This is a genomic window from Acidobacteriota bacterium, from assembly GCA_016184105.1.
Lineage (GTDB): Bacteria > Acidobacteriota > Vicinamibacteria > Vicinamibacterales > 2-12-FULL-66-21 > JACPDI01.
In genome coordinates this window covers 1-84,600 of record JACPDI010000018.1, presented here as the reverse complement: position 1 = coordinate 84,600, position 84,600 = coordinate 1, and the positions used below count along the sequence as shown (strand labels likewise).

The following is an 84,600-nucleotide window of genomic DNA, read 5'->3' as shown; positions in this document are numbered from 1 at the left end:
CGTGTCAACGATTTTGAGACAACGTGGTTCAGCAATTTACTGTAGCGACTCCACGGTGCGGATGAGCGTGGTCGATTGATGCTCGAGAGCGACGTGTGATCCGTTGATTCCCCCATGCTGCGGGTCGATCGGGGTGACGATCGTCGCTCCTGGGGCATCCTGGCCGGTCGATTTCGCCGGCGGATTAATCCAAACCGCGTGCGGCAGGATTTCGAGGCGCGGCGGGCCCTGCACGAAGCGCTCGGGATGCGCCGCATAGGCGGCCACGCGCGTGCGGTGCCGGACCTCGAGGGTCGCGGCCGCGCGGCCGTAGTGGACGTCGGCGGGTGTGAGATAGCTCAGCCCGCTGTGATGGTGCGCGTCGTTGTACCACGCGAAGAGATCCCGACTCACGCTGCGGGCGTGTTCGATGCCGCCGAATCGATCCGGAAACTCTGGCCGATATTTGAACGTGCGGAACTGCGCTTCGGAAAACGGATTGTCGTTGCTCACGCGAGGCCGCGAGTGACTCGCGGCGATGCTGAGATCCGAGAAGAGCTCGGCGACGAGCTTGCTGCGCATCGGGGCTCCGCGATCAGCGTGGATGGTCAGTTGATGCGGGCCGATCCCCTGCTTGAGGCACGTCGCGTCGATCAGGCGCTGGGCCAGGCGGGCATTCTCGTGGGCCGCGACCATCCAGCCGACGACGTAGCGACTGAACAGATCGAGGATCACATACAGCGAGTAATAGAGGTACGGGATCGGCCCCTTCAGCTTCGTGATGTCCCACGACCAGATCTGGTTCGGAGTCGTCGCGACGAGCTCGGGCTTCGCGTACGTCGGATGCCGCGCCTGGTCGCGTCGCTCCCGGACTTCCTGCGCGGCGTCCAGGATGCGATACATCGTCCGCGTCGAGCAGAGATACGTCTGTTCCTCGAGCAGCGTGGCCTGGACTTCCGCCGGCGACTGATCGACAAACCGCTCGCTATGCAAGACGTCGAGCACCGTCTGCCGTTCGGCGGGGACCAGCGCGCGCGACGAGGGTTTCCGTGGTCGCGGCGTCGACGACTCGACGGGCCGTCGACGCCGATAGAGCGTCGCGCGCGCAAGACCGACGCTCTGACAGAGCGCCGACGTCTCGCCGGTCGTGGTCACGGCTTCGATGGCGACCATCAGTCGGTCTCGTCGATGTCGAGGGGTTTCAGGGGGATCCCCAGGATCTCGGCAACTTTTTTTTGGAGGGTGATGATTGTCTCCGCCCGCGCCAGTTTTCGCTGGAGGCGGCGGTTCTCGACTTCGAGTTGTTTCACGCGCGGATCGACCGGCTTGGGCGTCGGTCCGCGCGTGCGCGCACGCCCGGCGACGAGCTCGCCCTGCTCGCGCTGACGTCGCCAGTTCACCAGGTGCGAACTGTAGAGGCCCTCGCGGCGCAACAGCGCGCCAACCTCCCCGGGCTTCTTACACGCATCGGCTTCCCTGAGGATGCGACGCCGGTACTCCGCGGTGAACTGTCGGCGTTGAACCTTCGCTGGCACTTCAGGGTCGGGGCTGCTCGCGCGCGACGTGGCAGAGAGGTCGGAGACTCCGGTCGCCCTCCGGGCTCCCTCCGCCTCCGACCCCTCCGCCACGTCGATCTCCACTGCTACTGGCATACGATTCATCCATCGAACCCTCCCCGCCCCTACACTAATCTCACTCGGGAGGTTGTCTCAGAGATTATTGGCACAGGGGGGTTGGCGACAGGGCGGTACACGAAGCAGGAAGTGATCGCACGCGCGACCGCGGCGGGGTTGCGAAGCCGGAAGGGCCTGACGTTGTCGCCACAGAGCTTCGGGCAGATGATGCGAAACCCGATCTACATCGGGAAGATTGAGAGCCCGGACTACGGCGTCTCGACACAAGGAGACTTCGAGCCGGTCGTGGATGAGGCGACGTTCTACCGTGCGCAGGCTGTGCTCGACGGCCGCGTCGTGGTCTCCGGCCCGCGACAGCGGAATCATCCCGATTTTCCGCTGCGTGGTTTCGTGCGCTGCGACGCCTGCGGCCGCCCGTTGACGGGCAGCTGGTCGAAAGGGCGCAACGATCACTATGCGTACTACCACTGCCAGCGCCAGTGCCGAGCGGTGAACGTGGGCAAGGCGGCACTCGAAGGCGCGTTCGTCGACGAACTGGCACTCTTGCAGCCGACGCCCGGCTACATGCGGCTAGTGAAGGATCGCATCCTTCACGTTTGGGAGCAGCGGTGTGCGGAAGCGAACGAGCGGACGACGGAACAAGAACGCCGGGTCAAGGTGATCCAGCAGAAGCTCGACCGGCTTGACGAAGTGTTCCTCTACTCCGAGTCAATCGACCTCACCAGCTACAGCCGCCAACGCGACAGGTTGCGCGAGGAACTGACGCTCGCCAAGATCGAGCATCACACCGAAGCGGTTGACGAACTCGACGTACAGGGCATCCTGGCCTTCGCAGAACGGGTTTTACCGCGCGCGGCGGACTTGTGGGTTCAGGCTTCTCTGAATCAGAAGCAGCGCCTTCAGCAGCTGTTCCTGCCCGAAGGAATCGCGTTCGACGGGAATCGATTCAATCGAACCGCCGTAACAGCACCACTTTTCAGCTACTTGGCGCCGTCTGAGAGTCCTGATGAAAGAGTGGCGAGCCGCGTAGGAATCGAACCTTCAACCCGCAGATTGAAGTTCGACGCGGCGACGTCCACAGGATGCCGTCGTTTCGGGAACGTGCGCGACGCGGGACGCACTTTTGCTCGCATTCCTATCCAAAAACATTAAACTCCTCCCTTTCGAGGTTCTGCTTCCTGAGTATTCCGCGGTGGGAGATGGGTTACATTCCAAAGCGATAGCTACTCTTCTCTGGCGATCATCACTTCCGTCGCTTTGACGATGGCGATCGCCGCGTCGCCGCGCCGGAGCTTCAGCTCGTCCACGGCATCGCGCGTGATGATGGCCGTCAGCGACTGCTGTCCGATGCGCAGCTTCACCTGCGCGAGGACGCCGTCCACGCGCACTTCTTCGATCGTGCCCCGCAGCTGATTTCGGCCGCTGATCGCGACGACGGCGCCTGGCCGGCGCCGGGCGGTGACGGGCTGCGCCGGCGCGCCGCGCCGCAACAGCAGCCGGTCGACCTCGCTCTCGGGGACGCGGTGGTGCCCGCCGTCGGTGCGGACGGTGCGGATGCTCCCCTTGTAGATCCACTGCTTGATCGTCGGATAGCTGACGCCAAGCCGCTCGGCAGCGTCCCGGACCGACAGCATCCGGACAAAGCTGTTTGCCATACCGTCTCGAATCATACTAAATTGCATATCCATGTATCCATGGGTATCCGCCCTCGCCGTTGCCACGGCCTTGGCGGCCGGCGGGACTCCCCCCGCCTCGTCGTCGCTGCTGGTTTCAGCCGCCGTGAGCCTCACCGAGGCGCTGGCCGACTGCGCGGCTGCGTTCGAGGCGCGCACCGGCCAGGAGGTGAACTTCAACTTCGCGGCGTCCAACGCGCTCGCGCGCCAAGTCGTTCACGGGGCGCCGGTCGACGTGTTCATCAGCGCGGACGAAGCCCAGATGGAAGTCGCCGATCGCGCCGGATCGCTGCGCGCCGGCTCCCGCGTGGCGATTGCCGGCAATACCCTGGCGGTGATCGTGCCCGGCCGCGGCGCCGGGAGGTGGCCGGAACCTTCCAGACTGCTGTCGCCGCGCGTCCGCCGGATCGCGGTGGGCGATCCACGGGCGGTGCCCGCGGGCGTGTATGCGATGGCGTGGCTCCAGCGGATCGGGATGAGGCAGCCCCTCCAGGATCGACTGGTGCCCTCCGGCAGCGTCCGGGGTGCGCTCGCGCTCGTGGCGGGCGGAGCGGTCGACGCAGGGATCGTGTATCTCACCGATGCGCGGACCTCGCACCAGGTCGCCGTCGTCTACGAGGTGCGCGGCCCGGGCGCGCCGTCCATCCTGTACACCGCGGCCGTGACGCGCCAGTCCGGAAACCCGCGTGGCGCGCGCGCGTTTCTCGAGTTTCTGCGGGAGATGGCGGGCCAGCAGATCCTGGCGCGGTACGGGTTCACGCCTCCGCCGGCTTCATGACGGGCGACCTCGTTCAGCTGACCGCGTTCACGCTGGCGTGCGCGGCGCTGTCCACGCTGGTCGCGTTGCCTTTTGGCATCGCGCTCGCGTGGTGGCTCGCCCGCGGCGGCTCTCGCGGCCGGGCGCTCGTCGAGACGCTGGTGACGCTGCCGCTCGTGATGCCGCCGGTGGCCACCGGCCTGATTCTCCTGCAGCTGCTCTCGCCGAATGGGCCGATCGGCGCGGCGCTGCAGCGCGTCGGCATCGAGATCGTCTTCACGTGGCGCGCGGTGGTGGTGGCGATGGCATTGATGGGATTGCCGCTGCTCGTGCGGACCGCGCGCGCGGGCTTCGAGCACGTGGATCCCCGCTACGAGCAGATCGCGCGGACGCTGGGGGCGACGCCCACGCGCGCGTTCCTCAGCGTGACGCTGCCGCTCGCGACCCGGAGCCTCGTTGCCGGTGCGGTGCTCGCCTTCGCGCGGTCCCTTGGCGAGTTCGGCGCCACGATCATGGTGGCCGGCAGCATTCCCGGCCGCACCCGGACGCTGGCCACGGCGATTTACACCTACGCGGAAAGCGGCATGGATCGTCAGGCGATCATCCTGCTGGCGATCTCGGCCGCCGTGTCGTTTGCCGCGGTCTTCTATTCAAACCGGTTGCTGGAATCGTGGTACTCGACTTCGACATCGCGCTGACGCAGGGTTCGTTCAGCCTCGAGGCCGCGTGCGCGTCGACTTCGCGGAGCCTCGCCCTGTTTGGGCCGTCCGGCTCCGGCAAGACGACGCTGGTGGAAGCGATCGCGGGGCTCCGGCGTCCCGACCGCGGTCACGTGCGCGTCGGCGGCCGGAAGCTGTTTTCCTCGACGGAGGGGGTCGACGTCCCGGTGCACCGCCGCCACGTCGGTTACGTCCCCCAGGACCTGGCCCTGTTCCCGCACATGAGCGTCCGCCGGAATGTCATGTATGGCGCGGGGCGCGGCGCCGTGTCGAACTTCGAGCGCGTGACGTCCGTGCTCGAGATCGGCCCCCTGCTGCCGCGCGCGGTCCGCGATCTTTCCGGCGGCGAGCGCCAGCGCGTCGCCCTGGCGCGCGCGCTCATGTCGTCGCCCGACCTGCTCCTGATGGACGAGCCCCTGGCCTCGGTGGACGCGCCGCTCCGCCGCCGCATCGTCCCCTACCTCCAGCGCGTCCGCGATGACCTGAAGGTGCCGGTCGTCTACGTCTCGCACGACGAGGAGGAGGTGCGGGCGATCGGCGAATGGATCCTGACGCTCGCGCAGGGGCGCGTCATAAGGTCGGTGGGCGTCGGCGGGTTCTGATACGATCCGACATCTCTTCCTTGCCCGCTCCCATCCCCGTGCTCAAGGTGGTCGTGCTGGCGGTGTCGATCTTCCTGGCGTGTACGGCACCCGCCCGCGCCCAGATGTCCGCGTCGGATTCGACAGGCCCCTCGCACGTGGACCCCGGTGCCGCCGACATCCTGGACGTCAACGCGATCGATCCGGAGACGTTCCTGGCGATCGCCGCGCGTCTGCCGGAGGGGCAGGCACCGGAGATTGACGGCCGCCTGAACGACGAGGTCTGGCAGCGCGCGCCGGCCATGGGCCGGTTCGTCCAGCGCGAGCCGCGCTTCGGCGCCGCGTCAACCGAACGGACCGAGTTCCGGATCCTCTACGACTCCCGCACGATTTACTTCGCGATCTGGGCGTACGATTCCCAGCCGGACGGGATCCGCGCAACGGAGCTGAAGCGCGACGCCGGGCTGAGGCGCGGCGATCAGATCAAGATCGTGATCGACACGTTCCACGATCACCGCAACGCGTTTTCCTTCGCCACGAACCCGCTCGGCGCGCTGAAGGACGCCCACTTGGCGGAGAACAGCCGTACGATCAACTACGACTGGAACGCCGTGTGGCGCTGCCGCACCAGCCGTGACGCCCGCGGCTGGTACGTCGAGATCGCGATTCCCCTCAACCAGCTCCGCTTCCGGATCTCACCCGGCGAAACCACGTGGGGGCTCAACGTGTGCCGCATCATCATGCGCAAGAACGAGGAGACCTACTGGGTGCCGTTTCCGCGGGAGTGGGGATCGAACGGGCTCGGCCGGATGTCGCACGCCGGCGTGCTGACCGGGCTCAGCGGGCTGTCGTCGCGCCGGCGGTTCGAGCTGATGCCGTTCGTCTCGCCCCGCGTCGGCCGCAATTACGAGGCGGAGTCGCGGGCCGCCGCCACTGCGGATTACGGCGCCGACCTTCGCGTGGGCCTGACGCCGGACCTCATCGCCGACCTCACGGTGAACACCGACTTCGCCCAGGTGGAGGCGGACCAGGAGGTCGTCAACCTCTCGCGCTTTCCCATCTCGTTCCCCGAGAAGCGGCAGTTCTTCACGGAGAGCGCGGGCATCTTCGATTTCGGCGGCAGCGGGTCGAACCTCCTCGGCGGGGATGGTGGGGGAGGGGGCGCGCGCGGCCTGCTGCCAGTCTTCTACTCGCGCCGGATCGGGCTCGCCGAAGGGGGCGCGGTGCCCATCGCCGGGGGCGGCAAGATCACGGGGCGGGTGGGGCAGTTCGCCGTCGGCCTGATGAACATCGCCACGGAGGCGGCCACCGTCGAAACCGACGACGGCACGGTCGACGTGCCGCGGAGAAACTTCACCGCGTTCCGGATCAAACGGCCGGTTCTTTCGCAGTCCTCCGTCGGCGCCATCTTCCTCAACCAGCAGGGAGGCGGGTTCAATCGATCGGCGGGCGTCGACGGCGCGTTCACTCTCGGCCGCAGCACCGTGATGACCGGCCTGCTCGCCAGGACGATGACGTCAGGGTCGCGTGGCCGCGACATGGCCGGAGCGTTTGACATCGACTGGAAGACCGATCGGTACAACGCAGGCGCCACCTACCTGGACGTGCAGGAGCGGTTCAACGCCGAAATGGGTTTCATCCGGCGGACGGACATTCGCAATCTGTCGGCGAGCGCAGGCTGGACTCCGCGTCCGAAGTGGCCCGGCGTGCGGCAGGTGCAGACGCGGGTGGCGGTGGACTACTTCGAAAACCACGCGGGGCGCGTCGAGTCGCGCCAACACCGGTTCTCATTCGATCTGAATCGCCAGGACGGTTCCAACCTGAGTTTCGACTTCGAGGGCAACTACGATTTCCTGCCTGAGGCGTGGGAGCTGGGAGCGGGCGCGCTCGGCGTGGGGGGCTATCGCTGGAACGAGTATCGCGCGGGCGTTTCGACCAACCAGTCACGCCGCGTTTATGGCGGCGGCAACGTGGGCTGGGGCGGGTACTACGACGGCGGCCGCCAGACCTATCGCGCCAGCTTCAATTTCATTCCGGTCGACACCCTGCTGTTTGAGACCAGCTACACGCGGAACCGCCTCACGCGGCGAGACGTCCGCCCGTACGTCACGAACACCCTCAGCGCCCGCGCGAGCTACTCGTTTTCTCCGGCGCTGTTTCTGAAGACGTTCGTTCAATACAACGACGATCGGAAGCTCGCCACGCTGAACGTCCTGCTGTGGTACATCTACAGGCCCGGGAGCGATCTGTACGTGGTCTACGACAACGGCTGGAACACCGGGCTTCCCGGCGCGAAGACCTACCGCGTCAGGAACCGGTCGCTGACCGTGAAGATGACCTGCTGGATCAGCCGCTGACGGAAGGCTACCGTGCACCGCGCCGCGCCGGCGCCGCGGGCGCTTCGTCGATCGCAACCGGCCGCCCGTCGACGAACACGTGCTTCACCTTCGCTTGCTCGTCGAAGATGTCCCCCTGGGTAACCACGAGGTTGGCAATCTTGCCCTTCTCGATCGAGCCGAGCCGATCGGAGACGCCGGCGATCCGTGCCGCGTTGATCGTGAGGGCGCGGATCGCAGCCTCGGCGGCCAGCCCTTCCCTGACCGTTTTCGACGCGTTCTTCACGAAGTCCTTCGGCTCCTTGAGACCGTCGGATCCGAATGCGAAGAGCACGCCGGCCTTTTCGAGCGCCGCCGGCGTCCGCGCCGCGCCGGCCCGCGCGCGCAGGGCTCGCAGGGGCTCATCGGCCCCGGGAGCCAGCGCCTTGGGGCGCGACGGGTAGTTCAGGCTGTAGATCACGCGGGCGCTCCGCGCTTTCAGATCGGCGGGCACCGTGTCTGCCTCGAGACCGCCCACGATGATCGGGTCGAGGTTGAACTGCTGCGCCATGCTCAACGCGCGCAGCACCTCGCGCCCCTCGTCGGCGTCGAACGCCACCGGCAAGCTTCGGTTGAGCGCCGGCTGCAGCGCGTCGAGCGCCGGCTCGTGGACAGGTCTCGGCACGCCCACGCCCTTCACCCTCGTGTAGTGCTCCACGGCCGCGCGGTGGTGCTGCCCATCGAGAAATGCCTGGCGGACGAACGCAATCACCCCCATCAGCGACGCCGGGTATGCGTCTCCCGGACGCGGGTTCGGCGTGAACTCGACGTGCAGTGCCACGGGCGACTTGAGGATGACGAGCCCGCGTCTTGGATCGGCCACGGCGCCGATCTGGGCCTCTTCGGGCGGTGCCATGACGTTCACGAGCGCGCTGCGCCCCTTCACGACCTGCCCGGACGGCGTCGCGAGCACGGTAGTAATGCCGGCTGACGCCAGCTTTCGCAGGTCAGGCGCATCGACCTTCACGTACTCGGCGGCCTCGAGCTGCGGCCGAAGAATCGTGCCGCGCTTCCATCGCTCGACTTCCTCCGTCGTCTTCAGGTCGCGCGGCTGCTCCTGACGCGGGATCTCGGCGGCCGCGGTGTTCGCCATGTCGATGAGCCCGGGATACACGGTCAGGCCGGCGCCGTCGATCACGCGCGCGCCGGCGGGAGGCTGCACGTCGCCGCCCACCGCCTCGATGAAGCCGTCGCGGATGACTACCGTACCCGTCGCGAGCGGTGCTCCGGCCGCGGTGACGATGCGGGCGCCCTTGATGGCGTACACGCCCGGCGCGTCGGCACGCGCCGCAACGGCGCACGCCGTAGCGAGCAGCGCAGCGGTGAGAATGCTCCGGGGCATCGTGTTGGCCATTGCTACGGCCTCGCCGTGTAGCGCTCGTACAGCGCCTCGTGCTTGTTTCCGAGATCGACGTTCCGCCCGGCGATCACCACCGCGGAGACCGGCGTGCGGACCTCGAGCGGGTCTCCCTTCGCGACGAGCAGGTTCGCGTCCTTGCCTGGCTCGATGCTGCCGAGCCGATCGGCGACGCCCAGGATCTCGGCGGCGGCGATCGTCAGCGCCCTGATCGCGTCCTCGCGCGAGAGCCCCCACGCAACGGACTGCGCGGCGTGGTACGGGACCTGCCGCACGTTGGAGTTGTCACCGGTGGCGAACGCGATCTTCACGCCCGCGCGCACGAGCTCGCCCGCCGCCTGGTAGGTGGACGCGTGGAACATGTCCTCGCGGGTCGGCAGCGTCAGCACCGGGCCGAGGATGACCGGGATGTTCTTGTCTTTCAGCAGCGACGAGACGAGCGGCGCCTCCAGGCCACCGGTGATCACGATCCTCACCCGCGCGCGATCGGCAAACGCGACGGCATCGCGGATGTCCTGCTCCCGGTTCGCCGCGGTGAAGAGCGGCAGGCGCCGCTCCACGATCGGCACCAGCGCCTCGAGCGCCCAATCGAGCCGCCGCTGCTCCTTCGGCACATTCGCGTACGCGCGGGCGTCGTCCAGCAGCCTGGCGAGGCGGTCGAGCTTTTCGTCGCGCTCTTTCTTCAGCTCGTCGTAGCCACGATCGTCCGGCGGCGCGCCAAAACCGCCGAACCCGCCGGTCCGGCCGATCGTGGGAAACTGGAAGCTGACTCCGGCGACCGGCTTCACCGCGTTCTCCTCCCACGTCCAACCCTCGAGATTCACGACCGCAACCTGGCCGCCGAGGATGCCGCCTGACGGTACGACTGCAACAGAGGTCACGCCATTTGCGCGCGCGACGGGGATGGCGTCGCTATCCGACTGGTACGCGACGATGGCGCGCATGTGCGGGTTGAACTCGAGCATTTCGTTCACGTCGTCGAAGCCGCGGGGGCCGGGCTCGGCGAGCCCGAGCGTCGTGCGTGCGTTGATCCAGCCGGGATACACATCAGCGCCCGCCGCGTCCATCGTCTTCGCGCCGGCCGGGACGGTCACGTTCGTCCCGACCGCCTCGATCTTCGAGCCGCGGATCAGGATCGTGCCACGCTCGATCGTGGCGCCGGTGACCGGATGAATGCGGGCGTTGGTGATCGCCCAGATCCGTGAAGCCGGCACTTCGGGCCGCTGTGGGGGCTGCTGTGGGGTGGACCCATCGGACTGTTGCGACGCGGACCCTTCGGGTCCGCCCGGCGAGCCCGAAGGGCCCGCCCCGCCGGCGCCAGGGCTCGCTCCGCCCATATCCTTTTCCGCCGCGACGAGCGTCGTCTTCTCCTTCTGCAACTCGGTCAGCTTGCGTTCTTCGACGTGGCGGTCGTAGTACGCAATGCCGTCGATGTACGCGCGCTCGACGATGGCGTAGGAGCTGAGTGGGTGGCGATTCCAGATGACGAAGTCGCCGTCCTTGCCCGCCTCGAGCGATCCGATCCGGTGCGCGAGCCGCAGCTGCTTCGCGGGATTGATGGTGACGAGCGCGAGCGCCTCGTCTTCGGTCAGGCCGCCCCAGTGCATTGATTTGGCGGCCTCGGTGTTGAGGCGCCGCGAGTGCTCGGCGCTGTCGGAGTTGATGGAGACGAGCACGCCTTTTCGCACCATCAGCGCGGCGTTATGCGGGATCGCGTCTTCCGCCTCGATCTTGTAACCCCACCAGTCGGAGAACGTGGACGCGCCTGCGCCGTGCGCCGCGATCTCCTTCGCGACCTTGTAGCCCTCGAGCACGTGCTGGAACGTCGCGATCGTGAAGCCCATCTCGTCGGCGAGCCTGATCAGCATCAGGATCTCGTCGGCGCGGTAGCAGTGCGCGTGAACGAGGCGCCTGCCCTCGAGGATCTCGACGAGGGGCTCGAGCTGCAGGTCGTGCGCCGGCGGCACGGCGTCGGGCGTCGAGGTCTTCTTCTTCTCGTACTCCTTCCACGCCGCCTGGTAGGCTTTCGCGCGCGTGAACGCGTCGCGGATGACGTACTCGACGCCCATCCGCGTGATGGGATAGCGGCGGGGGCCGGTCTGCCCGAACTGGCGCATGTCCTTCGGGTTTTCGCCGAGCGCGAACTTGATGCCCGGCATGGCGCCCTCGAGCAGCAGTTCCTCGGGGCGCGTCTTGCCCCATCGCAGCTTGAGCACCGCGTTCTTGCCGCCAATCGGGTTCGCAGACCCGTGCAGGACGTTGACGGTCGTCGTGCCGCCGGCGAGATCGCGGTAGATGTTCACATCGGTGGGATCGATGACATCTTCCATGCCGGTCATCGAGCTGACGGTCGTCCCCCCTTCGTTGATCGAATCAGCGGCGATGTGGGAGTGGGCGTCGATGATGCCGGGCGTCACGAACGTGCCGGTGCCGTCGATTACCTCCGCGCCGGGCGGGATCGGGACGTTCGCGCCGACAGCGGCGATCTTCCCGTCCCGGACCACGAGCGTGCCGTTCTGGATCGTGCCTTTCGTGACCGTCAGGATCGTCGCGCCCCTGACGGCGACCGTTGTGCCACCGCGCGCGGGTTGCGCGTAGAGACTCCGCCAGCCCGCGGTCGACACCAGCACGGCGACGACGGCTATCGCGAGACCCGGACGTTTCGCGTTGGACCACCCCACGAATTCCTCCCCCGGCACAATCACCGCGGAAACCGCAGAAGACGCGGCCTCAGGCCTGTCAGAAATCTTCAGCGCGTCCCGCGGCTTGCCCGTCCCCAGAAATGCGTGTCGAACCACTCAAGGTTGTGTTCCATTGCCGCGCGCACCGCTTTGGGCTTCGTCAGCCCGTGGCCGAACCCCTTGTATACGACGAGCCGGGTCGGTACGTTTCGGTCGCTGAGCCCCTGATAGAGCTCGTACGCGTTGGGAATTGGCACCCGCGCATCGTTCTCGCCGTGTTGGATGAGCGTCGGCGTGCGCGCCTGCTTGATGTAGGTGATGGGCGACGTCGTGCGGTAGATGTCGGGATCGTCCCACGGCGTGGACTTGAGGTACATGCGCGTGAACGGGTGGATGTCGGTGTTCACGTAATACGTCATCCAGTCGGAGATGCCGGCTCCAACCGAGATCGCCTTGAAGCGCGCGCTGTCGTGCGTGGCGAGGAACGCCGAGATGTAACCTCCCTGGCTCCAGCCCATCGCACCCACTCGCGCGCCGTCCACCATCCCCTGCGCGATCAGGAAGTCGATGCCGCTCACGACGTCCCACGCGTCGCCGACGCCCAGGTTGCGGACGTTGAGGGACCGGAACTTCTCGCCGTACCCCGCGCTCCCGCGGTAGTTCGGCTCGAGCACGAGAGCCCCGCGCGCGAGCCACATGTCGATCGGATAGACGTAGGTCGAACGGAACGGCGCAGGGCGCGACACGCCCGTGGGTCCGCCATGGATCACGACCAGCAGCGGATACCGCCGGCCGGCCTTGAAGTCCGCGGGCCTGTGCAGCACCCCTTCGATCTTCGCGCCGTCCTTGCTCGCCCACGTGACGACCTCGCTCGTCCCGAGCTGCCAGCCCTCGAGCTGCGCGCCCAGGCTCGTGAGCTTCTTCGCGTTCATCGCGGGAAGGTCGGCGATGAAGATCTCCGGGTACTGAGTTGCCGTGCTCGCGGTATATGCCGTGCGCGTGAAGTCCTTCGAGAAGGTGAAGCCGGACGCGATGGCCTGCGGATCGTGCGGGAGCTTCGTCACCTGCTTCGCCGCAACGTCGATCCGGTAGAGATGCGCCCATGTGCGGTCCGAGGCCGAGAAATAGATCCCGTCGGGCGACCACGCGATCGGCGCCGCGTCCTCGTCGAAGCCGCGCGTCAGGACGTCGATGGCGCCTCCGCTCGCGGGAATGGTCGCGATCAAATCGTTCGTATAGTAGAAGGCCGGGTGCGCCATCGACGTGGCGAACGCGATCCGCGTCCCGTCGGGCGACCATTCGGGGCGCGTGTCGGGGCCTTCCTGTGTCACGAGCCTGCGGACCTCGGCGCTCGCGACGTCCACGATCGAAATGTCCGCGCTGCCGCTGTTCGAGGGATCCTCGTCGATCCGGTGATCGAACGCGATCGCTGCGCCGTCGGGCGACCACCGGAAGCCGCCCACCGCGAGCTGCCCGCTGGTGAGCCGCCTGGATTGCTTCGTCGCGACGTCGATCACCCACAGGTGCGTCTGCCGGCGATCTTCGTCCACGATGGCGAACTCTCCGTACCTCCTGTCCCGGTCCTTTGCCGACTGCGGCTTCGGCTCGGACGCCGTGAACGCGATGCGCGCGCCGTCCGGCGACCACGAGAAGCCCTCCACGCCGTCTTCCGCGGAGGTGAGCGCCTGGGCTTCGCCGCCCATCGGATCGATGAGATAGATCTGACGCTTGTCGCTGCGGTCCGACGCGAACGCCAGGCGGCTGCCGTCGGGCGACCAGGCAGGCGACGTCGACGATTTCTTCCCGCGCGTCAGTTGGCGGCTCGTCGTCGTCCTGGCGTCCGCCAGCCAGATCTCCGTGTCGAAGGCGTTCTCTTCCCAGTCCGTCTCGCGGACCATGTACGCCACCCACTGGCCGTCGGGCGAGATCGCGGCGCCGGAAGCGCGCTTCAGCTCGACCATCTGGTCCACCGACGGCACGATCTTCTCCGCCGACTCGACGGCGGAGGGCAGCGACGAGAGCAGAACGAATGTCAGAGCGATGGTTCGTTTCATGGGAGCCCCCGGCGACGATCCGGCCCCTGCCGACGCGGCGCGTTTCTGGATGAACGGCGCATCGGGAATACGTGCGAGCGGGCGGGGTGTATCAACGTCCAGCCGGAGGCGCTAGTATATTCGGGTTCCACATCCGGAGCAGCAGTAGGAGGAGCAAAGCGATGCGTAGAATTCTTGCAGTGGTCGGCGCGATGGCGGTCGCCGTAGTCACCTCGGCACCGCTTCTGGCCGATGCGACGACGGTCAAGGGGGAAGTGGTTGACGTGCAGTGTCACGCCAAGAAGGCGGAGAACACCGGCGCCGACCACGAGAACTGCGCGCTGAGCTGCGCCAAGCGCGGCGCCAAGATGGGCGTGCTCACCAGCGATGGGGTGTATGTGCTCGCCGGCGAGTACACGGCAGAGAACAACAAGAAGCTGCTGCCGTACGTCGCGAAGGTCGTCACGGTCACCGGCGACGTGACCGAGCAGGACGGGCAGAAGACGATCAACGCCACGAAGATCGAGACCGACATGAAATAGATCCTGCACGGCAGGTTCCGCGCGGTGGGTTCTGACGCACGATTCAGAACCTGCCGTGCAGAACCTGCCGTCTCGAACCTACGTCCGGTATTCGCCGTTGATTCGAACGTATTCGGCGCTCAAATCGCACGTGTAGACGACCGCCTCGCCCGGGCCGTCGCCCAGGCCGGCCTGAATCGAGACGTCGTCGCGCGACAGGAACCGCGCGGCTTCGGCGGCACGCTCATCGTGCGGGCGTCCGTCCGAGAACAGCACGACGGGGCCGATGGTGACCGTCGCCCGGCGCGGATCAAACGGGACTCCCGCGCGGCCCGCGGCGGCAAGAATGCGGCCCCAGTTCGGATCGGCGCCGTGGATCGCGGTCTTCACGAGCAGCGAGTTGGCAATCGTCCGCGCCACTTTCCGCGCCTCCTCGTGGGAGGGCGCACCCGTCACGCGGACCGACACGGTGCGCGTGACTCCCTCCCCGCCGCGCACGATCGCGAGCGCCAGCTCGCGGCACACCGAGGTCAGCACGCCGACAAACGCGGGCAACTCCGCCGAGCCGATGGCGACGCCGCTCGCACCGCTCGCGAGCGCGAACACGGTGTCGTTCGTGGACGTATCGCCGTCGATCGTGATGGCGTTGAACGTCGTGGCGCACGCCTCACGGAGCGCCTTGTCGAGCAGCGCGCCGTCGATCACGACGTCGCTCGTGAGCACCGCGAGCATGGTGGCCATGTTCGGCTCGATCATCCCGGCGCCCTTGGCGATGCCGCCGACCCTGAACGTGCGGTTGCCGATCTGTCCCTCGGCGGCCGCCTCCTTTGGCCCGCGATCGGTCGTCATGATCGCGCGCGCGGCGTCGAGGTGCGCCTCGACGCTGAGCCTCGCGACGCTGTTCGACAGACCGGCCTTCACTTTTCCTGCATCCAGCGCCACGCCGATGACGCCCGTCGACGCCACGAGGATCTGCTCGGGCGCGGCGCTGAACACGTGCGCGGCATGCGCCGCCGTCGCCCGCGCCACCTCGAGACCCTCGTCGCCCGTGCAGGCGTTGGCGCAGCCGCTGTTGATCACGACGACGCGCGCGAACCCGCCGCTCCGGCGCAGGTGATCCTGCGAGACGAGGACCGGCGCCGCCTTCACCAGGTTGGTGGTGAACAGCGCGGCGGCCGTTGCGGGCCGGTCGCACGCGACCACCGCGAGATCCAGGTTGGCAGGTTTGATGCCGCAGTGCAGGCCCGCGGCCAGGAACCCGAGCGGCGCGGTTACGCCGCGTCCGATCGCCGTTGCCATGAAGCAGAAGCCGCGGGTGCGAGCGAGACCATCAGCGCGTACTGCCCGCAGCTGCGGAAGAGCGGGCAGGCGGCGCAGTCGGCGGAAATCTTCTCGGGCAACCACGCGTGCGGCACGATGGAAAACCCCAGCCGCATGAAGAAGACCGGATGGTGGGCGAACGCGCAGAGCCGGCCGTGACCGTCGAGGCGGGCCCGCCGGTGGAGCGCCGAGACCAGCCTGCCCGCGACCCCGTGGCCGCGCCACGGCTCGTCGACCACGAGCGAGCGCACCTCGGCGACCGACTGGCTGAGACGCACGACTTCACCGCAGCCCGCGATCCGGCCGTCGTGCTCCGCGACGTAGAAGGCCGCGGTCCTCGCGATGCGCGACGAGATGTCGGCGATGGTGCGCGGCAGCAGGTGGCCGCGCTCGCGGTTGGCCTCGACCAGCGCGTGGATCGCCGCGGCATCGTCGGAGCGCGCCGGCCTGACCATCATGACTCGCTCTCCCGCAGCGACGCCTCGAGCAGCTCGACAGCGCGCGAGATCTCCGCCTCGGTGATCACGAATGGCGGCAGCAGCCGCAGCACGGTGCCGGACGTGCGATTGATCAGCAGGCCGCGGCTGCGCGCGGCGTCCACCACCGCCGCCGCATCCCCCTCGATCTCCAGTCCCCACATCAGCCCGGCGCCTCGAACCTCGACGACGCGCGGCACCCGCGCGGCCAGCGCGTGGAGTTCGCGCTCCAGCACGGCGCCCATCGCCTTCACGCGGTCGAGCAGGCCGCGGTCGATCAGCTCCTCCAGGAAGGCGAGCGCCGCACGGCACGCGAGCGCGTTGCCGCCGTACGTGCTGCCATGATCGCCTGGCTGCGCGGCATCCGCGACGCGGTCGCTGAAGAGCGCGGCGGCAACGGGGAAGCCCGCGCCGAGCGCCTTGCCGATCGCCATCAGATCGGGGGAGATCCCCAGCGTGGGGGACACGAATGGCACGCCGGTGCGCCCCAGGCCGCACTGCACTTCGTCGGCGATCAGCAGCGCGCCGGTCCTCGCGCAGGCCTCGCTCACGGCGGCGCCAAACTGCTTCGTGAGTGGACGGACGCCCCCCTCGCCCTGGATCGGTTCGAGGATGACGGCGGCCGTCGTCTCGTCCGCGGCCGCGAGCAGCGCGTCGGGGTCGAGCGGCGAGACGAATCTCACCGCGCCGACGAGCGGCGCGAACGGGTCGCGGTAGTGCGCGTCCCACGTCACTGACAACGCACCCATCGTGCGGCCGTGGAAGGAATGCTCGAGCGCGACGAACGTGTTCCGGGAGGCGCCCTGCGAGTACCAGTACCGCCGCGCGAACTTGAGGCAGGTTTCCACCGCCTCGGCGCCGCTGTTGCACAGAAAGACGCGCGAGAGCCCGGAGAGCTGCGCGAGCCGCTCGGCCAGCGGCGCCTGGAACGGGTGATGGAACAGGTTCGACGTGTGGCTCACCACCGCCGCCTGTTCGGCAATGGCCGCCGCCACACGAGGATGCGCGTGCCCGAGGGCGTTCACGCCGACGCCCGAAATGAAATCGAGGTACGCGTTCCCGGCGGTGTCGTAGAGCCAGGCTCCCGCGCCGCGATTGAACGTCATCTCCGGGCGGCGGTACACGCCGAGCAGTCGATCCGATGCGGTGGTCGCCGCAGTGCTCACGAAGCCCTCCCCGGGGCGTGGCTGGAACGTCCAACCGAAAGGACCACGCGAGTCCCGCCGGCAGGCAGCCGGCCCGCGCGGCCGTTGAGAATGCGCACGTCGGCCACGCCGCAGGCGCTCGCGCGCGTGCACGCGTCGAGCTTCGCCGCCATGCCGTCGCGGGCGGCGCCGCTGCCGACGAGCGCCTCGGCGTCGGCGTGGGACAGCGTCGCGATCGTGGCGCCGACGGCATCGAAGACGCCATCGGTGCCGCCGAGCACGTACAGCCGCGCCGCGCGAAGCGCGATGGCGAGATGCGACGCCGCCACGTCTGCGTTGACGTTCAGCACATGCCCCTCGGCGTCCACCCCGAGGCTGGCCACGACCGGCACAAACGCGTTGTCGCACAGCACTCGCAGCACCGCCGTGTCGCCCTCCGGCACGGGCTGCCCCACGTGCCCGAGGTCCACCATGACGCCGGACTGCGCGCGCGCGCGCGGCGCACGCCGGGAACGGAGCAACGCGCCATCCACGCCGCTCAGGCCAACCGCCCTGACGCCCGCGGCACCGAGCGCCGCGACCAGGCGCGTATTGATCGTGCCGGCCAGGACGCCGACCGCCGCCGCGAGCGCGTCCGCGTCGGTCACCCGGATGCCGTCGACGAGCTGCGGCGTCCCGCCGCGTCGCGCGACCTCGGCGCTCAGCTCGCGGCCGCCGCCGTGCACGACGACGAGCGGCCCGTCCTGCGCCGCGTGCCGCACGTGCTCGACCACGGACCGCATGTCGTGCGGCGTCTCGAGCAGCTCCCCCCCGATCTTGATGATCGTCGTCACATCAGTGCCAGCCGCTCGTCGTAGCCGAGCGCCACGTTGAAGACCTGCACGGCCTGCCCGGCCGCGCCCTTCAGCAGATTATCGAGGCACGAGACGAGGACGACGCGCCGGGCGCCGGCCGACTCGTCGACCCGCCAGCCGATGTCGCAGAAATTCGTGTGCGCGACGTGCTTGATTTCGGGCAGCGTCTCCCCTCCGAGCCGTACGAACGGCGCGTCCGCGTACGCCTCCTCGAGCGCCGCGGCGACGTCCCGCGCGCCGGCGCCGGGGCGCAGCCGCGCGTAGATCGTGCTGAGAATGCCGCGGTCGAGCGGCACCAGGTGCGGGACGAACGTGACGTCGCAGCCGAGCGCCTGCTCCATTTCAGGAACATGACGGTGGCCGAACACGCCGTAGGCCGACACCGATCCGTGGCACTCGGAGAAGTGCGTCCGTTCCGAGGCACCTTTGCCGGCGCCCGACACGCCGGACTTCGCGTCGATGACGACGCCGGTCGACGGGTCGAGCAGGCCGCGCCGCACGAGCGGCATCAGCGGCAGCAGCGATGCGGTGGGATAGCAGCCGGCGCACGCCACCAGTTCGGCCGCCGCCAGCTCGGCGCCGTCGACGACCTCCGGCAGCCCGTAAACGGCCCGGCGCGGCACGGCGGTGGTTTCCGGATACCAGCGCCGGCGGATCGCCGCATCGGCGAGGCGGAAGGCGCCCGACAAATCGATGACTCTGACCCCTCGTGAGACGAGGCCCGGCGCGATCTTCGCGGCGGCCGCTTCGGGCAGCGCCAGGAAGGCGACGTCGGCATCGGCGAGGGCCTCTTCGTCGAACGCCCCGATCTCGCCGTCCCAGACGCGCGCGAGGCCGGCCGGGCGCGTGCCGTCGGAGGCGGCCGACGCCATGGCCGCCCTCACCGACGCGTGCGGGTGCCGCGCCAGCAGCCGCAGGAGTTCCCGCCCGGCATAGCCGGTGGCGCCGGCCACGGCGACACGGGTGCTTGCATAAGTATTCACAATCAGGGATAATTATGCACACGTGCCCGGGGCAACGCAAGTCCGATCGCGGGCGGAAGGGCGGGCGGGGCCGGGCGCTATACTGGCCCGGTCAGGCATGAAGTCCTACCGCCAGTCGGTCATTCTCGAAATCATCGAGCGGGAACCGGTCACGAGCCAGGAGCAGCTCAGAAAGCGGCTCCGGGCCCGGGGCGTCGAGGCGACACAGGCGACGCTGTCGCGCGACATCAAGGAGCTGCGGCTCGTCAAGGCCGCGGCGGACGGCTCGTACCATCGCGCGGCGGACGCGGCCACCCCGGTCGATCCGTCCGAGAAGGACGACGCCGTCAGGCGCGCCGTGAGCGAGTACCTCAGGCGCGCCGAGCCGGCGCAGCAGATCGTCGTGCTGCGCACCGACCCCGGCCAGGCGCAGATCCTCGGGATCGCGCTCGACCGTGCGTCGCTCGATGAGGTAGTCGGCACCGTCGCGGGCGACGACACGCTGTTTGTCGTCACGCGCGATGCGCGCCAGGCGCGCGCGCTGTGCCGGCGATTTGAGAACTGGTTGAAAGAGTAAGCGGAGGACCTGATGCGGATTGTGCTGGCGTATTCCGGCGGACTCGACACTTCGGTCGCCATCCCCTGGCTGGCGGAAAAATACGGCGCGGAGGTCGTCGCCGTGACGATGGACCTCGGGCAGGGCAGGGAGCTCGACGACATCCGCGAGCGCGCGATCGCCGTGGGCGCCGTCCGCGCGCACGTGCTCGACGTGCGCGAGGAGTTCGCCCGCGACTTCATCGTGCCGGCGCTGCAGGCCGGCGCGATCTACGAGGACCGCTACCCGCTCGCCACGGCGCTCGGCCGTCCGCTCATTACGAAGCACCTCGTGCGCATCGCCGAGCTCGAGGGGGCGACAGCCATCGCGCATGGCTGCACCGGCAAGGGGAACGACCAGGTGCGCATGGACGTGTCGGCCCGCGCGCTCAATCCGGCGATCCGCGTGATCGCTCCGGCGCGCGAGTGGGGCATGACGCGTCCCGACGAGATCGAGTACGCGCGGGCGCGGGGCATCCCGGTGCCCGCGACGATCGCGAGCCCCTACAGCACGGACGCGAACCTCTGGGGACGCTCGATCGAGTGCGGCGTGCTCGAGGATCCGTGGTGCGAGCCGCCCGAGGAAATCTACGCGCTCACGAAGGGACCCGCCGAGTGCCCGAACGAGCCCGCCTACCTCGAGATCGAGTTCGCGGCGGGCGTGCCCGTCGGCATCAACGGCGTGCCGATGTCGCTCGTGGAGCTGATCGGCAGCATCGAGACGATCGCGGGGGCGCACGGCGTCGGCCGCATCGACATGGTCGAAAACCGCCTCGTCGGCATCAAGTCGCGCGAGATTTACGAGGCCCCCGCGGCCTCCGTCCTGCACGCGGCGCACAAGGAGCTCGAGAAGCTCGTCATCCCGCGCGACCTCGAGCGCGTGAAGCACGACATGGCGCGCCTCTACGCCGACCTCGTCTACAACGGGCTCTGGTTCACGCCGACGCGCGAAGCGATCGACGCCTTCACCGCGAAGGTCCAGGAGCGCGTCACCGGCGTCATCCGCGTGAAGCTGTTCAAGGGGAACTGCACGGTGGTCGGCCGCAAGTCGCCGTTCGCGCTCTACGAGCACGCGCTGGCGACCTACGACGCCGGCGACCTGTTCGACCACAGCGCCGCCGAGGGCTTCATCAAGATCTGGGGGCTGCCCGTGGAGACGGCCGCGCGCAAGAAGGTCGGGACGGAGCATGCCGCTCTGGTCGGGAAGATTTGAATCCGCGCCGGACGCGGATCTGCTCGCGTTCGGCGCGTCGTTCGGGTTCGATCGGCGCCTCTTCGACGACGACATGACCGGCAGCCTCGCGTGGGCCGGCGCGCTCGCGGCAGCGGGCGTGATCCCGCGCGAGGACGCCTCCACCCTCCAACAGGCCCTGCGCGAGCTGCGGGACGCGGTCCGCGCCAATCCCGCGCTCCTGGACGGCCCGCACGAAGACGTCCACTCCTTCGTCGAGCACGAGCTGGTCGGCCGGCTCGGCGACCTGGGGCGGCGCCTGCACACCGGGCGGTCGCGCAACGAGCAGGTGGCGCTGGATTTCCGCCTCTACCTCCGTCGGAGGATCCCGGTCGTCCAGGCGGAGCTGCGCGGCCTCGTCGCCGCGCTGGTCGAACAGGCCGAGCGGGCCGCCGGCACGGTCATGCCCGCCTATACCCACCTGCGGCGGGCGCAGCCGGTGCTCGTCGCGCACTACTTCCTGGCACACGTGGCGGCGTTGCAGCGCGACGACGGGCGGCTCGCGCAGGCGCGCGCCGACGCCGACGCTATGCCGCTCGGGTCGGGGGCCGTCGCCGGCACCAACTACGACGTGGATACCGCCGCGCTCGCCAGGGAGCTCGGGTTCTCGCGCGTCGTGTCGAACAGCCTCGACGCGACATCGGACCGCGACTTCGTCTCGTCGTTCCTCCACGCCTGCGCGCTGCTCGCCGTCCACCTGTCGCGGATTGCCGAGGATCTGATCCTGTTTTCCGGCGAGGAGTTCGGCTATTTCGAGCTCGCCGATGAAGTGTCGACCGGCAGCAGCCTGATGCCTCAGAAGAAGAATCCAGACCCGCTCGAGCTTGTCCGCGGGAAGGCGGGACGCGTGATCGGCCGGCTCGCAGGATGGCTGTCCACGATGAAAGGGCTGCCCTCGGGCTATAACAAGGATCTTCAGGAAGACAAGGAGGCGGCATTTGACGCGGAGGACACCGTGCTCCCGTCCATCCGCGCCTGCACGCGGGTCGTCGCGACGTTGAAGCTCGACGCCACTCGCACGAACGCCGCCGCCGAAGGCCTGCTGGCCGCGACCGAAGTGGCGGATTACCTGGTCGAGAAGGGCGTGCCGTTCCGCACGGCGCATGAAACGGTGGGAGGGATCGTTCGCGCGCTGGTCGCGTCAGGCCGCGACTTTCGCGCCCTGACGCTCGAGGAATGGCGCGCGTACGATCCGCGGTTCGATGCGGACATTGCCGCGCGCCTGACCGGCGCACGAGCCGCGGCGTCGAAAAAAACGCCGCAGTCCACGGCTCCCGCGGCCGTGGCTGCGGCGATCCAGCAGGCGCGCGCCTGGCTCGCTAGCCGCCAAACCTGAACGTCACGCCGGCCGTCACGCGCCAGAAATCCAGCTCGCCCAGGTCGAAATCCAGGCCATCGTCGTCGCCGCGGTTCAGCGAGCGGAAGTAGCGCACGTCGCCGCGGATTCCGACATTGTCCGTGAAGAAGCCGGCGATGCCGCCGCCGAGATTGAACCCCCACGAGTTGTCGTCGACGTCGAACAGGTCTCCCGCCTCGTCGATCTTCTCCTTCAGAATGCCGAGACCGCCGACGGCGTACGGGCGGAGACCCGGCCCGGACTGGCCGCCGACCGGCGCGCCGACGATCGCGCTGACCATGAAGGTGGTCACGTTGTTGTCCCCGAAATCGTCGCCGGACGGACCGAAGAAATCCGGCGTGTAACCGAAGTCGAGGTCGAGCCCCACGGCGCCGGCACCCATCCAGGTGAGACCGCCGCCGAAGCTCGTGGTCGAGTCGGCCGTGCTGCCGCCCGTGGCGATGCCGACAAACGGCGTGAACATGATGTCGGCCGAAGCCGTCGACGGCCCGACGGCAACGAGCGCCGTCACAAGTGCTGCTTCTGCAAAAGTACCGATACGCATTGCGAGTCGTTCCTCCTGTCTCCCGCGGAACGGCTGCAAGGCAGGTACCCATGCGAACGTTCACCTGAGCATTTGCTTCATGAGGTCCCACGCGAGACGGACGTGGCGCTCTTCAGTGCGGATGTGCCCGATCGCCAGCCGGAGCGTAAACCGCCCTTGCAGCCGCGTGTGCGAGAGGAACACCTGGCCGCCAGCATTCAGGCGGTTCAGCAGGTCTTCGTTGAAGGCGTCCAGCTCGTCAACCGGAACACCCCGCGGCTTCGCACGGAAACAGACGACGCTGAAGGGTACGGGGGCGAGCAGCTCGAACTCCGGATCGCGGCTGACCCAATCCGCGAAGGTTCGCGCGAGGCGCATGTGCTCCGCGAGGCGCGCCCGCAGACCCTCGGCGCCAAAATGACGCAGGATCATCCAGAGCTTCAGCGCGCGGAACCGGCGGCCGAGCTGCACGCCGGTGTCCATCAGGTTCGTGACCCGACCGGCCTCAGCCGTCTTGAGGTACTCCGGCGTCAGCGAGAACGCGCGTCGAAGCGTCTCCATGCGGCGGCAGTAAAAGGCGCTGAGATCGAACGGCGTGAACAACCATTTGTGCGGATTCACGACGACCGAGTCGGCGCGGTCCGCGCCCCGCAGCACGTGCCCGTAGCCGGGAACCATCGCCGCGACGCCGGCGTACGCGGCATCGACGTGGAGCCAGATGTTCTCGCGGGCGCAGACCTCGGCGATCGCGCCGACCGGATCGACGCTCGTCGTCGAGGTGGTGCCCACGGTGGCGACCGCCGCCATCGGTTCCACGCCCGCGAGACGGTCCTCGTCGATTGCGGCGCGCAGGGCGTCCACGGGCATCCGGAACTCCTGATCGGCAGGAATCTTCCGGAGCGCGTCATGTCCGAGCCCCAATGTCATCACGGCCTTGTCGATCGATGAGTGGGCGTGCTCCGAGCAATAGACACGGTACCGCGGCAGGTCGCGGCCCGGCAGCCCGGACGCGCGCACGCCGGGAACCGCCTGCTCGCGCGCCGCGGCGAGGGCGTGCATCGACGCGATGGACGCCGTGTCGTAGATCACCCCTTCGAACACGTCCGGCAGGCCGATCAGTTGCCGCAGCCATCCGAGCGCCACCTCTTCCAGCTCGGTCGCGGCCGGCGACGTGCGCCACAACATCGCCTGCACGTTGAGCGCGGCAGACAGGAATTCACCCAGCACGCCGGGGGCGCTGCCGGTGATGGCGAAGTACGCGAAGAAGGCCGGGTGGTTCCAGTGAGTGAGGCCCGGGACGATGGTCCGCTCGAAGTCGTCGAGCACGCGATCGAACGGCTCGCCGCGCTCGGGCGGGTGAGCCGGCAGCGCGCCGGCAATCTCGCCCGGCGCAACGCGAGAGAGGACCGGGTAACGGTCGCTGTCCTGCAGGTAATCGGCGATCCAGTCGACCAGGCGGTGAGCATGTCGCCGGAATTCGTCCGGCGGCATGTCGCCCAGGGGAGGAGGTGGTGTCATGGTGGGGCTCAAGGCACGAGGCACTAGCCACGAGGAAGATAACAAATCTCCGGGCGTCGTGCCTTGCCCTGTGCCTCGTGCCTGATCTATCTGTCGACGGCCACCGCCGTGTCCGCCATCAGCCGCACGCTCACGGTTGTTCCAGCGGGCAGGGTCGCGGCGTTTCGGTCGCCCGCGACGAGGACGGCGGTGCCGCCGGCGGCGCCGGCCGTGCCGCCGATGACGGCCCCTTTCGCGCCGCCGAGAATCGCACCGAGGATCGCGCCGCCGACCGCGCTGCCGCCCACCTTCGCGGCGGTTTCGCGCGACGGCGAATCCCCTTCACGCATGACGGCCGTCGTCTGGAGCGCGACGCGCGTGCCGTCGGGGAGCTGCGCGGTGTGAAACCGGACGGCGATGCGCGCGCGTTCCTTGAACTTGCCGCCGCGCTCAACGAGCGTGACCGAGCCGAGCAGCCTGGTGCCGGCAGGGATGGCGACGCGCCCGCCGACCGAGACGTCGCGCGTCACGTGTCCGTCGACGCGGTCTTCCACGCGGGCGCGCTCGCTCGTGACCGCCGTCTCGACCTGCACGCCGATAACCGTGTCGGACGGAACGACGATCTCCTCGAAGCGCGCGGCCTGTGGCGCCGGCGCCGGTTCGTCCGGCGACGCCGCGGCCGGCGCCGGCTCGGCCAGCGCATCCGGTGGCGAGATCGGCGCGGAAACCGGGACGGGTTCGGCCGGGAGGGGCGATGCTGGTGTCCGCGCGACCGGCGCCCGAGAAGCCGTCCGGCGCCGCTGAACGGGCGCTGGCCTGGGTCCGACAACCGGCGCCTCGATCACGATCGGCGCCGGCTCGATCGCCTGGGCGGGCTGCGCCGCGCCATCAGTGGCCACGGGGACCGCGGCAGCGCCGGTTTGTCCGCCGTTCTCAAAAACAGGTGGTTGCGCAGTGGGGTCTGGCACGTTATGACGCATCGCGACGTACGCGCCGCCGGCGGCCGCTGTCATAGAACCGGCCGCGAGCACCGCGAACGCAATGGGTCGGGACCACATGGGTTTTGCTCCTGACGCCTCTGCTGTCAGCAAGAGGTGTGCCCCGCGAATCATGTCGTATTTGCTCGGGATTTCTCGGCTTCGTCCTATTCTCGCCGGGCTGGAGTGCGGCCACCGGAGGACGACGGCCCAAATCGGGGACAGAAAGGGCCGAGGGTGGAGAGCGCGGTGTGCGTTCCGGTGGGGCGGACCCTTCAGGTCCGCCGCCGCGTTCCAAGCGCCAAGGCGGCCGGGATCAGCGCCAGTGCGCCGACGAGCACATCGCTCGGCCGAGCGCCGCGGGCAGCGTGGGCGGTGGACTCCGTCTGTTCAAGCGTGCAGTTGGGCAGCGCCGCGGCCGCGGCTCGGTCAGGCGTCTCGCCCGCCTCTACGCGCGCCTCGTACTCGCGCATCGCGAGCACGCCGATCTTCCTGCGCCGGCCGGGCACCTTTTCGCCCGGCGCCTTTCCGTACGGAGACGCGTGTTCGATTTCCGCGTTCATTTCCGCGCCGATCAGGATGCAGATGCCCGAGACGTAGAACCACAACAGGAGGAGGATCACGCCGGCCAGCGCGCCGTACGTCTCGTTGTAGCTGCCGAAGTTCACCACGTAAAAGCGCAGTCCGAGCGTGGCGATCAGCCACAGTATGGTGGCGAGTACTGCGCCGGGCGTGATCAGCACGAACTCCTGCTCAGCGTCGGGGGCAAAGCAGTACACGAGCGCGAGCGCCGTGACGACAAGCGCGAAGACGATGGGCCACTGCAGGACCTTCCAGGTCCATTCGAAGACCGGCCCGAGATGGAACCACACGGCGGCGCGTTCGGCGAGCTGCGGGCCGGCAATGACGAGGGTGGCGGAGACGAGGATGAAGAGCGCCACGCCGACGGTCAGGGTGACGGCCGTCAGCCGCGTCTTCCACCACGGGCGCGACTCCTCGATGTCGTAGGCGGAGTTGAGCGTGCTGATGATCGAGACCATCGCGCCCGAGCTGCTCCAGATCGTGAAGAGGAACGCGAAGGTGAGGATGCCGCCGTTCTCCTGGTTCGAGATCTTCTTCATCTGATCGAGGAGAAACTGCAGCACGTCGGGGGGCGCCACGCGGCCGATCGTTCTCATCACCTCGTCCATCAGGTTGGCCACCGGGAAAGCTGCGCCGCCATTCCGAGGACGTCGTCCTTGAACACCGCCTCGTTCAGGGTCCGCTTGAAGATCTCGCGCCAGCCGATGGGGATCTGCAAGTGCGCCAGCATACGCGTCCGCGCGGTGCAAGCAGATTGCCATCTGTGTTATAAGCGGGCCACTCCTGAGGAGGCAGTCATGATCTCGGATTCCCGCACCATCGCGCTCGCCCTGGTGTTGATGCTGGCGCACGGCTCTGCCGTTTCGGCGGCCCGGCAGACGGAAACGGCCGCGCGCGCCCAGAAACAGGATGAGGCGTACTCGAAGCGCATCCGCGAGATTACCGCGGATCCGCGCGTCATCACCGAGCTGGTGGATCACCTGCCGGCATCGAGCACGGTGCCGTCCCCCTTGAAGTTCTTCAATCGCGTGATCGGCGAGCCGGGCCACCTGACGTACTACAAGGACATCCTGCGGTACCTCGAGGCGATCGACAAGGCCTCGGATCGCGTCACGATGTGGACGATCGGCAAGAGCGACGAAGGGCGCGACATGGTGGCGCTGGCGATCGCGGACGAAGCGACGATCAGGTCGCTCGACAAGTACAAGCACATCACGGCGCAGCTCACCGACCCGCGCACGCTGACGGAGGCGAGGGCGCGGCAGCTGATCTCGGCGGGCAAGCCGATCTACTACGCGACCGGCAGCATCCATTCGCCCGAGACGGGCAGCCCGGAAATGCTGATGGAGCTGACCTACCGCCTCGCGGTGGAGGAGACGCCGTTCATCCAGACGATCCGGAACAACTCGATCGTCATGATCACGCCGGCGACCGAAGTGGATGGCCGCGACAAGCAGGTGGACAACTTCTACTACCAGAAGACGACGGGCAGGACGCCGCCGCCGCTCGTCTACTGGGGCCACTACGTCGCCCACGACAACAACCGCGACGCGATGGGCGCGGCGCTGAACCTCACGCGGAACATGCTCGGCACGTTCCTCGCGTGGCATCCGACCATCTGGCACGACCTCCACGAGTCGGTTTCGTACCTGTACACGTCGACCGGCAGCGGCCCGTACAACGCCTCGCTCGACCCGATCCAGATCGACGAATGGTGGCTGCTCGCCAAGACCGAGACGAGCGAGATGGCCAAGCGCGGCGTACCGGGCGTCTGGACCTATGCGTTCTATGACGGCTGGGTGCCCAACTACCTGTTCTTCATCGCGAACATGCACAACTCGATCGGGCGCTTCTACGAGACCCAGTCGTATCGCGGCGAGAACTACGATCTGACGCTGCCGCCGACGACCACCTCGCGCGAGTGGTACCGGGCGAACCCGCCGCTGCCGTCGATCAAGTGGGGCCCCCGCAACAATGTCAACATGCAGCAGAGCGCGCTGCTCATCGCGATGAACTACGTGGCGCGCAACCGCGAGCTGTTCCTCGAGAACTATTACCTGAAGAACAAGCGGGCGGTGGAGAAGGGCAGGAGCACCGCGCCGTACGCGTGGGTCATCCCGGCGCAGCGCCGCCGGGTGGAAGCGGCCGAGCTCGGCAACCTTCTGCGGCTGCAGGGAGTCGAGGTTCACGTGGCCACCGGCGAATACTCCGGCGGCGGCGTGACGGTGGAGTCCGGCGACTTGATCGTCCGGATGGACCAGCCCTACCGCACGGTCGTGGACATGCTGCTCGACGTGCAGAACTACCCGGCGGCGAACCCGCGCCCGTACGACGACACCGGCTGGAGCTTCCCCCTGCTGCGGAACGTCAAGGCGGCCCGCGCGACCGACCGGTCCATACTCGACGCGCCGATGAGGCTCGTCACGCAGGACATCACGGTGGCGGGCGAGATGGTCGGCACCGGCGACACGCTCATCGTCGAGCACACGACGGACAACACCCTCGTGACGTTCCGGTTCGCGAACAAGGACGTGAAGATGCTCGCGGCCGAGGAGGCGTTCGAGGCGGCGGGACGACGGTTCGCCGCCGGCTCGTTCATCGTCCCGAATGCGGATCGCGCGACGCTCGGAGCGTCGCTGAAGGCGCTTGGTCTCGTGGGGCACGCCGTGCCCGGCATGCCGGCGGTGAAGGCGCACGAGCTCGACCTGCCACGCATCGGGTACGTCCACTCGTGGGCGCGCACGCAGGATGAAGGATGGGTGAGGCTCGCCTTCGATCGCTTCAAGGTGCCGTACACCTATTTCGCCGACCAGAAACTGCGCGAAGGGAATCTGCGTGCGAAGTACGACGTCATCGTGCTCCCGCACATCGGCGGCGATGCGCAGGCGCAGGTGAACGGGTTGCCGATGATCGGCGATCCGATCCCCTATAAGAAGTCGGAGCTGACGCCGCATCTCGGCGTGCAGGATTCGAGCGACGACATTCGCGGGGGCATGGGCCTGCCGGGGCTGGTGAATCTCGCGGCGTTCGTGCAGGAGGGAGGCACGCTCATCGTCGAGGGTTCGACCAGCACCATTTTCCCGGAGTACGGTCTGACGGCGGGCATCACGGTCGAAACGCCCCAGAATCTGTTCGTGCGAGGGTCGGTGCTGAAGGGGATCTTTGCGGACCGCAAGAGCCCGATCGCCTACGGGTACGACTCGAACGCGCTGGCGATCTACTTCAACCAGGCGCCGGTCATCCGGGTCGCCGGTGGGGGCATCGCCGGATTCGGCGGCGGGGGTGCGCAGATTCCGGGCGTGGGCCAGAACCTCACACCGAACGCCGTCATGCCGCCGCTTGCGGAACTCGACAGCGAGCCGCGGCCGCAGCGGCCGATGGCCGATGAAGCCGCCGAACTTCGCCAGATGGCGCGCGCGTTCGGCTTCAACATCGATGACCGCGTGCCGCGCGTGGTCCTGCGCTTTCCGGCCGATCCCGCCGACATGTTGCTGTCCGGCGTGCTGGTGGGTGGCCAGTCGCTCGCCGGCCGGGCGCTCGTGCTGGACGCGCCGGTCGGCAAGGGACATGTCGTCATGTTCGCCAACCGCCCGTTCTGGCGCTGGGAGACCCAAGGCAGTTTCTTCCTGGGTTTCAACGCGATCCTGAACTGGAACGACCTCGACGCCGGCAAGACTGCCGAGCGACAGACGACATCCCGGTAGGTCATTGCAGATCCCACGATCCCGGATCCCGCAATCAGTCATTCGTGGGATCTGCGATCGTGGGAGTGAGATCCCATGTCGGAACACGCCCTTCTTGCCGGCCTGATCCCGGCCTACGCCGTCGCGCTCGTCCTGATCGTTCTCTTCGCGCGGCTGCGGATTCCCGCCATCGTCGCCATGATTCTCGCCGGGATCGCCGCCGGGCCGCACGGGTTGGCGTTCGTCGCAACGCAGTCCGAGGTCGATCTCATGGCCGAGATCGGCATCGTGCTCCTGTTGTTCACCGTCGGGCTTGACTTCTCGCTCGCCGAGATGCGCCGCCTGTGGCGCGCGACGCTGGCGGGAGGGCTCCTCCAGGTGACGGTCACGGCAGGCCTGGTGGCGGCGCTGCTTGTCGCGTTTTCCACCGTTGCGCCGCGCGTGGCGGTGTTCGCCGGCCTGTTTGTGTCCTTGTCCAGCACGGCAATCGTCCTGAAGGAAATGGGTTCGCGCAACGAACTTGGTTCCCCTGCAGGGCGCCTGACGACGGGCGTGCTGCTGTTCCAGGATCTTTCGATCGTCGTGCTGCTGCTGATGGTGCCGATCCTCGCCGGGCAGGCGCCGGCCGGCAGGGCGGGAGAAGCGCTGCTGCGCGCGGCTGTCGCGCTCGCGATCGTTGCCGGCGTGGGCCGGCTGGTGCTGCCGCTCTTCGTGCGTTGGGTCCTGCGGAGCGGGCGTCGCGAAGCCTTTCCGCTGGCGATCCTGCTCGCGAGCGTCGGAACCGCGTGGGCCAGCTCGCTGTTGGGCGTCTCGATGGCGCTCGGCGCTTTTCTTGGCGGGCTGGTGCTGGCAGAGAGCGAGTTCAGCCACCAGGCCCATGCGGAAATCCGGCCGCTGCGTGACATCCTGTCCAGCCTCTTCTTCATCTCGCTCGGAATGCTGCTGCACCCCGCGTTCGTGCTGCGCGCGTTTCCGTGGATAGCGGCGGCGCTTCTCACGATCGTGGTCGTCAAGGCCCTTGCGGCCGCCGCCGTGCTCATGCCGTTTGCGCCGAGCGCGCGAGTGGCGATTGCCGCCGGCATCGCCCTCGCACAGGTGGGGGAATTCTCCTTCGTGTTGGGCCGCGCCGGCCTTCAGGCCGGGTTGCTGCCGCCGGACGTGTGGCAGACGCTGCTTGCCGCGAGCATCGGGACCATGATGCTGACGCCGGCGCTGCTGGCCTTCGCGCCCGGGATCGCGGCCCGGCTGACCGGCCGTCGTCGGCCGGCTCCCCGGGAGGGACTGTCGAGCACGCTGGCCGACCACGTCATCGTGATGGGATACGGCGCCGGCGGCCGGCTGATCACGAAGACGCTGAAGAAATTTGGCGTGCCGTACCTCGTTCTCGATTTGAACGGTGCCGCCGTGCGCGAGGCGCGCACCGCTGGGGAATCGATCATGTACGCCGACGCCGCCAATCCGCACAGCCTCCGCGCCGCGGGCATCGGGCGCGCGCGTGCCCTCGCCCTCGTACTGAGCGATGCCGATGCATCGCTGCGCGTCGTCAAAGTGGCACGTGACGTGGCGCCGGCCATCCCGGTGATCGTGCGGACGCGGTATCGCGGCGAGGCCCGTCGCATGGAGGAGGCTGGAGCCACTGTGGCGGTCGCTGAAGAGATTGAAACATCCCTCGAGGTGCTCGCGCAGCTCCTCGCGCGTGTCAACATCCCGGGAAATCTCATCGAGACGACGCTCGACATGATCCGACATGAGACCGAGAGCCTGCGCCCGGTTCGTGCGCCGTCGCGGCCGATGGACGCCGTCAGCGCCATCAGCCAGTCGCCTGTCGCGACGCACGTGCTGTCGGCGGGGGACTGGGCGGTGGGCCGGACGATTGCGGACGTGAACCTGCGGGCCGAAACGGGCGCACTGGTGGTCGCGCTCGAGTCGCAGGGGCACCGCACGACGTCGCCCGCGGCGGCTGCCACGCTGAACGCCGGCGATGTCCTGTACCTGATGGGCGATCCCAGCGACATCCTACTGGCGCGGCGCCGCCTCACCCGCGGATAAGTGGGACAGTCACACTTCTGGTAGCTTCTGCGGGCCGCCCGCCGGGCGATGAGGGGGTCGTACCGTCGATTCGAGCCCGTACCGCCGAACCGTCTCTTCGACCCACTCCTCTGATCCATACGGTACTCCGCGCTCGGCCGATTGACGCAGCCGCTGGAGAGCCTCGATAGAGAACGGCTCGTTGACAATGTCCGCCCAATTTGATGGGCGTGGGCAGGGCCACGCCGACACTATTGTGCGGCCATCGCCGGTCGCTGTTCGGTTCAGGCTCGACCACGGCCAGTCCTCAGCCCGCTCGACCAGGTTGGCCCGCGCGGCATTTCCTTCGACATAGCGCAGCACCGTGAGCAGGTGCGTCTCGTCCTGGATTACGTAGTTCTTGTATCGGTCCTGATAAACGTGCCCGGTACCGTTCGACCGATAATGCTGGCGATAACGCCGAACGTGCACATTCATGGTCCATCGCATGTACGCAGGGATTGCGTACGCCGTGCTTGGCAGCAGGACCAGATGAAAGTGATTCCGCATCAAGCAGAAGGCCAGGATGCGGATGGCCACCCGCGTCATTCCGTCTGCCAGGATCGAGAGGAATGCTTCATAATCAGCGGGTTTGTGAAAGATCGTCGCCTTCTCGTTCCCACGGTTGAGCACGTGCTGAGGGTACGCTGCAGGAGTGACGCGTCGGTGTCTCGACATAACGGATTCGCATCACCCTTTTCAAAAACCGATCCGCCCGAAGTGGGACAGTCACACTTTCTCCGGCCGATAAGTGTGACTGTCACACTTCTGATAAGTGTGACTGTCACACTTATGGCGTGCGGCGCGCCACCGGCGTCGAAGGGCACCCCTTCGGTGCTGCTCGTCACGATCGACACGCTGCGCGCGGACCGCGTGGGGCGCGGACTGACGCCCGCGATCGATGCGCTCGCGCAGGAAGGCGTCAGCTTCACCAACACGCGCGCGACGGTGCCGCTCACGCTCCCGTCGCACGTCTCCATCATGACGGGGACGCTCCCGCCCGAACACGGCGTGCGGGAAAACGGCGTCCACCGTTTCGACGGCTCGCGCCCGACGCTCGCGCGCCTGTTCCGCGACGCAGGTTACACGACTGCCGCATTCGTGGGCGCGTACGTGCTCGACCGGCGGTTCGGGCTGTCAGACGGCTTCGAGATGTACGACGACCGTATCCCGCGCGACCCCCGGGCCCCCGCGCGCCTCGAATCCGAGCGCCGCGCGGACCAGGTCGTCGTCGCCGCGCTCAAGTGGCTGGCAGGTGCGGACGCATCGAAGCCGCTGTTTGTCTGGGTGCATCTCTACGATCCCCACGCGCCCCACGCGCCGCCGGCCGAGTTCCTGAAGACCGCCGGTCATCGTGCGTACGAGGGCGAAGTGGCGTTCGCCGACTCGCAGGTCGGCTCGCTCATCCGCGACGTTCGCAGAAAGGTCGGCCCTGATCTCGTCGTGGCGCTCGCAGGCGATCATGGCGAGGGCCTCGGCGAGCACGGCGAGGCGACGCACGGGATGCTGTTGTACGACTCGACGCTGCGCGTGCCGTTCATCGTCGCCGGGCCCGGTGTCCAGGGCGGCACGCGCAACGACGCGCCCGCCAGCCTGCGCGACCTTGCGCCGACGCTGCTGGCGCGCGCCGGCCTGCAGGCGCCCGCGACGATGACCGGCGTCGATGTGATCGCCGGAGCGTCGACGGACATCTACGCGGAAACGACCTACCCACGCGCGGCGGGATGGAGCCCCGTGCGGGCTCTCGTGGACGATCGCTGGAAGCTGCTCTCGTCATCCGGCCCGGAGCTCTTCGACCTTTCCCGCGATGCCGGTGAGAAAGAGAACGTCGTCGCACAGAACGCGTCGGTCGCGGCGGCGATGCGAACGCGCCTGGATCGGATTTTCGAAAGCGCCAGGACTTCGCCATCCGCGACGCCCGATGCCGCGGACCGCCTGCGCGCGCTCGGCTACGTGGCGGCCGCGCCGTCGGGCCGCACGCCCGCGGGCGCGCCGAACCCGCGCGATTTCATTTCAGCGTGGAACCGATTCGAGCAGGCGTTATCCCTGACCGCCTCGGGACGCAGCGCGGAGGCACTGGCCGATCTCAGAACGCTCGCGGCAAGCTTTCCATCGGCGCGGGTGTTCCAGGCATCGTACGCGCAGGCGCTCAAGGATACGGGCCGAACGCCGCAGGCGCTGCAGTTCTATCGCCGTCTTGTTTCACGCTGGCCCGATGACGCCACGCTGTTCCACGGTCTCGCCCTCGCGGCTCGAGCGGCCGGCGAACGGGTGGAGGCCATGAAGGCGGAGCAGGCGGCTCTCGCGCTGGCGCCCGACGACCCGAACGCGCACAACGGCCTGGGGCTGCTACACGCCGACGCCGGCCGAGCCGCTGACGCGGCGGCGGCCTTCGAGCAGGCCACCCGGCTCGATTCGAACAACGCCTCCTTCTGGACGAATCTGGGCAACGCGCGCCGCGAGACAGGTGAGCTGGCAGCCGCATCGACGGCGTATCAGCGCGCGATCGATCTCGATCCCCGCTACGCGGACGCGTCGAACGGGATGGGCGTGATCCTCGTCCAGCAACAGCGTCCCATGGACGCCATTCCGTTTTTCGAACGCGCGATCGCGTACGACCCCGCGTTCCACGAGGCGCGGTTGAACCTGGGGATTGCCCTGCAGGAGAGCGGAGAAACGGCACGAGCTGCCGAGCAGTATCGCAAGGTGGTCGGTGCCGCACCGGCGGGCTCGCGCGAAAAACGGGCGGCGAGCGAGTTGCTCGCCGCCCTCCGATAGACCTGAACCCTGAACCCTCAGCCCTGACCCTTGACCAGGATCAGAACGAGAACCGGAACCCGACCTGGCCGACGCGCTGCTCTCCCGCCTGGAAGTCGCCCGCGTAGGTGGTCGGCTGCATGAACAGCGGATTCGGGTTCCCGGCCAGCAGGCGGCCGGCACGGAACCCGGTCGGGTTCTTGGCGTTGAACAGGTTGAAGATCTCGCCAATCGCCTCGATCCGCGCGTTCCCGTAGATGCGGAACGCACGCGACACGCGCAGGTTCATCTGCGTGCGCCACGCCCCGCGGCCGCAGTTCCACGTCTCGCAGTTGCCGATCTCCTTCGGCGGGTTACCGACCCCGTCGAACTGATACGCCTTGTCCGGCAGGTCGTTGTTCTCACCGTTGCGGTTCCGATCCACGCCCTCGGTGAGCGACACGGGCAGCCGCGATCGGTAGATGAAGAACGGCGAAATCGTGAAGCCCTTCACCAAGAACACGCCGGCGATGGTGCCCGAATGCCGCGCGTCGGTGCGTGAGGTGGGCCCGTACGTCCGCGGGTCGTCGAAGAGCAGCTCCGCCTCCTGCAGGTTGTTGGAGTTGAGCTCGTCGGCCGCCGTGCCGATCTGGCTCTTCGCCTCCGCGAGCGTGTAGGTCAGCGTCAGGTCGATGCCGTCCATCATGCGACGCTTGAGACCGAACATCGCCGCGGTGTACTTGCTTTCCGCGCGGCTGATCGCTCCGCGCGTGCCAGCCGCGTTCGGGTTCAGGCCCACGAACGCCAGCCGCCGGGGCGCGGTGGGCTGCCCCACCGGCCGCGTGTTGATGCGCGGCCGCGTGTTCAGATCGCGGCCGTCCGCCCGGACGAAATCGAACGTGAACACCGTGCTCGCCATCAGCTCGTGCGACCAGCCCACCGCCGTCTGGCGCGTGTAGGGCATCTGCAGCCGCGGGTCGAGCCACTGGCCGATGAGCGGCAGCGAGTTCGGATCCGCCTGGTTCTGGCTCGTGATGTTCGAAATGGGCTGACCCACCTGGTAGAACGACCCGTTCGGATTCCGAATGCCATTCGGGTTGTCCACGTTGAAGACGGAACCCGAGCCGATGCCCGTCGCGTCGATCGCCGGGAACAGCACGTTCGAGTTCGTGTAGCCCATGTCCATGTAGATGCCCCAGCCGGCGCGGACGACGTCCTTGCCGTCGCCCCTGACGTCCCAGGCCATCCCGACGCGCGGCTGCCAGTTGTTCGAGTCTTCCTTCGGATCCTTGCCGGCGTTCTCGAGGCCTTTGATACCGGCCAGCAGGCCCGCGCGTCCGGCGTTCTGGATCGCGACGAAGTTCGGGTTCTTCGCCTGATCGATCTGGTAGCCGTCGATGTAGTCGTATCGCAGCCCCAGATTGAAGGTCAGTCGCGACGTCGCCCGGAAGTCGTCCTGGATGTACCACGCGTACTGCTTCAGCGGGATGTTCGCCTCGGCCGCGCCACCGTTCCGGGTGACGGTCGAGAGCGGCCCGTTGAGGTCGTTCGTCAGGTGGTTGTACGTGAAGTCGTTCGTGCCGGTGTTGAACGTGATGAACAGGCGCGGTTCGTTGATGAAGTTCACGCCCGTCTTGAAGTCGTGGCCCAAACCGCCCATACCCTCCATGTGCCACGAGAAGTCATCGCGGAACTGCCACTTCTTCTGTTCGGTGGTCTGGGGCGTATTGCCGTTCTGCCCGATCGACACGCCGTTCGGGAAGTTCTGCGTCGGGTCGCCGCTGTTGGCGCCGATGTGGTTGCGGAAGTCCGCGTACTGGAAGATGAACTCGTTCAGCCGCGATCCGCCCAGCACCCAGTTGTGGTTCAGGTTCACCGAGTTGAAGGAGTTTTCGCTCGTCCCCCAGTTGCTCGGCACCGACCGCGTGCCCGCCCCGTACGGCTGCGAGTTCGTGTTGCGGCCGTAGCGCACCGAGAGGTAGTGCTGCGCGTTGAGCTGCGAGGTCATCTTGCCGGTCAGCAGCGTCTCGCGGTAAGGCGTGCCGAACACGCCGTCCTGGTCGGGGAAGAGCCCGAGCGTGTTGACGACCTGGAACGTGTCCTGCTGGGTGCGCTCGAACGCGCCGAAGTAGTGCGCCTTGTCTCGCACGATCGGTCCGCCGAAGCTGCCGTCGTACTGGTACCGGCGGTAATCCTGCTTGTCGGTCTTGGCGAGCCGCTCCGTCTCGGTCTTCGCGTTCATCGCATCATCGCGGAAGAGCGTGAACCAGCTGCCGTGCGGGTCGTTCGTGCCGCTCTTGGTGACGATGTTCATCACGCCGCCGTTGCTGCGGCCGGCCTCCGCCTTCGCGCGCGAGGTGACGAAGTTGAACTCCTGGATGGCCTCGAGCGGAAACAACTGCAGCAGCCCGCCGACCGTGTCGTCGTTGTTGTCGCCGCCGTCAATCTGGTAGTTCAGATTGCGGCCGTTGCCGCCGTTGATCTGCGGCGAATACTGCGTGCTCTTGGTCGGATCCGAGTGGAACCCCAGTCCGACGCCGGGAATCGTCGCCGCCAGGTTCGCGAACTGGCGTCCGTTGAGCGGCAGGTTCTCGATCCGCCTCACGTCGACGACGCCGCCCACCGAGGAGGCCGTCGCTTCGATCAGCGGCGACTCGCCGGTGACCGTCACGTTCTCCTGGACGCCCGCAAGCCGCATCGCGACGTCGATCGTCAGCGTCTGGCCGACGTTCAGCACGATGCCCTTCCGCTCGTTCCTGCCGAAGCCCGCGATCTCGGTCACCAGGTCGTAGTTGCCGACCGGCAGCGCCGTGAGGCGATAGATGCCTTCGCCGTCGGTCGTCGCCGAGCGCGAGAACCCGGTGTCGACGTTCTTCGCGGTCACGGTGGCGCCCGGCAGGGCGGCCTGCTGTTCGTCAACGACGCGGCCAGAGATGTTGCCGCTCGTCTGCTGCGCCGACGCCATGCCCGCCGCCAAAAGCAGCGCGGTCACGAACGTTGCGCACTTCGTGAAATCGCGCATTCGTTCCCTCCTCCTCTTGAGTGGATCGGGCGGTGGGAGGAGCAACGGACGCGCCAGTGCGAAGGCCGCTGTTGGCCCTGGCACAAGTGGTTACCCGGCAGGTACTTAGGTGAGCACTCCGGCAGCGGTGTGAGACGGCTCACACGCGGCCCATCCAACCCGTTGGATGGCCGGCGACGGAAAGTGGGACTGTCCCCCTTTTCCTGCCCCTACTGAAGCGTGCGGACGAGCCGCTCCACTTCCGCCCGCTGCGGCGCACTGGGCGGGAGGCGCTCCAGGAGCGCCTGCGCCTCGCGCCGGGCGGCACGGCGGTCCCCGCTGCGTGCGTACGCCAACGCGAGATGGAACCGCGCCTCGTGCAGACCTGGATCGATCGCCAGCGCCTCGCGAAGCGCCGCGGCGGCGCCCGCCTGATCGCCAAGCGCGGTGCGTGCGATCCCGATGTTCGCGAGGACGACCGGATTCTGCGGCTCGCGCGCCCTCGCCTCTTCGAGCGTCTCGAGCGCGTCGGCGGCGGCGCGGCGCCGGCCGAGGCACGTCGCCCGTCCGAGATGCGCGTCGGCGCCCGCCAGCCCGCCCGCGATCGCGCGAACGAAGAGGGGCTCCGCCTCGTCGCACCGTCCGGCCTCGAGGCGCAGGTACGCGAGCCGCACGTTCGCCTGCGGGTTGTCCGGATCCGCTGCGAGGATCGATTGCAGCGCCCGCTCGAGCGCGCCGCCGCGCAACTCGCCGGACAACACTGCGGCGATCGCCGCCGCCAGCTCGCGCGCGTCTTTGGGATCGCGACGCGCGGCGGCCGCCGTGCCCGCTCGCGTTCCCGATGCGTACCCGAGTGCCTGGAGACGGCGACGGGCGCCTGGATCGACGCTCGCGGGGGCCGTCGCAAGCTCAGCGCCCGAGATCCTCTCCACGCGGGCCGCGAGGTCCGCCGCGACCGCCGGCTCCCGATCGATCACGTTGCTCAGTTCCGCGGGATCCGTCTCGACGTCGTAGAGCTCCGGCCGCGGCGCGGCGATGTATTTCCACTGGCGGGAACGCAAGGAGCGGAGGCTGCTCCAGCCGAAGTCGACGAGCGGAGCGAATGACTCCGAGTAGAACCACCCCGCGCGCCTGGCCTCACCAACGCGTGGTTCGGCCACACGCAGATCGATGCCGTCCGCGTCCCACCTCTTCAGTCCGGCGAGCGAGGCCAGCGTGGGGGCCACGTCGGCGAGCGACACCGGTGCCGATTCCCGGCGCGCCACGACACCGGGCCCGGCGATGACGAGCGGCACGCGCAGCGTCGTGTCGTACACGAAGACGCTGTGGGCGATCTCGCCGTGCTCGCCGAACGCTTCACCATGATCGCCCGCCGCGACGATCGCCGTTCCGGCACGTCGCGGGCCGAGCGCATCCAGTAGTCGCGCGACCTGCCGGTCCGCCTCGGCGACTTCGTCCGCATACCGGTCGCGCGATGGTCGCCCGTCGCCGGCATCGCCGTACGGCGCGTGCGGCTCGAAGAGATGCACCCACGCGAAGAATCGCTCGCGTGGGTGCGCCCGGATCCATGCGATCGCCTCGCCGACCGTCTCCCGCCCCGGCCGCTCGTTGGCGAGCCGTCCGTCCGGGCCCCGCGGCATGCGGTCCGAGTACAGCTCGAAGCCGCGGGACAGCCCAAAGCTGCGATCGAGCGGAAATGCCGACACGAATGCGGCCGTGCGAGCGCCCGCTGCGGTGAACGCCCCGGCGAGGGACGCCGCCCCGGCCCGCATCGCGATACCGTTGTGCCGCGCCCCGTGCCCGGGCGGGTACAGCCCGGTCAGCAGCGTGGCGTGGGACGTGAGGGTGATGGGCGCCGCCGCGAAGGCGCGCTCGTAGAGCACCCCCTGGCGCGCGAGGCTGTCGAGGGCGGGCGTGCGCGCGGCGACGGCGCCGTACGCGCCCACCGCGTCTGCGCGCAGCGTGTCAATCGTGATGAGAAGAACGCTCGCTGCGGGAGGCGCAGCCGCGCGCGGCGCGGGTGACGTTCGCGGGCGCGACACCGCCAGCCACGCCACGGCCGCGGCAAGCAGGACTGCGAGCGCAACGAGCCCCCGTCGCAACATGTGGCTGCCACCAATTTATCCCACGCATCGGAAAACTTCGTGGCAGACGCGCGACCCGCACTACCATTCGACTGGGAGCGTCACATGAGGAAACTCACGACGGACGAGGCGCAGGCGCGGCTTGGGTCGCTCAAGAACTGGACCCTGGAGGGGGATGCCATCCGCAAGCAGTACGTCTTCGGATCGTTCCGGGAGGCCGTGTCGTTCACGGTCCGTCTTGCTTTCGAGGCCGAAGAGGCAGACCATCATCCCGAGATCGCCATCAGCTATAAGCGGGTGACGCTGGTCTATTCCACGCACGCCGCGGGCGGCCTCACCGAGAGGGACTTCGCAGGAGCCGCGGCTGCGGATCGCATTTCCTGGGTCTGATGGAACTGAAAAAGAGCTACAGCGCGCGGGAAGTGGCCGCACTGACCGGGCTGACCGCCCGCCAGCTTCAATGGTGGGATGAGAGCCACCTCGTCGCGCCCACCGTGTCGCCGCGGCGCACGGAGGCCGGCGGCTACACGGAACGCCGGTATTCACCGCTCGATCTGATCGAGCTGATGGTGCTTGCCGACCTGCGGCGGCACGGGCTCACCGTCGGTAAGATCCGCCTGCTTCTGGCGACGCTGCGGGATCGCTTCGGCGTCCGGCTGTTTGAAACGATCGGTGACGGGGGCAAGTTGACGCTCCTCACCGACGGGCGCGACGTGTACGGGCGCACGTCGCACGGAGAGGTCTTCAATCTGCTGAAGGCGCCGGATCAGCCGCTGCTGGTCGTGGGAACCGAGCGGAAGCTCCGCGAGCTGACCGCGCGGGCGCGGAAGAAGAAGCGGGAGAAGATCAGCCGATAGGGAACACCTTGTCGAGGCCATCGGCGGGCCGCGGGATCACGTGCACGCCGACCAGTTCGCCCACGCGGCGCGCCGCGGCCGCCCCGGCGTCGGTCGCCGCCTTCACCGAGGCGACATCTCCCCGCACGATGGCGGTCACGAGACCAGCGTCGACCTTCTGCCAGCCCACGAACGTCACGTTGGCCGTCTTCACCATCGCGTCCGCCGCCTCGATCATTCCCACCAGCCCGCGGGTTTCCACCAGGCCGAGCGCTTCACCGTAGTCGGGCATGTCCTCATTATAGGGGGACAGTCGCCCTTTCCCAGGCTGCGGCTTCGGAAAGTGTGACTGTCCCCCTTATTCCTCACGCCTCGACCCGCAGAGCCTCAAGCACCTCGAGTCCTTCCACGAGCTGCACGTCGTCCACGAGGTTCGACACCGTGCACGCGTGGTTGGGCAGCACGCGCACGAGATCTCCCGGTCGCAGGCGGCACTCGCGCGAGGCCTTCACGGTGGCGTGCTCTTCAGACAGGCGCTCGATGAGCAGACCTTCGTCCAGGACGTCCGACTCCAGATCCGTGAAGACTGCGCCGAATCCCTGCGGTGCGCCGAAGCCGCGTGCTCCGTCGGAGGTCAGCGTCTTGCTGCCGCAATCGAGGATCACGCGGTCGGGCGCCGGCCGGCTGACGACGCGGGCGAGGACGGTGAGGGCGCAGTCCTCGAGCCGCGCGGCCCCGAGACCCACCTGCGTGCGGTCGAAATACACGTAGTTGCCGGGCCTCAGCTCCGTGAGGCCGTCGAGCTCCAGGCTGAATCGGGCTGTTGGTGTCGCGCCCACGCTGATCTCCGGCGCGTCGAGCCCGGCGTCGCTCGCAAGCCTCACAAGCCAGTCGCGCTCGCGTGTCGCGATCTCCCGGAGTTCTTTGTCCGATCGCGCGTGATACGACTGCCCCGCGTGACTCAACAGGCCGAGCAGTCGCAGCGCCGGCAGATCAGCCACAGCGCGCACGACGTCCGCGGCCCCGCGCGCGCCCGGATCGATGCCGCACCGGTGGAAGCCGACATCGACCTTCACGAGCACCTCGAGTTCCCGTCCGGCGGCGCGCATCGCCTCCGACCATCCGCGGGCCACGTCGAGATCGTCGACGACAATCGACACGCGCGTACGCGACATGAGCGACACGACGCGAGGCGCGTTGACCGGGTGGACGGGATACGCCAGCCGGATATCGGTCACGCCGGCCGCGGCGAACACCTCCGCTTCGCCCGGCTTCGCGCAGCAGATTCCCTTCGCGCCGCGCTGAACCTGCAGCTGCGCGATCTGCGGAATCTTGTGCGTCTTGGCGTGGGGCCGCAGGGCCAGACCGCGGGCCGTCGCAGCCTGCTGCATCCGCCCGATGTTGGAGAGGATCCGCCCGCGATCAACGAGGACCCGGGGCGTCGCCAGCGAGGTCAATTTCATGCTCACGGACCGAGTGTAGCCGACCCAACCCTGCAATTCCCCGCTCAATCCTGTAACAGGCGGCCCCCAATGTGCGCTCCGCACAACACGAATGTCCGCAGGTCAAACCGTGCAGCCGCGTGCAATTGAAGGCGTTGGCACGCCATGAGCGCGCACGGACGCGCATTTGCTCCACCTGGGGGTGCACATCTCGCGGAGGATGTTATGCGGAGCCACCGTCTTCGGGCGCTCTTGATCGTCGCGTTGGTCCTGCCGCCCGTGGCCCTTGCCAGCGCCGAGCAGAAGGCGCAGCTGGTCGTCACGAAAGCCTATGCGGACCAGGCAGCAGCGACCCTGATGATCGAGGGATACAACTTCGGGGACGCCACGCCGTCCGTGCAGTTGAACGGTCATGTGTTGCAGGTGCTTGGCTTCACGAATGAATCCATCGCCGCCGTCCTGCCCTCACTGCCTCCGGGCAGCTATCTCCTGACCGTCAGGGGCGGACGATCCACGACCGAAGCGGACAAGTTTGTCGTGACGCTCGGCGCCGTCGGCCCGCAGGGGCCGCAGGGAGAACCGGGTCCTGTCGGGCCACAAGGCCCGCAGGGGGAGGTCGGACCTGCCGGGCCTGCCGGGCCTGCCGGACCGCAGGGCGAAACCGGTGCGCAGGGACCCATGGGCCCAATCGGGCCGATGGGACCAGCCGGGCCGACGGGACCGGCGGGTCCCACGGGCCCTCAAGGGCCGTCGGGAATTCTCTCGAGCGCGCAGGTCTCCTGGCCCGGCACGCAACCATCGGGCTCACTGGATTTCATCAGCGCGCCCGTGGACGTGTCGATCTCGGGCACAACTCAGAGGGTCTACGTCAACGCCCAGGCCGTCGTGAACGCGAATAGCGCGGCAACCTTGAACCTGCAGTTGTGCGCGAAGCTCAAGATCGGGTTCTTCCCGCAGGGGACGGCTATCAGGCTGCGCAACATCTCCGTTTCTGCCAACTCGCCCACGGCTGTCGGCCTGTCCGGTATCGTCTCCGGGCTCGATCCGGGCGGGTACTGGATCGGAATGTGCGGTACGACGCCGTCGCCCGGCTCGTGGAACGCCACGGGCGACAGCTACACCAACGTGCTCGTCCTGCAATAACTCCTCCGCTCGCATGCGTCCCGATCCGGATAGGATCGGGACACATGCACGTGGTTTCTGCCACCGGCCCGATCCTCGATCACATCCTCGACAGCTCGCACGCTCTCTGGGGCGAAGGCCTTTCGCGCAAGGCGTACGCGCAGTTCAACGTCTCGCAGCTGGCGACGCGCTGGGGGCGTTCGCACCTCGATCGCGTTGCGCTGGTGGAGAAGGGGCGCGTGCTCTCGAGCGCGAAGCGCTACACGCTGGAACTCTCGATCGATGGGCGGGCAGCAAGAGCGCTTGGCATCGGGGCGGTGTTCACGCCGCCCGATCTTCGCGGGCACGGCTTCGCGCGCCAGCTGCTCGATCGCCTGATTGATGACGCGGCGCGGCAGGGAGACGACGTCGCGCTGTTGTTCTCCGAAATTGGCGCGGCGTACTACGCGCGAGCCGGATTCTCCGTCGTGCCGCGCGACACCCTGAGGCTGGCTGTCGCTCGGAAGCCGGGCGCGCCGGGCGTGGTCATGCGGACCGGCGAGACGCGCGACCTGCCGCTAATGGCGGCGATGGATGCCGAGCTTGCCGCGCGGTACCGCCTGCACCTCCGCCGCTCGCCCGAGTGGATCGAGTACGGCGTGGCCAAGAAGCGCCTGTTTTCCGGGCTCGGCCCCGCGGGGGCGCGTGACACGCTCTTTTTCGTCGTCGAAGAAGGGGGGCGTGCGGTCGCGTACGTGATTGTCGTGGCCACGTCACACGGGTGGACGCTCGAGGAGTGCGGCGACCGCGACCCGTCAGGCGCGCGCGCGGGCGCGCTCTTGCAGGCGCTGATCGCGCGCGAACCGGCGGCCGCGCCGCCGCTGATGATGGGGTGGCTGCCCGAAGGATGGCTGCCGCCGCAGCTCACGATCGTGTCGCGCGCTGCGGCGGAGCAGGTGATGATGATCCGGCCGCTCCCGGCGGTGGGCCGCATCGACCCGCCGCTCGCGCCAGTAGACGTGCACTACTGGCACGGCGACGCGTTCTAATCCTATTCTTCGCTCATAAACGGATACCGATAGTCCCGCGGCGGCGAGAACGTCTCCTTGACCGTGCGCGCGCTGACCCAGCGAACCAGATTCAGCTTCGATCCCGCCTTGTCGTTCGTGCCCGACGCGCGCGCGCCACCAAACGGCTGCTGGCCGACGACGGCGCCCGTGGGCTTGTCGTTGATATAGAAGTTGCCGGCCGCGTTGCGCAGGGCGCTCATCGCCTGCAGCACCGCGCGACGGTCCTTGGCGAACACCGCGCCGGTCAGCGCGTAGGGAGACGTGCGATCGACGACCTGCAGCGTCTCTTCCCACTTCTCATCGGCATAGACATAGGCCGTGAGCACGGGCCCGAAAATCTCCTCGCAGAGGCAACGGTAGCCGGGATCCTCGGTCTGGATGAGCGTCGGCTCGATGAAGTACCCCGTCCGGTCGTCCGCCCTGCCCCCCTGCAGGATCTTCGCGTTCTTCCTCGCGTCCTCCAGGTATCCACTGATGCTCGCGAACGCCTTCTTGTCGATCACCGCCCCGACGAAGTTACGGAAGTCGGCGATGTCGCCCATCTTCATGTCCTGCATCATCGCGATCGTGCGGTCGCGCACCTCGTCCCAGAGCGATTTCGGGACGTACACGCGGCTCGCGGCGGAGCACTTCTGCCCCTGGTACTCGAACGCGCCGCGCGCCATCGCGACCGCCACCTCCACTGGATCCGCCGACGGGTGTGCGACGATGAAGTCCTTGCCGCCGGTCTCGCCGACGATGCGCGGATACGAGCGGTAGCGCCCGACGTTCTCGCCGATCCTCTTCCACATGCTGTTGAACACTTCCGTGCTGCCGGTGAAATGCACGCCGGCAAGCGAGGGAGAGTCGAGCAGCGCGCTGGTAATCTGCGAGGCCTGGCCCGGGACGAAGTTGATGACGCCCGGAGGCATCCCGGCCGCTTCGAGCAGCCGCATGATGTAGTAGGCGCTCAACATCGCGCTCGACGCCGGCTTCCAGACCACGGTGTTGCCCATCAGGGCAGGCGCCGTCGGAAGGTTGCCGCCGATCGACGTGAAGTTGAACGGCGTAATCGCGTAGACGAACCCCTCGAGCGGGCGGTACTCGAGCTGATTCCACATGGCGTGGCTGCTCACCGGCTGCTCGGTGTACAGCTCCTGCGCGTAGTACGGATTGAAGCGCCAGAAGTCCACCATTTCCGATGCCGCGTCGATCTCGGCCTGGAATGCCGTCTTGGACTGGCCGAGCATCGTCGCCGCGTTGAGCGTGGGACGCCAGGTCGTGGCGAGCAGTTCGGCGGCGCGCAGCAGAACGGCCGCCCGCTCCTCCCACGGCCAGCTTGACCACTCGCGATGCGCTTCTGCCGCCGCGGCGACGGCCTGCTCGACGTGTTCCGGGCCGGCGAGGTGGTACTCGGCAAGCACGTGGCGATGGTCGTGCGGCATCACCGACTGGCTCGTGCGGCCGGTGCGGATCTCGCGGCCGCCGATGATGATCGGGATGTCGATCTTCTCTGCCGACATCTGCTTGAGTCGTGCCTTCAGCTCGGCTCGCTCCGGCGTGCCGGGGGCATACGATCTATTCGGGTCGTTGACTGGCGGCGGCACCCGGCGTGTGCCGGCGAACGCCGCCTGCAGCGGAGACGTCGCGCGCGGGGCGGCGGCCGCCGCCGGCGTCTTCTCAGGAATCGTGGAAGCTGGTGTGGACATGTGTGCGCCTCTCGATGATCCCGCTATCTTATCGCGGCGCCGGTCAGGATCTCTGTGGCACGTGCGAGGGAAGCCGTGATCTGTACCAGCGCGGCGGCCACGCGTGACGCGTCGCGCGCGGCCTGGGGCAGCTCGGCCGCTTCGGTCAGCGCCGGCAGGACCTCCGCGGCATAGGTGAACCTGGGCGCGTAGAGTTGATGCCGGTACCAGGGGCGCCCGGGAAGGCCGGCGGGATCGATGAACGCCCGTTCGAACGCCATGAGCCGGCGGTTCAGCCGGGCCTGCGCCTCCGCGTCGCCCGCCACCCGCGCCCGCGTCACCTCGGCCATCGTCGCGCGCGCGGCGGCCTGCAGGCGCGTGACGGCCGCCTTTAGCTCCGGCGTGACGGCCGCGTTTCGCTCCGCCTCCTTGACGAACTCCGCGATCCGATCGGCGTAGCTCGCGACGTCGAGCGGCAGCACGTCAGCATTCGCCAGCTTCAACGCGGCGAGCCCCCAGATCTTCACGAGCGCCGCATGGTGGAGGAAACCAGGATCACCGATGCGCGACACCCAATTGTGGTTGTCATACGCGGAGTGATACACGCCGTACGGTCCGTCGAACGAGAGGTCGGCGATAGGGATGCCGAGGTGATTCAGGAAGACGGTGTAGTCCGACCCGCTGCCCAGCCGGTTGTTGATCAAGTTCGAGCCGTCTGCCGTCGGAAGCACGCCGCGCTCGCGCGCCGCCTGCTCGCGCCAGGCGGCGGCCACCGGGATCTTGCGCCGCGGGTCGATGACCTGCTGCGCGGCCTCGGTGATGACCCGGTTCAACGAGGGCACCGCCGAGGCGGCGAAATTCGGGCCTGACGCCGCGCTGTCGACGTTCAGGTAGGCGACCGCATGTCGTGCCAGCGTCGCGGCGTGCTGCTCGCCCCACTCGGTAGACGAGGTCAGCGTGAACTCTTCGGCATCCCAGCTGGCGAAGAGGATCGTGCGCCGCGGCCGCTGCCCGCTGCGCGCGAGCGCACCCAGCGTCCGCGCCAGTTCCATCAGCGCGGCGGATCCGCTCGACGGGTCAACACCTCCGAAGATCCACGCGTCGCGATGATTGCCGACGATCACCAGCGAGTCTGGATCGAGGCCTCCCTTGATCGCACCGGTCACCGTCCATATCGGCCGCACCGCCTCGTCCATCCTGACGCGAAGCCGCACGGTCGCCGGCCCGCTGCCGGCGCGGTACGTGAAGCCGAGGCCCCCTTGCCACGCGGCTGGCACCTGCGGCCCGTCGAGGACGCGGAGAATCTCGCGTGCGTCTCGCGCGGAAAGCGGCGCGCTGATGATCTTGGGCAGCGACACCGCTTCCGTTCGCTGGATCCGCTTGGCACCCGGGACCGACGCCCACCCGGGCGTGAGCGGATCGCCCGGTACCAGGAAGTCGTACACCGTGCCACCGCGCTGGATGTGCGACTCGGGGCCCCACGGCCCTTTCGGATACACGGCGCCTCTGCCCGCGCCATCATCGGCGGGATCGGAGTAGATGAGGATGCCTGCGAGGCCGCGTTCCTGCGCCGTCAGCGCCTTGAAGCCGCGATAGCTGTAGGGAACGGAGTAGCGGACGATGGCGATCTTGCCGCGAACGTCGATCCCCTGCGCCGCGAGCCAGTCGTAATCCGCAGGATTGCCGCTGCCGGCGTACACGACAGGCGCGGTGACGTCGCCTGACGCGGAGTACGCATGGTGGGGGATGCCGAGATCGTTCCTGGCTGTGTACTCGTCGCCCGCGATGGGCTCCTCCCGCATCGTTGCCCGCCAGGCGCGTGGCGCCGTCATTTCGACGCTCACCTCCAGCGGGTACGGCAGGAGCACCTCGTGCTCCGTGATGCGGACCTCGTCCAACCCGAATTCCTTGAAGCGATCGCGCGTCCATTCGGCGAGCAGCCGATCGCGTAGCGAGCCGGCGACGTGAGGCTCTGCGGAGAGGAACTGGTGGAACTCGCGGATGCGTTCGGGCGAGACCGACTGCTGGAACGCCCGCCCGGCGTCCTGCGGCCCCGTAAGTGTGACAGTCACACTTAAAAGTGTGACTGTCACACTTATCGCCACGGCTGAGCTTCGGAAGTGTGACTGTCCCACTTATTTCAGGTCTATGAGGATTTCGCGCGCGGCGTTCTGGCCGGAGCCGCCGGTCAAGCCCAGGCCGGGATGCGTGCCGGCGCCGCACAGGTACAGGCCCCTCACGGGCGTGCGGTAGCGCGCCCAGCCCATGACGGGGCGCATGAAGAATAGTTGATCAAGTCCAGGCTCCCCGTGGTGGATGTGCCCGCCCGTCAGGGCCCAGCGCTCCTCGAGATCGCTCGGCGTGAACAGCTGCCGCGCGACGACGGTGGACGAGAGACCCGGCGCATATTCGTCCAGCGTACGCAGCACGGCGGCGCCGAACGGCTCCGCCGAAACCGTCCAGTCTCCCTCGCGCAGCGCGTACGGCGCGAAGTGCGCCACCACCGAGACGACGTGCATGCCATGGCTGGCGAGCGCCGGGTCCCCGGCGGTCGGCACGCGGACGTCCAGCCACGGCCGCTCCGACCATCGCCCGTACTTCGACGCATCGAACGCGCGCTCGATGTAATCGATTCCCGGACCGATGTGCAGCCGCGCCGCCAGCAGCGACGCCTCGCCGCCGAGCGCGGTGAACACGGGCGGAGCATTCAGCACGAGGTTCATCTTCGCGGTCGTGCCGCGCGAGCGGTAATTGCCAATGCGCGCGACGAACCCGGGATCGAGCACGGTGGGATCGACCAGCCGCAGGAACGTCTGCTTCGGATCGGCGTTGGAGATGATGGCGCTCGCGGAGATGACCTCGCCGGACTCGAGGCGCACGGCCGCGACGCCGTTGCGGTCCGCCTCGATGCGCGCCACAGGGGCGCCCACCCGGATTTCCGCGCCCGCCTCGGCCGCGGCCTTCGCCATCGCCTGCGTCACCGCGCCGGGTCCGCCCTCCGCGGTCACGCTCGACCCGGCCGGCAGCGGATCGGAGGCGGCGTGCAGGAGCAGCAGCGCGCCGGTTGCCGCGGACCACGGGCCGAGGTTCGTTCCCTGGAGCGCCCGTGCGGCGATCGCGGCCTGCACGAGATCGTGCTCGAAGAACTCGGCTACGAGGTCCGCCACCGCCATCGGCATCCAGCGCAAGAGCCGGAAGGCGTCCTGCTTTGGCAGCGCCCTGAATCGGCGCCCCGCCGAGACGAGCTTCCACAAATCGCGCGTGCCGGGTTCGTCCACATCGGGAGGCGCCATCTCGAGCAACCCGCGCAGCACACCTCCAATCCGGTCGAGCGTCGCCGCAAATGCCGGATACCGTTCCCCATCGCGCGCCGACAGCGGTTCGATCGATGTCCGTGTTCTGGCGGGATCCCGATAGAACGACACGCGCCGCCCGTCGGGCGCGAGCGCCACCGTCGCGGGATCCGGGTCGATGAAGCGCACGCCGCGCTCGGCCAGCTTCATATCCCGCACGATCGATCGCCGCAGCGGGCCGAGCGTGTGCGCCAATCCTGGTCCCGGCACCCCGCCGGCGATTTCCTCCGTGGTGGCCGCGCCTCCGACGACGGCCCTCCGCTCAAGCACCAGGGGACGCAGACCCGCTTTCGCCAGATAGAAGGCGGTGACCAGCCCGTTGTGCCCGGCGCCGATGATGACGATGCGTTTGGTCATCACCTCCTACCCAGCATCGCCATCGCCGCGTTGCGTCCCGGCGCGCCCATGATGCCTCCGCCGGGGTGGGCACCGGAGCCGCAAATGTACAAGTTCCTGATGGGCGTCGTGTAGTGCGCCCAGCCGGGGGCCGGGCGCAGGAAGAACAGCTGTTCGAGCGAGAGCTCCCCCTGGAAGATGTTGCCTTCGGTCAGGCCGAACTCGCGTTCCATGTCGAGCGGCGTGAGCACCTGGCGGTGCAGGATGATGTCCTTGAAATTCGGCGCGTGCTCGGCGATCGCGTTGACCACCGCGTCGCCGAACTCCTCGCGCTTCTCGTCCCAAGTGCCTTCCTTCAGGTGGTACGGCGCGTACTGCACGAAGCAGGACATCACGTGCTTTCCTGGGGGCGCCACGGAGGGATCCGTCAGGCTCGGAATGACGATGTCCACGTACGGCTTGCGCGAATAGCGCCCGTACTTCGCGTCGTCGTACGCGCGTTCCATGTAGTCGACGCTTGGCGAGATCGACACAGCTCCGCGCAGGTGCGGTCCTTCGCCGGGCATCGCGGTGAAGCTCGGAAGCGCGTCGAGCGCGAGGTTCACCTTGCCCGATGATCCGCGGTACTTGTAACGCCGCACGTCATCGGCGAATTCGGCCGGCAGCTCGCGCTCGCCGACCAGCCCGAAGAAGGTGCGCCTCGGATCCACGCTGGACGCGACCATGCCCGCGTGAAGCTCGTCTCCGTTCTCGAGCGCGACGCCGGTGGCGCGACGGTTGCGGACGATGATCGTCGACACGGGGGCCTCGGTGCGGATTTCGGCGCCGGCCTCACGCGCCGCGGCGGCAATCGCCAGCGACACGGCGCCGGTTCCGCCGCGCGACAGCCCCCACGCACGGAAGGCGCCGTCGATCTCCCCCATGTAGTGGTGCAGCAGCACGTACGCCGTGCCCGGCGAGCGCACGCCGAGAAACGTCCCGATGATGCCCGACGCCGACATCGTGGCCTTCAGCACGTCGGTCTCGAACCACTGGTCGAGGAAATCGACGGCGCTCATCGTCATCAGCTGGACCTGGTTGTACCGGTCCTCGTACGACAGCCCGCGAAAGCGGTTCAGCAGTCCGGCCAGCGCGCGGGCGCCTCGAAAGCCGGGAGATGTCGGATCGGGCGGCGTCATGCCGAGGACCGGCTTGACGAACCGCCCCTGCTCGATCATCGCCTTGCCGTATTCCTCGTAGGCTTCGGCATCGAGACGCGAGTGGCGGGCGATCTCGCGGCGCGTCCGCGCGTGATCGTTCATGCGCCACAGGTAGTCGCCGTTCGGCATGGGGGTGAACGTCCCGTCCAGCGGCAACAGCTCGAAGCCGTGGCGCGGCAGATCCAGCTCCCTGATGATCTCAGGCCGCAGCAACGAGACGACGTACGAGCAGACGGAGAATTTGAAGCCGGGGAAGACTTCTTCCGTGACGGCCGCACCGCCGAGCACGTGACGCCGTTCGAGCACGACGACCTTCCGTCCGGCACGCGCGAGGTACGCCGCCGTGATGAGACCGTTGTGGCCGCCGCCGATGACGATCGCGTCGTACTTCATAGGTTCTGCCGAATGGTTCTGCCCGGGTGGTTCTGCCGAATGGTTCTGCCGAGCGGGTTCGAAGCCGGCGGATCAGAGTCCGGCCGCGAGCGTGGCGGTGCCGAGGAGGCGGGCGTGGACGAGCAGATGGGGCACGGAGCGCATGGCGGCGGGGGCCATTCTATCCGAACGCGGCCGGCGCGGCTATAATTCCGCCCCATGCCCGTCGGCACCGCCTTCCACGAACGCACGCTGCCGCTCTGCGAGAGCCTCAACTATCGGGAGTGGTCCGGGTATTACGCGGTCAGCGCGTACGAATCGCACCACGAGCACGAATACAACGCAATCCGCAACGCGGCGGCGCTGATCGATATCACGCCGCTCTACAAGTACATCGTCACCGGCCGCGACGCCACGCGCCTGGTGGACCGCGTGATCACGCGCGACGCGCGCAAGATGGCCGTCGGCCAGGTGTACTACACGCCGTGGTGCGACGAGCGCGGCAAGGTCATCGACGACGGGACGGTGTCGAGGCTGGAGGAGCAGCGCTATCGCTGGACGGCAGCGGACCCGAGCCTCCGCTGGTTTTCCCGGAACGCCGTCGGCCTCGACGTGCAGATCGAAGACATCTCCGAGGAAGTCGCCGCGCTCGCGCTCCAGGGCCCGACGTCGGCGGGCGTGCTGCGCGCGGTGGCCGAGGCCGACATCGAGTCCCTCAAGTACTTCCGCGTGACCAGGGGGCGCATTGCCGGCGTGCCGGTGGACATCTCGCGGACCGGCTACACGGGAGACCTCGGCTACGAGATCTGGGTCGCGTGGGCCGACGCGCTGAAGGTGTGGGACGCCCTCATGCGCGCGGGGCGCGCCTTCGAGATCCGCCCGGCGGGCATGCTGGCGCTCGATGTCGCCCGCATCGAAGCGGGGCTGCTGCTGATCGAGGTGGACTTCTTCAGCTGCCGAAAGGCGATGATCCCCGCCCAGATGTACACGCCTTTCGAGATGGGTTTCGAGCGGCTCGTGGCGCTCGACAAGGCGCCGTTCGTCGGACAGGCGGCGATTGCCGCCGAACAGGCGAGCGGCACGGCGCGCCGGATCGTCGGGCTGGAACTGAACTGGTCCGAGGTCGAGGCGATCCACGAGAAGGTGGGCCTCCCGCCCGCCGTTTCGTCGATCGCCTCGCGTGTCGCGGTGCCGGTGATGGCCGGCGGCCGTCAGGTCGGCAAGGCGACGTCGACGACCTGGTCGCCCGTGCTGAAGAAGATGATCGCGCTGGCGACGATCGACGCGGCGCACGCGCGCGAAGGAGCGCGCGCCGAGGTCGAGGTGACCGTGGAAGCGGTGCGACACCTCGTCGGCGCGCGCATTGTGAAGACGCCGTTCTACAACCCGCCGCGGAAGACCCGCACGCCGCCGGGCCACTAGGGTTCTATTTCAACAGAAACCCCGTCCCGCCCCGCGTGCGGTCGAGAATGAAGCGCGAGTTGTCCACCGCGGCGCGCGCGCGGCCCATCGTCCCGTGCAGCCGGGTGCCTGCCGCAGGATTTCCCAGCTTCGCGAGATCGATGCGGATCTGGATCACGCCAGCTTCTCCCGTCGTCATCGTTCCGCTGTCGGCGGCCCCTTTCCGGCTGTCGCTGATTGCCCCGCTGTTCAGGCGCCCGGCCGTGCCGTACAGGAATGCGGGGTTGCCCCCGTCCACGTCGAGATCCGTCGTGGCAACAAGATGTCGTGGGCCGGAGCAGGCACGGAGGTGGATGGAGGCGTCTCAGCGTCACCGGCGAAGTCGATCACCTCCGGCCCGGGCTGCGCGGTCTTGCCGCTCTTCGGGATCCTGATCTTCCTGGGCCGGGCGTCGCCATACAAGGACGGGCCGCCGATCTGACGCGTGATGTAGGTGTGCCCGTCGAAGTCGTTGTGGTCGTCCGTGAATGCGATGGCGACCCACCCGTCCGGCGTCTGCGCGAACCAGAGATACCAGTCCGCCTGGCTGTCGGTGGCGGTCGCGGCTGTCGACCCGTACCAGGCAAACGCGAGGCGCCCCGGGTCGCCGACGGCCATTGCCGGCATCACTGCGGTTCCTCCCGCGCGGCTGACGCGAACCGGCGCGCTCCATGTGTCCCCGTCGTCCGTGGAGCAGCGGTAATAGACCGCCTTCGTGTCGCTCCACGCGACGTACAGATTGCCGGCGCGATCCACCTTGATCAGAGGAAACAGGTTGCCGTGAGAGAAGCCCGTGCTGATCGTCTTGCTCGTAAAGGTCTGCACCACGCCGCCCAGCCCGCGCCGCCCTTTCACGAAGATCAGGTTGCTGCCCGATGAAATCACGCCGTACACCGTCCCCGTGGTGTGATTCATCACCGGCTGCCCACCGGTCCCGTTGTTCGGGTGTGCGAGCGCGACAAACGGATACGTCTTTCCACCGTCGATCGACTGATACAGGTAGAAGCCCGGACCGGTGATCGGCTCGCGCACCCAGATCGCCGCGTAGTCTTCGCCCGACGCGATGTTCCACTGCCGATCTTCGGTCGTGGCCAGCGTGGCGGATGGATTCAGCAGCCAGGTCTTGCCCGTGTCCTCCGAGACGGCCGAACTCACGGTGGCCGCCGCGAGGCTGCTCATGTAGACGCGCGGGATGGCGCCGGGCGCGGGCTGGGTGAGCGCGATGTCGCTGTCGCCGCCGCCGTCGGATGCCGTCGGCTCACGGAACTCTCCGGTCTGCGGATCCTGGACGCGGAACGTGTCGGGACGGCCAAGCCACTTGAAGCCCTGGCCCGCGGGATCCGTGATGATCCACATGTCGGAGCCCGCCGGCACGCCGCGAATCGCGCTGACGTACCATCGGCCGTCCTGATCGATCGCGGTACTGGGCTCGCCGTCACGCCCCGACGCGGGCGCGCGCAACGTCACGGCCGGGCTGAATCGGATCGCGCTCTCATCGTCCGCCGGCTGTGGAACGGTCCCCGCGGTCGACTGCAGCGCCGCCGCAGCCGTGAAGCCTTCGTCGACGATGGAGAAGAGATACACCACCAGCGTGTAGGCCCCGGGTGCAGGGTTCTCCACGGTGAGCAGTTCCGGCTGGTCTCCCGTCGCCGCGTGCGTGACCTCGCGCCCGTCGGCGTCGTACAGATAGACGTCGAAGTCGTTGTACACGGCGTCCTGTCCCGCGACGATCTGGTGATCGGGCCAGGTCACCGTGACCGACAGCGTGCCTTGATGACGCGTCCAGTAGTCGGCGGGCAGGTCGATGCTGAAGGGGATCGTGGCGCACGTGACGCCCTCGACGCAGCTGGCGAGGACACCGCCAACCTGCGGCGTGGGGTTGGCCGCCGCGGCGTACGGCCCGCGCGTCCAGGTCGCGCTCGCGCGGCCACCTCCTTCCGGCGTGGCCAGGCGCCCGTCAGTGCCGGACTGTGCGGGCGTCGTGGTGACCAGGGCCGCGAGGCAGGCCAGTGCCAGCCCGCACGTGCGCATCGAGCTTCTCATCGCAGGATCCTCCAGGCTCACGAATGATGAAGACGGTTGCGTCGATCAGGTCGAACGTGCGTTGCGAGAGGTACGGCCGGTAGAGCGTCACGCGCTCCCCCTCGCCCACCAGCTGCACGCGGCCGGAGAGTCGCGCGGCGCGCCGACGTCCTCGCGCGACACGGCCACGGCCTGCTTGCGCTTGAACCGGTAGTAGTTCAGCACGATGCCGAACGCCTTGTCCGTGCGATAGACCGACGGCCCGGAGCCGTCCGGCTGGCGAAGCGCGGCCGTTTCCGCCGCATCGCACGTCGCGGGCGTGAAGACTTCAGGACGAGCAGGGGAGGCGCCGTCCGCCGGCGGGGTGGCCGCGAGAAGGAGGATGCCGAGGACGGCCGGCAGTGGGGCCTGGTGCCGCATGCGCGACGGCCCCGCCCTTCAATGTCCGTGCCCGCCCGGCGCAGCCGCGGCCTCGCGATAGAACTGGCAATACTACTGAGAACAGTAGTATTACTACTAAGCGGTTGTCAGGCCGCCGTCCGGGGCGGCGGGTGTCGGCGAACAGTACGCGCCCGTCGATTTTTCATGACACAGCCCTCCCCCCATCCTCCTCCGTTCTCCAGCCGGTCCAGCCACGAGCGCATCCTGCGCGCGGCGACGCACCTGTTCGCGACGCACGGGTTCTCGCATACCTCCACCGCGCAGGTCGCCCGCGAGGCCGGGACGTCGGAGTCACAGCTCATCAAGCACTTCGGGAGCAAGGAGGGGCTGCTCGACGCGATTTTCGAAGAGACCTGGCGGCGCCTCAACGTCGAGATCGGGACGCTCGTCCTCGCGGCCGAATCCCCGGTGCAGGCCGTCCGCACCCTCATGCGGTTCGTGCTGGCGCGGTTCGACGAGCAGCCCGACTTGAAGCGGCTGATGCTTTTCGAGGGCAGGCGCGTGCGCGCGCACGGGTTGGGCGTCAGCGCCGGATTCCGCCAGTTCGTCGATCGGCTGGATTCGCTCCTCCGACAGGCTCGCCGGCGTGGCGAGCTGCGCCAGGCGCTGCCCGTGGCGGTCGTCCGGTCCTCCCTCATCGGCGCGTTCGAGGGCCTCGCACGCGATCGCGTGCTCGCCAAGGACAGCGGATATCCCGCGTCCTACTCCGGCAAGGACCTCCAGCGCGCAATGGACGCGATGATCGACACGTTCATTTCATCGCCCAACGCCTCAACGATCCACCGGTCGAACGCGTAGAGCAGGTCCTCCCGGTTCGAGTACGGTCCCGGGCGCAGGTCCATGCGCGCGCCCACCCGCAGCTCCTGCATCCGCCAGGGGGCGAACTTCGCCGGGAGCGTGGCGAGCTGCGAGGCGAGCGGCGGCGGCTCCGCGCTGAAGTTCAGAAACACGTGGCCGTCCCACGTGTCGCACGCGACCTGGCCGAGGGAGTGGTCCTCTTTTCTGAAGCCGGGCGCGTCGCTCATGTGCGGCGCGTTGGCGAGCGTGCCGTCAAGCCGGTAGGTCCACAGGTGGTACGGGCACTGGATCCGTCCTGTGAAGCGGCCGTGCGGCTCCTCGCAGTACTTCGTGCCGCGATGGCGGCAGGTGTTGTAGAAGGCGCGCACCCGGCCGTCGTCGCGGCGGGCGATCACGATGCTTTCGCCCATCGCGTCGCGCACGAAGAAGTCGCCGGGTTCGGGGATCTCGGCGGCGCGCCCCGCGCAGATCCACATCTGGAAAAAGAAGCGTCGCATCTCCCGCGCGAGCACGGCCTGGTCGGTGTAATACCCGGCGGGCAGCGTGCGGGCGTGGCGCGGCAGCACGTCGCGCGGCTTCACCTGGATGGAGGCATCCGAGCTCATGAGGGTTTCATCCTGCGACTGCGCATGATACAACCCTCGCTGCCGTGTCGCATCAGCGAGAACCTCAGGCTTCCGACCACGCGGAACTCCGCCGGGAGCTCGGCCGCTGGGATCTGACGGCGATCGGCGTCAACCAGGTGATTGGCGGCGCCGTGTTCCTGATGCCCGCGGCGGTCGCGGCGGCCGTGGGCGCCTGGAGCCCATGGCTCCTGGCCGCGGGTGGGCGGGCTGTCCATGCTCATCGCGCTCTCGTTCGCGGAGGTCGGGAGCCGATTCACGGGCACCGGCGGTCCGTACCTGTATGCGCGCGCGGCGTTTGGCCGGTTCGTGTCGTTCGAAGTGGGCTGGATGCTGTGGATCACGCGCGCGGCGAGCTGGGCCTCGGTCATCAACGGTCTGATGGACTCGCTGTCCTTTTACTGGCCGGCGCTCGCGGCCGGGGCGGGACGTCCCGCGCTGATGACCGCGACGGTCACGCTCATCACGTGGGTCAACCTGCGCGGCATCAAGCTCAGCTCGCGGGTCATCAACGCGCTGACCGTCGGCAAGATCGTCCCGCTCGTGCTGTTTGCCGCGATCGGGCTCTTTTTCATCGATGCGTCGCGGTTGATCCCGTCGGGCCCGCCGGCCTTTGCCAGTGTCACGTCTGCGACGGTGCTGCTGATTTTTGCCTTCGGCGGCTACGAGGTGGTGCCGGTCACCGGCGGCGAGACGCGCGATCCGCGGCGCGCGATCCCGTTCGCGATGATGATGACGATCGTCTTCGTGACGCTGCTCATGACGGCCGCGCAGGTGGTCGCGCTCGCGACGCTGCCCGATCTCGCGCGATCGAAGACCGCGCTCGCGGATTCCGCGGTCACGTTCCTCGGCGCCGGCGGCGCGCTGCTCATCACCACCGCCGCGGTGTTCGCGATGACGGGCAACAACTTCGGCCAGTCGCTTTCAGGATCGAGGAACCTGTTCGCGCTCGGCGAGCACGGCGACATCCCCGGGGTGTTCGCCTGGGTGCACCCCCGCTATCGCACGCCGGCGACCGCCATTCTCGTCACCGGTGCGGTGGCGCTCGCCCTCGCTCTGAGCGGGACGTTCACCACGCTGGCGATCGGCAGCGCGATCACGCGGTTGTTCGTCTATGCGGTCAGCTGTGCCGCCACGCTCGCCTTGCGGCGGCCGCGCTTTGCGGGGGTGGTGAATCGGCCGGCGTTCGTCGCGCCGGGAGGGCCGCTCATCCCGGCGGCAGGCGCGTTGCTGTCAGTTGGTATCGTCGCGTTCGCGACGCCCAGGCAGATATCGGTCGGCGTCGCCGCGCTCGCGGCGGGCGCCGCGCTCTATGTCGTCACGCGGCTCGCGGGCGCGAGCGCCAGGCGGGTGGACGAAGGGTATCTCGAGGAGGGATGACAGGAGACGGTTCTTTCAATGTCCATGAGTCTTCATTCAGCGTTCGCTGCAGACCTGAGGCTGGCCGCGCTGGCCGTTGCCCTGACCGCCGCGCCAGCTCCCGCACGCGCCCAGGACCGGCCCGCGACCGCTCCTCCCCCGCCGCAGGAGCTGGCCGCGGTATGGGATCGCGAGCACGTATCCTCGCCGCTCACGCCCCTTGTCGATCACCGCGAGGTGGTCAGCCGTCTCGCGGCCCTTCGCCGGGACGCGCCGGGCCTTTTCACGGTCCGCGAGGCCGGAAGATCCGTCGAGGGACGGTCCATCAACCTGGTGACGGCGGGTGACGGCGCGTTCCGCGTGCTGCTCTGGTCGCAGATGCACGGCGACGAGCCGACCGCGACCGCCGCGCTCTTCGACGTCCTTGAGTACCTCCGCCGCCACCGCACCGAACCGGTCGCCGCGCGGATTCTCGACACCCTCACCCTCCACGTGATCCCGATGCTCAACCCCGACGGCGCCGAGCGCTTCCAGCGCCGCAACGCGCAGGGCATCGACATCAACCGCGACGCGCTCCTGCTCCAGACGCCCGAAGGGCGGGCGCTGAAGAACGTGCGCGACGAGTACGAGCCGAGCATCGGATTCAACCTGCACAACCAGAACTGGCGCACGTCGGTGGGTCGCGCGCCCGTGAAGCCGGCGTCGATCTCCCTGCTCTCGGTCGCGTTCGATGCCGCGCGAACGCAGAACGAAGGGCGCCTGCTCACCAAGAAGACCTGCGCGATCATCCGCGACGCGATCGAGCCTCTCGCGCCCGGGCAGATCGGCCGTTACGACGATGAGTTCGAGGTCAGGGCGTTCGGAGACAACATCACGCTCTGGGGAACGCCGGTGGTGCTGATCGAGACCGGCCCCTTTTCCGCGCGGGAGCCCGATCCGGCGCTCGTGCGCATGAACTTCGTCGCGATCCTGACCGCGCTCGATGCCCTGGCAACCGGGCGTGTGCACCTGGCCGACCCGCAGCGATACGAGTCGCTGCCCGAGAACGACTCGCGACTCTTTCACACCCTCATTCGCCGCGCGTCGATCGTGACCGGCAGCGGCGTGGCGCCCTTCACCGGTGACATCGGCATCACCGCCACACGTCGTGTTCGAATGGTCGATGGGCGCCGTCGCGTGGCGCTCGTCATGGGCATCGAGGACCTCGGCGACCTGCGAGTGTTCGCCGGCCTGGAGGAGATCGATGCGAGCGGGAAGGTCGTGGCGCCGATCTTTGCGCCGAACCTGGCCGAGGGCCAGGAAGTACGCCTGCCCGATGAGCTGCACGTGGCGCGACCGCTGGGTGTCGGGCAGCCGGCGGCCCTGCTGCTGCTCGAACCCACCGGACGTATCCCCGGCAAATACCGGATTTTGCGGATCGTCCGCGGCGATTAGGGCATAATGGCGCCTCTCAAGCCGCATCGCAGTCATGAATTGCCCCTATTGCGGGAGCGCCTCCGCTGGTCCATCGGATCGGTGTCGGACGTGCGGCCGGGCGATCCCAGGCGCCGCCGTCGCCACCACCACGTTGGCCACACCGTTGCCCGGTGTCTCCGGCGGCGATGGACCCGCGGCTGCGAATCCCCACGGTCCGTTGGCGCCCGGGCAGGAGTTCGGCGCGCGCTACCGCATCCTGAAGTTGTTGGGCGCCGGCGGCATGGGCGTCGTCTACCAGGCCTGGGATCAGACGCTCGACATTCCCGTCGCCCTCAAGGTCATCCGCCCGGAAGTCCTCTCCGATAAGGTCGCTGGCGAGGAAGTCGAACGGCGTTTCAAGCGCGAGCTGCTGCTCGCCCGGCAGGTGACGCACCGCAACGTCGTCCGTATCCACGACCTCGGTGAAATCCAAGGCACCAAGTACATCTCGATGCCCTTCCTCGAGGGGCGCGATCTCGCGGCTGTCCTCGCGGACGCCGGCAGGCTGCCGGTGACCGCCACGCTCGACATCGTCAGGCAGATCGGCGAGGGACTGGATGCGGCGCACGCGGCGGGCGTGGTGCACCGCGACCTCAAGCCCGAGAACGTGATGATCGATCCGGAAGGGCGCCCCGTCATCATGGACTTCGGCGTCTCCCGCGCGGTCGGCGGCGACACGACGCTCGCGCTGACGACGGTGGGGTCGGTCATCGGCACGATCGAATACATGGCGCCCGAGCAGGCGCTGGGCCAGGCCATCGATCAGCGCGTCGACATCTACGCGCTCGGCCTGATCGCGTACGACCTGCTCGCGGGCCGGCAGCGGTTCGCCTCCGCGACGACGCCGCTGAACGAGATGATGCAGCGGATGCAGCAGGCCCCCACAGCGCTGCGCACGAAGGCTCCCGAAATCCCGGCGGAAGTCGAACGCATCGTCGCCCGTGCGCTCGATCCCGATCCGGAAAAGCGGTATCAGCACGTGCGCGAGCTGATCGACGACATCGAGGCATTTCAACGGGACGGAGAGTTCGTGACGGCGCCGCGCGCGCGCCTGCCGCTGGCGGCGCTCGCGGCGGCCGCTCTGGCACTCGCTCTGACGGTTGGCGGCGCTACCTGGTGGGTCCTCCGCGGCGTCGCACCCGCCGCCGTGCCCCAGCCGCAGCCGATCTCCGTGCTCATCGCGGATTTCGACAATCGCACGAGCGACGCGGTGTTCGAGGGCTCCGTGGAGCAGGCGCTCGGAATCGGGCTCGAGGGCGCGTCGTTCCTGACCGCGTATCCGAGGCGAGACGCGATGCGCGCGGCGGCGCAGATCGCAAGCGACGGGTCGCGCCTGAACGAGCAGGTCGCGCAACTCGTGGCGCGTCGCGAGGGGGTCAAGGTCGTGCTGGCCGGATTCATCGAACGGAACGGTGCCGGCTACCGGATCGCCGTGAGAGCCATCGACCCGGCGGACAACTCCAGGGAGATTGCGGCCCAGCAGGTGGAGGCAGGAAGCAAGTCGGAGGTGCTCCAGGCGGTCGGAACCATCGCCGTCCGGTTGCGCAAGGCGCTCGGCGACACGTCCGCGGAGTCGAACGACCTGGCGCAGCGCGAGACGTTCACCGCGGGCTCGCTCGAGGCGGCGCGCGAGTACTCGCTCGGGCAGGAACTCTCGAACGCGAGCCGCGATGAGGAAGCGATTCACCACTACAGGCGCGCGATCGCGCTCGATCCGAATTTCGGCCGGGCATTCTCGGGCCTGGCGAGCGTGGAGGCCCGGCTCGGGCAGTCGGAGATCGCCGAGCAGCACTTTCTCAAGGCGACGTCGCTCGCCGAGAAGATGACCGAGCGCGAGAAGCTGCGAACGCTCGGCGCGTTCTTCGTTCAGATGAAGGGGGACTACGACCAGGCCATCCAGACCTATTCGGATCTGGTGCGGCAGTATCCCGGCGATGGCGCGGCGCACAACAACCTGGCGGTCGCGTACTTCAACACCGGAAATTTCCAGAAAGCGCGCGAGGAGGGGGCGCGGGTGATCGACGTGTTCCCGCGCAGCGTGCTCTACCGCTACAACCACGCGCTCTACGCGATGTACGCGGGAGACTTCGACACGGCGGAGCGTGAGGCCCGGATCGCACTCGAGCTGAACCCGAATACGCCCAAGGCGTACCTGGCCATCGCCATGGCCAGCCTGGCGCGCGGAAAGACCGCGGCGGCACAGCAGGCGTACGAAACGGCGCGCGGGATCGGCGCGCGCGGCGCGTCGCTCGCGTCGATCGGGCTCGCCGATGTCGCCATGTACGAAGGACGGCACGAGGATGCGGTGCGCATCCTGCAGGCCGGCGTCGCCGCGGATCTGGCCAGCCGGAGCCTGGCCGCCGCCGCGCCCAAGCAGCTGGCCATGGCCGACGCGCAGCTGGCGCTCGGGCGAAAGGCGGAGGCGTTGGCCCTCGTGACCGCCGCGTTGAAGGCACCGCATGCGCCCAGCGTGCTGGTGCCGGCGGCAGAGATTCTCATGGCGCTCGGCCGGGACGCGGAGGCGTCCAGGCTGGGGCAGGAACTCTCAGCCCGCCTCTCGCGCCAGGACCAGGCGGCGGGTCAGGTGATCCACGCGCGCCTCGCGAGCGCGCGCGGGCGCGCGCGCGACGCGGTGGCCGCGCTGCGGGCGACCCGGGAAACCGCCGATCTGTGGCTGGTGAGATTCGCGCTCGGCGCGGCGTACGTCGAGGCGGGCGAGTTCGCCGGCGCGCTCGTCGAACTCGATCAGTGCGCGCGAAGAGCCGGCGAGCTCTCCGCGCTGTTCCTCGATGACGTGCCGACGTTCCGCTATCGCGTGCCGCTGCTCTACTGGACCGCCCGCGCGCAGGCGGGGCTGAACCAGCCGGGCGCGGCAAAGACGCTGGCGGACTTCCTCGCGCGTCGACCCCCGGCCGCGGCCGACGCCATCACCATCGACGCGCGGCGGCGCCTCGGCGCGCGCTGAGCCTTACCGGCACGCGATCGTGATCTGATCGAGCAGCGCGCCCTGTCGCCCCCTGACGCCCACCAGCCGGCTGCCCGACGGGCAATCGAGCGAGAACGGCTCGGTTCCCGGCGCCGCCGTTCCGACCGCCGGTGTCCTGTAGCTCTCGGGGGAGGCGAGGCCGGTGCACGTGACGCCGAGCGTGTCGACGACGTTGCCGCCCCACGTCACGATGCCGGCGGCGCCGTGCACACCGCTGAGGACGAAGCCCGCATCGCACGTCATGTCGTAGACGGCGCCGGTGTCTCCGCCAATGCCGCCGGCAAACACCGGAGTGCCCAGCGAGGTGCCGTCGAGCGTGCTGCACCACAGCTCGGTGCGATCGATGTCATCGCCGGCGCGCCCGCGCAGCGCCGTCCCGACCGACCCGCCCTCACACAGGAAAGGCCCGAACGGAGTGCCGCCCGGACCGCCCGCCGGGCCGACGAACGTGAGACTCACCAGGTGGAAGACGCTGGAAAAACCGAGGCCGGTCGCGTACCCGACCGACTCCACCGTCGCGCGCAGGCGGAACGTGCCCGCCGAGTCCACCGCGATGCCCGAGAACATCGCCTGCCCGTCCACGTTGGCAATCGCGGACGCGCTCGGCGGGATCATCGAGGCGCCCTGGTCGTTGTCATCGAGGCGAAGCGTGACCTGCGCGCCGGGGATGGGAGCGCCCGTCGAGTCCTGCACGCGGACCGCGACGGCGAAGGTCTGGCCCGGAGAAACGGGATCCGGCGGTTGCTGAACGAAGATGACCGCCGGCGTCGGCAGGACCTCCAGGATGAAGAAGGCCACGGCCGAATGGCGCTCGTTCGTCTCGGCGCCAGGCGTGGAGTCGGCGACGCCGACGAAGAATCCGTAGGCGCCCGGCGCCGTCGGCGTGCCGCTGATCGCGCCCCCGGGGCCGAGCGTCAACCCCGGCGGGGTCGCGGGAATGAAGCCGCACTCGATCCTGCACAGCGACGCCGACCAGGACCACGTCAGCGCCCCCACGCCGCCGCCGGCGGCCAGCGCCTGCGAGTACGGGGATCCGATCTGCCCCGCGGGCAGCGCCTCCGTCAGGATTGCCGGCCTGTCGACGACGGTGATCGGGGCAGAGGCAATCGAATTGTTCCCTTCGTCGCTCTCTCCGACATCGTTGCCGCTGTCGGTGATGATCCCGAGATGGAACGTGCCGCTCGCGAGGTCGGAGGGCGTGATCAGCGACCGCGCCAGGGGATCGGTCGCGCCCGGCGCCAGGGGGCCGACACCGTCCGTCGTCAGCAGGGAACGGTCCGCCGGAGTGACGGTGGCATCCGGCGACGCGTAGTAGGTGTGTTCGAAGCCCCCGTCGGCAGACGCCACCACCTGTCCCGCATTCCGGGCGGACACGCCCGCGATCGCGATCGTGTCGCCGGCGACGATGGTCGCGGGCGACACGGCCAGCGGCCCGTCGATCACCAGGTCGGGTGCGAGCACCGCGGACTCGTCGGATGCCGGTTCGTCGTCGGTCAGCCCGTTCGTGTCAACGTTGATGGCCGCCGCCCTCGCCTTGAACTGCACGCCGTGCGTCGGCGGCTGTCCGGCGCACGTCGGGTTGCCGGACCCCGGCGGGCAGAACGCGATCGTGTCGGTGGGATCCGGATCGTACACGCGCAACGTGACATACACCGTGTCGCCGGGCGCGATCTGCACCGTCGTATTCTTCCGGCTGCTGTCATTCGGATCGGGAAACGCGACGTTGAGGTCGGGCAGCGGTTCGTTGAAGAGGATCTGGTTCTCGCGCACGAACGTGAGCCGGCAATCCTCGCTCGAGGGGCGCCGCACGATCCGGCTGCCGATCAATTGAAACACGAACGACCCGGTGTCGCCGCTGACGCTGCTGCCCACCTGGTACGACGATGTCGTGTTGCCGGTGTTCGTGACCGCGACGGTCGCGTCGGTGAGGCTGCCGTTCTGGATATCGGGGTTCTGAATGTCCGGGTTCTGAATGTCCGGGTTCTGAATGTCCGGGTTCTGGATGTCGGGGTTCTGGATGTCAGGGTTCTGCACATCCGGGTTCTGAATATCCGGATTCTGGACGTCCGGGTTCTGGATGTCAGGGTTCTGGATGTCAGGATTCTGGATGTCGGGGTTCTGGATGTCCGGGTTCTTGATCTCGGGGTTCTGGATATCCGGGTTCTGAATATCGGGGCTCTGGATATCCGGGTTCTGGATGTCCGGGTTGTGCACTTCCGTGGTTGCGATGGGGGACGTGGATGCGCGGGACGCGAGCGGATTCTGGATCGCGGGATTCGCGCGGTCGCGATTGATGACCGCCGACGCGTGCAGCTCGGGGAGGCCCGGCGACACCGCGGTCACGATCACGCGCGGGTACGGATCGGTGGCGGATGCGACGTACACCGTGCGCGCCGCCGACGATCGCGGCCCGATGTTCACCTCGATGGTCTGGACCGACGGATCGAGCTGGCGGAACGAGGCCGAGGCGCCCTGCAGCGCCGTCAGCGTGAGCTGCACGAGCCTCGAGTCGGTCGTGTGATTCGCGATGCGCAGCGAAAAGGCGCGCTGGATGCCGGTCGCCGCCTTGCTGTTGCCCGGCAGGATCAACTCGATGCCCGGTGCGATCCGCGACGTGTAGACGTTCGCGTTGCGCGACACCCCCTGGGCGTTCAGCGCGGGCGTGCAGTTCTCGACGGGAATCGTGCCCGGCGCGCTGTAGGGCACGATCGCCGGGTTCCCCGGCACGTCGCGCGCGTCGCGGTTGTCGGTCCAGACCGCGTGAAAGGCGGCGAGCGGATCCGACGCGTTCGTGAACCAGCGCAGCGGATCGCCGGGGTCCTGCAGGTATTGCAGCCCGCCGATATCGATGTAGTCCCCGATGAACGGCCACGTGCCCCCGGCGTACAACCGCATGTTCGGCCTGTTGAACTGCAACTGCCCGCTGCGGGGGTTGCCGAGCGTGTCGTGGTAGTTCCCGAGCGGGTACTGGGACAGCCGGTCCGATCCGCTGAGCTGCAGCACCCCGTAGGTGGCAAACACCGGCGGCAGGCCTGGCACCAGCGTCGCCTGCGCGCCGCGCACGTCGAGCGTGTGGCGGAGCGGAATCGCCTCCAGCTCGTTGATCTGCGCGTTGTGGACGCCCGACACATCGTCCCGCAGGTCGTACCAGATCACGTTCAGCCTGCCGCCGGCGAGGGCCGCGGCCGGCATGATCTGATGGCCCCGATGCGTGGTCGGCTCGACCTGCCGCAGCGGGCTCCACGTCGTCGCACCGCGGGCGAGGCTGGTGTGGACGATGCGCGCGTCGCGGGCGGAACCGGGGCCGAGGGGGCCCACGCGCGCCGCGACGAACAGGTGCAGCGTGCCGGCCTGGTCCACCACGACGCTGGGATACGCGCGCGTGCGGAACGTATCGGGCGATGTGGTCTGCTCGAAGAGCGGGACGTCGGCCAGCGACGAGACGACCTCACCCTTGCTGAACGAGCGGCCGCCGTCGGTGGACCTCGCCAGCAGCACGTTGTCGGGCGAGAACTGCCGCCAGGCCACGTAGATGTGGCTGCCGCCGCTCGATTCGTCCACGCCGATGACCGAGCCCTGGTTGATCGCGAAGCCCTCGCTGATTTTGACCGCGGGCCCGTCGAGCGAGATCGCGCAGGTGCTGCTGCGCGCGAAATACAGCTTCGAGCGGACGTTGTTGTCGTTGCCGACGAACACCGACCACGCGGAGTACACGTTCGTGGCCGGCACGGTCTGCCCGTCAATCGTGCACGTACCCGTGCCGAGGCCGACGGCGAGCGCGGGCTTGTCGATGAACTGGCCCGAGCTGCCGTGATCGACGATCGTCTGCCCGAGATACGCGAAGGTGTCGCCCGCCTCGCGGTTGTTGCGGTCGATGAATCGGGCGACGGCCAGCTTGCCGTTGTTCGTCCCGCGGTTGAACACGATGAACGAGTAGTAGAAGGTCCCCGCAGCGCCCGCGCGCACGTACGGATCCGCGGCGGTGGTGAAGCCGTGCACCGGCGCGTCGAGGCCGGCCTCCGTCTGATCCTGCGGATACCCCGGCATCAACTCCGCGAGCCAGGTCTGCCCGCAGTCGATCGACTTGTAGAGCCCCACCCAGGCATCACCGATTTCCCTGTCGTCGGGAAGGCCGGGGAGATTGACGGTCCGGTAGTCGTTGGCGCCGGCGAGCAGGTGGCAGGGATTGCGTGTGGAGACGGCAATCGAGGGCTCGTTCTGCTTCTGCAGGTACGGGTCCACGCTGACCATGTTCACGTTACGGCTCGGGACGGGAGCCTGGGGGGCGGCGGGCACCGCGACGCACAACGCGACGACGGACAAACAGATCGCGCGCATGGGGGGAGCTCCTCTTGCGGCTGCGGGACGTACGCGGCTGAGCGGCGAATTATGAAGACTCGGGCCCGGTGGGACAAGTGAAATCCGCACGCGCCAGGAAGTCGCCGCCCAGGGAGCCTTTCGCTGATGTGGTACAGTGCGGCGTCCATGACCAGCCGGGCGGATTCGGGCCTCGTCCGCGCCATTGGCCTGCCGAGCGCCATCCTCCTGGTCGTCGGCAGCGTGGTCGGGTCCGGCATTTTCCTGACCACCGGGGTGATGGCCGAGATCCTGCCCTCGACCTCGTTGCTGCTGCTCGCGTGGGTTCTCGGCGGCGTCTTCGCGCTGACGGGTGGTCTCACCTACGCCGAGATGGGCGCGATGTTTCCGCGGTCCGGCGGCGTCTACGTGTTCCTTCGCGAAGCATACGGACCCTTGCTCGCGTTCCTGTACGGATGGACGGCGCTTCTCGTGGTGATCAGCGGCGGCATCGCGGCGGTTGCGGTCGGCTTTGCCGAGTACCTCAGTTATTTCGTGCCGGCGCTCTCGCCACGGCACACGCTGTTTGCGGCCGCGCCCTGGGGAGTGGCGATCGAGGTGTCGGCCGGGCAGCTCGTCGCCGGCGCATCCGTGCTGGCGCTCGGCGCCGTCAACTACGTGGGCGTCCGCAGCGGGAACATGACCAACGCGGTGCTGACCGCCGCGAAGATCGCCGGCCTCGCGGCGCTTCCGCTGCTCGCGCTCGTCGCCTTCACGCACACGCCGCAGCTCACGCCGATCGTGCCGGACGCCTTTCCGCGGCCGCTCGCGTCGTTTGGCATCGCGATGATCGCCGTGCTGTGGACCTACGAAGCGTGGTACTTCATCACGTACGCGGCCGGCGAGATCGAGAACCCCAGGCGCAACGTGCCGCTGGCGCTCTCGATCGGCGTGCTGCTCCTCACCCTCGTGTACCTGTCGGTGAACGTCGCGTACTTCTTCGCCCTGCCGCTCGGCGAGATTCGCGGCGTGACGCGCATCGCCGAGAAGGCCGCCGTCGCGCTCGTCGGAGCGCGCGGCGCCGACGTTGTCGCCGCCACCGTGGTCCTCTCCACGTTCGGCTGCAACGCGGCAGCGGTGCTGGCCGGGTCGCGGCTGCTGTTCGCGATGTCGCGCGACGGCGTGTTCCTCCCGGTCGCAGCGCAGGTCCATCCCCGGTACCACACGCCGCACGTGGCCATCATCGGGCTGACGCTCTGGTCCACGCTGCTGACCCTGTCCGGGACGTACGAGCAATTGTTCACGTACGTCATGTTCTCGTCGGTGCTGTTCAGCGTCTTCGGCGGTGTCGCTCTGTTCCGGCTCCGCCGGCTCAGGCCGGATCACTCCCGTCCGTATCGTACGCTGGGCTATCCGTGGGTCCCCGCAGTGTTCGTCGCGGGCTCGGTCGTCTTCGTGACCAACACGCTGCTCGAGCGGCCGTTCCAGTCGCTCGCCGGCCTTGGACTGCTCGCGCTGGGGCTGCCCGTCTACTGGCACTGGCGGCGCACGCCGGTGCCTGACCTCGAGGATTGAAACGTGCACTTTGCCATCATTGGATCCGGCGCGGTTGGAGGGTATTACGGCGCCAGGCTGGCGCGCGCCGGGCAGCGCGTGTCGTTCATCGCCCGCGGAGCGCACCTGAAGGCCATCCGCGAGCGTGGCCTGGAAGTACGCAGCCCGCTCGGGGACTTCACGGTTCACGCCGAGGCGGACGACAGCGCGGCGCGGGTCGGGCCGGTGGACGTCGTCATGTACGCGGTGAAGACGTACGACAACGCGTCCGCACTGCCGTTGCTCGACGCGCTCGTGGGCGGCGAGACCGTGGTGCTTACCCTGCAAAACGGGGTGGACAGCCCGGACGAGATTGCCGCGAGAGTTGGCGGGGACAAGGTGATCGCCGGCCCGACCTACATTGCGACCGCGCTTGCCGCGCCGGGGCTGATCGAGCAGACCGGCACACACCGGCGTATCGTGTTCGGCGAGATCTTCGGCAATCCGCCGCGCCTCTCCGATCGCGTGCTGGCGCTTTGCGACGTGATGGCGGAGGCGGACATTCAGGCGGAGGCGGTGGCGGACGCGCGGGTCGCGATGTGGGAGAAGTTCAGCTACCTCGCCCCGTTTGCCGGTTTCAGCGGGGCCTCGCGGCTGCCGCTCGGCCCGATCTGGCGCGACGACTTCACGCGCCGCCAGTTCCAGGCGGCGGTCGGGGAGGTCGTGGAGGTCGGCCGCGCCGAAGGCGTCGACATCCCGGCCGACATGGAGGAACGAATCAAGGCGTACGCCGATGCGCTTCCCGGCACGATGCGGGCATCGCTGCTGATCGATCTGTCGCAGGGGAAGCGCATCGAGGTGGAGGCGCTCCAGGGAAGCGTGGTTCGGCGGGGGGCGCGCGCCGGCGTGCCGACGCCGATCATGTCGACCCTGTATGCGGTGCTGAAGCCCCACGCCGCCGGCGCACCGCCGGCGTGAGCCCGGCCTGCGCGACGCCTCTCTGACAATGACGGCTGCCCCTTCGCGATGATCTCACCGCTCGTTGCACTGCTCCTGGTCATGGCTGCCGGCGCGCTCGCCGGCTGCTTCGGCGCCCTGCTCGGAATTGGCGGCGGCGTGTTTCTCGTGCCCTTCCTCAACCTGGGGCTCGGCTACTCGTTCAAGGAGGCGGTGGCCACGAGCCTCGTGACCGTCATCGCCACGTCGAGCGCCGTGTCCGCGCGTACCGCAGGAAAGCAGTTGATCAACCTGAAGCTCGGCATGCTGCTCGAGGTGGCCACCGCCGCCGGCGGGCTCGCGGGCGGGCTCGTCGTGGTGATGATGAGCGATCGGACGCTGCAGGTGATCTTCGCGGTGGTCACCGCGCTCATCGCGGTGGTGATGCTCCGCCGCCTCGACGCGCGCAACGTGATCCTCGATTCCGGGGCGGATCCGGGGCGGCTCGGCGGCCAATACTACGATGCGGAAAGCGGCCAGATGGTGACCTATCGCGTGAAGCGATTGCCCGTGGCCCTGGCGGTGTCGTTCGCAGCCGGGAACGTCTCCAGCTTCCTCGGGCTCGGCGGCGGCATCCTGAAAGTGCCTGCCCTGAACGCGTGGTGTGGCGTGCCGATGCGGCCGGCCGCGGCCACCAGCGCGCTGATGATTGGCGTGACCGCCGTGGCCGCGGTGCCCGTCTACTACTCGCACGGCTACATCATCGAGAGCGTGGCGGCCGCCACCGTGCTGGGCGTGCTGGCGGGCTCGCGCGCCGGCTTCGCGATCTCGGCCCGCGCGCGCGCGAAATGGCTGAAGGCGCTGATGGTCGCGGTGCTCGCCGGTGTGTCGCTGTCGTACCTGCTCAAGTGATGGCTGACACCGAACCGCTCCTCCGCCTCGAGAATCTCCTCGGCCGCGTGCTGGTCATCGGGCTGATTGTGAGCGCGTCGGTGCTCGCCGCCGGCCTGATTCTCGAACTCCTGGGCCGGAACGCGCATGCCTGGCTTCAATCGGGGCTGATCGTCCTGATGGCCACGCCGATTCTCCGCGTCGGCGTGTCCCTCGTCGAATACGTCCGCATGCGTGACTGGTTTTTTGCGCTGACGACCGCGGCGGTCCTGGCCGTGCTGCTGACCAGCGTCGGCCTCGCGCTGGCGCGGTAGTCACCGCAAAATCCGCAGAACCTTCTCTTGTGAGGGCCCTTACGCGCCGTACTTGCCGACCGCCACCATCGCGGGGCGCAGCACTTCCTCGTCGACGGCATACCCGTGCGCGACGATGCCGACGATGCGGCCGTCGTGTTCGGGGGTGGGGACCGGCACGGTGGTGACGGCTTCGTGCCGCGCGGGATCGAACCTCTGCCCCTCGAGATCGATGCGGCGGATGCCGAACCCTTCGAGCTTCGCCAGGAACTGCTGCTGCACCATCAGGATGCCCTGCAGCAGCGCCTGGAAGTTCTGCGAGGTTTCGCCCAGATCGACCGCCTCGGCGGCGGCGTCGATCGCGCGATCGAGGTTATCCAGCACGTCCAGCAGCTCGACGAGCATGGCCCGCCGGCCGCGCTCGATCTCCTTCGAGGTTTCCTTGCGCAGTCGCGCGCGCGACTCGTCGAATCCGGTCGAGGCCTCGCGATATCTCGACAGGTACTCCTGGATCTCCTTGTCCTTCTCCGCCAGCCGCTTTTCCAGCTCCTCGACGTAACTGGGCTTCAGCGACGGCTCCTGCGACCCGGCGGCGGCGGTGCCTTCCTCGCGCGCCCACCAGCGGCGATCGATCACTTTGATGTCAGTCATAGCGAAAGGTCAGCAGATCGTCCTCGAGTCCGATCCGGACGGTGCCGCCGCTCTCGAGCTGCCCGAACAGGATTTCGTCCGTGAGCCTGTCGCGCACCTGCGCCTGGATCACGCGCGCGAGCGGCCTGGCGCCGTAGACCGGGTCGTACCCCTTCCGGCCCAGCCAGGCGCGGGCGTCTGGCGACAGTTCGATGGCCACGCGCCGCTCGGCGAGCTGCGCTTCGAGCTGCAGGATGAACTTCTCGACGATCGTCTCCATCACGGGCGGCGTCAGCGGGCGGAACGGCACGATCGCGTCCAGGCGATTGCGGAACTCCGGGCTGAACAGCCGCTCGACGGCCGTCTTCGCGCGACCCTCGGCGTCGCGCCGACGCGCGTCCGCCACCTGCTCCGCGTTGGTGCCGCCCAGGCCGAAGCCGATTGACCCGGCGCTCAACTCGCGAGAGCCGGCGTTGGACGTCATGATGAGCACCGACTGGCGGAAGTCCGCCTTGCGCCCGGTGTTGTCCGTCAGCGTGGCGTGGTCCATCACCTGCAGCAGGATGTTGAACAGGTCCGGGTGCGCCTTCTCGATCTCATCGAGCAGCACGACGCTGTACGGATGCGTGCGCACCGCGTCCACCAGCAGTCCTCCCTGTTCGAACCCCACGTAGCCGGGCGGCGCGCCGATCAACCTCGCGACGGCGTGCTTCTCCATGTACTCGCTCATGTCGAAGCGGATGAACTCGTTGCCGAGGTGGAGCGCCAGCTGTTTCGCCAGCTCGGTCTTGCCGACGCCGGTCGGCCCGGTGAAGAGAAAGCAGCCGGCCGGACGGTCCGGCTGGCCGAGACCGGCGCGCGATCGCTTGATGGCAGCGGCGACAAGCGCGACGGCGTCCTCCTGGCCGAACACGACGCGGCGCAGCGATGCATCGAGATCGCGCAGGCGCTGTTTGTCGGACGAGGAGGCCTGCTTGGCCGGAATGCGCGCCATGCGGGCCACGATGCTTTCAATGTCGCCCACCGTGACGGCCGCTGGCGCGGGGGGCGGTGCCTCGGCCTGGCCCTCAGCCTGGGCTGGGGCCGGGGCCGTTCCGCGGAGCCGCAGCATCGCGCCGGTCTCGTCGACGAGATCGATCGCGCTGTCCGGCAGCTTGTAATCGCGCAGGTGGCGCGCGGCAAGCTTCGCGGCCGCCTCGAGCACCTCGTCGGGAAACGTCACGCCGTGATGCTGCTCGTAGCGCGCCCGCAGTCCCTGCAGGATCTTGACGGTCTCGTCGGTTGACGGCTCGTCCACCTGCACCTTCTGGAGTCGGCGGGCGAGCGCCCGATCCTTTTCAATGTGCTTGAACTCTTCGAACGTGGTCGAGCCCACGAGCCGCAGCTCGCCCGTGGTGAGCACGGGCTTGATCATCGTGGCGAGATCCATCGTGCCGCCGGTCGTGGCGCCCGCCCCCACGGTGGCGTGGATCTCGTCGATGAACAGGATCGGTTTCGGACGGCGCCGGAGCGCGTGGATCACCGCCTTGAAGCGCTCCTCGAAGTCGCCGCGGAAGCGGGTCCCGGCGAGCAGCGCGGCGGTATCCAGCGAGAATATTTCCGCACCCGCGAGCACCGCGGGGACATCGTCCTGCAGCAGCCGCGCGGCAAGCCCCTCGGCGAGGGCCGTCTTCCCGACACCCGCGTCGCCGACAAACACCGGGTTGTTCTTCCGGCGGCGGCAGAGGATTTCCATGGTCCGCTGCAGCTCGATCGTCCGGCCGATGAGCGGGTCCAGCTCGCCCGCGCGCGCGCGTTCCGTCAGGTTGATGGCGTAGGCGGCCAGCGGATCGCGAGCGGTCGTCGGCCCTTCCTGCCCCGTTCCGCCGGTGACCCCCTCCGCGTCTTCATCCGGTGATGCGGGCTCGAGCGGCACCTTGCTCACGCCGTGAGAGATGTAGTTGAGGATGTCCAGCCGCGTGATGCCCTGGTCCTCGAGCAGCCGGGCCGCCTGCGAGGCGGGCTGCTGCATGATGGCGGCGAGCACGTCGCCCGACTGCACTTCCGGCCGCCCCGCGCTCTGCACGTGCAGGACCGCGGTCTGCAGGACGCGGCGGAACGCCAGCGTCTGCTCGGGCTCGCGCTGCTGTCCGCGGGGGAACTGCTCGACGTTCTTCTTGAGAAACGTGTCGAGCTCACGGCGCAGGTGCGGCAGGTCGGCGCCGCAGGCCGCCAGGATGCGCTCGCCGTCCGGATCGTGCGCGAGCGCGTAGAGGAGATGCTCCAGCGTCAAGTGCGTGTGCCGGCGCGCGGTCGCCTCCCGGTACGCCACCGTGAGCACGAGCTCGAGAGAGGAACTAAACATACCATCCCGCCGCGGGCGGCTCGGAAACCGCAGGGGGAGAAGTGATTCTGCGGATCCTGCGCGTTCTGCGGCTCATTCTTGTTCCAGTATCGCCTTCAGCGGAAACCCGCTCTCTCTCGCGCGCGCTTCGACCGCCGCGACCTTCGTTTCCGCGATTTCAAACGGGTACACGCCGCACATGCCACGCCCCTGCGTGTGGACCTGCATCATGATCCGGAACGCCTCGGCCGGCGCCTTGTTGAACACCGACTCCAGGATCTCCACGACGAAGTCCATCGTCGTGTAATCGTCGTTGAGCAGGACGACCTTATAGAGCTCGGGCTCCTTCGTCTCCTGCCGCGTGCGTTCGAGGACCTGATCGCCGGTCTGCCGCTGAGTGTCCGTCATGTCCCCCGAACCTTCAATGATAGCAGCGTTGCGGGGTACAATTCTGAACACCCATGGCCATCATTGCGACAGGACTGGACTACGCGGACGTCCGTTTCCGGGGCTATCCCGGCATCATCGCCACCGGCATCCTGCACGGCCGCGCCGGCCTCGCGCTGGTCGACCCCGGCCCGCAGACCTCGCTCGCCACGCTGACAGCTGAACTGCGCGAGCGTGGCATGTCCACGCGCGACGTCACCGAGCTGGTCGTCACGCATATCCACCTGGATCACTCTGGCGCCGCGGGACACCTCGTGCGTGAGAACCCCGCGATCACGGTGTACGTGCACGCCATCGGGGCGCCGCACCTGATCGATCCGTCGCGGCTCCTGGCCAGCGCCTCGAAGCTGTACGGCGCAGACATGCAGCGGCTGTGGGGAGAGATCCTGCCCATCCCCGCGGCGAACGTGAGGGCGTTGCAGGGCGGGGAACGCATCACGGCCGCGGGGCGCGCGCTGCGGGTGGCGTACACGCCTGGGCACGCCAAGCACCACGTCAGCTACCTGGACGAGGCGAGCGGCCTCGCCTTCGTCGGTGACACGCTTGGCATCCGTCGCGCGCCGGGGACGTACGTCATGCCGCCCGCGCCCCCGCCGGACATCGACCTCGACGCCTGGTTCGAGAGCGTGCGGCGGATCCTCGCGTGGAAGCCGTCGAGCGTGTTTCTCACGCACTTCGGTCCGTTCGATCATCCATCGTCGCACGCTGACGAGCTCGTCGCGCGTCTCGAGGAGTGGGCCGGACTCGCGAGCGCCCTGCTCGGTCGTACCGAGTTGAGCGATGCGCAACGCTGCGGTCGATTCGTGGAAGATGTGCGGCGCGATCTCCGAAGGCGGATGTCGGCGGAGGACGCGGAGGGATACGAGCGGTCGGGACGAATCGACTATTCGTGGACGGGACTCGCGCGCGCGCTGTCGAAATAAGGGGGACAGTCACACTTTCCGGGACCGCTGCTTCGGAAAGTGTGACTGTCCCCCTTCCCTCCCGCGTCAGAACACCACGGGCATCCGCTGCTGTGTCTCGAGATTGAAGAGGCCGAGGTCGGTCAGCGAATACTTCCACGGATCGCACGTCAGGTTCATGAACGTAATGCGGTCGGTGGGGTGCTCCGCGAGCGCGGGCGCCGGGTGCAGCCCCGCGGCCACCTTGTCCAGTTTGCGGATGGCCTCCGCCACCGCCAGCGGGTCGTCATCGCTCATGAGCCCCGCAACCGGCAGCGGCAGCTCGGCGAGCACGGTCCCGTCCTTGACGATGACGTACCCGCCACCGATGGCGGCGCACCGGTTCGCGGCGACCGCCATGTCCTCGTCGCTCGCGCCGAAGACGCCCAGATTGTGATGGTCGTGGTTGACCGTCCACGCGATCGCCCCCTGGTCGAAGCCCAGCTCCCAGAACGAGACGCCGATGCTCATGCCCTTGCCGTACCGCTCGACGATCGCGAACTTGGTGATGCCTCGCGGCAGGTCGCGCTGCACCCGGCCGCCGCTGGCGGGCAGGGTCTTCGTGATCGGCCCCAGCTCGCGCGAGAAGTACCTGGGCGGCAGCACGTACGCCCGCACGTCGCGGCGATTGGGCGGCGCGAGGATCTCGAAATCCGACGCGCGCAGCTCCCGCGACAAGCGCACCGTGTTACGCAGCGCGGGATCGATTGGGCCGGCGTCCAGGGGGCCGGCCAGCCGCCCCTGTTCCGCGACGAGGCGGCCGTTCGCGAACACGCGATCGATCGCGACCTTCTCGAAGTCCGAGACGATCAGGACGTCGGCATAGCGACCCGGCGCGAGCACGCCGTGGAGATGCGAGACCTGCCAGTGGGCCGCGTTGTTGATCGTGGCCATCTGGTACGCGGTGATCGGCGGCACGCCCAGCGCGATCGCCGTGCGTACCTCGTGGTCGATCCCGCCGCGGTCGAGGAGATCGGCGACCGTCCGATCGTCCACGGCAAGGCCGACATTCCGCCAGTCGCGCAGCGGGAGATCGACGAGCTGCCGGATGATGTCGGCCGTCCGCTCGGTCTTCAGCTGCAGGTGCACCCCCTTGCGCAGCATCGTGAGCGACTCGGCGATGCGGGACGAGTGGCTCGACATGATGCCCGCCGCGATCCACCCGTCGAGTACGTCCAGCGGCGGGCTGCCGTGGCCCGCCACGACGCGGCGATCGTCGAGCGTGGCCTGGATGACGCCGTGGAGCCGTGCCGAGCCGTCGAGCACGCGCGGCAGATCCATCACCTCGTCGATGCCACGCGCCTCCTCCGGCCACCGCTCGAAGGCAAGCGCCGTTTCCGAGTATCCGATGTAGCCGCTCGTCGTCTCGACGGGACTTGGAGGGGTGGCCGACGACACACAGGGATAGATCTTCTGCGGCAGCCGGCGGCCGGCCTCGACGAAGTACTCCACGCCCGGCAGTCCCCGCGCGGCATTGGTAATTTCGTGCGTGCCCTCGAAGTACGCCGTCAGCCCCTGGGGAAGAGTGACCTCCGCGTGCCGGCGTGCGCTCAGGCGGCTGCTCTCGCCGTGGTAGTGCGCATCGACGAAGCCCGGCACCAGCGTCATGCCCGTCGCGGTCACCCGGACGGTCCGGGGGCCGACGTGCCGTCCGACATCGCCGATGGCGGCGATCCGATCGCCGGCGATCGCCACCCCCCAGCCTGGCAGCAACTCCCCCGTGATGGTGTCGAGCAGGGTGCCGCCTTCGATCACGACGTCGGCGGGCTCCTGTGCCAGCCCCACACGCATCAGGCGGAGCCGGCCGCGCATCCGCTCCTGCGCGTCGGCAGGCAGCGGCTGCGACGTGGACCCGTCGCCCGGGCGCGGCGTTGTCTGCGCCGCACTCACGTCGCGCGACATCGCCGCCCATGCCGACGTCCCCACCGTCCCGGCGAGAAAACGGCGGCGCGTCCACCCGTTCGAGTCGTCTTGCGTCATGATTGCTGGCTCCATTGGAGTCGTGCGCCACTTCGGATAGACTGCGCGGCCAGTCCCCCATGATGAATTTCGATCTGCACGCGCGCGGCACGACGACCGCGCGCGAGGTCCGCGGCGGCCTCACCACGTTTCTGACGATGGCGTACATCCTGTTCGCCAATCCGTCGATCCTTGCGTCGGCGGGAATCCCGTTCGAGGCGGCCGCGGCGGCGACGGCGGCTGCCGCCGCCATCTGCACGCTGCTCATGGGACTCGGCGCGAACTTTCCCATCGCGCTGGCGCCCGGCATGGGCCTGAACGCCGTCGTCGCGTTTCAGGTCGTGGGACAGACCGGCTCGTGGCAGGCGGCGATGGGACTGGTCGCGCTGAACGGGCTGATCGTGCTCGCGCTCGTGCTGGCCGGCGTGCGTGAAGCGGTGATGAGGGCCATTCCGCTCGACCTGCGCCGCGCGATCAGCGTGGGTATCGGGCTGTTCATCGCCTTCATCGGAGCGGTGAACGCGCGGCTGGTCGTCATCCCGGCGGGTTCGCTCGCGGCGATCAACGCCGATCCGCTCACCACCGTTCCTCCCGTCACGCACGGGTCGCTGCAAGCCGCCGAGCCGCTCCTCGCGCTGGGCGGGCTGCTGATCATCGCGTTCCTGCTCTCGAAGAAAGTGCCCGGCGCGATCGTCATCGGGATCGTGGCCGCCACCTCCGCCGGACTCCTGATCGGCGTGTCGCACTGGCCGTCGGGTGCCTGGTTGCGGATGCCCCGCTTCGACACGGTGCTCCAGGCGGACCTGAGGAGCGCGTTCGACATCCGCTTGGCGCCGCTGCTGCTCTCGATCATCATGGTGGACTTCTTCGACACGCTCGGCACCGTCACCGCGATTGCCGAAACCGGAGATCTGCACGATCGGGAGGGACGCATTCCGCGGCTCCGTTCGATCCTGGCCATCGACTCGATCAGCGCGGTCGTTGGCGGCGCCTTCGGCGTGAGTTCGGTGACCTCCTACGTCGAGTCGGCCTCGGGCGTGGCCGAGGGGGCGCGCACCGGCCTGCACAACGTGGTTGTCGCGAGCCTCTTCGCCGCCTGTATGTTCGCGGCGCCGCTGGTGGCCGTCGTGCCCGCGGCGGCCAGCGCCGCGGCGCTGATCGTCGTCGGGTTCCTGATGTGCCAGCAGATCGCGAGGATGGACTTCAGCGCCGTGGACACGGCGCTCCCCGCGTTCCTCATCCTGCTGCTGACGCCGGTGACGTTCTCCATCTCTCATGGCATTGGCTACGGCTTCATGGCCTACGTGGCGATCAAGTTGCTCGGCGGGCGCGGGCGCGACGTGCAACCGATGATGTATGCGGCCGCGGCGCTTTTCGCCGCCTATTTCTGGCTCGCGTGAGTGCCCGCGCGCGACGCGCCGCACGACGCCCTGACGATCAGCTTCGTTTCCAGAATCACATGCCGCACCGCCCGGTCGGGCCGTGCGATCCGGTCGAGTAGAAGGTCCGCCGCGGCCGTTCCGATTTCCTGCGACGGCTGGCTCACCGCAGTGAGCGGCGGGTTGAGTGAGGTCGCCCACGGCATGTCGTCGAAGCCCACGAGCGCGACTTCGTCCGGAATGCGGATGCCGGCCTCGTGGAGCGCCCGGAGCGCGCCGAGCGTCATCAGGTTGTTCGCCACGAACACCGCCGTCGGGCGACGCGCGAGCGCCATCAGCGCCTTCATGCCGTCATACCCGGTGCCCTCGCGGAAATCGCCGCGATAGACCAGCTCGGATCGCAGCGGCAGGGCGGCCGTCCGGAGGGCTTCCCGGTACCCCTGCTCGCGTTCCATGGCGGTGCTGTGCCTCGACGGGCCGCCGAGCAGCGCTACGTCGCGGTGGCCCATCGCCGCCAGGTGCGCGACGCCGATGCGGGTGCCGTTCACGTTGTCGACCGTGACGAGATCCGCGCGGAGATTCGACGGCAGCCGGTCGACGGCGACGGTGTGCACCGGTGGCGCGAGCAGCTGGCGGTACGTGTCGCGGGCGGCGTTGATCGGCACGAAGATGATGCCCGCCACCCCCTCGGCGCGCAGGGTCTCGAGGATGGTTCGCTCCCGCACCGGGTCCTCGTCGGCGTTCGACAGCAGCAGCGTGTAGCCGGCCGCCTGCAGCACGCTGTCGATGCCGCGCACCACGCCCGTGAAGAACGGATTCTCGAGGTCGGGGATGACGACGCCGACCGTCTGGCTCGTGCCCACGCGCAGGGTCCGAGCGGCGCGGCTCGGGCGGTAGTTGAGGGCGCGGGCGGCCTCGTGCACGCGCACCCGCAGCTCCGCGCTGACCGATTCCGGATCGGCGAAGGCGCGCGACACCGTGGCAATCGAGACGCCTGCGCGGTCGGCGACGCGCTGAATCGTCGCGGTCCGCCTGAGGCCGGCGGCCGACGGCTGGCCGCCCGGGCGGCGGCGCGACCCGGTCCGTGCGCGTGTTTTCGCCAAGGATCAGCCTTTCCCTGCCGCCGTGCCCGGTCTCCACGCCAGGAAAGCCTTGACAGACGGCGGCGCGCGCGCTGTAATGCGCGAATCGTTTACATCCAAATCGGCACTATAGCGGACAAACACGTGGAATCAACAGCTAATTTGCCGAAATTTCTTGTAAACGTTATCAATCCAGTTTGGCCTGGCGTGGCATGCGACGGCCACTGCCGATAGGTGGGCACCATGAAGAGACCGTCCCTGCGAGAAACGACGTGCATCGTGGCGCTGGCGCTGCTGCCGGCAGCCCCGGCGTTCGCCCAGTCGGTCGGCGCGATCTCCGGCACGGTGATGGATGAATCGAAGGCGGGAATCCCGGGCGCGGTCGTGACGGCCCGCAACGAGGGCACGAGTGCCGTGCGCGAGGTCGTGACGGACGCCGCCGGCCGCTATGCCATGCCGCTGCTGCCGATCGGCAGCTACACCATCGGCGCGTCGATGAGCGGCTTCCAGACCCAGGAGCGGAGCAAGGTGATCCTGGAGGTCCAGCAGAGCCTCACGCTCGATTTCGTCCTGGCGCTGTCCTCGCTGGCCACGGAAGTGACCGTCACGAGCCAGGTCACCAACGTCGAGCTGCAGCGCAGCGACGCCTCGCTCGGCCAGCTGATCAACGCCCAGCAGGTCGCCGAGCTGCCCCTGAACGGCCGCAACTTCGTGCAGCTCGCGCTGCTCGGACCGGGCACCGTGACGGGGCGCGCCGGCAGCTTCCTGGCCCAGGGCCCCAGCAGCGAGGTCTCGTACCGCGGCAGCATGTCGGTGTCGGCGCAGGGCATGCGGGAAAACGCAAACGACTGGCTGTACGACGGCGTGGACGACAACGAGCTCACGGCGGGCGGCGTCGGCATCCTGCCCAACGTCGATTCCATCCGCGAGTTCAAGGTCATGACGCACAACTATCTGGCGCAGTACGGCAGCCGGGGCGGCACGACCGTGCTGGTGAGCAGCAAGTCGGGCGAGAACGCGTTCCACGGAACCGCCTTCGAATTCTTCCGCAACGACGCGCTCGACGCGCGGAACTTCTTCGACGGCCCCAAGAAGCGCAAGTGGAGGCAGAACACCTACGGCTTCTCGCAGGGGGGGCCGATCGTGCGGGACAGGACGTTCTTCTTCGGCGGCTTCCAGGGCAACAACATACGCGAGGGCCTGACGACGCTGCTGACCGTCCCGACGGCGTTGCTGCACCAGGGCATCTTCACCGAATCGTTCCCGGGCGCCCCTGCCGCGACGCTCTACGACCCGGCGACGACCCGGATCGACCCGGCGACCGGCCGGCTGATTCGCGATCCGTTCCCGAACAACACGATTCCCGCCGGCCGCATCGATCCGATCGGCAAGGCGCTCCTGGATCTGCTGCCGCTGCCGACCTTCACCGACAGGCTCGCGGGGAACTATCTCGCGAACCCGGTCAAGACGCTGGACGATTACCAGGGGGACATCCGCATCGATCACAACATCAGCAACGACGATCGGCTGTTCGGCCGCTTCAGTTTCGAAGAGGCGGAGCAGTTCCTGCCGACGGGTCTGCCGGGGTTCGGCGCGCCTGGAGCGTTCTCGAGCAACCAGTCGTTCGAAACCAACGCGCGCAACGTGGCGGTCTCGCAGACGCACGTCTTCAGGAACAACCTGATCAACCAGTTCACCGCCGGTTACAACCGGGTGTTCAACTACATCACGTCTTTCGGATTCGGGTCGAACAAGTCGGCGGAGCTGGGCATCCCCGGCGCGAACCTCGGCACCCCCGAGACCTCGTCGCTGACCCGGATGACCATCCAGAACTTCGTCGGGATCGGAGACCGCGGGTTCTCGCCGTTCCAGGGCGGCACGAACGTGTTCCACTACAGCAACGTCCTGACGCTGGTGAAGGGATCCCACGCCCTGAACTTCGGCGGGTCGGCGCGCATGATGCAGTTGAACCTGCTGGGGGACACCGCGCTCGCCGGGCAGTTCTCGTTCACACGGTTCTTCACGGCCGGCTTCACCCCCACCGGCGCGCTCGACGCCAGGACCGGCAACGCCGTCGCCAGCCTCCTGCTCGGCCTGCCGGCGTCGGGCGGGCGCAACGATCAGCTCCAGGGCTCCGTGAAGGGGCGCCGCTGGAAGGAATTCCGCGGCTTCATCGACGACACGTGGCGGGTGAACAACAGCCTGACCATGACGCTGGGTCTGGCGTACATGGTCACGACGCCCCAGTCCGAGGCGCACGATCGCTTCAGCAACTTCGATTTCGACACCGGCGAGGTCTTTGTGGGCGGGACGGTCGGCGTGAAGACCGACTGGAGCAACGTCCAGCCCCGCATCGGATTCGCGTGGAGCCCGAAGGAAAGCACCGACACCGTCGTCCGCGGCGGCTACGGCATCTACCACGACGTCTCCGCGATGGGCGGTTCCACCGGCCCGTATCAGAACCCGCCGTTCGCGAACGCGTATTCGTTCACGAGCGACAACATCACGCCGGTCCGCACGCTGAGGACCGGCTTCCCCGACAACAGCCAGCCGGTGGATCCCGCCAACTACCGCGGCGACTGGACGACCATCGACGTGGACTTCAAGCAGGGGCGCGTCCAGCAGTGGAGCGTCAACCTCGAACGGAAGCTGCCGTTCAGTTCCGTGGCGAGCATCGCCTACGCCGGCACGTATGCCGATCGGCTGTTCGACAAGAGCCGCAACCTGAACACGGCGACGCCGGGGCCCGGCTTCAATCCCGCCGCCCGCCGCCCGTATCCGCAGCTGCAGGCGGTGACCGCCGCCCTCAGCCGTGGCTGGATGAAGTACAACTCGCTGCAGCTGAAACTCGAGCGCCGTTCGGCGGGCGGATTCTACCTGCTCGGCTCCTACACCTACGCCAAGGCGACGACCAACGGCGTGTCCGGTTTCGGCGGCGACCCGGGCATCGTCTATTTCCCGGTGGTCACCGATGAGGACATCGACGTCGGATCGGCGAACACCGACCTGCGCCACAACCTTTCGCTGAGCGCGCTGTACCAGCTGCCGTTCGGCCGGGGGGAACGCTTCCTCGGCGATCTCTCAGGCCTGCCTCAGGTGATTCTCGGAGGCTGGAGCATCAACACCATCCTCGTCGCGCACAGCGGGTATCCGCTCGGCATGAGCATGTCGAGCAACCAGTCGGGCACGGCGTTCGGCAACCGGCCCGATCGGGTTTGTGATGGGAAGCTGGACAACCCGACCGTGGCACGCTGGTTCGACACGAGCTGTTTCGCGGCGCCCGCGCCCGGCACCCTGGGCAACGCCCCGCGCACCAGCCTCTTCGGGCCCGGCCGCTGGAACGCCGACGTGGCGCTCTCCAAGAGGTTCGACCGGTTCCAGTTCCGCGCGGAGATCTTCAACGTCTTCAACAAGGCGCAGTTCTCGGCCCCCGGAACCGTCGTCGGCGCGCCCAACTTCGGCGTGATCCAGTCCACGGTGAAGTCTCCGCGACAGATCCAGTTTGCGCTGAAGTACGTCTTCTAGCGCCTCGCGCGCGGGGGGCCACGGGGCCCTCCGCGCGCCAGGGCCCTTCTGCGACTCACCCATCGCCCGCATTCGTCCCGTCCTTGTGGAGGACCCATTCACGATGGCCAGGCGCGATCACAGGAAGTGGACCATGGCGGTTGCCGCGATGCTCGTCCTCGCGGCGCCGCCCGGCGTCCACGCCCAGAAGAAGGTGTTCATCGACCAGGACCTCGGCGGCGCGACGGGGACCGACAATCAGTCGATGCTGATGCTCCTGCAGGCGCCGGACATCGAGGTGCTCGGCATCGGCATCGTGTCCGGCGACGGCCAGGTGAAGGCCAGCACGCAGTGGACGCTCCGGATGCTGGAGCTGACGGGGCACGGGCACATCCCGGTGGCGCAGGGGGCGAAGTTTCCGCTGATCAATTCGCGCGAGGAAACCGCGCTCTGGGAAGCGATGTACGGCACGTTCGGGTACAAGGGCGCCTGGAACCCCGCCCGCTATCACAGCCCGGACGAAGTGCCGGCGCTGCCGATCGGCAGCCCGTCGATCAAGCCGATCGACACGCATGCCGCGCTCTTCCTGATAGAGACGGTTCGCAAGCACCCCGGGGACGTGATCCTCTGGTGCGGCGGGCCGTTGACCAACGTCGCCATCGCGCTCGCGCTCGATCCCGAACTCCCGCAGCTGGTCAAGGAGCTGGTGCTCATGGGCGCCGGGTTCAACGTGGACAAGGGGGGGAATCACCGCGTCAACGGCCGGCGCGAGTTCAACTGGTGGTGGGATCCCGAAGCCGCCCGCATGGTGATGAGCGCGCCGTGGAAGAAGATCACGATCACGCCGGTCGACATCTCCGTGAAGACCAGTCTCTCGGAGGACATCAAGGCGGCAATCGCCAAATCGGACTCTGCGACCGCGCAGTATCTCACCGCGTACTCGCGGCCGGGCGGGCCTGGCGGCGGCGGATACATGTGGGACGAGATTGCCGCGGCCGCCGTGATCGACCCGTCGATCATCACCGAGACGAGGCAGCTCAAGGTCAATATCGACATCGATCACGGCGCCGGCTACGGGCAGACGATCTTCATCGAAGACACCGTGAAGGCGCCCGACTGGCTGTGGAAGGTGTCGACCGTGCAGGTCGATCTCGACAAGGACAGGTTCTACAAGCTGTACATCGATCTCATGTCTCGGCCGTCGAAGACGCGCTGACGAGCCGTCGAGGGCAACAATCCATGAAACGCATGTGTACCTGCGCCGTCCTCCTCGTGCTGTTCGCCGCCGCTCCGGCGCTGTCGCAGCAGCCGCTGAAGATCGTCTTCGACACCGACTTCGCCTATCCGCCCCAGGACGACGCGATGGCGCTGTTCTTCGTGCTCAACTCTCCCGAGCTGGACATCCTCGGCATCACGACGGTGGCCGGCAACAAGAGCCGGAACGTCGCTACGGCGGACGTGCTGAAAGTGCTGGAGGTGACCGGCCGCACGGAGATCCCGGTCTTCGAGGGCGCCGCCAGCCCGCTCGTGCACGAGGGGACGGAGTGGGACACGCGGCGGCACGGCGGGTGGTATTCGAATCCGGCTGCGCCGGAGCCCCCCGGAGGCTTCGCGACGAAGAAGGCGGAGTCCAGAACCGCGGTGGACTTCCTCGTCCGCACCGTCATGCAGAACCCGGGACAGGTCACCGTCCTGGCGATCGGCCCGCTGACGAACATCGCGATGGCGATCCGTCAGGAGCCGGAGTTGGTCCGCACCGTCAGGCAGCTGGTCATCATGGGCGGCGCCATCGCGTCGCTGCCGGACGGCGCCGGCAACCATACACCCAACGCCGAGTTCAACTTCTACGTCGATCCCGAAGCGGCGCAGATCGTGCTCCGGTCGGGCATGCCTATCGTGCTCTCGCCGTTGAATATCTCGCGCAAGGCCAGGTTCACGAAGGAGTGGTACGATAAGGTGGTCGCCGTCGACACTCCCATCACGCGCCTGGTCAAGGATCGTCTGGGGCCCGGCTTCCAGCAGCGGCCCGACAGGTCCTCCTTCATGTACGACCAGATCGCCGCCGTCACCCTGATCGATCCCACGCTGATGAAGACGGTTGACCTGTATGTCGACGTGGACGCGAACCACGGCCCCAACTACGGCGTCTCGGTCGGCGCGACGCAGCCCTGGCCTGGCGGCGAACGCGCCCGGAAGATGCAGGTGCAGACCGATCTCGATTTCGACACGTTCATCCGGTTGTACGTGGAGCGCATCACACGGCCGGCTCCGGCCATGAAGAGAGGACAGGAATGACTCCTCCCCGCATCGCCGTCGTCGGCAGCGCCAACATCGATCTCGTCACGTTTGCCGACGCGTTTCCCGTTCCCGGCCAGACGATCTTCGGCCAGGACTTCGATCTCGGCTTCGGCGGGAAGGGCGCCAACCAGGCGGTCGCGGCGCGTCTCTGCGGCGCGCAGGTCTCCATGGTGGCGAGGGTTGGCTCGG

The 84,600-nt window shown here is 68.3% G+C and carries 63 protein-coding genes and 1 pseudogene; 31 read left to right on the top strand and 33 right to left on the bottom strand.

Annotated elements, in window-relative coordinates; all coding sequences use genetic code 11:
• Window positions 1-165: 165 nt before the first annotated feature.
• Window positions 166-1,532 (bottom strand): annotated as a pseudogene (locus HYU53_07215) (IS3 family transposase).
• Window positions 1,533-1,742: 210 nt separating this feature from the next.
• On the opposite strand from HYU53_07215, the gene HYU53_07210 reads away from it, so the two are divergent.
• A complete protein-coding gene (locus HYU53_07210) occupies window positions 1,743-2,765 on the top strand; it encodes a recombinase zinc beta ribbon domain-containing protein (protein ID MBI2220984.1) in 1,023 nt (340 codons plus the stop codon).
• A gap of 71 nt (window positions 2,766-2,836) precedes the next feature.
• Here the strand turns inward: HYU53_07210 and HYU53_07205 are convergent, their stop codons facing one another.
• Window positions 2,837-3,268 carry a helix-turn-helix transcriptional regulator gene (locus HYU53_07205; GenBank protein ID MBI2220983.1) on the bottom strand — a complete coding sequence of 144 codons (432 nt, stop codon included), beginning with the start codon at window positions 3,266-3,268 and terminating at the stop codon, window positions 2,837-2,839.
• A 31-nt stretch (window positions 3,269-3,299) separates the two neighbouring features.
• Here HYU53_07205 and modA point away from each other — a divergent pair, with 31 nt between their 5' ends.
• Genes modA through HYU53_07185 form a run of 4 tightly spaced genes read left to right on the top strand, consistent with a single transcriptional unit; the run spans window position 3,300 to window position 7,700 of the window.
• Window positions 3,300-4,064, top strand: a complete 765-nt coding sequence (gene modA, locus HYU53_07200) for a molybdate ABC transporter substrate-binding protein (protein ID MBI2220982.1) — start codon at window positions 3,300-3,302, stop codon at window positions 4,062-4,064.
• A complete protein-coding gene (modB, locus tag HYU53_07195; protein MBI2220981.1) occupies window positions 4,061-4,741 on the top strand; it encodes a molybdate ABC transporter permease subunit in 681 nt (226 codons plus the stop codon). The genes modA and modB overlap by 4 nt, the downstream gene beginning before the upstream one ends.
• Window positions 4,714-5,364 (top strand): ATP-binding cassette domain-containing protein, encoded by a 651-nt coding sequence (locus HYU53_07190; GenBank protein MBI2220980.1) that lies wholly within the window; start codon window positions 4,714-4,716, stop codon window positions 5,362-5,364. The genes modB and HYU53_07190 overlap by 28 nt, the downstream gene beginning before the upstream one ends.
• 20 nt (window positions 5,365-5,384) lie before the next feature.
• Complete coding sequence (locus tag HYU53_07185; GenBank protein ID MBI2220979.1) at window positions 5,385-7,700, top strand: carbohydrate binding family 9 domain-containing protein; 2,316 nt, start codon at window positions 5,385-5,387, stop codon at window positions 7,698-7,700.
• A gap of 7 nt (window positions 7,701-7,707) precedes the next feature.
• Here HYU53_07185 and HYU53_07180 read toward each other — a convergent pair whose 3' ends face one another.
• The 3 genes from HYU53_07180 to HYU53_07170 form a co-directional block, all read right to left on the bottom strand.
• A complete protein-coding gene (locus HYU53_07180) occupies window positions 7,708-9,060 on the bottom strand; it encodes an amidohydrolase family protein (protein MBI2220978.1) in 1,353 nt (450 codons plus the stop codon).
• 14 nt (window positions 9,061-9,074) lie between these two features.
• Window positions 9,075-11,756: an amidohydrolase family protein gene (locus HYU53_07175; protein MBI2220977.1), complete on the bottom strand. Its 2,682-nt coding sequence runs from the start codon at window positions 11,754-11,756 to the stop codon at window positions 9,075-9,077.
• A 68-nt stretch (window positions 11,757-11,824) separates the two neighbouring features.
• Window positions 11,825-13,810 (bottom strand): S9 family peptidase, encoded by a 1,986-nt coding sequence (locus HYU53_07170; GenBank protein MBI2220976.1) that lies wholly within the window; start codon window positions 13,808-13,810, stop codon window positions 11,825-11,827.
• Window positions 13,811-13,971: 161 nt separating this feature from the next.
• On the opposite strand from HYU53_07170, the gene HYU53_07165 reads away from it, so the two are divergent.
• Window positions 13,972-14,331 (top strand): hypothetical protein, encoded by a 360-nt coding sequence (locus HYU53_07165; protein MBI2220975.1) that lies wholly within the window; start codon window positions 13,972-13,974, stop codon window positions 14,329-14,331.
• A 78-nt stretch (window positions 14,332-14,409) separates the two neighbouring features.
• Here the strand turns inward: HYU53_07165 and argJ are convergent, their stop codons facing one another.
• Genes argJ through argC form a run of 5 tightly spaced genes read right to left on the bottom strand, consistent with a single transcriptional unit; the run spans window position 14,410 to window position 19,088 of the window.
• Window positions 14,410-15,609 (bottom strand): bifunctional glutamate N-acetyltransferase/amino-acid acetyltransferase ArgJ, encoded by a 1,200-nt coding sequence (gene argJ, locus HYU53_07160; protein MBI2220974.1) that lies wholly within the window; start codon window positions 15,607-15,609, stop codon window positions 14,410-14,412.
• Complete coding sequence (locus HYU53_07155) at window positions 15,582-16,088, bottom strand: GNAT family N-acetyltransferase (protein MBI2220973.1); 507 nt, start codon at window positions 16,086-16,088, stop codon at window positions 15,582-15,584. The genes argJ and HYU53_07155 overlap by 28 nt, the downstream gene beginning before the upstream one ends.
• Entirely contained in the window at window positions 16,085-17,272 is a 1,188-nt protein-coding gene (locus HYU53_07150; GenBank protein ID MBI2220972.1) for an acetylornithine/succinylornithine family transaminase, read from the bottom strand. Before HYU53_07150 ends, HYU53_07155 begins: the two co-directional genes overlap by 4 nt.
• On the bottom strand, window positions 17,269-18,084 hold the full coding sequence (argB, locus tag HYU53_07145; GenBank protein MBI2220971.1) for an acetylglutamate kinase: 816 nt from the start codon (window positions 18,082-18,084) through the stop codon (window positions 17,269-17,271). Before argB ends, HYU53_07150 begins: the two co-directional genes overlap by 4 nt.
• Window positions 18,081-19,088 carry an N-acetyl-gamma-glutamyl-phosphate reductase gene (gene argC, locus HYU53_07140; GenBank protein MBI2220970.1) on the bottom strand — a complete coding sequence of 336 codons (1,008 nt, stop codon included), beginning with the start codon at window positions 19,086-19,088 and terminating at the stop codon, window positions 18,081-18,083. The genes argB and argC overlap by 4 nt, the downstream gene beginning before the upstream one ends.
• A 97-nt stretch (window positions 19,089-19,185) precedes the next feature.
• On the opposite strand from argC, the gene argR reads away from it, so the two are divergent.
• Genes argR through argH form a run of 3 tightly spaced genes read left to right on the top strand, consistent with a single transcriptional unit; the run spans window position 19,186 to window position 22,228 of the window.
• Complete coding sequence (argR, locus tag HYU53_07135) at window positions 19,186-19,644, top strand: arginine repressor (GenBank protein ID MBI2220969.1); 459 nt, start codon at window positions 19,186-19,188, stop codon at window positions 19,642-19,644.
• Window positions 19,645-19,656: 12 nt separating this feature from the next.
• Window positions 19,657-20,874 carry an argininosuccinate synthase gene (locus HYU53_07130; protein ID MBI2220968.1) on the top strand — a complete coding sequence of 406 codons (1,218 nt, stop codon included), beginning with the start codon at window positions 19,657-19,659 and terminating at the stop codon, window positions 20,872-20,874.
• Window positions 20,849-22,228, top strand: coding sequence for an argininosuccinate lyase (gene argH / locus HYU53_07125; GenBank protein MBI2220967.1), 1,380 nt, complete (start codon window positions 20,849-20,851; stop codon window positions 22,226-22,228). Before HYU53_07130 ends, argH begins: the two co-directional genes overlap by 26 nt.
• On the opposite strand, the gene HYU53_07120 is transcribed toward argH, so the two are convergent.
• The 4 genes from HYU53_07120 to HYU53_07105 all read right to left on the bottom strand — a co-directional run bounded on the left by HYU53_07120 (window position 22,212) and on the right by HYU53_07105 (window position 26,448).
• Window positions 22,212-22,760 (bottom strand): outer membrane beta-barrel protein, encoded by a 549-nt coding sequence (locus HYU53_07120; protein ID MBI2220966.1) that lies wholly within the window; start codon window positions 22,758-22,760, stop codon window positions 22,212-22,214. The genes argH and HYU53_07120 overlap by 17 nt on opposite strands.
• A 93-nt stretch (window positions 22,761-22,853) precedes the next feature.
• Window positions 22,854-24,263 carry an amino acid decarboxylase gene (locus tag HYU53_07115; protein MBI2220965.1) on the bottom strand — a complete coding sequence of 470 codons (1,410 nt, stop codon included), beginning with the start codon at window positions 24,261-24,263 and terminating at the stop codon, window positions 22,854-22,856.
• A gap of 113 nt (window positions 24,264-24,376) precedes the next feature.
• A complete protein-coding gene (locus tag HYU53_07110) occupies window positions 24,377-25,168 on the bottom strand; it encodes a hypothetical protein (protein ID MBI2220964.1) in 792 nt (263 codons plus the stop codon).
• 353 nt (window positions 25,169-25,521) lie between these two features.
• Window positions 25,522-26,448 (bottom strand): YihY/virulence factor BrkB family protein, encoded by a 927-nt coding sequence (locus HYU53_07105; protein MBI2220963.1) that lies wholly within the window; start codon window positions 26,446-26,448, stop codon window positions 25,522-25,524.
• Between the two features lie 177 nt (window positions 26,449-26,625).
• Between HYU53_07105 and HYU53_07100 the strand changes: the two genes are divergently transcribed.
• Both HYU53_07100 and HYU53_07095 read left to right on the top strand, forming a co-directional pair.
• Window positions 26,626-29,532 (top strand): hypothetical protein, encoded by a 2,907-nt coding sequence (locus HYU53_07100; protein ID MBI2220962.1) that lies wholly within the window; start codon window positions 26,626-26,628, stop codon window positions 29,530-29,532.
• 75 nt (window positions 29,533-29,607) lie between these two features.
• Window positions 29,608-31,560, top strand: a complete 1,953-nt coding sequence (locus HYU53_07095) for a cation:proton antiporter (protein ID MBI2220961.1) — start codon at window positions 29,608-29,610, stop codon at window positions 31,558-31,560.
• Between the two features lie 9 nt (window positions 31,561-31,569).
• Here the strand turns inward: HYU53_07095 and HYU53_07090 are convergent, their stop codons facing one another.
• Complete coding sequence (locus tag HYU53_07090) at window positions 31,570-32,256, bottom strand: transposase (protein MBI2220960.1); 687 nt, start codon at window positions 32,254-32,256, stop codon at window positions 31,570-31,572.
• 99 nt (window positions 32,257-32,355) lie between these two features.
• On the opposite strand from HYU53_07090, the gene HYU53_07085 reads away from it, so the two are divergent.
• The gene (locus tag HYU53_07085) at window positions 32,356-34,356 is read left to right on the top strand and encodes a sulfatase-like hydrolase/transferase (protein MBI2220959.1); all 2,001 of its coding nucleotides are present in this window, start codon (window positions 32,356-32,358) and stop codon (window positions 34,354-34,356) included.
• 40 nt (window positions 34,357-34,396) lie between these two features.
• Here the strand turns inward: HYU53_07085 and HYU53_07080 are convergent, their stop codons facing one another.
• Both HYU53_07080 and HYU53_07075 read right to left on the bottom strand, forming a co-directional pair.
• A complete protein-coding gene (locus HYU53_07080; protein MBI2220958.1) occupies window positions 34,397-37,336 on the bottom strand; it encodes a TonB-dependent receptor in 2,940 nt (979 codons plus the stop codon).
• Window positions 37,337-37,545: 209 nt separating this feature from the next.
• Window positions 37,546-39,420, bottom strand: a complete 1,875-nt coding sequence (locus HYU53_07075) for a sulfatase-like hydrolase/transferase (GenBank protein ID MBI2220957.1) — start codon at window positions 39,418-39,420, stop codon at window positions 37,546-37,548.
• 84 nt (window positions 39,421-39,504) lie between these two features.
• Between HYU53_07075 and HYU53_07070 the strand changes: the two genes are divergently transcribed.
• Both HYU53_07070 and HYU53_07065 read left to right on the top strand, forming a co-directional pair.
• Complete coding sequence (locus tag HYU53_07070; protein ID MBI2220956.1) at window positions 39,505-39,789, top strand: 4a-hydroxytetrahydrobiopterin dehydratase; 285 nt, start codon at window positions 39,505-39,507, stop codon at window positions 39,787-39,789.
• Window positions 39,789-40,256, top strand: a complete 468-nt coding sequence (locus HYU53_07065; GenBank protein ID MBI2220955.1) for a MerR family transcriptional regulator — start codon at window positions 39,789-39,791, stop codon at window positions 40,254-40,256. The genes HYU53_07070 and HYU53_07065 overlap by 1 nt, the downstream gene beginning before the upstream one ends.
• Here the strand turns inward: HYU53_07065 and HYU53_07060 are convergent.
• Both HYU53_07060 and HYU53_07055 read right to left on the bottom strand, forming a co-directional pair.
• On the bottom strand, window positions 40,246-40,527 hold the full coding sequence (locus HYU53_07060) for a BMC domain-containing protein (GenBank protein MBI2220954.1): 282 nt from the start codon (window positions 40,525-40,527) through the stop codon (window positions 40,246-40,248). The two genes, HYU53_07065 and HYU53_07060, sit on opposite strands and share 11 nt — an antisense overlap.
• A gap of 73 nt (window positions 40,528-40,600) precedes the next feature.
• On the bottom strand, window positions 40,601-41,704 hold the full coding sequence (locus HYU53_07055; protein ID MBI2220953.1) for an alanine racemase: 1,104 nt from the start codon (window positions 41,702-41,704) through the stop codon (window positions 40,601-40,603).
• Between the two features lie 138 nt (window positions 41,705-41,842).
• Between HYU53_07055 and HYU53_07050 the strand changes: the two genes are divergently transcribed.
• Together HYU53_07050 and HYU53_07045 are read left to right on the top strand one after the other, a co-directional pair.
• The gene (locus HYU53_07050; protein MBI2220952.1) at window positions 41,843-42,820 is read left to right on the top strand and encodes a collagen-like protein; all 978 of its coding nucleotides are present in this window, start codon (window positions 41,843-41,845) and stop codon (window positions 42,818-42,820) included.
• A 44-nt stretch (window positions 42,821-42,864) separates the two neighbouring features.
• On the top strand, window positions 42,865-43,827 hold the full coding sequence (locus HYU53_07045) for a GNAT family N-acetyltransferase (protein ID MBI2220951.1): 963 nt from the start codon (window positions 42,865-42,867) through the stop codon (window positions 43,825-43,827).
• A 2-nt stretch (window positions 43,828-43,829) separates the two neighbouring features.
• Here HYU53_07045 and pruA read toward each other — a convergent pair whose 3' ends face one another.
• From pruA to HYU53_07025, 4 genes are all read right to left on the bottom strand, one after another.
• The gene (gene pruA / locus HYU53_07040) at window positions 43,830-45,536 is read right to left on the bottom strand and encodes an L-glutamate gamma-semialdehyde dehydrogenase (GenBank protein MBI2220950.1); all 1,707 of its coding nucleotides are present in this window, start codon (window positions 45,534-45,536) and stop codon (window positions 43,830-43,832) included.
• A gap of 23 nt (window positions 45,537-45,559) precedes the next feature.
• A complete protein-coding gene (locus tag HYU53_07035; protein MBI2220949.1) occupies window positions 45,560-47,587 on the bottom strand; it encodes a M28 family metallopeptidase in 2,028 nt (675 codons plus the stop codon).
• A gap of 63 nt (window positions 47,588-47,650) precedes the next feature.
• The gene (locus tag HYU53_07030; protein MBI2220948.1) at window positions 47,651-49,225 is read right to left on the bottom strand and encodes an NAD(P)/FAD-dependent oxidoreductase; all 1,575 of its coding nucleotides are present in this window, start codon (window positions 49,223-49,225) and stop codon (window positions 47,651-47,653) included.
• Window positions 49,225-50,796, bottom strand: a complete 1,572-nt coding sequence (locus tag HYU53_07025; protein MBI2220947.1) for an NAD(P)/FAD-dependent oxidoreductase — start codon at window positions 50,794-50,796, stop codon at window positions 49,225-49,227. The genes HYU53_07030 and HYU53_07025 overlap by 1 nt, the downstream gene beginning before the upstream one ends.
• 198 nt (window positions 50,797-50,994) lie before the next feature.
• On the opposite strand from HYU53_07025, the gene HYU53_07020 reads away from it, so the two are divergent.
• Complete coding sequence (locus HYU53_07020; protein MBI2220946.1) at window positions 50,995-52,197, top strand: aminomethyl transferase family protein; 1,203 nt, start codon at window positions 50,995-50,997, stop codon at window positions 52,195-52,197.
• A 4-nt stretch (window positions 52,198-52,201) separates the two neighbouring features.
• Here HYU53_07020 and HYU53_07015 read toward each other — a convergent pair whose 3' ends face one another.
• The 3 genes from HYU53_07015 to HYU53_07005 form a co-directional block, all read right to left on the bottom strand.
• Window positions 52,202-52,474: a hypothetical protein gene (locus HYU53_07015; GenBank protein MBI2220945.1), complete on the bottom strand. Its 273-nt coding sequence runs from the start codon at window positions 52,472-52,474 to the stop codon at window positions 52,202-52,204.
• The gene (locus HYU53_07010) at window positions 52,426-54,258 is read right to left on the bottom strand and encodes a hypothetical protein (protein ID MBI2220944.1); all 1,833 of its coding nucleotides are present in this window, start codon (window positions 54,256-54,258) and stop codon (window positions 52,426-52,428) included. Before HYU53_07010 ends, HYU53_07015 begins: the two co-directional genes overlap by 49 nt.
• Window positions 54,259-54,345: 87 nt before the next feature.
• Entirely contained in the window at window positions 54,346-54,657 is a 312-nt protein-coding gene (locus HYU53_07005; GenBank protein ID MBI2220943.1) for a hypothetical protein, read from the bottom strand.
• A 165-nt stretch (window positions 54,658-54,822) separates the two neighbouring features.
• Here HYU53_07005 and HYU53_07000 point away from each other — a divergent pair, with 165 nt between their 5' ends.
• Window positions 54,823-55,476: a TetR/AcrR family transcriptional regulator gene (locus tag HYU53_07000; GenBank protein ID MBI2220942.1), complete on the top strand. Its 654-nt coding sequence runs from the start codon at window positions 54,823-54,825 to the stop codon at window positions 55,474-55,476.
• On the opposite strand, the gene HYU53_06995 is transcribed toward HYU53_07000, so the two are convergent.
• Window positions 55,380-56,081, bottom strand: a complete 702-nt coding sequence (locus HYU53_06995) for an aromatic ring-hydroxylating dioxygenase subunit alpha (GenBank protein ID MBI2220941.1) — start codon at window positions 56,079-56,081, stop codon at window positions 55,380-55,382. The two genes, HYU53_07000 and HYU53_06995, sit on opposite strands and share 97 nt — an antisense overlap.
• Before the next feature lie 234 nt (window positions 56,082-56,315).
• Here HYU53_06995 and HYU53_06990 point away from each other — a divergent pair, with 234 nt between their 5' ends.
• The 3 genes from HYU53_06990 to HYU53_06980 all read left to right on the top strand — a co-directional run bounded on the left by HYU53_06990 (window position 56,316) and on the right by HYU53_06980 (window position 61,878).
• Window positions 56,316-57,479: an amino acid permease gene (locus HYU53_06990; GenBank protein ID MBI2220940.1), complete on the top strand. Its 1,164-nt coding sequence runs from the start codon at window positions 56,316-56,318 to the stop codon at window positions 57,477-57,479.
• Window positions 57,480-57,503: 24 nt separating this feature from the next.
• The gene (locus HYU53_06985; protein MBI2220939.1) at window positions 57,504-58,892 is read left to right on the top strand and encodes a peptidase M14; all 1,389 of its coding nucleotides are present in this window, start codon (window positions 57,504-57,506) and stop codon (window positions 58,890-58,892) included.
• A gap of 199 nt (window positions 58,893-59,091) precedes the next feature.
• Window positions 59,092-61,878 (top strand): protein kinase, encoded by a 2,787-nt coding sequence (locus HYU53_06980; protein MBI2220938.1) that lies wholly within the window; start codon window positions 59,092-59,094, stop codon window positions 61,876-61,878.
• 3 nt (window positions 61,879-61,881) lie between these two features.
• Here HYU53_06980 and HYU53_06975 read toward each other — a convergent pair whose 3' ends face one another.
• Complete coding sequence (locus tag HYU53_06975) at window positions 61,882-66,237, bottom strand: hypothetical protein (GenBank protein MBI2220937.1); 4,356 nt, start codon at window positions 66,235-66,237, stop codon at window positions 61,882-61,884.
• 147 nt (window positions 66,238-66,384) lie between these two features.
• Between HYU53_06975 and HYU53_06970 the strand changes: the two genes are divergently transcribed.
• The 4 genes from HYU53_06970 to HYU53_06955 are packed head-to-tail and all read left to right on the top strand — an operon-like array spanning window position 66,385 to window position 69,869.
• Complete coding sequence (locus tag HYU53_06970; GenBank protein ID MBI2220936.1) at window positions 66,385-67,770, top strand: amino acid permease; 1,386 nt, start codon at window positions 66,385-66,387, stop codon at window positions 67,768-67,770.
• 3 nt (window positions 67,771-67,773) lie between these two features.
• On the top strand, window positions 67,774-68,706 hold the full coding sequence (locus HYU53_06965; protein MBI2220935.1) for a 2-dehydropantoate 2-reductase: 933 nt from the start codon (window positions 67,774-67,776) through the stop codon (window positions 68,704-68,706).
• A gap of 48 nt (window positions 68,707-68,754) precedes the next feature.
• The gene (locus HYU53_06960) at window positions 68,755-69,576 is read left to right on the top strand and encodes a sulfite exporter TauE/SafE family protein (GenBank protein ID MBI2220934.1); all 822 of its coding nucleotides are present in this window, start codon (window positions 68,755-68,757) and stop codon (window positions 69,574-69,576) included.
• Window positions 69,576-69,869, top strand: coding sequence for a DUF1634 domain-containing protein (locus tag HYU53_06955; protein MBI2220933.1), 294 nt, complete (start codon window positions 69,576-69,578; stop codon window positions 69,867-69,869). Before HYU53_06960 ends, HYU53_06955 begins: the two co-directional genes overlap by 1 nt.
• A gap of 39 nt (window positions 69,870-69,908) precedes the next feature.
• Here the strand turns inward: HYU53_06955 and HYU53_06950 are convergent, their stop codons facing one another.
• The 3 genes from HYU53_06950 to clpS all read right to left on the bottom strand — a co-directional run bounded on the left by HYU53_06950 (window position 69,909) and on the right by clpS (window position 73,209).
• A complete protein-coding gene (locus HYU53_06950; protein MBI2220932.1) occupies window positions 69,909-70,499 on the bottom strand; it encodes a nucleotide exchange factor GrpE in 591 nt (196 codons plus the stop codon).
• Complete coding sequence (locus tag HYU53_06945; protein MBI2220931.1) at window positions 70,492-72,822, bottom strand: AAA family ATPase; 2,331 nt, start codon at window positions 72,820-72,822, stop codon at window positions 70,492-70,494. The genes HYU53_06950 and HYU53_06945 overlap by 8 nt, the downstream gene beginning before the upstream one ends.
• 72 nt (window positions 72,823-72,894) lie before the next feature.
• Window positions 72,895-73,209, bottom strand: coding sequence for an ATP-dependent Clp protease adapter ClpS (clpS, locus tag HYU53_06940; GenBank protein MBI2220930.1), 315 nt, complete (start codon window positions 73,207-73,209; stop codon window positions 72,895-72,897).
• Window positions 73,210-73,262: 53 nt separating this feature from the next.
• On the opposite strand from clpS, the gene HYU53_06935 reads away from it, so the two are divergent.
• Window positions 73,263-74,171, top strand: coding sequence for an MBL fold metallo-hydrolase (locus HYU53_06935; GenBank protein MBI2220929.1), 909 nt, complete (start codon window positions 73,263-73,265; stop codon window positions 74,169-74,171).
• Between the two features lie 66 nt (window positions 74,172-74,237).
• Here the strand turns inward: HYU53_06935 and HYU53_06930 are convergent, their stop codons facing one another.
• Window positions 74,238-76,169, bottom strand: coding sequence for an adenine deaminase (locus HYU53_06930; GenBank protein ID MBI2220928.1), 1,932 nt, complete (start codon window positions 76,167-76,169; stop codon window positions 74,238-74,240).
• Between the two features lie 59 nt (window positions 76,170-76,228).
• Between HYU53_06930 and HYU53_06925 the strand changes: the two genes are divergently transcribed.
• On the top strand, window positions 76,229-77,548 hold the full coding sequence (locus HYU53_06925) for an NCS2 family permease (protein MBI2220927.1): 1,320 nt from the start codon (window positions 76,229-76,231) through the stop codon (window positions 77,546-77,548).
• Here the strand turns inward: HYU53_06925 and HYU53_06920 are convergent.
• Window positions 77,530-78,630 (bottom strand): LacI family DNA-binding transcriptional regulator, encoded by a 1,101-nt coding sequence (locus HYU53_06920; GenBank protein ID MBI2220926.1) that lies wholly within the window; start codon window positions 78,628-78,630, stop codon window positions 77,530-77,532. The two genes, HYU53_06925 and HYU53_06920, sit on opposite strands and share 19 nt — an antisense overlap.
• A 222-nt stretch (window positions 78,631-78,852) precedes the next feature.
• On the opposite strand from HYU53_06920, the gene HYU53_06915 reads away from it, so the two are divergent.
• From HYU53_06915 to HYU53_06900, 4 genes are all read left to right on the top strand, one after another.
• A complete protein-coding gene (locus HYU53_06915; protein MBI2220925.1) occupies window positions 78,853-82,134 on the top strand; it encodes a carboxypeptidase regulatory-like domain-containing protein in 3,282 nt (1,093 codons plus the stop codon).
• A gap of 133 nt (window positions 82,135-82,267) precedes the next feature.
• The gene (locus HYU53_06910; protein ID MBI2220924.1) at window positions 82,268-83,329 is read left to right on the top strand and encodes a nucleoside hydrolase; all 1,062 of its coding nucleotides are present in this window, start codon (window positions 82,268-82,270) and stop codon (window positions 83,327-83,329) included.
• Window positions 83,330-83,352: 23 nt separating this feature from the next.
• Window positions 83,353-84,408 (top strand): nucleoside hydrolase, encoded by a 1,056-nt coding sequence (locus tag HYU53_06905; protein ID MBI2220923.1) that lies wholly within the window; start codon window positions 83,353-83,355, stop codon window positions 84,406-84,408.
• Window positions 84,405-84,600: ribokinase (locus tag HYU53_06900; protein ID MBI2220922.1), on the top strand; the 196-nt coding region annotated here is incomplete at its 3' end. The genes HYU53_06905 and HYU53_06900, both read left to right, overlap by 4 nt.

Bases quoted from the DNA above. Each gene is read 5' to 3' on its own strand.
- HYU53_07070 (MBI2220956.1), top strand. From the start codon at position 39,505: ATGAGGAAACTCACGACGGACGAGGCGCAGGCGCGGCTTGGGTCGCTC.
- pruA (MBI2220950.1), bottom strand. From the start codon at position 45,536: ATGTCCACACCAGCTTCCACGATTCCTGAGAAGACGCCGGCGGCGGCC.
- HYU53_07065 (MBI2220955.1), top strand. From the start codon at position 39,789: ATGGAACTGAAAAAGAGCTACAGCGCGCGGGAAGTGGCCGCACTGACC.
- HYU53_06950 (MBI2220932.1), bottom strand. From the start codon at position 70,499: ATGACTGACATCAAAGTGATCGATCGCCGCTGGTGGGCGCGCGAGGAA.
- HYU53_06985 (MBI2220939.1), top strand. From the start codon at position 57,504: ATGAGTCTTCATTCAGCGTTCGCTGCAGACCTGAGGCTGGCCGCGCTG.
- clpS (MBI2220930.1), bottom strand. From the start codon at position 73,209: ATGACGGACACTCAGCGGCAGACCGGCGATCAGGTCCTCGAACGCACG.
- modA (MBI2220982.1), top strand. From the start codon at position 3,300: ATGTATCCATGGGTATCCGCCCTCGCCGTTGCCACGGCCTTGGCGGCC.
- HYU53_06915 (MBI2220925.1), top strand. From the start codon at position 78,853: ATGAAGAGACCGTCCCTGCGAGAAACGACGTGCATCGTGGCGCTGGCG.
- HYU53_07180 (MBI2220978.1), bottom strand. From the start codon at position 9,060: ATGCCCCGGAGCATTCTCACCGCTGCGCTGCTCGCTACGGCGTGCGCC.
- HYU53_07170 (MBI2220976.1), bottom strand. From the start codon at position 13,810: ATGAAACGAACCATCGCTCTGACATTCGTTCTGCTCTCGTCGCTGCCC.
- HYU53_07165 (MBI2220975.1), top strand. From the start codon at position 13,972: ATGCGTAGAATTCTTGCAGTGGTCGGCGCGATGGCGGTCGCCGTAGTC.
- HYU53_06975 (MBI2220937.1), bottom strand. From the start codon at position 66,237: ATGCGCGCGATCTGTTTGTCCGTCGTCGCGTTGTGCGTCGCGGTGCCC.
- HYU53_07100 (MBI2220962.1), top strand. From the start codon at position 26,626: ATGATCTCGGATTCCCGCACCATCGCGCTCGCCCTGGTGTTGATGCTG.
- HYU53_07130 (MBI2220968.1), top strand. From the start codon at position 19,657: ATGCGGATTGTGCTGGCGTATTCCGGCGGACTCGACACTTCGGTCGCC.
- HYU53_06930 (MBI2220928.1), bottom strand. From the start codon at position 76,169: ATGACGCAAGACGACTCGAACGGGTGGACGCGCCGCCGTTTTCTCGCC.
- HYU53_07000 (MBI2220942.1), top strand. From the start codon at position 54,823: ATGACACAGCCCTCCCCCCATCCTCCTCCGTTCTCCAGCCGGTCCAGC.
- HYU53_07050 (MBI2220952.1), top strand. From the start codon at position 41,843: ATGAGCGCGCACGGACGCGCATTTGCTCCACCTGGGGGTGCACATCTC.
- argR (MBI2220969.1), top strand. From the start codon at position 19,186: ATGAAGTCCTACCGCCAGTCGGTCATTCTCGAAATCATCGAGCGGGAA.
- HYU53_06970 (MBI2220936.1), top strand. From the start codon at position 66,385: ATGACCAGCCGGGCGGATTCGGGCCTCGTCCGCGCCATTGGCCTGCCG.
- HYU53_06960 (MBI2220934.1), top strand. From the start codon at position 68,755: ATGATCTCACCGCTCGTTGCACTGCTCCTGGTCATGGCTGCCGGCGCG.
- HYU53_06925 (MBI2220927.1), top strand. From the start codon at position 76,229: ATGATGAATTTCGATCTGCACGCGCGCGGCACGACGACCGCGCGCGAG.
- HYU53_07030 (MBI2220948.1), bottom strand. From the start codon at position 49,225: ATGACCAAACGCATCGTCATCATCGGCGCCGGGCACAACGGGCTGGTC.
- HYU53_07115 (MBI2220965.1), bottom strand. From the start codon at position 24,263: ATGCCGCCGGACGAATTCCGGCGACATGCTCACCGCCTGGTCGACTGG.
- HYU53_07080 (MBI2220958.1), bottom strand. From the start codon at position 37,336: ATGCGCGATTTCACGAAGTGCGCAACGTTCGTGACCGCGCTGCTTTTG.
- HYU53_06910 (MBI2220924.1), top strand. From the start codon at position 82,268: ATGGCGGTTGCCGCGATGCTCGTCCTCGCGGCGCCGCCCGGCGTCCAC.
- HYU53_07155 (MBI2220973.1), bottom strand. From the start codon at position 16,088: ATGATGGTCAGGCCGGCGCGCTCCGACGATGCCGCGGCGATCCACGCG.
- HYU53_07090 (MBI2220960.1), bottom strand. From the start codon at position 32,256: ATGTCGAGACACCGACGCGTCACTCCTGCAGCGTACCCTCAGCACGTG.
- HYU53_07045 (MBI2220951.1), top strand. From the start codon at position 42,865: ATGCACGTGGTTTCTGCCACCGGCCCGATCCTCGATCACATCCTCGAC.
- HYU53_06955 (MBI2220933.1), top strand. From the start codon at position 69,576: ATGGCTGACACCGAACCGCTCCTCCGCCTCGAGAATCTCCTCGGCCGC.
- argH (MBI2220967.1), top strand. From the start codon at position 20,849: ATGCCGCTCTGGTCGGGAAGATTTGAATCCGCGCCGGACGCGGATCTG.
- HYU53_06905 (MBI2220923.1), top strand. From the start codon at position 83,353: ATGAAACGCATGTGTACCTGCGCCGTCCTCCTCGTGCTGTTCGCCGCC.
- HYU53_07095 (MBI2220961.1), top strand. From the start codon at position 29,608: ATGTCGGAACACGCCCTTCTTGCCGGCCTGATCCCGGCCTACGCCGTC.
- HYU53_07020 (MBI2220946.1), top strand. From the start codon at position 50,995: ATGCCCGTCGGCACCGCCTTCCACGAACGCACGCTGCCGCTCTGCGAG.
- HYU53_06995 (MBI2220941.1), bottom strand. From the start codon at position 56,081: ATGAGCTCGGATGCCTCCATCCAGGTGAAGCCGCGCGACGTGCTGCCG.
- argJ (MBI2220974.1), bottom strand. From the start codon at position 15,609: ATGGCAACGGCGATCGGACGCGGCGTAACCGCGCCGCTCGGGTTCCTG.
- HYU53_07060 (MBI2220954.1), bottom strand. From the start codon at position 40,527: ATGCCCGACTACGGTGAAGCGCTCGGCCTGGTGGAAACCCGCGGGCTG.
- HYU53_06945 (MBI2220931.1), bottom strand. From the start codon at position 72,822: ATGTTTAGTTCCTCTCTCGAGCTCGTGCTCACGGTGGCGTACCGGGAG.
- HYU53_07075 (MBI2220957.1), bottom strand. From the start codon at position 39,420: ATGTTGCGACGGGGGCTCGTTGCGCTCGCAGTCCTGCTTGCCGCGGCC.
- HYU53_07025 (MBI2220947.1), bottom strand. From the start codon at position 50,796: ATGAAGTACGACGCGATCGTCATCGGCGGCGGCCACAACGGTCTCATC.
- HYU53_06935 (MBI2220929.1), top strand. From the start codon at position 73,263: ATGGCCATCATTGCGACAGGACTGGACTACGCGGACGTCCGTTTCCGG.
- HYU53_07010 (MBI2220944.1), bottom strand. From the start codon at position 54,258: ATGAGAAGCTCGATGCGCACGTGCGGGCTGGCACTGGCCTGCCTCGCG.
- HYU53_06990 (MBI2220940.1), top strand. From the start codon at position 56,316: ATGCTCATCGCGCTCTCGTTCGCGGAGGTCGGGAGCCGATTCACGGGC.
- modB (MBI2220981.1), top strand. From the start codon at position 4,061: ATGACGGGCGACCTCGTTCAGCTGACCGCGTTCACGCTGGCGTGCGCG.
- HYU53_07205 (MBI2220983.1), bottom strand. From the start codon at position 3,268: ATGGCAAACAGCTTTGTCCGGATGCTGTCGGTCCGGGACGCTGCCGAG.
- HYU53_07005 (MBI2220943.1), bottom strand. From the start codon at position 54,657: ATGCGGCACCAGGCCCCACTGCCGGCCGTCCTCGGCATCCTCCTTCTC.